Source organism: Methylobacterium sp. CB376 (assembly GCF_029714205.1).
Lineage (GTDB): Bacteria > Pseudomonadota > Alphaproteobacteria > Rhizobiales > Beijerinckiaceae > Methylobacterium.
Genome location: NZ_CP121648.1, coordinates 3,915,001 through 4,029,356 on the forward strand (window position 1 = coordinate 3,915,001; position 114,356 = coordinate 4,029,356).

The 114,356-nt window shown below is 72.5% G+C and carries 98 protein-coding genes, 2 pseudogenes and 1 riboswitch (2 of these 101 only partly in view); of the genes and pseudogenes, 48 read left to right on the top strand and 52 right to left on the bottom strand.

Features of this window, described 5'->3' with window-relative positions:
* Positions 1–201 carry the 5' end (the start) of a GntR family transcriptional regulator gene (locus QA634_RS17670; protein WP_012333268.1) on the bottom strand. 474 nt of this gene lie to the left of the window's left edge, so only the first 201 of its 675 coding nucleotides appear in the window; its start codon is at positions 199–201; its stop codon lies beyond the left edge, outside the window.
* 28 nt (positions 202–229) lie between these two features.
* On the bottom strand, positions 230–3,181 hold the full coding sequence (locus tag QA634_RS17675) for an FAD-binding and (Fe-S)-binding domain-containing protein (RefSeq protein ID WP_012333269.1): 2,952 nt from the start codon (positions 3,179–3,181) through the stop codon (positions 230–232).
* A gap of 111 nt (positions 3,182–3,292) precedes the next feature.
* Between QA634_RS17675 and QA634_RS17680 the strand changes: the two genes are divergently transcribed.
* Complete coding sequence (locus tag QA634_RS17680) at positions 3,293–4,486, top strand: pyridoxal-phosphate-dependent aminotransferase family protein (RefSeq protein WP_012333270.1); 1,194 nt, start codon at positions 3,293–3,295, stop codon at positions 4,484–4,486.
* A 31-nt stretch (positions 4,487–4,517) separates the two neighbouring features.
* Here the strand turns inward: QA634_RS17680 and QA634_RS17685 are convergent, their stop codons facing one another.
* Complete coding sequence (locus QA634_RS17685) at positions 4,518–5,492, bottom strand: Hint domain-containing protein (protein WP_265576369.1); 975 nt, start codon at positions 5,490–5,492, stop codon at positions 4,518–4,520.
* 2,034 nt (positions 5,493–7,526) lie between these two features.
* Here QA634_RS17685 and QA634_RS17690 point away from each other — a divergent pair.
* From QA634_RS17690 to QA634_RS17720, 7 genes are all read left to right on the top strand, one after another.
* Complete coding sequence (locus tag QA634_RS17690) at positions 7,527–8,075, top strand: phage tail protein (protein ID WP_012333272.1); 549 nt, start codon at positions 7,527–7,529, stop codon at positions 8,073–8,075.
* Positions 8,076–8,596: 521 nt separating this feature from the next.
* A complete protein-coding gene (locus QA634_RS17695) occupies positions 8,597–9,133 on the top strand; it encodes a phage tail protein (protein WP_012333274.1) in 537 nt (178 codons plus the stop codon).
* A 4-nt stretch (positions 9,134–9,137) separates the two neighbouring features.
* Positions 9,138–9,632, top strand: coding sequence for a GNAT family N-acetyltransferase (locus QA634_RS17700; RefSeq protein WP_012333275.1), 495 nt, complete (start codon positions 9,138–9,140; stop codon positions 9,630–9,632).
* A complete protein-coding gene (locus tag QA634_RS17705) occupies positions 9,629–10,216 on the top strand; it encodes an aspartyl/asparaginyl beta-hydroxylase domain-containing protein (protein ID WP_012333276.1) in 588 nt (195 codons plus the stop codon). The genes QA634_RS17700 and QA634_RS17705 overlap by 4 nt, the downstream gene beginning before the upstream one ends.
* Positions 10,213–11,427, top strand: coding sequence for a sulfotransferase family protein (locus QA634_RS17710; RefSeq protein ID WP_012333277.1), 1,215 nt, complete (start codon positions 10,213–10,215; stop codon positions 11,425–11,427). Before QA634_RS17705 ends, QA634_RS17710 begins: the two co-directional genes overlap by 4 nt.
* Before the next feature lie 163 nt (positions 11,428–11,590).
* Positions 11,591–12,211, top strand: coding sequence for a class I SAM-dependent methyltransferase (locus QA634_RS17715; RefSeq protein WP_012333278.1), 621 nt, complete (start codon positions 11,591–11,593; stop codon positions 12,209–12,211).
* A complete protein-coding gene (locus QA634_RS17720; RefSeq protein ID WP_012333279.1) occupies positions 12,208–14,193 on the top strand; it encodes a glycosyltransferase in 1,986 nt (661 codons plus the stop codon). Before QA634_RS17715 ends, QA634_RS17720 begins: the two co-directional genes overlap by 4 nt.
* A gap of 36 nt (positions 14,194–14,229) precedes the next feature.
* Here the strand turns inward: QA634_RS17720 and QA634_RS17725 are convergent, their stop codons facing one another.
* The 9 genes and pseudogenes from QA634_RS17725 to QA634_RS17765 all read right to left on the bottom strand — a co-directional run bounded on the left by QA634_RS17725 (position 14,230) and on the right by QA634_RS17765 (position 23,343).
* Entirely contained in the window at positions 14,230–15,099 is an 870-nt protein-coding gene (locus QA634_RS17725; RefSeq protein ID WP_012333280.1) for an alpha/beta fold hydrolase, read from the bottom strand.
* 221 nt (positions 15,100–15,320) lie between these two features.
* Positions 15,321–16,862, bottom strand: coding sequence for an amidohydrolase family protein (locus tag QA634_RS17730; RefSeq protein ID WP_283026680.1), 1,542 nt, complete (start codon positions 16,860–16,862; stop codon positions 15,321–15,323).
* Positions 16,863–16,874: 12 nt separating this feature from the next.
* Positions 16,875–17,681 (bottom strand): carbon-nitrogen hydrolase family protein, encoded by an 807-nt coding sequence (locus QA634_RS17735; RefSeq protein ID WP_012333282.1) that lies wholly within the window; start codon positions 17,679–17,681, stop codon positions 16,875–16,877.
* On the bottom strand, positions 17,678–18,475 hold the full coding sequence (locus QA634_RS17740; protein WP_012333283.1) for an ABC transporter ATP-binding protein: 798 nt from the start codon (positions 18,473–18,475) through the stop codon (positions 17,678–17,680). Before QA634_RS17740 ends, QA634_RS17735 begins: the two co-directional genes overlap by 4 nt.
* Positions 18,472–19,365 (bottom strand): ABC transporter permease, encoded by an 894-nt coding sequence (locus QA634_RS17745; protein ID WP_012333284.1) that lies wholly within the window; start codon positions 19,363–19,365, stop codon positions 18,472–18,474. The genes QA634_RS17740 and QA634_RS17745 overlap by 4 nt, the downstream gene beginning before the upstream one ends.
* Before the next feature lie 118 nt (positions 19,366–19,483).
* Positions 19,484–20,527: an ABC transporter substrate-binding protein gene (locus tag QA634_RS17750; RefSeq protein ID WP_012333285.1), complete on the bottom strand. Its 1,044-nt coding sequence runs from the start codon at positions 20,525–20,527 to the stop codon at positions 19,484–19,486.
* Between the two features lie 290 nt (positions 20,528–20,817).
* Positions 20,818–21,648 (bottom strand): aldo/keto reductase, encoded by an 831-nt coding sequence (locus tag QA634_RS17755; protein WP_012333286.1) that lies wholly within the window; start codon positions 21,646–21,648, stop codon positions 20,818–20,820.
* Positions 21,649–21,814: 166 nt separating this feature from the next.
* A pseudogene (locus tag QA634_RS17760) lies at positions 21,815–22,369 on the bottom strand (DUF1259 domain-containing protein); the annotation flags it as partial.
* Between the two features lie 138 nt (positions 22,370–22,507).
* A pseudogene (locus tag QA634_RS17765) lies at positions 22,508–23,343 on the bottom strand (chromate resistance protein ChrB domain-containing protein).
* A 207-nt stretch (positions 23,344–23,550) separates the two neighbouring features.
* Here QA634_RS17765 and QA634_RS17770 point away from each other — a divergent pair.
* Both QA634_RS17770 and QA634_RS17775 read left to right on the top strand, forming a co-directional pair.
* Positions 23,551–23,829 (top strand): metal/formaldehyde-sensitive transcriptional repressor, encoded by a 279-nt coding sequence (locus QA634_RS17770; protein ID WP_012333287.1) that lies wholly within the window; start codon positions 23,551–23,553, stop codon positions 23,827–23,829.
* A 14-nt stretch (positions 23,830–23,843) separates the two neighbouring features.
* The gene (locus QA634_RS17775; protein ID WP_012333288.1) at positions 23,844–24,962 is read left to right on the top strand and encodes a nickel/cobalt efflux transporter; all 1,119 of its coding nucleotides are present in this window, start codon (positions 23,844–23,846) and stop codon (positions 24,960–24,962) included.
* Positions 24,963–25,422: 460 nt separating this feature from the next.
* Here the strand turns inward: QA634_RS17775 and QA634_RS17780 are convergent, their stop codons facing one another.
* The gene (locus tag QA634_RS17780) at positions 25,423–25,671 is read right to left on the bottom strand and encodes a hypothetical protein (RefSeq protein ID WP_150108849.1); all 249 of its coding nucleotides are present in this window, start codon (positions 25,669–25,671) and stop codon (positions 25,423–25,425) included.
* Positions 25,672–26,214: 543 nt separating this feature from the next.
* Here QA634_RS17780 and QA634_RS17785 point away from each other — a divergent pair.
* Entirely contained in the window at positions 26,215–27,450 is a 1,236-nt protein-coding gene (locus QA634_RS17785; RefSeq protein WP_012333290.1) for an HlyD family secretion protein, read from the top strand.
* Positions 27,432–29,432 carry a glycosyltransferase family 2 protein gene (locus tag QA634_RS17790; RefSeq protein ID WP_012333291.1) on the top strand — a complete coding sequence of 667 codons (2,001 nt, stop codon included), beginning with the start codon at positions 27,432–27,434 and terminating at the stop codon, positions 29,430–29,432. The genes QA634_RS17785 and QA634_RS17790 overlap by 19 nt, the downstream gene beginning before the upstream one ends.
* A 130-nt stretch (positions 29,433–29,562) precedes the next feature.
* Here QA634_RS17790 and map read toward each other — a convergent pair whose 3' ends face one another.
* The 3 genes from map to QA634_RS17805 form a co-directional block, all read right to left on the bottom strand.
* On the bottom strand, positions 29,563–30,312 hold the full coding sequence (gene map, locus QA634_RS17795; protein ID WP_012333292.1) for a type I methionyl aminopeptidase: 750 nt from the start codon (positions 30,310–30,312) through the stop codon (positions 29,563–29,565).
* Between the two features lie 79 nt (positions 30,313–30,391).
* Positions 30,392–31,105 (bottom strand): SDR family oxidoreductase, encoded by a 714-nt coding sequence (locus QA634_RS17800; protein ID WP_012333293.1) that lies wholly within the window; start codon positions 31,103–31,105, stop codon positions 30,392–30,394.
* An 89-nt stretch (positions 31,106–31,194) separates the two neighbouring features.
* Positions 31,195–31,854, bottom strand: coding sequence for an SDR family NAD(P)-dependent oxidoreductase (locus QA634_RS17805; RefSeq protein ID WP_012333294.1), 660 nt, complete (start codon positions 31,852–31,854; stop codon positions 31,195–31,197).
* A gap of 82 nt (positions 31,855–31,936) precedes the next feature.
* On the opposite strand from QA634_RS17805, the gene QA634_RS17810 reads away from it, so the two are divergent.
* Positions 31,937–32,869 (top strand): LysR family transcriptional regulator, encoded by a 933-nt coding sequence (locus QA634_RS17810; protein ID WP_012333295.1) that lies wholly within the window; start codon positions 31,937–31,939, stop codon positions 32,867–32,869.
* Positions 32,870–32,947: 78 nt separating this feature from the next.
* Here QA634_RS17810 and QA634_RS17815 read toward each other — a convergent pair whose 3' ends face one another.
* Positions 32,948–33,589, bottom strand: coding sequence for a trimeric intracellular cation channel family protein (locus QA634_RS17815; RefSeq protein WP_012333296.1), 642 nt, complete (start codon positions 33,587–33,589; stop codon positions 32,948–32,950).
* Between the two features lie 294 nt (positions 33,590–33,883).
* Between QA634_RS17815 and QA634_RS17820 the strand changes: the two genes are divergently transcribed.
* Entirely contained in the window at positions 33,884–35,098 is a 1,215-nt protein-coding gene (locus QA634_RS17820; RefSeq protein WP_012333297.1) for a cytochrome P450, read from the top strand.
* A gap of 102 nt (positions 35,099–35,200) precedes the next feature.
* Entirely contained in the window at positions 35,201–35,341 is a 141-nt protein-coding gene (locus tag QA634_RS17825) for a hypothetical protein (RefSeq protein ID WP_018260214.1), read from the top strand.
* Positions 35,342–35,565: 224 nt separating this feature from the next.
* On the opposite strand, the gene QA634_RS17830 is transcribed toward QA634_RS17825, so the two are convergent.
* The 6 genes from QA634_RS17830 to QA634_RS17855 are packed head-to-tail and all read right to left on the bottom strand — an operon-like array spanning position 35,566 to position 41,237.
* Positions 35,566–36,465 carry a dihydrodipicolinate synthase family protein gene (locus QA634_RS17830; protein ID WP_012333299.1) on the bottom strand — a complete coding sequence of 300 codons (900 nt, stop codon included), beginning with the start codon at positions 36,463–36,465 and terminating at the stop codon, positions 35,566–35,568.
* A gap of 60 nt (positions 36,466–36,525) precedes the next feature.
* The gene (locus tag QA634_RS17835; RefSeq protein WP_012333300.1) at positions 36,526–37,524 is read right to left on the bottom strand and encodes a branched-chain amino acid ABC transporter permease; all 999 of its coding nucleotides are present in this window, start codon (positions 37,522–37,524) and stop codon (positions 36,526–36,528) included.
* 12 nt (positions 37,525–37,536) lie between these two features.
* Entirely contained in the window at positions 37,537–38,442 is a 906-nt protein-coding gene (locus QA634_RS17840; protein ID WP_012333301.1) for a branched-chain amino acid ABC transporter permease, read from the bottom strand.
* A 55-nt stretch (positions 38,443–38,497) separates the two neighbouring features.
* Positions 38,498–39,721, bottom strand: a complete 1,224-nt coding sequence (locus QA634_RS17845; protein ID WP_012333302.1) for an ABC transporter substrate-binding protein — start codon at positions 39,719–39,721, stop codon at positions 38,498–38,500.
* Between the two features lie 60 nt (positions 39,722–39,781).
* Positions 39,782–40,492 carry an ABC transporter ATP-binding protein gene (locus QA634_RS17850; RefSeq protein WP_012333303.1) on the bottom strand — a complete coding sequence of 237 codons (711 nt, stop codon included), beginning with the start codon at positions 40,490–40,492 and terminating at the stop codon, positions 39,782–39,784.
* Positions 40,485–41,237: an ABC transporter ATP-binding protein gene (locus QA634_RS17855; RefSeq protein ID WP_012333304.1), complete on the bottom strand. Its 753-nt coding sequence runs from the start codon at positions 41,235–41,237 to the stop codon at positions 40,485–40,487. The genes QA634_RS17850 and QA634_RS17855 overlap by 8 nt, the downstream gene beginning before the upstream one ends.
* A 198-nt stretch (positions 41,238–41,435) precedes the next feature.
* On the opposite strand from QA634_RS17855, the gene QA634_RS17860 reads away from it, so the two are divergent.
* Positions 41,436–42,155: a GntR family transcriptional regulator gene (locus QA634_RS17860; protein ID WP_012333305.1), complete on the top strand. Its 720-nt coding sequence runs from the start codon at positions 41,436–41,438 to the stop codon at positions 42,153–42,155.
* A gap of 85 nt (positions 42,156–42,240) precedes the next feature.
* Here the strand turns inward: QA634_RS17860 and edd are convergent, their stop codons facing one another.
* Together edd and QA634_RS17870 are read right to left on the bottom strand one after the other, a co-directional pair.
* Entirely contained in the window at positions 42,241–44,091 is a 1,851-nt protein-coding gene (gene edd, locus QA634_RS17865; RefSeq protein ID WP_012333306.1) for a phosphogluconate dehydratase, read from the bottom strand.
* A gap of 222 nt (positions 44,092–44,313) precedes the next feature.
* Positions 44,314–45,216 (bottom strand): hypothetical protein, encoded by a 903-nt coding sequence (locus tag QA634_RS17870; RefSeq protein ID WP_012333307.1) that lies wholly within the window; start codon positions 45,214–45,216, stop codon positions 44,314–44,316.
* A gap of 457 nt (positions 45,217–45,673) precedes the next feature.
* A riboswitch (glycine riboswitch) is annotated at positions 45,674–45,776 on the top strand.
* A gap of 49 nt (positions 45,777–45,825) precedes the next feature.
* Here QA634_RS17870 and gcvT point away from each other — a divergent pair.
* Genes gcvT through gcvP form a run of 3 tightly spaced genes read left to right on the top strand, consistent with a single transcriptional unit; the run spans position 45,826 to position 50,205 of the window.
* Positions 45,826–46,968: a glycine cleavage system aminomethyltransferase GcvT gene (gcvT, locus tag QA634_RS17875; protein ID WP_012333308.1), complete on the top strand. Its 1,143-nt coding sequence runs from the start codon at positions 45,826–45,828 to the stop codon at positions 46,966–46,968.
* Positions 46,969–46,982: 14 nt separating this feature from the next.
* Positions 46,983–47,345, top strand: a complete 363-nt coding sequence (gcvH, locus tag QA634_RS17880) for a glycine cleavage system protein GcvH (protein ID WP_012333309.1) — start codon at positions 46,983–46,985, stop codon at positions 47,343–47,345.
* A gap of 19 nt (positions 47,346–47,364) precedes the next feature.
* Entirely contained in the window at positions 47,365–50,205 is a 2,841-nt protein-coding gene (gene gcvP / locus QA634_RS17885) for an aminomethyl-transferring glycine dehydrogenase (RefSeq protein WP_012333310.1), read from the top strand.
* A 137-nt stretch (positions 50,206–50,342) separates the two neighbouring features.
* Here the strand turns inward: gcvP and nifA are convergent, their stop codons facing one another.
* The 3 genes from nifA to QA634_RS17900 form a co-directional block, all read right to left on the bottom strand.
* On the bottom strand, positions 50,343–52,223 hold the full coding sequence (gene nifA / locus QA634_RS17890) for a nif-specific transcriptional activator NifA (RefSeq protein WP_018260203.1): 1,881 nt from the start codon (positions 52,221–52,223) through the stop codon (positions 50,343–50,345).
* Between the two features lie 289 nt (positions 52,224–52,512).
* Entirely contained in the window at positions 52,513–53,043 is a 531-nt protein-coding gene (locus tag QA634_RS17895) for a carboxymuconolactone decarboxylase family protein (RefSeq protein WP_012333312.1), read from the bottom strand.
* Between the two features lie 11 nt (positions 53,044–53,054).
* Positions 53,055–53,609, bottom strand: a complete 555-nt coding sequence (locus tag QA634_RS17900; protein WP_012333313.1) for a peroxiredoxin — start codon at positions 53,607–53,609, stop codon at positions 53,055–53,057.
* A gap of 323 nt (positions 53,610–53,932) precedes the next feature.
* On the opposite strand from QA634_RS17900, the gene QA634_RS17905 reads away from it, so the two are divergent.
* From QA634_RS17905 to QA634_RS17990, 18 genes are all read left to right on the top strand, one after another.
* Entirely contained in the window at positions 53,933–54,820 is an 888-nt protein-coding gene (locus QA634_RS17905) for a hypothetical protein (RefSeq protein ID WP_012333314.1), read from the top strand.
* A 19-nt stretch (positions 54,821–54,839) separates the two neighbouring features.
* Entirely contained in the window at positions 54,840–55,682 is an 843-nt protein-coding gene (gene modD / locus QA634_RS17910; RefSeq protein ID WP_012333315.1) for a ModD protein, read from the top strand.
* Positions 55,683–56,499: 817 nt separating this feature from the next.
* On the top strand, positions 56,500–57,399 hold the full coding sequence (gene nifH / locus QA634_RS17915) for a nitrogenase iron protein (RefSeq protein ID WP_012333316.1): 900 nt from the start codon (positions 56,500–56,502) through the stop codon (positions 57,397–57,399).
* Between the two features lie 154 nt (positions 57,400–57,553).
* Entirely contained in the window at positions 57,554–59,071 is a 1,518-nt protein-coding gene (gene nifD, locus QA634_RS17920; protein WP_012333317.1) for a nitrogenase molybdenum-iron protein alpha chain, read from the top strand.
* 100 nt (positions 59,072–59,171) lie between these two features.
* On the top strand, positions 59,172–60,710 hold the full coding sequence (gene nifK, locus QA634_RS17925; RefSeq protein ID WP_012333318.1) for a nitrogenase molybdenum-iron protein subunit beta: 1,539 nt from the start codon (positions 59,172–59,174) through the stop codon (positions 60,708–60,710).
* A gap of 71 nt (positions 60,711–60,781) precedes the next feature.
* A complete protein-coding gene (gene nifE / locus QA634_RS17930; RefSeq protein ID WP_012333319.1) occupies positions 60,782–62,293 on the top strand; it encodes a nitrogenase iron-molybdenum cofactor biosynthesis protein NifE in 1,512 nt (503 codons plus the stop codon).
* 10 nt (positions 62,294–62,303) lie between these two features.
* Positions 62,304–63,686: a nitrogenase iron-molybdenum cofactor biosynthesis protein NifN gene (gene nifN / locus QA634_RS17935; protein ID WP_012333320.1), complete on the top strand. Its 1,383-nt coding sequence runs from the start codon at positions 62,304–62,306 to the stop codon at positions 63,684–63,686.
* Positions 63,655–64,149: a nitrogen fixation protein NifX gene (gene nifX, locus QA634_RS17940; RefSeq protein ID WP_043701332.1), complete on the top strand. Its 495-nt coding sequence runs from the start codon at positions 63,655–63,657 to the stop codon at positions 64,147–64,149. The genes nifN and nifX overlap by 32 nt, the downstream gene beginning before the upstream one ends.
* Positions 64,150–64,365: 216 nt before the next feature.
* Positions 64,366–64,842, top strand: coding sequence for a NifX-associated nitrogen fixation protein (locus tag QA634_RS17945; protein ID WP_012333322.1), 477 nt, complete (start codon positions 64,366–64,368; stop codon positions 64,840–64,842).
* Positions 64,843–64,853: 11 nt separating this feature from the next.
* A complete protein-coding gene (locus QA634_RS17950) occupies positions 64,854–65,051 on the top strand; it encodes a CCE_0567 family metalloprotein (RefSeq protein WP_012333323.1) in 198 nt (65 codons plus the stop codon).
* Positions 65,052–65,103: 52 nt separating this feature from the next.
* Positions 65,104–65,418, top strand: coding sequence for a ferredoxin III, nif-specific (gene fdxB, locus QA634_RS17955; RefSeq protein WP_012333324.1), 315 nt, complete (start codon positions 65,104–65,106; stop codon positions 65,416–65,418).
* 3 nt (positions 65,419–65,421) lie between these two features.
* On the top strand, positions 65,422–66,075 hold the full coding sequence (locus tag QA634_RS17960; protein ID WP_012333325.1) for a nitrogen fixation protein NifQ: 654 nt from the start codon (positions 65,422–65,424) through the stop codon (positions 66,073–66,075).
* 146 nt (positions 66,076–66,221) lie between these two features.
* Positions 66,222–66,506: a (2Fe-2S)-binding protein gene (locus QA634_RS17965; RefSeq protein WP_012333326.1), complete on the top strand. Its 285-nt coding sequence runs from the start codon at positions 66,222–66,224 to the stop codon at positions 66,504–66,506.
* Positions 66,507–66,587: 81 nt separating this feature from the next.
* Positions 66,588–67,385: an SDR family NAD(P)-dependent oxidoreductase gene (locus tag QA634_RS17970; protein ID WP_012333327.1), complete on the top strand. Its 798-nt coding sequence runs from the start codon at positions 66,588–66,590 to the stop codon at positions 67,383–67,385.
* 997 nt (positions 67,386–68,382) lie between these two features.
* Entirely contained in the window at positions 68,383–69,747 is a 1,365-nt protein-coding gene (locus QA634_RS17975) for a dicarboxylate/amino acid:cation symporter (protein WP_012333328.1), read from the top strand.
* A 73-nt stretch (positions 69,748–69,820) separates the two neighbouring features.
* The gene (locus tag QA634_RS17980; protein ID WP_012333329.1) at positions 69,821–72,106 is read left to right on the top strand and encodes an NADP-dependent malic enzyme; all 2,286 of its coding nucleotides are present in this window, start codon (positions 69,821–69,823) and stop codon (positions 72,104–72,106) included.
* A 268-nt stretch (positions 72,107–72,374) separates the two neighbouring features.
* Positions 72,375–73,001, top strand: coding sequence for an RraA family protein (locus tag QA634_RS17985; protein ID WP_012333330.1), 627 nt, complete (start codon positions 72,375–72,377; stop codon positions 72,999–73,001).
* A 57-nt stretch (positions 73,002–73,058) separates the two neighbouring features.
* Entirely contained in the window at positions 73,059–74,372 is a 1,314-nt protein-coding gene (locus QA634_RS17990; protein ID WP_012333331.1) for an MFS transporter, read from the top strand.
* A 1,375-nt stretch (positions 74,373–75,747) separates the two neighbouring features.
* Here QA634_RS17990 and QA634_RS17995 read toward each other — a convergent pair.
* The 7 genes from QA634_RS17995 to QA634_RS18025 all read right to left on the bottom strand — a co-directional run bounded on the left by QA634_RS17995 (position 75,748) and on the right by QA634_RS18025 (position 87,913).
* Positions 75,748–76,995, bottom strand: coding sequence for a pentapeptide repeat-containing protein (locus tag QA634_RS17995; RefSeq protein WP_012333332.1), 1,248 nt, complete (start codon positions 76,993–76,995; stop codon positions 75,748–75,750).
* Positions 76,992–78,935 carry an AI-2E family transporter gene (locus QA634_RS18000; protein WP_012333333.1) on the bottom strand — a complete coding sequence of 648 codons (1,944 nt, stop codon included), beginning with the start codon at positions 78,933–78,935 and terminating at the stop codon, positions 76,992–76,994. The genes QA634_RS17995 and QA634_RS18000 overlap by 4 nt, the downstream gene beginning before the upstream one ends.
* Entirely contained in the window at positions 78,932–79,309 is a 378-nt protein-coding gene (locus QA634_RS18005; protein ID WP_012333334.1) for a response regulator, read from the bottom strand. The genes QA634_RS18000 and QA634_RS18005 overlap by 4 nt, the downstream gene beginning before the upstream one ends.
* A gap of 76 nt (positions 79,310–79,385) precedes the next feature.
* Positions 79,386–81,653 carry a glycogen debranching protein GlgX gene (gene glgX / locus QA634_RS18010; protein ID WP_012333335.1) on the bottom strand — a complete coding sequence of 756 codons (2,268 nt, stop codon included), beginning with the start codon at positions 81,651–81,653 and terminating at the stop codon, positions 79,386–79,388.
* A 246-nt stretch (positions 81,654–81,899) separates the two neighbouring features.
* A complete protein-coding gene (locus tag QA634_RS18015; protein ID WP_012333336.1) occupies positions 81,900–83,063 on the bottom strand; it encodes a TAXI family TRAP transporter solute-binding subunit in 1,164 nt (387 codons plus the stop codon).
* A gap of 215 nt (positions 83,064–83,278) precedes the next feature.
* Positions 83,279–84,322, bottom strand: coding sequence for a hypothetical protein (locus QA634_RS18020; RefSeq protein WP_012333337.1), 1,044 nt, complete (start codon positions 84,320–84,322; stop codon positions 83,279–83,281).
* A 636-nt stretch (positions 84,323–84,958) separates the two neighbouring features.
* Positions 84,959–87,913, bottom strand: a complete 2,955-nt coding sequence (locus tag QA634_RS18025; RefSeq protein WP_012333338.1) for a response regulator — start codon at positions 87,911–87,913, stop codon at positions 84,959–84,961.
* A gap of 206 nt (positions 87,914–88,119) precedes the next feature.
* On the opposite strand from QA634_RS18025, the gene QA634_RS18030 reads away from it, so the two are divergent.
* The 7 genes from QA634_RS18030 (at position 88,120) to QA634_RS18060 (ending at position 96,263) form a co-directional block, all read left to right on the top strand.
* On the top strand, positions 88,120–89,769 hold the full coding sequence (locus tag QA634_RS18030; RefSeq protein ID WP_012333339.1) for a dihydroxyacetone kinase subunit DhaK: 1,650 nt from the start codon (positions 88,120–88,122) through the stop codon (positions 89,767–89,769).
* Between the two features lie 110 nt (positions 89,770–89,879).
* Positions 89,880–90,833, top strand: coding sequence for a 2-hydroxyacid dehydrogenase (locus QA634_RS18035; protein ID WP_012333340.1), 954 nt, complete (start codon positions 89,880–89,882; stop codon positions 90,831–90,833).
* 211 nt (positions 90,834–91,044) lie between these two features.
* Positions 91,045–92,262 carry a plasmid partitioning protein RepA gene (gene repA / locus QA634_RS18040; protein WP_012333341.1) on the top strand — a complete coding sequence of 406 codons (1,218 nt, stop codon included), beginning with the start codon at positions 91,045–91,047 and terminating at the stop codon, positions 92,260–92,262.
* Complete coding sequence (gene repB, locus QA634_RS18045) at positions 92,259–93,320, top strand: plasmid partitioning protein RepB (protein WP_012333342.1); 1,062 nt, start codon at positions 92,259–92,261, stop codon at positions 93,318–93,320. Before repA ends, repB begins: the two co-directional genes overlap by 4 nt.
* Before the next feature lie 339 nt (positions 93,321–93,659).
* Positions 93,660–94,313, top strand: a complete 654-nt coding sequence (locus QA634_RS18050) for a Spy/CpxP family protein refolding chaperone (RefSeq protein ID WP_043701341.1) — start codon at positions 93,660–93,662, stop codon at positions 94,311–94,313.
* A gap of 16 nt (positions 94,314–94,329) precedes the next feature.
* Positions 94,330–95,022: a response regulator gene (locus QA634_RS18055; RefSeq protein ID WP_012333344.1), complete on the top strand. Its 693-nt coding sequence runs from the start codon at positions 94,330–94,332 to the stop codon at positions 95,020–95,022.
* Positions 95,019–96,263 carry a sensor histidine kinase gene (locus QA634_RS18060; RefSeq protein WP_012333345.1) on the top strand — a complete coding sequence of 415 codons (1,245 nt, stop codon included), beginning with the start codon at positions 95,019–95,021 and terminating at the stop codon, positions 96,261–96,263. The genes QA634_RS18055 and QA634_RS18060 overlap by 4 nt, the downstream gene beginning before the upstream one ends.
* 32 nt (positions 96,264–96,295) lie before the next feature.
* Here the strand turns inward: QA634_RS18060 and QA634_RS18065 are convergent, their stop codons facing one another.
* Complete coding sequence (locus QA634_RS18065; RefSeq protein ID WP_012333346.1) at positions 96,296–97,105, bottom strand: SDR family NAD(P)-dependent oxidoreductase; 810 nt, start codon at positions 97,103–97,105, stop codon at positions 96,296–96,298.
* Positions 97,106–97,260: 155 nt separating this feature from the next.
* On the opposite strand from QA634_RS18065, the gene QA634_RS18070 reads away from it, so the two are divergent.
* Positions 97,261–98,160, top strand: a complete 900-nt coding sequence (locus tag QA634_RS18070; protein WP_050777574.1) for a GlxA family transcriptional regulator — start codon at positions 97,261–97,263, stop codon at positions 98,158–98,160.
* Positions 98,161–98,472: 312 nt separating this feature from the next.
* On the top strand, positions 98,473–99,093 hold the full coding sequence (locus tag QA634_RS18075; RefSeq protein WP_012333348.1) for a dipeptidase: 621 nt from the start codon (positions 98,473–98,475) through the stop codon (positions 99,091–99,093).
* 115 nt (positions 99,094–99,208) lie between these two features.
* On the opposite strand, the gene QA634_RS18080 is transcribed toward QA634_RS18075, so the two are convergent.
* Together QA634_RS18080 and QA634_RS18085 are read right to left on the bottom strand one after the other, a co-directional pair.
* The gene (locus QA634_RS18080; protein ID WP_012333349.1) at positions 99,209–99,433 is read right to left on the bottom strand and encodes a hypothetical protein; all 225 of its coding nucleotides are present in this window, start codon (positions 99,431–99,433) and stop codon (positions 99,209–99,211) included.
* 165 nt (positions 99,434–99,598) lie between these two features.
* Positions 99,599–100,339, bottom strand: a complete 741-nt coding sequence (locus QA634_RS18085) for a CBS domain-containing protein (RefSeq protein WP_012333350.1) — start codon at positions 100,337–100,339, stop codon at positions 99,599–99,601.
* 215 nt (positions 100,340–100,554) lie between these two features.
* Between QA634_RS18085 and QA634_RS18090 the strand changes: the two genes are divergently transcribed.
* Both QA634_RS18090 and QA634_RS18095 read left to right on the top strand, forming a co-directional pair.
* Positions 100,555–101,394: a universal stress protein gene (locus QA634_RS18090; protein ID WP_012333351.1), complete on the top strand. Its 840-nt coding sequence runs from the start codon at positions 100,555–100,557 to the stop codon at positions 101,392–101,394.
* Positions 101,395–101,500: 106 nt separating this feature from the next.
* Positions 101,501–103,999: a phosphoketolase family protein gene (locus QA634_RS18095; protein WP_012333352.1), complete on the top strand. Its 2,499-nt coding sequence runs from the start codon at positions 101,501–101,503 to the stop codon at positions 103,997–103,999.
* A gap of 53 nt (positions 104,000–104,052) precedes the next feature.
* Here the strand turns inward: QA634_RS18095 and QA634_RS18100 are convergent, their stop codons facing one another.
* From QA634_RS18100 to bchE, 14 genes are all read right to left on the bottom strand, one after another.
* Complete coding sequence (locus QA634_RS18100; RefSeq protein ID WP_012333353.1) at positions 104,053–104,262, bottom strand: TOBE domain-containing protein; 210 nt, start codon at positions 104,260–104,262, stop codon at positions 104,053–104,055.
* Positions 104,263–104,464: 202 nt separating this feature from the next.
* Positions 104,465–104,749, bottom strand: coding sequence for a ferredoxin family protein (locus QA634_RS18105; RefSeq protein ID WP_012333354.1), 285 nt, complete (start codon positions 104,747–104,749; stop codon positions 104,465–104,467).
* A 40-nt stretch (positions 104,750–104,789) separates the two neighbouring features.
* Positions 104,790–106,097: an FAD-dependent oxidoreductase gene (locus QA634_RS18110; RefSeq protein ID WP_012333355.1), complete on the bottom strand. Its 1,308-nt coding sequence runs from the start codon at positions 106,095–106,097 to the stop codon at positions 104,790–104,792.
* 11 nt (positions 106,098–106,108) lie between these two features.
* Positions 106,109–107,218 carry an electron transfer flavoprotein subunit alpha/FixB family protein gene (locus tag QA634_RS18115; protein WP_012333356.1) on the bottom strand — a complete coding sequence of 370 codons (1,110 nt, stop codon included), beginning with the start codon at positions 107,216–107,218 and terminating at the stop codon, positions 106,109–106,111.
* Between the two features lie 12 nt (positions 107,219–107,230).
* Positions 107,231–108,085, bottom strand: coding sequence for an electron transfer flavoprotein subunit beta/FixA family protein (locus tag QA634_RS18120; RefSeq protein ID WP_012333357.1), 855 nt, complete (start codon positions 108,083–108,085; stop codon positions 107,231–107,233).
* Positions 108,086–108,292: 207 nt separating this feature from the next.
* Complete coding sequence (gene nifW / locus QA634_RS18125) at positions 108,293–108,640, bottom strand: nitrogenase stabilizing/protective protein NifW (protein ID WP_012333358.1); 348 nt, start codon at positions 108,638–108,640, stop codon at positions 108,293–108,295.
* 20 nt (positions 108,641–108,660) lie between these two features.
* Positions 108,661–109,521, bottom strand: a complete 861-nt coding sequence (gene cysE / locus QA634_RS18130; protein ID WP_012333359.1) for a serine O-acetyltransferase — start codon at positions 109,519–109,521, stop codon at positions 108,661–108,663.
* Positions 109,522–109,524: 3 nt separating this feature from the next.
* Positions 109,525–110,736 (bottom strand): homocitrate synthase, encoded by a 1,212-nt coding sequence (gene nifV / locus QA634_RS18135; protein WP_012333360.1) that lies wholly within the window; start codon positions 110,734–110,736, stop codon positions 109,525–109,527.
* Positions 110,737–110,882: 146 nt separating this feature from the next.
* Complete coding sequence (gene nifS, locus QA634_RS18140) at positions 110,883–112,097, bottom strand: cysteine desulfurase NifS (protein ID WP_012333361.1); 1,215 nt, start codon at positions 112,095–112,097, stop codon at positions 110,883–110,885.
* 23 nt (positions 112,098–112,120) lie between these two features.
* Positions 112,121–112,345, bottom strand: a complete 225-nt coding sequence (locus QA634_RS18145) for a NifU family protein (RefSeq protein WP_283026690.1) — start codon at positions 112,343–112,345, stop codon at positions 112,121–112,123.
* Positions 112,327–113,109 carry a Fe-S cluster assembly protein NifU gene (gene nifU, locus QA634_RS18150; protein ID WP_283026691.1) on the bottom strand — a complete coding sequence of 261 codons (783 nt, stop codon included), beginning with the start codon at positions 113,107–113,109 and terminating at the stop codon, positions 112,327–112,329. Before nifU ends, QA634_RS18145 begins: the two co-directional genes overlap by 19 nt.
* A gap of 12 nt (positions 113,110–113,121) precedes the next feature.
* On the bottom strand, positions 113,122–113,442 hold the full coding sequence (locus tag QA634_RS18155) for a HesB/IscA family protein (RefSeq protein WP_012333363.1): 321 nt from the start codon (positions 113,440–113,442) through the stop codon (positions 113,122–113,124).
* Positions 113,443–113,503: 61 nt separating this feature from the next.
* A complete protein-coding gene (gene bchJ, locus QA634_RS18160) occupies positions 113,504–114,253 on the bottom strand; it encodes a bacteriochlorophyll 4-vinyl reductase (protein ID WP_012333364.1) in 750 nt (249 codons plus the stop codon).
* 4 nt (positions 114,254–114,257) lie between these two features.
* On the bottom strand, positions 114,258–114,356 hold the 3' end of the coding sequence (gene bchE / locus QA634_RS18165; RefSeq protein WP_012333365.1) for a magnesium-protoporphyrin IX monomethyl ester anaerobic oxidative cyclase. It continues 1,548 nt past the right edge of the window; only the last 99 of its 1,647 coding nucleotides appear in the window; its start codon lies beyond the right edge, outside the window — the gene reads right to left on this strand; its stop codon occupies positions 114,258–114,260.

The following is a 114,356-nucleotide window of genomic DNA, read 5'->3' on the forward strand; positions in this document are numbered from 1 at the left end:
CAGTTCCAGGAGCCCCTCGGTCGCCAGGATCTTGATCGCCTCCCGCAGGGGCGTGCGCGAGATGCCGAAGCGTTCGGTGAGCAGGATCTCGTTCAGCCGCGCCCGCGGCTCCAGTTCACCCGAGAGGATCAGCGCGCGCAGACGCTCCGCCACCTCGTCGTGGAGGTAGCGCCGGCTGATTCCCGTCTCGACCCTGGTCATCGCACTTCGCCGCACACCCGCCCCGCCCTCACAGAGGTATGGGGCGGGCGGCCTTCTGTCGAGGTTCGGGCCGGAGCGCGGCGCAGAGCACCCGCGCCACGTGGAGCGCCTCGCGGTCCAGCCCGTCCCGGATCTGGTGGCGGCAGCTCGTCCCGTCCGCCACCACGAGGTCGTCCGGGTCCGCCCGCCGCAGGGCCGGAAACAGCGACAACTCCGCCATCGCCACCGAGGCGTCGTAGGTCGCCGCGCCGTACCCGAAGGCGCCCGCCATGCCGCAGCAGCTCGATTCGATCAGCCGCAGGTCGAGCCCCGGCACCTGGCGCAGCACCGTCTCGACCGCCCCCATCGCCCCGAAGGCCTTCTGGTGGCAGTGGCCGTGCAGGTGCGCCACGCGCCCGCCCTGGTCCGCGAGCGGAAGGGCGATCCGGCCGGCCGCGAGGTCGGCGGCGAGCAACTCCTCGAACAGCAGGCTCGCCGCCGCGAGCTCCGCCGCCTCGGCGGGGGGCAGCAGGGCCGCGAACTCGTCGCGCAGGGTGAGCAGGCAGGAGGGTTCGAGCCCCACCACCCGGGCGCCCGCCCGCACGAAGGGCAGCAGCGCGTCGAGGGTGCGGCGCGCCTCGGCCCGGGCCCGGGGCACGTCGCCCACCGACAGGTAGGTGCGCCCGCAGCAGAGCGGGCGGGCGCCGCCCGGCGCCGCCACCCGGTGCAGGCGGTAGCCCGCGCGGCGCAGCACCGTCTCGGCCGCCTCCAGGTTCTCGCGCTCGAAGGCCCGGTTGAAGGTGTCGGCGAACAGCACGACGTCGCGGAAATCCCCGGCGACGTCGGCCGGATGCGCCACCTCCCCGGCCTCCGCGAAGGGGCGGCGCCAGCGCGGCAGCGCGCGCCGGGCCGAGAGGCCGAGATGCCGCTCGCCGAGCCGCGCCAGCGCCGGCACCCGGTTGCGCAGGTTCAGGAGCGGCGCCAGCCGGGCCGCCAGCCCGGCGTAGCGCGGCAGGTGCGCCACCAGCCGCTCGCGCAGGGGCAGCCCGTGGCGGGCGTGGTAATGGTGGAGCACCTCGATCTTCATGCGGGCCATGTCGACGCCGGTCGGGCATTCCCGCCGGCAGCCCTTGCAGGAGACGCAGAGGTCGAGGGCGCGCTTGGTCTCCGGGGCGGTCAGGGCGTCCGGCCCGAGCTGGCCCGAGAGGGCGAGCCGCAGCGTGTTGGCGCGCCCGCGCGTCAGGTGCTCCTCGGAGCGGGTCGCCCGGTAGGAGGGGCACATCACGCCCCCCGCCAGGGACCGGCAGGTGCCGTTGTTGTTGCACATCTCGACCGCGCCGCCGAGCCCGCCCCAGGCCGACCAGTCGAGGGCGGGCGCCGGCGCCGCGACCCGGTAGCCCGCGGGGAAGCGCATCAGGCCGCGGTCGTCCATCCGCAGGGGCCGGACGATCTTGCCGGGATTGAGGCGGTTCTCCGGGTCGAAGGCGTCCTTGACCGCCTCGAAGGCGCGGGTCAGCCGCGGCCCGAACAGGGGCGCGATGAACTCGGAGCGCGAGATCCCGTCGCCGTGCTCGCCCGAATACGAGCCCTTGAAGCGGCGCACCAGGTCGGCGGTCTCCTCCGCGATGGCCCGCATCGCGGCGATCCCGGCCTCCTGCTTGAGGTTGAGGATCGGCCGCACGTGCAGGCAGCCGACCGAGGCGTGGGCGTACCACGTGCCCCTCGTGCCGTGGCGGGCGAAGAGGGCCGTCACCGCGTCGGTGTAGTCGGCGAGGTGCTCCAGGGGCACCGCGCAATCCTCGATGAAGGAGACGGGCTTCGCGTCGCCGCGCATCGACATCATGATGTTGAGGCAGGCCTCGCGCATGCCCCAGACGGTGCGCTGGCGGGCGGGCTCCACCACCGGCACGACCGCCCCGGCGAAGCCGTGATCGGCCATGCAGGCGTCGAGGCGGGCGAGGTCGCGCGCGAGCGCGGCCTCGGATTCGCCGGCGAACTCGACGAGGAGCAGGCAGTCGGGCCGCCCCCGCGCGATGTCGGCGAGCGTCGCGCGGAAGAGCGGGATGTCGGCGCCGAGCACCAGCACGTTGTTGTCGACGAGCTCCACCGCCACCGGATCGAGGGCGACCAGGGCCGGCACCGTCTCCATGGCGGCCCGGAACGACGGGAAGTGGCACACCCCCATCACCCGGTGGGCGGGCAGGCGGGCGAGCCGCAGGGTGACGGCGGTCGTCGCCGCGAGCGTGCCCTCCGAGCCGACGAGGAGGTGGGCGAGGTTCGGGCGCTCGGCCAGCAGCGCGTCGAGATTGTAGCCGCCGACCCGCCGCTGCACCTTCGGGAACCGGGCCTCGATCTCGTCCCGCTCGGCCTCGGCGAGGCGCCGCATCCGCGCGGCGAGGTCCTCCGCCCCGGGCGCGCCCTCGGCGGAGAGCGAGAAGGCGGTGCCGTCCGCGCGCAGGCCGTCGAGGCCGAGCACGTTGTCGACCATCTTGCCGTAGCGCAGCGAGCGGGCGCCGCAGGAATTGTTGCCCACCATGCCGCCGATGGTGCAGCGGCTCGCCGTCGAGGGCTCGACGGGGAAGAACCAGCCATCCGCCTTCAGCCGCGCGTTGAGGCGCTCCAGCACCGTCCCGGGCTCGACCGTGACGGTGCCGGCGGCCGGATCGTAGGCCAGCACCCCGTCGAGGTGGCGCGAGCAATCGACGACGAGCCCCGCGCCGATCGGCTGCCCGTTCTGCGAGGTGCCCCCGCCCCGCATGACGACCGGGACCTCGTGCTCGGCCGCGACCGCGAGCACGGCGGCGATGTCGGCGCGGGTCCGCGGCAGCACCACGCCGCGCGGCATGATCTGGTAGATCGAGGCGTCGGTGGCGTAGCGCCCGCGGTCGAAGGCGCCGAACAGCACCTCGCCCGAGACGGCCTCGCGCAGGCGCCGCTCCAGGGGCGCCGAGGACCCCGCCTCCCGACCCGCCGCCCCCGGATTGCCCAGAGACCCGTGCATCGCCCCCTCCCCTGCCGCCGCGGGCCGGCCGCCGGCTCTTGCCTCTGCCGCATACATAATACAAAATTCAGATCACGCCAAAACCGCAGGCCGACAGCCGGGAGGACCCTCATGACGCACGCGCCGGGCCGCCACTTCCTGCAGATTCCGGGACCGACCAACACGCCGCTGCCGGTCCTCGCCGCGATCGCCAGGCCGACCATCGACCATCGCGGGCCGGACTTCGCCCGGCTCGGCCGCACGGTGCTGGCGGAGATCCGGCCGGTCTTCGGCACGACCAACCCGGTGGTGATCTACCCGGCCTCCGGCACCGGCGCCTGGGAGGCGGCGCTCGCCAACACGCTGTCGCCCGGGGACCGGGTGCTGATGTTCGAGACCGGCTGGTTCGCGACCCTCTGGAGCCGCCTCGCCAAGCGCCTCGGGATCGAGGCGGAATTCCTGAAGGGGGATTGGCGCTCGGGCGTCGACGCGGCCGCCATCGAGGCGCGCCTCGCCGAGGATGCGGGCCACGCCATCAAGGCGGTCTGCATCGTCCACAACGAGACCTCGACGGGGGTGACCTCGAACGTGGCGGCGGTGCGCCGGGCGCTCGACCAGGCGCGCCACCCGGCCCTGCTCCTCGTCGACGCGATCTCGTCGCTCGGCTCGATCGATTACCGGCACGACGCGTGGGGCGTCGACGTCACCATCGCGGGCTCGCAGAAGGGGCTGATGCTGCCGCCCGGCCTGTCCTTCAACGCGGTCTCGGACAAGGCGCTGGCCGCGTCGCGGTCGGCGCGGCTGCCGAACTCCTACTGGAACTGGGAGGAGATGCTGGCCGCGAACGCCACCGGCACCTTCCCCTACACGCCTTCCACGAACCTGCTGCAGGGGCTGGCGGTGGCCCTGGAGATGCTGCGGGCCGAGGGCCTGCCGGCGGTCTTCGCCCGCCACGACCGCGCCGCGGCGGCGACCCGGGCCTGCGTGGCCCATTGGGGCTTCGAGATCCAGTGCCGCAATCCGGAGGACTATTCCTCGGCGCTGACCGCGGTGCGCCTGCCCGAGGGCCACTCGGCGGATGCGCTGCGGGCCGAGATCCTGGAGCGCTGCAACATGTCGCTCGGCAACGGCCTCGGGCCGCTGGCCGACCGGGTCTTCCGCATCGGCCACCTGGGCGATTTCCACGACCTGATGGTCACCGGGACGCTGGCCGGCGTCGAACTGGGCCTGCGGATCCGCGGCATCCCGCACCGCCCGGGCGGCGTCGAGGCCGCCCTGCAGGTGCTCGCCGGCAACGCCGGCCCGGCGGCGCTCGCGGCGGAGTGAGGGGGGCGAGGGCTCAGCCCTCGCCGGGACCTCACCCGGCCGGCCGCCGGCGCGGCGCGGCCTCGCCCTCCCGCGCCGCGGCCTCGGCTTGGGCCTCGACTTGGGCCCCGACTTGGGCCTCGGCTTGGGCTGCGGCCTCGGCTTGGGCCTCCGCCCGGGCCGCGATCTGCGCCCGCGCCGCCGCCAGCACCGGGCCGGCCACCGCCAGCGGCGCGCAGGCCGCCTCGTAGGTCAGCGGCAGGAAGACCGGGTGCAGGCGCGTCACCCCGCCCGCCTCCTCGAAATCCGCCCGCTGCCCGGCATCGAGGTAGCTCTCGCAGGGCACGCCCTCGGCCAGGACCACGTCGTGCAGGTCGAGTTCCACGTGCAGGTACTCCACCTCGGCCACGGCCTCCACCGCCACGCCGCGCCCGTCGACCAGCAGGCCGGCCGGGATCAGGTGGCCGGCGAACAGCACCCCGTGGCCGGGCGAGAGCAGGAGGTCGCGCTCCGGCAGGCCCGGCGCCAGGGCCCCGGCCCGGATCCGCACCGGGCGGACGCGGTCGGGGCGGGGATGGGCGTCGGGGCGCAGGCGGCGGCGCCCGATCCAGACCACCGGCCGGGCCTCGCCGGCGGCGGTGAGGAGGCGGTCGCCGACCGCGAGATCCTCGACGCGGCGCGCGCCCGTGAGCGTGAGCAGGCGGGTGCCGTGGGTGAAGCATTCGGGGCCGGTGGCGCCGGTGGCCCCGGCCGGTCCGGTGCTCCCGGTCGCGCCGGTGGCTCCGGCGGTGCCCGTCGCCCCGGCCGCCCCCGTCGCGCCGGTCGTGCCGCCGGCGCCCGTGGCCCCAGCGGGACCGGTCGCGCCCGCGGCGCCCGTGCTGCCGGTCGCCCCGGCAGCGCCGTCCCTGCCCGTGGCACCCCTCGCGCCGTCCGCGCCGGTGGCACCCGTCGCGCCCGCGGCGCCGGTGCTGCCGGCCGACCCCGTCGCACCGATTCCGGTCGCGCCGGTCGCACCCGCAGCCCCCATGCTGCCGGTCGCCCCGGTGGCGCCGTCCCTGCCCGTGGCACCCCTCGCGCCGTCCGCGCCCGTGGCGCCGGTTGCGCCTGCGGCCCCCGTGCTGCCGGTCGCCCCGGCAGCGCCGTCCCTGCCCGTGGCGCCCCTCGCGCCATCTGCGCCCGCGGCGCCGGTGCTGCCAGCCGACCCCGTCGCGCCGATTCCGGTCGCGCCGGTCGCACCCGCAGCCCCCGTGCTGCCGGTCGCCCCCGCGGCGCCGTCCCTGCCTGTGGCGCCCCTCGCGCCGTCCGCGCCGGTGGCACCCGTCGCGCCCGCGGCGCCGGTGCTGCCGGCCGACCCCGTCGCACCGATTCCGGTCGCGCCGGTCGCACCCGCAGCCCCCATGCTGCCGGTCGCCCCGGTGGCGCCGTCCCTGCCCGTGGCACCCCTCGCGCCGTCCGCGCCCGTGGCGCCGGTCGCACCCGCAGCCCCCGTGCCGCCGGTCGCCCCGGCAACGCCGTCCCTGCCCGTGGCGCCCCTCGCGCCATCTGCGCCGGTGGCACCCGTTGCGCCCGCGGCGCCGGTGCTGCCGGCCGCTCCCGTGCCGCCGGTTGCGCCTGCGGCCCCTGTGCCGCCGGTCGCCCCCGCGGCGCCGTCCCTGCCCGTGGCGCCCCTCGCGCCGTCCGCGCCGGTGGCACCCGTCGCGCCCGCGGCGCCGGTGCTGCCGGTCGCGCCCCCGGCGCCATCCGCGCCCGCGGCGCCGGTCGCGCCCGTGGTCCCCGCCGTGCCCGTCGCCCCCGTCGCACCGGCGGATCCCGTCGCACCGGTCGCGCCCGCGGCGCCGGTCGCGCCATCCGATCCCGTGGCGCCGGTCGCCCCCGCGCCCGTCGCGCCTGTGGCTCCGGTCGCCCCCGCGCCCGTGGGGCCCGTGTCTCCCGTCGCACCGGTCGCGCCTGTGGCGCCTGTGGCGCCCGCTCCCGTGGCGCCCGTCGCACCGGCCGTGCCCGTCGCGCCGGTGGAGCCCGCGGCCCCGGTCGGCCCGGTCGCGCCCGTGCCCGTGGCGCCGGTGGCCCCTGTCGCGCCTGTGGCTCCGCTCCCCGTTGCGCCAGTGGCGCCCGTTGCGCCCGTTGCGCCGCTGGCACCTGTCGGCCCGGGTGCGCCCCCTCCGGCCGTGACGGTGACATTCGAGAAGACGAGCTTCGCGTAATTCACGTCATAGTTCGCTCCACCCAAACCGTTTGCCTTGTCGACGCCGCCAGCACTAAGTGTTGCGGACGCGCCGGTATCCTGGCCATTCGAATTGTAGACTGCTGAACTGGTGAGGCTCGTCGGTGCTGGTGAATTAAAGTAGGTTGGATTTTCGATGATGGCGGTGAAGCTGCGGCCGCTTCCGACGGTCGCCGTGGTTGTCAGCGAGAAATATGCGGAAGTTCCTGTGGTGCTGCCTGAGGGTGTAAAGTAATATCCTGAAGATCCAATAAAATTAGATGCAGACAGGGTCGATGTGCCGGTCGTGTCATAAAGAAGTACGATGCCTGAATTCGAAACTGCATTTGTTAGGGGCTGTACGAAATTTGCCGTTACCGTGATCGTTCCGTAGGCCATCGAACCCGATCCCCAAATGTTCCGCCGCCGCTTGTGCGGCGTTGCCGACAGCAAAGGTGGCGAAGGGGACCGTCACGCGGAGGACGCGATTTCGCCAGCCGGCCCCGCCGAATGACCTTGATCTCTTCCGTTCGGAGAGATTGGTGGTCAAGTCCTGTGAGCGGGATGGGAGCGGATGTTCGCCAGATCAGTGAGACGTGTTGCCGAAAAGGCATAATTCCTTTAATACGAATACATAGTGTGAGTTTATACATATGCTGGTATATAGTAACTTTGGCTTCGTCGGCTACCATGATGGCGATTTCAGCGCGATCATGAGAGAGGTGACAGTTTTATAAACTGCATGTGGACTTGAATGATATAATCAGCTAGGAGGACGCGGTGCACAGGAGCGGTCCTGTTGCTGTGCATGGTGTCCCGTGGTTTCTCTTAACTTCCGTGTATCTTTAAAAGGAGGTGGGTATGACGGCGCTATATGTTGGTCAAATCACGCTGTTTGCCGGGAATTTTGCTCCCAGAAATTGGGCGTTCTGCAATGGCCAGATCATGCAGATTGCGCAGCACCCAGCGCTGTTCGCGATTCTCGGCAACACCTACGGCGGCGATGGAAAGACGACCTTCGCCTTGCCTGATCTGCGCGGTCGCGTGCCGCTGCATCCCGGCCAAGGGGCCGGCCTGTCGAGTTACGTGCTCGGCCAGCATGCGGGGACCGAGACTGTGACGCTCGGCGTCCAGCAGATCCCCGCGCATTCGCACAAGATCACTGGGGACGCGACCGACGGCAACGTCAGCTCGCCCGACAAGGCTCACCTGGCACAGGCGACGGTGACGATCGGAGGAAGGCCCACGCCGGTTCTCAATCACACCTCCGGCACGGCGGCGAAACCGGTGTCCCTGGCGGACGACACGGTCCAGAATGCCGGCGGCTCGCAGGCCCATCCCAACATTCAGCCCTACCTCGCGCTCAACTTCATCATCGCCGTCGAAGGCATCTACCCGGCCCGGAATTGACGGGGCCCGGCGGAGGGCCGTGGCCGCCGGGCCCGGGAAGCACGCGCCGTTCCCGCTGGGGTGGCGCGCCTTGGCGCGGCCCCGACCCCCGCGCCCGGCGGCTTTCGGCAGGACCGACGTCGGGTTCGAGGCGCGTCCGGTCGACGCGCCCGGCGCCGCGCAGGCGGCGGTCACGTGGCCGAGGGCGAACCCGACCGCGGAACGAGGCCCGCTGGCCGCAGCGGCGTCAGAGGCGCGCAACCTGCAGCGACATGTCGCCGAGATGACAGATTCCCGCCGGCCCGACGACATCTCGTGAATATCTGAACATGCTCGGCAAGAGTATCTCGCGCGCCCGAGAATGGACGAGCCGCAATCGATTCTCGTGAGATTTTTTCACTGCGTCGCGCCCTCGCAAAATCCATGGACTCGTCTCCGGTGACGGGATACGAGCACGCGGTGCGCCGAAACCGATTCTGCTGCGGCGCACGATCTTCGGTCTCATCTCCGAATTCGCCGTCGATCTTCAGGAATTTTCAGTCATGACCGAGCCTTTCGTTGGTCAGATCATGCTCTTCGCAGGGAATTATGCGGCCCGGGGGTGGGCGTTCTGCCATGGTCAGCTCCTGCCGATCGCGCAATATCAGGCGCTGTTCGCGATTATCGGCACCACCTACGGCGGCGACGGCAGGGTGAGCTTCGCGCTGCCCGATCTGCGCGGGCGCGTCCCGGTCAGCGCCGGCCAAGCGCCCGGCCTCTCGAATTACGTGCTCGGCGACAAACTCGGCGACGAGGCCGTGACCCTGACGCAGGCACAGATCCCGGCGCACAGCCACCTGGTGACCGTCAGCGACGCCCAGGGGACGCAGGTCGCCGCGGCCGGGGCCTTCCTGGCGAACACGAGCGATGCCAACAACAGGCCCCTGAAGACCCACAACCCGGCGCCGGCCCAGTCGGTGGTGCTGAACCCCGGGACGATCCAGAGCACCGGCGGCTCTCAGCCCCACGAGAACCGGCAGCCGACGCTGGTCCTGAACTATCTCATCGCCCTCCAGGGCCTCTTCCCGGCCCGGAACTGACGGCGTGGCGGCGGCGCACGAGGCGGGCCCGGCGGACGTCCCCGTCCGCCGTCCCGAGCGGCCCGAGGACGCGCCCTTCCTGCGGGCGCTGTTCGCGGCGGCGCAGGGCACGCCCCTGGAAGGGCTGCCCGCGCCCCTGCGCGCCCTGCTGCTCGACCAGGGCTTCGCCGGGCAGGCGGCGACCTACCGGGCGCTCTACCCGCAGGCGTGCCACGAGATCGTCGAGGCGGGCGGCGTCCCGGTCGGGCGGCTCGTCACCGCCCGCGGGGCGGCGCTGACCGTCGTGGACGTGGCGCTGCTGCCCCCCTGGCAGGGGCGCGGCCTCGGCACTCGCCTCCTCGGCGAGGTGATGGCTGAGGCGGCCCGGCTCGGCCTGCCGGTCCACCTCACGGTGGCGCAGGGCAATGCGGGCGCGCGCCGCCTCTACGCGCGCCTCGGCTTCCGGCCCATCGCGCAGACCGACCTCACCCTCGACCTCGCCTGGAGCCCCGCCCCGTGACCCCCGTCCCCGACCGGCTGCGCCTGCCCCTGCGCTTCGACGCCGCCGCCATGGCGGCCGAGTGCGCGGCCCTCGGCGGCACGCCGTGGCTGCGCCACTTCATCACCCGCAACTACGCGGGCGAGTGGGACGTGATCCCGCTGCGCGCCCCGGCCGGCGCGACCCATCCGGTGATGATGATCGCGGCCGACCCGCCGGCGGGCGACTTCGCCGACGCGCCCGCCCTCGCCGCCTGCCCGGCGATCCGGGCGGCGCTGGCCGCCCTGCCCTGCCCGCTCGCCAGCGTCCGGCTGATGCGGCTCGGGCCCGGCTCGGTGATCCGCGAGCACCGCGACCGCGACCTCGCCTTCGAGGACGGGGCGGTGCGGCTGCACGTGCCCCTCGTCACCAATCCGGGCGTGGACTTTCGGCTCAACGGCGCGCGGGTGGTGATGGAGCCGGGTTCCTGCTGGTACTTGCGCCTGTCGGACCCGCACAGCGTGCGCAACGACGGCGCCGCGGCGCGGATCCACCTCGTCATCGACGCGCAGGTGGACGCGTGGGTCGCGGCGCTGTTCCGCGCCGCGCGGGAGGCGGGCGGATGAGCCGGGACGGATTCGCGGCCCTCGCGCGCCGCGTCGCCGCGGATGCGGCGCTGGCGGCCTCCCTGCGGCCGATCCTCGACCGCGACGCCTTCGTGGCGGCCGCCTGCGCGGCCGCGGCGCCGGCCGCCGAGGCGGTGACGCCCGCCGACGTGGAGGCGGCGATGCGGGCCAATCGCCACGGCTGGCTGATGCAATCGGCGCCCCTCGCCCTGCCGGGCGAGGTCGGGCCGATCGAGAACGACGACCCGGACGCCTTCGCGGGCTGGACGCCCTTCCGCACCGGCTGGGCGGACGGGACCCTGACCGTCGATTGGTGCCATCTCGGGGCGCGCCGCCCGACCGAGCCGTTCTTCTTCGAGACGATCTCGCGCGAGATCGGGGCGCCCTTCAACGCGGCCTTCCAGCAGCGCAGCCGCGCCGACGCCCTGGCGGCCCGCCCGCCCGGCCTGCCGCCCGCGGGCTTCATCTTCCACATGGCCCGCTGCGGCTCGACCCTGTGCGCCCAGGTGCTCGCGGCGGACCCGTCCACCCTGGTGCTGTCGGAGCCGGGGCCGCTGCGGGGCGTGCTGGAGGCCGGGCATGGCGGGGGCCTCGCCCCGGCCCGCGTCGATGCATGGCTCGGCGGCCTGGTCGGCGCCCTCGCGGCGCGGCGCTTCCCCGACGAGGCGCGGGCCGTGGTGAAGTTCATGGCCGCGGACGTGCTCGACCTGGCGCGGATCCAGCGCGTCTTCCCGGACGTGCCCTGGCTCTTCCTCTACCGCGAGCCGCTGGAGATCCTGGCCTCGCAGCGGCGGCAGGCCGGGGCCGACACGATGCCGGGCCGGATCCCGGCCTCCCTGCTGGGGCTCGCCGAGGCCGACCTGTTCGCGCTGGCGCCGGACCTCTACCAGCTGCGGGTGATGGCGGCGCTCGGGCGCGCGGCGCTCGACGGCCTCGCCCGGGCGCCCGGGCGCGGGCTGATCCTGCGCTACGACGACCTGCCGGAGGCGATCCTCGGCCGGGTCGCGCCGCATTTCGGGCTGTGGCCGGACGCCGCCGTCCTGGCGGCGATGCGGGCGGCGGCGGCGCGGGACGCGAAGGCGCCGGGCCGCGCCTTCCGACCCGACGCCGAGGCCAAGCGGCGCGAGGCGGCGCCCTGGCGGGAGGCCGCGGCGGCGATCACCGGCGAGGTCGTCGCGGCGCTCGACGCGGCCCGCGGCGCCGGCCCGTGAGAGGGCCTCCGGCGATGGGAGAGTCTCCGGCGATCGGTTCGGCACGGCCGTCGGGCGCGGCCGCCGCGCGGGATCGGCGATCGAGAACCGGTATGACATGACCCAGCGGCAGGACCGGCCCGCGCAACGGCGGCCCGGTCCTGCGGCCCACTCCGAGGAGGCCATGACCGACACCGCCGCGATCGCCCGCGCCTTCGAGACCATCTACCGGGCCGACAGCTGGTCGCACGGCTCGGGGCCCGGGTCCCGTCCGGTCAACACGATCGCGTACCGCGCCTTCCTGGAGCGCTTCATCGCGGAGAACCGCGTCGCCACCGTGACCGAACTCGGCTGCGGGGACTGGCAGTTCTCCCGCCTGATCGACTGGAGCGGCGTCACCTACACGGGGTTCGACGTCGTCGAGAGCGTGATCACCCGGAACCTCGCCCGCTACTGGCGGGACACGGTCGATTTCCGGCTGCTGACGCGCATCGAGGACCTGCCGGGAGGCGACCTCCTCCTGGCCAAGGAGGTGCTCCAGCACCTGCCGCTCGGGGTGATCCGGGCGTACCTGCCGGTGATCCGGTCGCGCTATCGCTTCGCCCTCATCACCAACACCGACAAGCCCGAGGACGGCCTCAACGGCGAGATCGAGCCGGGCGGCTACCGGCCCCTGCGGCTCGACCGACCGCCCTTCGACCTGCCGGGCGCAGTCGTCCTCACCTATTGTCCGCAGACGGAGACCGGCATGTGGCGCAATTCCGTGTTCCTGACCTTCGGGACCGGAGGAGGGAACCCCGCATGACCGCCGACCGGGGCATCTGCCTCTGCATGATCGTGAAGGACGAGGCGCCCGTGATCCGGCGCTGCCTCGACTCCGTGCGGCCCCTGATCGACCACTGGGTGGTCGTCGATACGGGCTCGACCGACGGGACGCAGGAGATCGTGCGCGACGCCCTCGCCGGGCTGCCCGGCGCGCTGGTGGAGCGGCCCTGGCGCGACTTCGCCCACAACCGCAGCGAGGCGCTGGACCTCGCCCGGCCGCGCGGCGCCTATTCGCTGATCATCGACGCCGACGACACGCTGGAGATCCCGGACGGCTTCGTCCTGCCGCCCCTCGACGCGGATTCCTACACGCTCGACATCCGGTTCGGGGCGATCGCCTACCGGCGCCCGCAGCTCGTGCGCAACGCCCTCCCGTGGCGCTACCGGGGCGTGCTGCACGAGTTCCTGGCCTGCGAGGAGGCGCGCAGTTCCGGGCACCTGCCCCTGACGATCCGCGTGAGCGAGGACGGGCGGCGGCGGCGCGATCCGGCGACCTATCGGCGCGACGCGGCGGTGCTGGAGCAGGCGCTCGCCGCCGAGACCGACCCCTTCCTGGTCGCGCGCTACACCTTCTACCTCGCGCAGACCTACCGCGATTGCGGCGCCGTCCAGCAGGCGGTCGAGGCCTATCTCCGGCGGGCGACCCTGGGCTTCTGGGAGGAGGAGGTCTTCGTCAGCCTCTACCAGGCCGGCCGCCTGATGGAGGCCCTGCGGGCGGATCCGGACGAGATCCTGGCGGTCTACCGCCGGGCCGGCGAGGTCCGGCCGGGCCGCGTCGAGGCGGCCCACGCGGCGAGCCGCTTCTGCCGCGGCATCGGGCGCAACCGCCAGGGCCACGCCATCGCCAAGGAGGCCCTGGGCCGGCCCGCCCCGGCCGACGGGCTCTTCGTCGAGCGCTGGATCTACGCCTACGGCCTCGCCGACGAGTACGCGATCAACGCCTACTGGGCGGGCGCGATGCACGATTGCATCGACGGCTGCCTGCGCGCCCTGCACAGCGAGATGCTGCCTGGCCCCGACCGCGAGCGGATCCTGCGCAACCTGCGCTTCGCCGCCTCGGCCCTGGAGCAGGCCCCGCCGCGGCAGCCCTCCCCGCCCCTCGATCCGCCGGCGGCGCTGCGGCCGCTGCGAAGCCGCCTGCCCGAGCCGGCCCCGCGCGTGCTCCTCGCCGTCCTGGCCAAGCAGAAGGAGCCCGTGCTCGACCTCTACCTCGACTGCATCGAGGCCCTCGACTACCCGAAATCATCGATCGTCCTGTGCGTGCGCACCAACAACAACACGGACCGGACGGGCGGGATGCTGCGCGCCTGGCTCGACCGGGTCGGGGGGCTCTACGCCGGGATCGTCTTCGACGACGCGGACGTGCCCGAGCCGGTGCAGGACCTCGCGGTGCACGAGTGGACGCCCCAGCGCTTCGCGGTCTTGGGCGCGATCCGCCAGCGCAGCCTCGCCCTCACCCTGGCGCGGGACTGCGCCTTTTACTTCGTGGCGGATGCCGACAACTTCCTGATCCCGTCGACCCTGCGCGATCTCGTGAGCCTGAACCTGCCGATCGTGGCGCCGATGCTGCGGGAGGTGAAGCCCGGCTCGCGCTACGCGAATTTCCACGCGGCGGTGGATGCGCAGGGCTACTTCGCGGAATCGCGGGACTACGACGCGCTGCTCGAGCGGCGGATCCTCGGCGTGGTCGAGGTGCCGGTGGTCCACTGCACCTACCTCGTGCGGGCGGACGCGATCCCGCTCCTGCGCTACGAGGACGGCAGCGGGCGGCACGAATACGTGGTGTTCTCCGACCATGCGCGGCGCCGGGGCATCCCGCAATACCTGGACAATCGGCGCTGCTACGGCTGCCTGACCCTGGAGGACGACGACCCGGAGGCGCTCGCCGCGCGGCTCCCGGCGATCCTGGCCTTCCTGCGCGAGGTGCGGGCGGGTGATCGGCCGGAGCCCGCGCGGGCCTGAGCCGGCCCCGGCCGGGCCGCCGCGGGCGCCGCCCGCTCACCCGCCGTCCGGACGGGTCAGAAAGGCGGCGAGCGCCGCGTTCACCGCCTCCGGCTCCTCGTGCTGCAGCCAGTGGGTCGCCTCGGGGAACCACGCGACCTCGCCCTCGTCGCAGGCGGCGAGGCAGGTCTCGGCGAGGTCCGGGCTGAGGGCGATGTCCTTGCGGCCCCACAGGATCAGGGTCGGCACGCGGATCCGGCCCGGCGCGGGCGCGCGCTTGGGGAAGGCGCGGTACCAGTTCAGCATGCCGGTGAGCGCGCCCGGCTCGGCCCAGGCCGTCTCGTAGCGGGCGAGGTCCTCCGGCGTGAAGGCGCCCGGCCGGCTGGTGAGGCGCAGCGCCTCGCGCAGGGCCAGGAAGCGCCCGGCCCGCAGGGCCGCCTCCGGCAGCCGGGGCGGCTGGAACCCCGCGAAGTAGCCGAGCCGCAGGGCCTGCAGCGGGTGCCGGCGCAGGAAGGCGGTGAGCAGGTCGGGATGCGGCGCGTTGAGGACGGCGAGCCGGGCGATCCGCTCGGGCCTGCGCGCGGCGAGCCACCAGCCGAGGATGCCGCCCCAATCGTGGCCGACGAGGCGGATCCGCGCGGCGCCGTGGGCGTCCGCGACGGCCAGCACGTCCCCGGCGAGGCGCTCCAGCCGGTAGGCCGCCACCGCGGCGGGCTTGCTGGAGCGGCCGTAGCCGCGCTGGTCGAGGGCGACGACGCGCAGGCCCGCGGCCGCGAGCGGTCCGATCTGGTGGCGCCAGCCGTACCAGAATTCCGGGAACCCGTGCAGCAGGATGGTCAGGGGCCCGTCCGGTGGGCCGGCCGAGGCGAGACCGAGCGTCGCCTCGGGCAGGCGCAGGAGGGTGAGGTCGGGGTCGGACGGCGGCATGGCGGCTCCCGGGCGGGCCTCGCGGGCAACGCCGCCGCCCGATCCCGGATCCCGTCATACCCAATCCGCTTGATCCCTTCGGGATGGCGGATTGGGGCTTCGCTCAGGCGCCGCGCGGGCTGGTGATCCGCTTGATCCCTTCGGGATGGCGGATGTGGGCTTCGCTCAGGCGCCGCGCGGGCTCGCGATCCGGGATCCGCTTCGATCAAGCGGATCCCGGATCAGACGGCGGACGAGGCGGCGTAGAAGGGGCTCCGCGGCGTCTCCGGCAGGTAGCCGTCGTAGAAGGCCTTCACGTGCGGGAAGACCGCCCGGCCGAGGCGGCGGCGGGTCTCCTCCTCGGGCGTGCGCGGGCGGGTCAGGATCGCGGCGATCTCGGCCAGCACCGCGTCCCGGTCGATTCGCGTGAAGCGGCCCTCGGCGTAGACGAGGTCGCCGTCGATGTAGACCGCGTCCACGCTGTCGATCTTGGCCCGCTGCACCAGCGCGTCGAGCATCGGGATGTCCGGGTCCTGGAACGGGTAGGTGGCCCGGCGCCAGTTGATCAGCGAGGCGTCGAAGAAGCGCCCGGGCTCCAGCCGCCCGATCGTGGCGCCGAAGGCCGTGGTCATCGCCCCCGATTCTGTCGCCATCCGGACGATCTGCGCGGGCGTCGGCACGTCGTCGTCGTCCATGCCCGGCACCCGGTGGACCCGCAGCGCCAGGCGCAGCTCCTGGAGCATGTCGCGGTCGTCGTTGAGACCGGCCTCGTCGAGCCCCATCCCGACCGTGATGCCCTTGCGCTCCCAGGTGTTGAGCGGGGCGAGGCCCGAGCGCAGGCGGAAATTCGAGGAGCAATTGTGGCACAGGCAGGTGCCGGTCTGCGCGACGATGTCGATGTCCTCGGCGGTGAGCCAGACCCCGTGGCCGAGGGTCATGTGCGGCCCGAGCACGCCGAGATCGTGCAGGTGGCGCAGGGCCGTCTTGCCGGTGCGGCGGCGGGCATATTCCTTCTGGTAGGCGGTCTCCAGCAGGTGCATGTGCATCGGCGCGCCGGCGGCGCGGGCGCGCGCGTCCAGGGCCACCAGCCCCTCGTCGGTGCACCAGTGCAGGTTGGCCGGGGCGAGCTGGATGCGGGTGAGGCGCTGGCCCTCGTTCTCCTCCCGCAGCGCGTCGAACAGGCGCAGGAAGTCGTCGAAGGGCATCGCCTGCGCCCTCAGGTGGGCCGCCAGTTCGGCGCCGAGATCGGCGGGCAGCCGGGCGCAGAACGCCTCGTCCGCCTCGTAGACGAGGCGGTTCTGCTCGCGCACCGCGTAGCAGTAGGAGGCGCGCATGCCGAGGCTGCGGTAGCTGTTCAGCGTCTGCGTCGCGGCCGCGTGGATCGCCTCGTAGCCGCCGGCCATCCAGCCCTGGATGTGCTGCACCGTGGTGACGCCGGAGGCCACCATCTCGAAGGCCGAGTAGAGCGTGTCGAGGGTGAGGTCGATGCGCCGGGCGGGCAGCCGGCTCGCGAACCACAATTCCAGCGCGTAGTCGGGCGAGCCCAGCTGCAGCGGGGTGAGCCCGACATGGTGGTGGCTGTTGACGAAGCCCGGCAGCATGACGTGGCCGGGATAGCGGCGCAGCTCCGCCCGCGGCGCCTGCCGCTGCAGCGCCTCCGCGGGGCCGACCGCCGCGATGATCCCGTCGCGGGAGAGGACGGCGCCGCCCTCGACGATGATCGGGGTGTGGCGGTCCCGGATCCCGGTGACGACCCAGCCGGCCTGGACGATGAGTTCTGCCATTGGCGCGTTCCGTTACGCTGTGGGGAGGGAGGGCCGGAGCGGGGCCGGCGGGAGGGTGGCGAGGGCCGGCGCCGCCGCGCCCGGCGGGCTCGCCGCCAGCACGGTGCCGTCCGGGCCGAGGACGAGGCTCTCGCCGTCGTGCCGCACGGGACGGCCGAGCCCGTGCTCGACCCCGTACCGGGCGGCGGCCACGGCCGGGAGGCCGCAGCGCCGGAGATGGCCGGCGAGTTCGCGGCGGAAGAAGCCCGGCGGATCCTGCGGCGCCGGGCCGGCGACCAGCACGGCGACGAGGTCGGCCGCCCCGGCGAGACGGTCCCAGCTCTCGGCGAAGCGGCGGTCGTAGCAGACGAGGGCGGCGAGGCGCCGCCCCGCGACCGGGACGACGCGGGTCTCCGCCGGGCCGGGGCGGAAATGGTCCGCCTCCCCGACGCTGTCGCCCGGGCCGGGCGGCGGCAGGCGCCGCTTGGCCGCGAGCCGCACCACGCCGCCGTCCGGCGCGGCGAGCAGCGCGGCGTTGAGCGGCCGCTCCGCCCCGTCCTCGGCGAGCGCCATCCCGAAGACCAGGGCGAGGCGGTGGCGGCGGGCCAGCGCGCGCATCCGCGCGACCGTCGGACCCGCGGCCGGCTCGGCGAGGTGGCGCCAGCGCGCCGGGTCGTCCCCCGCCACGCAGGGCAGGACGGTGAGTTCCGGCAGGACCGCGAGGGCGGCGCCGGCCCGCGCGGCCGCCGCGGCGCCCGCCTCGACCTCCCGCCAGGGAGCGTCCGGGTCGGCCCCGGCCGGGCCGACCGGCAGGGCCGCGACGCGAAGCGCGGCGGTCATCGCGCCGCCAGCGCTTCCTGCTCGGCGAAGGCGCGGTCGACCTCGGCGCCGAGCAGGTCGGTGAACAGGTCGCGATAGGCGTGATAGCGCGGGTCCCGCGACGGCCGCGGGCGCGGCAGGTCGATCGGCACGATCGTCTTCACCCGGCCCGGCCGCGCCGTGAACACCACGACCCGGTCGGCGAGCGCGATCGCCTCGTCGATCGAGTGGGTGACGAGGATCACCGAGGCGCCGCTGTCGCGCCAGATCTGCAGCAGGAAGTCCTGCATGCGCGAGCGGGTCTGGACGTCGAGGGCCGCGAAGGGCTCGTCCATCATCAGCACCTTCGGGCGCATGGCGAGCGCCCGGGCGCAGGCGGCGCGCTGGCGCATGCCGCCGGAGAGCTCGTCCGGCTTCTTGTCGAGCATGTCGCCGAGCCCGACCCGGCGCAGCATCTCGGCCGCCCGCTCGCGGCGCTTGGCCGGCGGCACGTGCTGGATGGCCAAGCCGAAGGCGACGTTGTCCGCGAGGCTGAGCCAGGGGAAGAGGGACGCCTCCTGGAAGATCATGCCGCGCTCGGCCGAGGGACCGGTGACCGGCAGCCCGTCCGACAGGATCTCGCCGCCGGACACCTCCTCGAGCCCGGCGATCATGGAGAGGAGCGTGGACTTGCCGCAGCCCGAAGGGCCGAGGAGCACCACGAACTCGCCCGGCGCCACGTCGAGATCGAGCTCGGCCAGCGCCTGGACCGGGGCGCGGCCCTCCGGCATCCAGCGCTTCGAGACGCCGCGGATCGAGATGGCGGGCCGGGTCATCGCACGCCTCCCGGGCCGATCCACCACAGCATCCGGCGCTGCACCTGCCGCAGGCCGAGATCGGACAGGAAGCCGAGCAGCCCGATCACCGCCATGGTGAAGAAGACCAGCTTGGCGTTGAAGGTCGAGCGCGCCATCGCGGTGATCTGCCCGAGCCCGGTGCCGACCCCGACCGTCTCGGCGATCAGCACCACCATCCAGGCCCCGAACAGGTTGAGGCGCAGGGTCACGAACAGGCTCGGCAGGATCGCGGGCAGGATCACCCGCCAGAAGGTCTGCCGGTGCGTCGCCCCCATGATCCGCGCCACGTGGATGTAGGTCTTCGGCACGCTCTCGATCTGCGCCCCGGTCGAGAGCACGATGGCGAAGAACAGCGTGATGAAGACGAGGAAGATCGCCGGCTTGTCGCCGATGCCGAAGACGAAGATCGCGACCGGCAGCCAGGCTACCGGCGAGATCGGGGCGAGCATCAGCACGATCGGCATCAGCAGGTTGCGCAGGAGGCGGACGGAGTGGAGCAGCGCCCCGACGAGGACGCCGCCCACGAAGCCGAGCGCCAGCCCGACCAAGACCCGCATCGTGGTCCAGGCCATGGTGACGAGGAGCGCCGCGACGCCGCCCCCGCTCGCCACGCTGCCGACGCGGTTCGAGCGGTCGAAGTAGCGCAGCGTCCCGGGGATGTCCGCCAGGAACAGGTGCGGCGGCGGCAGGAGCAGCGGGTTGAGGAGGTCGAGCGCCCAGAGCGCTTCCCACAGGCCCGCGAACAGGCCGATGGAGAGGGCGGCCCAGCCGAGGCCCGCGAGGCGCCGCCGCCAGGCGTGGCCGAGGCGGGGCAGGCCGGCGCGCGCCGCCGGGGCCGCGAGCGGGCCGATCCGTGCGTGCGTGGTCACGAGATGATCCCTGTCGGAGCCGCTTTCGCCGAACGGGACGGCGGCTCGGCGGACGAGGCGGAAATCGGGACCCCGGCGGAACGGCCTCGCGCGCTTCTGCCGAGGAGGGGCGGCGCGATCAGGCCGATTTCAGCTTGAGCCCGTCGTACAGGGGCTTGTTCTCGGCGATCACCGCCTCCAGCAGGCTCCAGTCGAAGGCGCCCTCGTCCGGGGCCTTCCTGACGTAGCCGAGTTCCTGCATCGAGGTGCCGCGCGCCAGGATGAACCGGGTCTGGTTGCGCTGATCCACCACGATCGGCTGCTTGGAGGAGGCGTCGACCGCCGCCTCCATGCTGGTCTTGTAGTACTTGCCGACCGTGTCCTTGAGGGCGGCGCCCTTGTCCGCCTCGGCCTGGGCCTGGGCCACGAACAGGGCCTTGATGACGGCCTTCACGGCGGCGGGGTTGCTCTTGAGGAGCGGCGTGCGCACGGCGAGCACGCAGTCGGAATAGCCCTTGCCGTAGACGTCGGTCCCGTCCGAGAGCACGTGCGCGCCCTTGCGGCCGCGCACGCATTGCGAGGCGTAGGGCTCGATGTGGCAGATCGCATCGAGGGCGCCGGCCAGGAAGGCCTGGGCCAGTTCGGGCGAGGTGTCGAGGTACTTGATCTCGACGTCCCGGAAGCCGAGGCCCGCCTTCTTGAGGTAGTCGTAGGGCAGGACCTCGAGCGTGTCGGCCTGGAAGGTGCCGAAGGTCTTGCCCTTGAGGTCGGCCGCGGAGGCGATGCCGTCGCGCGCCACGATGATGCAGCCCTCGACGCCGCCGCCCGCGACGATCCTCACCGGCGCGCCCGCGTCGTAGAGGGTCATGAAATTCGAGTAGGGGATCATCGACATGTCGACGAGGCCCGCCCCGAACATCGTGGTGATCTCGGTGTTGGAGGGCGTCACCACGAAGTCGAGTTCGACGCCGTCCGCCTTGGTCAGCTCGCGCTCCTTGGCGAGGAAGATGCCCATGTTGCAGAAGCCGGAGCCGTGGGTGGCCTTGATCACGGTCCCGGCGGCGGCGGGCGCGAGCAGGCCCGCCAGATGGGCCGGCAGGGCGAGCGCCGCCGCGGCGGCGCTTCGGGCGAGGAAGCCCCGCCGGGAGAAGTTTCGGTAGAACAGCCCGTCACGACCGCACATGCTCGAACCCCGTCTCGAAGGGCGTCGCGGTGGTCCGGTGAACGGGGCTTCGCCGCAAGCGGGCGGGGCCGCTCGGCCATGGGCGCAAGGCCGGGCGCAGGCTCAACGGATACCCGACGATGGGCACGCCAACCCGACAAGAGCCGACCCGGCTCTGCGCTGCGCCGGTTACCAAGCAAGCGGCGTGCCAAGTCTTGCGCCGCATCCGCCGGCGGGGTCCGGGCGCGGCGGGCCGGACGCGCAAGCGAGAATCGGCTTCTCCCAGCGGTCGTGTGCCATGACCGCCGGGATCAGAGCATGGCGAGCGGGGTCTTGCGGCGGGGCGGCGGGAAGGCGGCGTCGAGGGCGGCCAGGTCCTCGGCGCCGAGGGCGAGGTCGGCCGCGCGGGCATTCTCCTGCACGTGGGCGAGGCGACCTGCCTTCGGGATCGCCATCACGCCCGGGCGCCGCAGCGTGAAGGCGAGCGCCACCTGATAGGGCGTCGCCCCGTGCCGGGCCGCCACCGCGGCGAGGGCCCCGTCCCCGGGCAGCCGGCCCTGCTCGACCGGGCTGTAGGCCATCGCGGCGATGCCGCGCGCGTCCATGGCGGGCAGGAGGTCGAATTCCGGGCCGCGGCGGGTCACGTTGTAGAGGATCTGGTTGACCGCACAGGCCGCGCCGCCGGCCTCGGCGAGGTCGTCGAGATCCTCCGTGTCGAAGTTGCTGACGCCCCAGGCGCGGATCTTGCCCGCGCGCACCAGGGCCTCCAGGGCCTCGACCGTCTCGCCGAGGGGCACGTCGCCGCGCCAGTGCAGGAGGTAGAGGTCGAGGTGATCGGTCCTGAGCCGGCGCAGGCTCGCCTCGCAGGCGCGCGGCAGGCGGGCGCGGCCGGCATTGTGCGGGTAGACCTTGCTGACGAGGAAGACCCGCCGGCGCAGCCCGGCCAGGGCCTCGCCCAGGAAGGTCTCGGTCTCGCCCTCGCCGTACATCTCGGCGGTGTCGATCAGCGTCATGCCGAGATCGATGCCGGCGCGGAGCGCCTCGGCCTCGGCGCGCCGCGCGGCCGGCGCCTCGCCCATCCGCCACGTGCCCTGGCCGAGGACGGGAATGAGGGTGCCGGTGCGGAGGGCGAGGGCGCGCATGGATCTGGCTCCGGAGCCGGCGCGGCGCCGGCCCTGCGGAGACTTGGCCGCGCCGGGCCGCGTTTCAACCGCCCCGTCGGGGGCGGGCGGCCCGCCTTCGGCGCCTCCGGCGCCGACCGCGCCCTCGCCCGTCGCGCCCGCCGCCGGCCCGGTGGCCGAGCCGGCCTCAGCTTCGGGCGGTTCTGACCCTGTCGAGCGCGGCGCGCAGGCCCCTGGCGAGGGCCCCGGCGTCGTCGTTGGCCCAGACATGCACGAAGAAGAGCCGCGGCGCGTCGTCGAGCATGGGGTTGTGCACGGCGGTCACCGCGATGCCGTGCCGGCGCAGTGCCGTGAGCAAAGGGTTCACCTCGTCGGCGGTGAGCACGAAGTCGCCCGCGATCGCCGCCCTGCCGCCGCCGGTCGGCTGGAAGTTGATCGCGATCGCCGAGCCCATCGCCTCCGGCCCGCTCATGCCGTGATCCTTGGGAGTCTCGGCGCGCGGCACGCTGACCGCGTAGACGCCGCCGTTGACCCTGCCCTTGTGCCCGAGCGCCTCGTCGATGGCCGCGGTGTCGAGGTCCAGCGCCGGGTCCGGCGCGGCGGCGCGGGCGGGGACCGGGCCTTGGCCGTCCGATGCCGGACCGGACCCGCCGGCCGGCGGGCCGCCCGTCGCCGTCTCGCCGCCGAACGGCGTCCGGCTGGCGCCCAGGGCGCCTTTCAGGACGGCCGACAGCGCCGCCGGGCGCCGTGGCGCCGCCGAACGAGAGGGCGGCCACGCGCAGCCAGACCGGCAGGGCCTCGGCCAGGCTGACGGGCCGGGGCGGGCCGGCGGGGGCCGCCAGGTCCGGCACGGCCGCGCTCGGGGTGGCGCCGCGCATGGTCAGCCCCCCGGCCTTGGCCTGTTGGTCGGCCAGTTGTGGGTCTCGTCGGTGGCGTCCCGGCACCAGCGATAGAAGGCGTCGTAGAGGAGCATGCCGGCGTCGAGCTGGGCGAGGTCGTCGGCGTAGAGGCGTGACAGGCCCAGCGACGCGGCCAGCAGGCCCGCCGCCTCGGGGGCGAGGTCGAGGCGCGCCGTGTCCGCGCCGCGGACGATGCTCGCCAGCCGGCGCAGGGGCGCGGTGCCGAGGGCGAGCTCGTCCAGCAGCACGTCGAAGGTGCAACTCTCGCCGCGGTGGCTCCAGAACACCCCCGGGCCGTCGATGTCGAAGGGCGCGCCGCCGAACTGCTCGGCCACGGCCTCGACCTCGGCCGGCGGCACGAACAGGAACTGGGCCGCCGGATCGGCGAAGCGGCGGATCAGCCACGGGCAGGCGATGCGGTCGATCTTGGGCCGCGTCCGGGTGACCCAGACGGTGCGGCCCTCGGCGTCGCGGGGGGGGGGGGCAGCTTGGCCTGCGGCACCATCGGCAGGCCGGCGGCGCGCCACGCCTCGCTGCCGCCCTCGAGGCTCTCGGCCGGCACGCCCGCCTGACGCAGCCAGGCCGCCACCCCGTGGCTGAGCGTCCGGCCGCTGCGGCAGATCACGATGGCGGCTCGGCCCGCGAGCGCCCCGGCCCACGATGCCGGGTCGCGCCAGGGGCGGCGCCCCGCGCCCGGGATCAGGTGCGGGTCGGCGGCGAAGTCCTCGTCGGTGCGCACGTCGAGGAGCGGCGGGCAGCCGGGGGTGCCGACGAGGCGCGCGAGCTTGTCGACGGGAATGGAGGTGGGCGTAGCCATGGCGCGTCCCTGCGAGAGAGCAGACTGGACGCGATGCTTCGGCCGGAGCCTCGTGAGGGGATCGCCGCCCCCAGGCCCGAAACCCTCTGCCGCCGCGCGCAGGTGTCAAGCGCGGCGGCGCCGGGGCTGTCGCGGCGCCGCGGGATGCCCATCCCTGGACAAAAATAGGGTACCCCCCTATTTTATTGGCGGCGGGGGACGTCGTTCATGGCCCACACGATCCGGGACAAGACCAAGCTGCTGGCGCGGGTGCGCCGGATCCGGGGACAGGCGGAGGCCGTCGAGCGGGCCCTGGAGGCCGAACTGGGCTGCGGCGACGTGCTGATGCTGGTCGCCTCGATGCGCGGGGCCATCAACGGGCTGACCGCCGAACTGATCGAAGACCACATCCGCCACCACGTCGTGAACCCGGACGGCGAGCCGGACGCCGACCGCGCCAGGGGCGCGGCCGAGCTGATCGAGGTGGTGCGGACCTATCTCAAGTAGCGAAGGCCGCTCCCATGACCTCACTGCCCGACCTGCTGCAGCAGGGGACCGCGCATGCGTGGCTGTTCGTGCCGAGCGCGATCCTGCTCGGGGCCCTGCACGGGCTCGAACCCGGCCACTCCAAGACGATGATGGCCGCCTTCATCATCGCCGTGCGCGGGACGGTCGCGCAGGCGGTGCTGCTGGGGCTGGCGGCGACGCTCTCGCACACGGCGCTGGTGTGGGTGATCGCGCTGGCCGGGCAATCCTTCGGGCAGCAATGGGGGGAGACCTCCGAGCCCTACTTCCAGCTCGTCTCGGCGCTCCTGATCGTCGCCCTGGCCCTCTGGATGGCGTGGCGCACCTGGCGCGAGCAGCACCACGACCACCCTCACCACCACGGCGAGGCGCGGGCCGTCGCGACCCGCGACGGGCTCCTCGCGCTGGAGGTATTCGAGGACGGCGTGCCGCCGCGCTGGCGCCTGCGCGCCGAGCGCGGCCCGCTGCCGGATCCCGGGCGGGTCCGCCTGGAGATCCTGCGCCCGGACGGCACCCGGCAGGCCTTCGCGTTCGTGCGCGCGGGCGCCGTCCTGGAGAGCCGGGAGGAGATCCCGGAGCCGCACGCCTTCACGGCGCGGCTGCACCTCGACGGCCCGGCCGGGGCGGAGACCCACGAGGCCGCCTTCGAGGAGCCCGCCCATCCCCACGCCCACATGAACCTCGGCGAGGAGGACGACGCCCATGCCCGCGCCCATGCGCAGGACATCCGGCGGCGCTTCGCGGGCCGCCGCGTCACCACGGGGCAGATCGTCCTGTTCGGCCTGACCGGCGGCCTGATCCCGTGTCCGGCCGCGATCACCGTGCTGCTGCTGTGCATCCAGCTCAAGCAGTTCAGCCTCGGCTTCGCGCTGGTCGTGTGCTTCAGCCTCGGGCTCGCTGCGACGATGGTGTCGGCGGGCGTGCTGGCCGCGCTGAGCGTCACGCACGTCGCCTCGCGCTGGTCCGGGTTCGGCCGCCTCGCCCGGCGGGCGCCCTACGCCTCGGCGGCGCTGATCGTGCTGGTCGGCCTCTATACCGGCTGGCTCGGCTGGCAGGGTATCCGGCACGGCCCGGCCGCGCACGCGGCCCAGGCGGTCGCCGCGCGGCGCGCGTGAGCCGCCGGGGCGGTCGCGGTCCGGACGCGTCCCGACGGGCTCGCCTCCCGGCATCTCCGCCCCGGGCCACGGTTCCGGCGCGGCGCCGGCGCCCGAGCCGCCGACGCGAGGGTCGGCACGCGATCGGCGGGGCGTCCCGGGGGCCGCTTCCGGCCGGGGCCTGACCTCCAGATTGCGCTCGCCCGACCTGCGCCACTGATCCGGGATCCGCTTGATCGAAGCGGATCCCGGATCCCAAGCCCGCGCGGCGCCTGAGCGAAGCCGACATCCGCATGGCCGAAATGGGAGATGGCGAAGCCATCTCCCGGATGTCGTATGATCCCTTCCGGACGTTCGCGGCGGGGCCGGGACTGCCCGGTCGCGATTGTCTTGCGGGACGTTCGATGTGGCGGCCCGGCGTCCCGGATACCGGCCGCCGCATCTCCGACCGGGTCCAGGCTCGGTGCGGCCGCTTCGCCCCTCAACGGGTGCGCACGCGCGGGCCGAATTGCGTTCCGATCAGGAAGCTGCCCCAGCCGAGCAGCAACCACGTCCTCGGATGATCGGAGATGCCCAAACGCAGGTCGCAGAGGACGACCGCGGCGCAGCCCGCGAAGAAGCCGCCCCAGATGATCGCCGCCAGGATGTTCCCGACGGGTGGCGCGAGCGACCCCGCAGCCACGCGCGACGGTCCCGACTCGAAAATCTCGGATGCTTGGTCCAACAGCATCTCTCCCGCGCGCCGCCGCATTGTCGAAACTCCAGCCGCGCAGCTTGTCGGTTCGACCATATAAAGATTGGTTTTGGGAGATGAATGATTTGAAATGAAAAACTACAATAAAATAGTTCAGGATTGAATCTTCGTGAGATAATCGACCAACAGGTAACCACCACGAGGGAAATCCGGGCCGGGCGGCCTCGCGCCGAGCACCCCGCGCGTTCACGCTCCGCGGCGCGGGAGCCCGCGGAGGCTGTGGACCTCGTCCCGGAACCGGATCCCGGGTCGTGGCCGTCGTGCCGGCCGCACCCCGCCGCTCGGTCTCGATCGCGGGGGCATCGGCCCGGGATCACGGGCGCCGCGTCCCCCGGTCTCCGGCGCCGGCTCAGCGCCTGCGCGCCCGTGAACAACGAGGAGTTGATGCGTGCCCGCATCCCTCGGGCGGAACCGGCGCAGGCCCGCGAATTCCGGCGCGATTTGCACAGAGTCACCGAACCAAATCCGACCATGATGGGTTACTAATGCACCTGCTGGTTGCGATCGGAGGTGTGAGCAATGTTATGGAACAGGCGAGCCGTTCGAATTACGGTAGGTCTACTGCTGCTCGGCGCGGTATTGCTTGCCATTCTGCCAAATTTTACTGGATATACGAGCCTTGATGGAACGGTAAACGCTCGCTTCACGGTCGTTGCAGCCCCGATCGAAGGTGTTGTCACCGCAACACCGCCGAAGGTCGGGACCTCCGTGCCGAAGCACACGGAACTGTTCACGATCCGAAATTCCCGCATCGCGCGCACGGCGGAAGCACAGCTGGACGCGGACCTCGGCGCGGCGCGCGAAAGGCTGCGCGCACTGGAAGCTCAGATCGGAAATCTGACAGCGCTCAGGAACGACCTGAACGGTCGCCTGAAAGAGTATCAGCAGGCGAGCCTTGCCAACATCCAGCAGGAGATGGTGGTCCGCCAGCAGCGCATCGGCGCCGCCCAGGCCAACCAGGCCTCGGCAACGGCCGACCTCGTGCGCAAGACCACGCTCGGCGCGACCGGCGTGGTCGCGGGAAGCTCCGTCGAGGCGGCGCGCGCCGCGTCCATCACCGCCGCGAGCGAGCAGGCCATCGCCAAGGCCGAGCTGGAGCGCCTCAACCGGCAGCTCGACGCCGTCAAGCGCGGCACCTTCGTCGGTGAGGGCCGCAACGACGTGCCCTACTCGCAGCAGCGCGCGGACGAGGTCACGATCCAGCTCGCGACCGTCGAGACGCAGACCCGCTCCGAGCGCGCGCGCGTCCAGCTCCTCGTGCGCCAGCTGGAGATCGAGCGTCAGCGCAACGACACGCTCTCGCTCGCGGACGTGCGCGTGCCCTTCGAGGGCGTGATCTGGCGCAACAACGTCGTGGCGGGATCGAACGTCGTGGTCGGCAACGAGCTGATCCGCCTGCTCGACTGCCGCGACCTGTTCGTCGACATCCTCGTCGACGAGACCGATTACGACCAGATCAGGCCGGGCGACCAGGCGGAAGTGCGGCTCCTCGGCAGCACGGAGATCATCCGCGGCACGGTGGTGTCCGTGCGCGGGTCGAGTGCGGCCGTCGAGGAGGTGGTGCTCGCGGCAGTGCCTCCGGAGAGCCGCGGCAGGAACGCCCGCATCCGGGTCGCCCTCGAACCGAACGGGATGCAGACCGACTACGCAAATTTCTGCCAAGTCGGCCGCACCGTCCAGGTCCGCATTGCCCGCACGAACGCCACCCTTCCCATCGTGTCTTGGGTGAAGAATCTGTGGTTCAGCATCTCGTAGCACTGGCGCCGACCCTCCTCGTCGCGGCGTTCTTCCTGATTCTCACGCTCAATTGGCCTCGCGACGCGAATTGGTCGCGGGCGATCACCTGCGCCTTCGTGCTGCTCGTCGCCCTGCGCTACCTCGTCTGGCGCTTCGTGGCCACCGTGCTGCCCTCCCCCGCCAACGGGAGCTTCGGCTTCTACTGGACGTGGTTCGTCTTCTTCGTTGAACTCGGCGCCTTCGCGGACATCCTGCTCTTCCTCGTCGCGATGAGCCGCTCGGTGGACCGCCGCGCCGAGGCCGACCGCCTGGAGAAGGCGTTCTTCGCGCGGGAGCCGGCCGACCTCCCGACGGTCGACGTGTTCATCCCGACCTACAACGAGCCGCTGGACGTCCTGGAGCGCACCATCGTGGGAGCGCTCGCCCTCGACTACCCCCAGGACAAGCTCAAGATCTACGTCCTCGATGACAAGCGTCGCGACTGGCTGCGGGACTATTGCGATAGGAAGGGCGCGATCCACGTCACGCGGCCCGACAACACGCATGCCAAAGCCGGCAATTTGAACAACGGCCTCAAAGTCTCTTCGGGAGATTTCGTCGCAATATTTGACGCGGATTTCGTGCCGTACCGGCATTTTCTGCGGCGGACAGTTCCGTTCTTCGCCGACCCGACCATTGGTATTGTTCAGACCCCGCAGCACTTCTTCAACAAGGATCCGGTGCAGTCCAACCTCAGTCTGGAGAAGGTCTGGCCCGACGAGCAGCGCCTGTTCTTCGACGAGATGGCGACCTCGCGCGACGCCTGGGACGTGAGCTTCTGCTGCGGCTCCTGCTCGATCACGCGGCGAGCGGCCATCACCACGATCGGTGGCTTCCCGTACGAGTCGATCACCGAGGACCTGCTCACCACGCTCGCCCTCCTCAACAAGGGCTACAAGACGCGCTACCTCAACGAGCGGCTCTCGATGGGGCTCGCGGCGGAGAACCTGAAGGGGTACTTCGTTCAGCGGAGCCGGTGGTGCCGAGGCGGGATCCAGACGATCTACCTGCACAACGGGCCGCTGCGCGGCCCCGGCCTCACCCTGTTCCAGCGCTTCATGTTCCTGCCGCTGTCCTGGCTCGTCCAGTACACGGTGCGTTTCGTCATCCTGGTGGTGCCCGCAGTCTATCTCTGGACCGGGGCCGCGCCGCTCACCTTCACCAGCACGGTCGATATCGTGTGGTACCAGCTGCCGGTGCTCGCCGCCTACTTCCTGCTGATGGGCTGGCTCACTCCGACGCGCTACCTGCCGCTCGTCTCCTCCGCGGTCGGGGCGTTCGCCACCTTCCGCATGCTGCCGGTGGTGATCATGAGCCTCATCAAGCCCTTCGGGGTGCCGTTCCGGGTGACGCCGAAGGGCTCGGGCAACGTGGAATCGGAGTTCGACGCCTACACGTTCTTCTCGATCGCCTTCTGGATCGCCGTCACGGCTCTGGGCCTCGTCATCAACGTCGTTCCCGAGTGGTCCAGGATCGGACGCGGGGAATTCTCCGTGGTGTCGGCCTACTGGGCGGTCGTGAACATCCTGGTGCTGATGGTGGCGGCGCTGATCTGCTTCGAGAAGCCGAGGCCGCTGCTGGACAGCTTCGCGACGGACGAGGACGCGCGGGTCGAGTTCGAGACCGGCGCCATGCTGGGCAAGGTGACGAGCTTGTCGCTCGCAGGCGGGATCGCGGAATTCGACGCGGATCCGAACGTCAGGGTCGGGGACCGGCTCACCGTCGAGATGGACCGCTTTCCGCACCTGCGCTGCACGGTCGAGAAGGTCGGCCGCCGCTCCCGCCAGGGCAGGTCGGCCGTGAAGTTCTCATACACGCTCGACGAGGCGTGCCGCGACCGCATGATCGTGAAGCTCTACACGGGCGGCTACTCGCAGGACATCCACGACCTCGACAAGTCGGCGGTCGTGGGTGGCATCTGGTCACGCATGTTCGGTCGCACTGCGAGAGTGTCGGCTTGACCCATGGGCGCGTGCACCCGGAGCAGCGCCCGATCGCGGCGCGATCGGACGCTGCTCCCGGTCCTCGATTGTGCGGCATCGTCCGCGACGAACCGGCATCCGCGTCGTCGGAAAATGCTCTGAGGCCCGCTCACCTGGGCAGCGTCACGACCAGGGCGCCGCGGCGCGTGGCCACGATCGTGTGTTCGTACTGCACGGTCGCTGCCTTGGGTTCGCTCACCAGGGTCCAGGCGTCGTCGCCCCGCTCGGCGAGCTTGGCACCCAGCGACAGGAAGGGCTCGACCGTGAAGACCAGCCCCTCGGTGATCGTCCGCCGCTCGGAGCGGTCGGGCCACGTGGCGATCTCCGTGGGCTCCTCATGGAGCGAGTGGCCCACGCCGTGGCTGGCGAGGTTCCGGACCAGGGTGTAGCGGTGGCGCCGCGCGAATTCCCCGATCGCCTGGCCGATTCCGGCGAGCGGCTTGTTGACGCCGACCTGCCGGATGCCGGTCCACATGGCTCGTCGCCCGTCCCGGCACAGCCGCTCGATGGAGGTCGAGACGGGGGGCACCGCGAAGGAGGCGCCCGTATCGGCGAAGATGCCGTTCTTCTCCGCCGAGACGTCGATGTTGACGAGGTCGCCCGGCGCGATCCGCCGCTCGCCCGGGATGCCGTGGGCGACCTCCTCGTTGACGCTGATGCAGGTCGCGCCGGGAAAGTCGTAGCAGAGCTCGGGTCCCGGCCGGGCGCCCGCGTCCTCCATGAGCCTCCGGCCTATCCTGTCGAGCTCGCCGGTCGTGATGCCCGGCTCGATCGCCGCGCCCATGGCCTTGAGCGTGTTGGCGACGATCCTGCCGATCGCTTCGAGCTGACGGAGCTCATCGTCGTTCGAGACGGTCATTCACGCTCCGGGGCCGTGCTATGCCGGGCGGGAGTTACACGCGGCGCCGCGCGCCCACAATGGCCCGGGCGGGCGCCGCTCACGCGATGGCGGCGCCCCCGTCGAGGCGGAGGGTCGAGCCCGTCGCGAAGGGCGTGGCGGCGAGGAACAGGACCGCGTTGGCGACGTCCTCGGGACGGCCGACGCGGCGCGCCGGCAGCCGCTCCGCCGCATTCGCGAACATGGCGGCGCGGTCCGCCTCCGCCATGCGCGACCAGAGCGGCGTCTCGATCAGGCCGGGCGACACCGTGTTGACCCGCACCGGGGCGAGTTCGAGGGCGAGGCCCCGTGCCAGCCCTTCGAGGGCGGCGTTGATCGCCCCCTGCAGGACCGCGGTGGCCAGGGGCCGCTCGCTCATGTAGCCCGACACGAAGGTCAGCGAGCCGCCCGGCCCGATCCGCGCGGCCCGGGCGACCTGGTAGGCGCCCCAGAACTTGCTCTCCATCGCGGCCCGGGCCGCGTCCAGCCCGAGGCCCCGGACGGGGCCCCGGGCCGTCTCGGCGGCGGAGATCGCGACGTGGTCCCAGGGACTCTCATCGGCGAAGAACCGCTCGACGGCGCCGTTGTCGGTCGTGTCGAGCACGACGGCGCGCGCCGTGCCGCCGATCGCCGCGAGGGCCGCATCGAGCTTGTCCCGGGAGCGCGAGGCCACCGTCACGGCCGCTCCCGCCCCGGCGGCGGCGCGCGCCGTGGCCAGCCCGATCCCGGAACTTCCGCCGAGAACGAGGAAGCGCTGGTCCTTCAACTGCTGCATGCTCCTGCTCCTGTCCCGATCCCGCCCCCTCCGGTGCGGCGAGCCGATGCACCGCGGGATCCGTGCCGATTCCCGCTCGCGCACGAGGCTCAGCCCGCGGGCGTGTAGGTCGCCTCGACCGTCCACGACCCCGCCGGCTGGGCGTGGAGCTGCCAGAACCGCTCGCCGACCGCCTTCGCATCCTCGGAGCCCGGGTTCACGAAGCCGGCGACCGTGACGGTCGCGACGTGGATCCCCTGCTGCCGGAAGCGCTCGAACAGGCCGTGCGCCAGGGCGCGGATTCCCGCCTTGCCGATGCTCAGGGACAGGTAGTCCGGGTGAGGCTGCAGGCCGAAGCCGCCGCCGGTGAGCAGGATCGTGCCGCCGCCCCGCGCGGCCATTCCCGGCGCGACCGCCTGGGCCGCCGCCATCGCGCCGCCGATATTCACCGCGAGGTCGCCGGTGAAGGTGTCGCGCGGCTGCTCCGCGAGCGCGGCCCGGCGCATGGACGCGGCGTTGTAGTGCAGCACGTCGATGCCGCCGAACTCCCGCTCGACGCTCTCGACCAGGGCGGCCACGCTGGCCGGGTCGCCCGCATCCGCGGCGCGCGCCTCGGCCGCGTAGCCCTTGGCCTCGAGCTGCGCGGCCAGGCCGCGCGTCCTGTCCGCGTTGCGGGCGCTCAGGATCACCCGGAAGCCCTCGCGGGCGAACCGCTCGGCCGTCTCCAGGCCCATCCCGGGGCCTGCACCGATGCTGAGAAACGTCCTCATGGCTGGTCTCCTCGACGGTGGAATGGCCGTGAGGTAAGCCATGCAGGGCGGGCGATTAATCCGGGAAGGCCGCATTTCACTCATGCAGGCGGTGCAGCAATTGCGGGAGCTGGGCGGCCTCGACGAACTGGCGGCCTTCGTGACCGTGGCCGAGGCGGGCAGCTTCGCGGCGGCGGCCAAGCTGCTCGGCCGGGACGCGTCCGTGCTCTCGCGGCGGGTGAGCCAGCTGGAGGAGCGCCTCGGCGTGCGGCTGCTCTCGCGCACCACGCGGCGCGTCGCGCTGACGGAGGTGGGCGCGGTCTATTGCCGTCGGGTGCAGGGGCTGCTGGAGGAGCTGGCGAGCGCCAGCCGCGAGGCCAGCGATTCCGCGGCCGCGCCCCAGGGCCTCCTGCGGGTGTCGCTCCCGGTCTCGTTCGGGCGGCAATGGGTGGCGCCGCTGCTGCCCGGGTTCCTCGCCCGGCACCCGCGCATCCGCATCGATCTCCGCCTGACCGACCGGTTCGTCGACGTGGTCGCCGAGGGGTTCGACGTGGCGATCCGGGTCGCGGCCGGGCCGCAGCGCGACAGCTCCCTCACCACCCGCAGGATCGCGTCCTATCGGAACCTGCTCGTGGCCGCGCCGGGCTACCTCGCCGCCCGCGGCGCGCCGCGGACCCCCGCGGACCTGCTGCGGCATGCCTGCCTGGGCTTCACTGGCTACGCCGCCTGGCCCGACTGGCCGCTGATCAAGGACGGCCGGCGCGAGACGATCCGCCCGGCCTGCTCCCTGGTCGCGGACCATTCGGAGGCGCTGCTCGCCGCCGCGATCGGGGGCGCCGGGATCACCTTCACGTCCCACTGGCTGGCAGGGCCGGCGCTGCGGGCCGGGACGCTGGTCGAGGTGCTGCCGGGCTGGGAGGGGACGGAGCGCGGGGGCGTCTACGCGATCCTGCCGCCCGGCCGCTTGGTGCCGACCAAGTCCCGCCTGTTCGTGGACGAGGTGGCCGGAGCCATCAGGGCGGGATGGGCGCGCTGAGCCCGGCCTGGCCCGGGGGCTTGGGCCGGGGGCTTGGGCCGGGCGGGATTGCGCCGGCAGAGGCCGGCGCGGTCCGGTTCAGCGCAGCGGCGGAGGGCTCGGCCCGCGATGCGGGCGAAGGGTCAGCCCCCACCGGATGGCGGCGCCCCGCAGCAGGAAACCCACGAGCGCGCCCGTCAGCGCGGGCCAGGGCGCGCTCAGGCCGGCCTCGTCGAGGACCACGAAGGTCGCGGCCGCCACCAGCGCCGCGGTGACGTAGAGTTCATGGCGGAGCAGGACGGACGGAACGCCCGCCGTGATGTCGCGGATGACGCCGCCCACGCAGGCCGTGATGATCCCGGCCGCGGCCGCCGAGATGGAGGAGACGCCGAACTGGAGAGCCTTGCCGGCGCCGTAGACCGCGTAGGCGGCGAGGCCGGCGGCGTCGAGCCAGTCGAGCGCCCGTTCCGGCCACCAGCGCAGCGGCATCGCCCAGGCCGCCACGGCGACGAGGACGCAGAGGATCACGGGAGCCGGATCCCGCATCCAGAAGACCGGCGCGCCGATCAGGAGGTCGCGCAAGGTCCCGCCGCCCGTCGCCGTGACGAGGGCGAAGAAGCAGGCCGCCACGATGTCGAGGCGCTTGCGCACGGCGGCGAGCGATCCCGAGGCGGCGAACACCGCCAAGCCGGCCAGGTCCAGCCAGGGGAGGAGGGGTTCGAGGGCGATCGGCGACGGCACGTCGGTCAGCTCTTTGCGGCGAGGAGGGCGGGTCCCTCCCGCCGCGGAGTGCCAGCCGCCGGGAGCGTTCGCAACCGTCCGCGGACGGGCCCCCCCCGCCGCGCTTCGCGCGGTGCCGCGCCCCGCCCGGTGCCGCGCCCCGCCCGGTGCCGCGCCCCGCGGTGCCGCTCCGCCCGGCCCGGTTCGGGCCTCGCATCCGCCGCGCCGCGGCGGCCGGACGTCGTCGCTCACGGTCGCGTCTCCCGCGGTCTAGGATGAGGCTCTCAGCGCCCCGTCGCCCGAAGGAGAGCCGCGATGGCCGCCCCGGATCCCGCTCCGGCCGACACCGCCCCGGTGGCCCGCGCCGCGCTCGAGGCCGACCCGCACGGCATGCTCGCGCGCCTGCGCGCCGCCGTCCCGTTCATCCGGACCGACGACGGGGTGGTGATGCTGCTGCGGGCCGCCGACATCCAGGCCCTCGTCACCGATCCGCGCACCCGGCAGGTCGAGACCGAATTCGCGATGCTGCGCGGCATCACCGAGGGCCCGCTCTACGAGTTCTTCCGCCTCACCGCCCTGTTGTCGAACGGCGAGGTGCATCGGCGGCGGCGCGCCCCGATGGCCCGCAGCTTCGCCTTCCAGGCCGTGGCGGCCCTGCGCCCGCGCGTGCGGGCCCTCGCCGAGGATCTCGTGGCCGCGCGGGCGGCGCGCGGGCGCATGAACCTCGTGGCCGATTACGCGTCCCCGCTCCCGGCCCGGGCGATCGCCGCGATCCTCGGCCTTCCGGAGCGCGACGTCCCGGATTTCACGCGCCTCGTCTACGCCATGGCCCGGACCCTGAGCTCGGCCTACCGGCCGGAGGACCGGCCCGAGGCCGAGGCGGCGGCCTGCCGGCTCACGGACTACGTCGACCGCCTCGTGGCGGAGCGCCGCCGCGCGCCGCGGGACGACCTGATCTCGGCCTTCGTGCCGCTCATCGACGCGGGCGACGCCGAGGCGGCGGCCGAGACGCGCATGCAGATCGTCTCCCTGATCCTGGCCGGCAGCGACACGACGCGGGCGGCGCTGGCGATCCAGATCGGCCTGCTGCTGTCCCATCCGGCGCAGTGGCAGGCGGTCTGCCGCGACGAGGCGCTGATCCCCGGGGCGGTGGCCGAGGCTCTGCGCTACGAGCCCGCGGTCGGCTCCTACCCCCGCTTCACCCTGGAGGCGATCCCGCTCGACGGGGGCGTGCTGCCCGCCGGCGCCCTCGTCTCCTTCTCGACGCTCTCGGCCCTGCGCGATCCGGCCCTCTGCGCGCGGCCGGAGGTCTTCGACATCCGCCGCAGCGACCATCCGCGCTGGCACCTCGTCTTCGGGGGCGGCGCGCATCGCTGCCTCGGCGAGGCGCTCGCCCGCATGGAGCTGGAGGAGGGAATGCGGGCGCTCACGGCCCGCCTGCCCGGACTGCGCCTCGACGCGCCCCTGACGGTGCGCGGCTCGGCCGGGATCCGGCGGGTGGAGGAGGTCCCGGTCTCCTGGCCGGCCTGAGGCGGAAGGCCCACTTCCGCGGGCTTGCCGGCATCCCCACATGGTCGCCCGGCGGCCGCCGCGATGGGCGGACGGCCCCTTGGCAATGTCGAGTCACGCGTCATGACCTCGATCAAGGTCAGGCTGTGCGGGGACGGCACCTACACGGTCTTCTGCGACGGCGGCGTGGTCAGCACCGGGCTGACCCGCGCCCAGGCCGATCAACTCGCGGCGGTTCTCCGCTCGATCCAGGGAGGCGGGTGAGGGCCGGGACACCGGCCCCCGCGGGAGCCTGCCGGGTCATGCCGACGGCCCGGGATGCCGACGCATCGGGCCGGCGATCCTCGCGCATCGTCGATGCGAGCCGATGGCCCGACGAAGAGTGGCTTCACCACAAGTCGAGAACGGACCCGACGGTGCCGCCACGGCACCGTCGGGATCATCCCAAATCCGATTGATCCCTTCGGGATAGCGGATGTGGGCTTCGCTCACGCGCCGCGCGGGCTTGCGGCCGGGCGATGCTCCAGGGCGCGGCGCACGGTCGCCTCGACTTGCGCCCGGCGGGATCCCGCCAGCGGGAGGCGCGGCGCCCGCACGTGCTCCGTCGAGCCGAGCGCGATCGCCTCCGCGAGCTTGATGTTCTGGACCAGATAGGTCGAAACGTCGAGGTCGAGGAGCGGCCGGAACCAGCGGTAGAGCGCGAGCGCCTCGGCGAGGCGCCCCGTCCGCAGCAGCCGGTAGAGCGCCACCGTCTCGCGCGGGAAGGCGCAGACCAGGCCCGCCACCCAGCCGACCGCCCCGACCGTGAGCGCCTCCAGGGCGAGGTTGTCGACGCCGGTGAGGATCGCGTAGCGGTCGCCCAGATGGTTGATGATCTCGGTGGTGCGCCGGATGTCGTCGGAGGATTCCTTGATCGCCACGAAGCGCGGATCCGCGGCGAGTTCCGCCATGATCCGCGGCGTGACGTCGACCCGGTAGGCGACCCGGTTCGAGTAGATCATCACCGGCAGGTCGCCGGCCGCCGCCACCGCCCGCAGCGTCGCGACCGTCTCGGCCTCGTCGGTGTGGTAGATCGGGCTCGGCACCACCATCAGGCCGGAGGCGCCGGCCCGGGCGGCGCGCGACGCCAGCGCGCAGGCCTCGCGCGTGCCCGCCTCCGAGACGGTGAGGAGGACGGGCCGGCCGCCCGCCACGCCCTGGGCGGTCCTGAGCACCGCGAGCCGCTCGTCCTGCGACAGCATCGGGCCCTCGCCGAGGGAGCCGCAGACGATCAGCCCGTCGCAGCCCGCCTCCAGCTGGAGCGCGAAGCAGCGCTCCATCTCGGCGTGATCGAGGTCCCCGTCGGGCGTGAACTTGGTCGTGACCGCGGGGAGGACACCGGTCCACATCGTGAGCGTCTCCTGTGACAAGGGCGGGAGGGAGCGGCACCCCGGCGAGGGGGCGCCGCCTCAGGCGGCCTCGGCGGGCGAGGCCGCCTGCGCGGGGCGGGACCGGGCCTGCGCGCCCGGCCTTCGCCGCGGCACGGCCCGGTGCAGCATCTCGCCGACGACGCCGCGCCGGAAGAACGAGACGCAGAGGATGAAGATCAGGCCGATCACCACCGTGACGAGGTCGCCCAGGGTCGCAAGGTAGTTCTGCAGGCCGACGACCAGCGCCGCCCCGACGAGCGGCCCGAACAGGGTGCCGACGCCGCCGAGCAGCGTCATCAGCACCACCTCGGTCGAGGTGTGGAGCGAGACGTCGTTGAGGGAGACGAGCTGGAACACCAGGGCCTTGAGGGCGCCCGCGGCGCCCGCCACGGCCGCCGAGAGCACGAAGGCGATGAGCTTGAAGCGGTCGGTCTCGTAGCCGAGGGAGGTCGCGCGCGCCTCGTTGTCCCGCACCGCCTGCAGGATCCGCCCGAAGGGCGAGTGGACGACCCGGTACACGAACAGGAAGCCCGCCGCGAACAGAGCCAGCGTCAGGTAGTACATCGCCGTGTCGGAGGAGAGCGCCACCAGCCCGAACAGGCTGCCGCGCGGGATGCCCTGCAGGCCGTCCTCGCCCCCGGTCCAGCGCAGCTGCACCGCCAGGAAGGACACGACCTGCGACAGGGCGAGGGTGATCATCGCGAAGGAGATGCCCCGCCGCCGGATCGCGAGGCCGCCGATCACCAAGCCGGCGAGGGCCGCGGCGAGCACCCCGGCGAGGAAGGCCGCCGGCATGCCGAGCGGATGGCTGCCGAGGCGGATCATCAGGGCCCCGGTGACGTAGCCGGCGGTGCCCAGGAAGGCGGCGTGCGCGAAGGAGACCAGCCCGGTGAAGCCGAGCAGCAGGTTGAAGGCGCAGGCGAACAGCCCGTAGCACATCACCTTCATGACGAAGACCGGGTAGATCAGGTGCGGCACGAACGGCACCGCGAGCGCCGCGGCGACGAGGGCGGCGAACAGGCGCAGGGTCGTCGGCATCGCGCGTCCCCCTCAGGCTTCGCGGCCGAACAGGCCGGCCGGGCGCAGCAGCAGCACCAGGGCCATGATCACGAAGATCACCACCGTGGAGGCCTCCGGGTAGACGACCTTGGTGACGCCCTCGACGAGGCCGAGCCCCAGGCCCGTGACCATCGCGCCCAGGATCGAGCCGAGGCCGCCGATCACCACGACCGCGAACACGATGTTGAGGATGCTGCCGCCCATCAGCGGGGTCACCTGCATGATCGGGGCGGCGAGCACGCCCGCGAGCCCCGCCAGGGCGACCCCGAAGCCGTAGGCCAGCGTGATCATCAGCGGCACGTTGATGCCGAAGGCCTGGAGCAGGCGCGGATTCTCGGTCCCGGCCCGCAGGTAGGCGCCGAGCCGCGTGCGCTCGAAGGCGTACCAGGTGGAGAGGCAGATCAGCAGCGAGGCGCCGACCACGAAGACCCGGTACTTCGGGAGCAGCATGAAGCCGACATCGACCGGCCCCTGGAGCGATTCGGGCGGCTCGTAGCCCTGGCCCGAGACCCCGTAGGCGTGGCGGAACAGCCCCTCGGTCACCAGGGCGACCCCGAAGGTCAGGAGCAGGCCGTAGAGGTGGTCGAGATGGGAGAGGCGCCGCAGCAGCAGGCGCTCGACCGCCATGCCGAGGGCCGCGACGCAGAGGGGCGCCACGAGGAGGGCCGGCCAGAAGCCGATCTGGAATTCGGGCATGCCCAGCCAGGGACCGACCTGCGTCAGGCCGATCCAGGCCAGGAATGCCGCCATCATGAACTGCGCGCCGTGCGTGAAGTTGATGATGTTGAGCAGGCCGAAGATGATCGCGAGTCCCATGCTCAGCATCGCGTAGAAGCAGCCGGCGATGAGCCCGATCGTGACCTGAGCGAGGGCGCTCTGCAGCGTGATGTCCGGCATCGGGAGGCTCCGGCGTGGCGGGCGGGGTGCCGGCGCGGCGCGCCGGCGCGCGGGGTCAGCCCCGGGCGTTGAGGGGGCAGGCGTCGCTCGGCTTCGGATAGACGTCCTCGCCCTTGAGCACCGCCTTGACGGTGTAGAAGTCCCAGTCGCGCTTCGACTCGGAGGGCTTCTTGACCTGGAGCAGCAGCAGGTCGTGCACCAGGGCGCCGTCCGCGCGCAGGCGGCCGTTGCGGATCACCGCGTCGTCGATCGTCATGGTCCGCAGCTTCGCCATCACGGCGCCGGCCTCGTCGGTGCCGGCGGCCTCGATCGCCCGCAGGTAGCTCAGCACCGCCGAGTAGACCGCCGCCTGCGAGGCGCTCGGCATCCGCTTCGTGCGTGCGAAGTAGGTCTCCGCGAAGGCGCGCGAGCGCGCGTCGAAGTCCCAGTAGAAGGCCTCGGTGAGGTACATGCCCTCGGCCTTGGCGAGGCCGAGGCTCCTCACGTCCGTGATGTAGGTGAGGAGCGGCGCGATGACCTGCTTGTCGCCGCGGCCGATGCCGTACTCGGCGGCCTGCTTGATGGCGTTGATGGTGTCGGCCCCGGCATTGGCGAGGGCGATCACCTGGGCGCCGGTGGCCTGGGCCTTCAGCATGTAGGAGGAGAAGTCGCCTCCCGGGAAGGGATGGCGCGAGGTGCCCAGCACCTTGCCGCCCCCGGCCTCCACCACCGCGGCGGCGTCGCGCTCCAGCGAGTGGCCGAACGTGTAGTCCGCCGTCACGAAGTACCAGGATGTGCGGCCGGCCCGGAGCAGCGCCTTGGCGGTGCCGGCGGCGAGCGCGGCGGTGTTGACCATCCACTGCGCGCTGAGCGGCGAGCACTTGTCGGTGATCGCCGCCATGGCGACGCCCGCCGAGAGCATCGTCACCCGGTTCTTCTGGCGGGCGATCTCCATCACGGCGAGCGCCGTGGAGGAGGTCGGGAAATCGGCGATCATGTCGACCTTGCCCTGGTCGAACCACTCGCGGGCGAGGTTCGCGGCGATGTCGGGCTTGTTCTGGTGGTCGGCCGCGACCAGTTCGACCGGGGCGCCGAGCACCTTGCCGCCGACCTCGTCGATGGCGATCTGGGCCGCCACCGCGGAGCCGCGGCCGGTGAAGTCCGCGTAGATCCCCGACATGTCGGTGAGGATGCCGACCTTCACGACGCCGTCGCTGACCGCCTCGGCGGCCCGCCCGCCCGCGGCCGCGAAGGCCGCGAGCGAGAGCCCCAGCGCGTATCCGATGAACCGCGACCGCATTCCCGCCTCCTGTGACCCCGGCCTGCCGCCGGTCCCGTCCCGATATCCCTCCTGCCGGCCTCAGACGCCGAGGAGCTGCGCGACCTCCTCCTCCCGCGCGGCGACCGCCTCGGCCGGGATCTCCGCGGCGACGCGGCCGTGCTCCACCACGTAGTGGCGGTCGGCGAGGGAGCGGGCGAAGTGGAAGTTCTGCTCGACGAGCACGATGGTGAAGCCGCGGCTCTTGAGCAGCGCCACCGCCCGCCCCAGCGCCTCGACGATCACCGGCGCGAGACCCTCGGTGATCTCGTCGAGGAGCAGGATCCGGGCGCCGGTGACGAGGATGCGGCCGAGGGCCAGCATCTGCTGCTCGCCCCCCGAGAGCTGCCCGCCATAGCTGTCCTGCCGCTCGGCGAGGTTGGGAAAGAGGCCCAGCACCTCGGGCAGCGCGAGACCCTGCGTCCCGAGCCGGGGCAGGAGGGTGAGGTTCTCGCGGGTGGTCAGCGTCCGGTAGACGCCGCGCTCCTCCGGGCAGTAGCCGATCCCCAGGCGGGCGATGCGGTGGGGCGGGCGCTGGATCACCTCCTCGCCCCGCACCCGCACCGAGCCGGCCCGCCGGTCGGTGAGGCCGAGGATCGCCCTCAGGGCGGTGGTGCGCCCCGCGCCGTTGCGGCCGATCAGCGTGACGCACTCGCCCTCGCGCACCGTGAGCGACATGCCGAACAGGGCTTGGCTCTCGCCGTACCAGGCTTCCAGGTCGCGGGCCTCCAGGACGACCGGGCGCTCAGCCATGCCCGCCTCCCAGGTAGGCGGCCCGCACCGCGCCGTCGCGCGAGACCTGCGCGTAGCTGCCCTCGGCCAGGATCTCCCCGCGCTGCAGCACCGTGATCGTGTCGCAGAGGTCGGCCACGACCGACATGTTGTGCTCGACCATCACGACCGTCCGGCCCTGCGCCGCCCCGCGGATCAGGTCCTTGACCCGGGCGACGTCCTCGACGGCCATGCCCTGGGTCGGCTCGTCGAGGAGCAGGACGGGCGGGTCGAGCGCGAGGGTGGTGGCGAGTTCCAGGGTGCGCTTGCGCCCGTAGGGCAGGTCGGCGGCGGGCATCTCGGCCGCGTCGGCGAGGCCGACCTCGCCGAGCAGGTCGAGCACCTTCCCGTCGAGCGCCGCCAGGGAGGCGCAGGAGCGCCAGAAGCAGTACTGCGTGCCGAGCCGCCGCTGCAGGGCCACCCGGACGTTCTCCCGCACGCTCAGGTGCGGGAAGGTGGCGGAGATCTGGAAGGAGCGCACGAGCCCCCGGCGCGCCGTGGCCGCCGGGCCTTCCCGCGTGATGTCCCGGCCCTCGTAGAGGATGCGCCCGCTCGTCGGCGCGACGAACTTGCTCAGGAGGTTGAACACCGTCGTCTTGCCGGCGCCGTTCGGGCCGATCAGGGCGTGGATGCTGCCGCGCCGCACCCGCAGGTCGAGGCCGCGCACGGCCGTGAACCCGCCGAAGGACTTCGTCAGACCCACTGTCTCCAGGGCGAGGACGACCACGGCCGGGCTCCTTGTCGAGGTCGATTCGTAGATTGTATAAAATCTGCACCGCGGTCAACAGCCGCGCCGCGGCGCAAGTCCCCAGGGCCGCGTCACCAAGGCCGCGTCACCAAGGCCGCGTCACCGAGGCCGCGCGCCGCGCCGGCCCTGGCGCGAGGCCGGCGAGATGTATAATTTATCCGCCATGGAGCGCGTCACGTGAGTTCGGGGACCACCCCGCCGCCCTCAGGCCCCCGGCCCCCGGCCAGGGGGGAGCAGCTGCGCCACCGCACGGTCTCGGCGGCCGTGGCCGACGCTCTGCGCCAGCGCATCCTCGGCGGCGCGTTGCGCCCCGGGACGCAGCTGCGCCAGGACGCGCTGGCGGAGGAGTTCGGCATCAGCCGCATCCCGGTCCGGGAGGCGCTGCTGCAGCTCGAAGCGAGCGGCCTCGTCAGGATCGTGCCGCACCGGGGAGCGGTCGTCTCGGGCCTCTCGGTCGAGGAGATCGAGGACGTGTTCCAGCTGCGCGCCCTGCTGGAGCCGCAGCTGCTGATCCTGTCGGCGCGCGGCCTGACGGCGGAGGATTACCGGGACTTGCGGGCCCTGCTCGGCGAGTACAAGGCGGCGCTCTGCGCCGAGCGGATCGACCTCTGGGGCGAGCTGAACCGGCGCTTCCACCTCGGCCTCTTGCGCCACGCGGGGCGGCCGCGCTCCCTCGGCATCGTCTCCGGCCTGCTTCAGGATTGCGACAGGCCGACCCGGCTGCAACTCTCCCTTACCGGCGACGTGGCGCGGGCGGACCGCGAGCACACGACCCTGCTCGACCTCTGCGAGGCAGGCGAGGTCGTGGCCGCCGCCGCCCTGCTGCGGTCCCACATCGAGCATGCGGGCCGGGCGCTGATCGGGCTCTACCGCAGCGTCGAGGCGGCGGGCGCCTGACCCGCCGCGCGCCGCGGCCGGAGGCCGCCCGCGGGTCGGCCGCCGCCTTCGCGGGCGCGCCGGTCGGCGCGCGCGAATCGGCCGCTCAGCCGAGCGCCTCGCCGAAGATGGAGGCGCCCGCATCCGCCGCGCCGACCGCCGCCCGGAAGGCCCCGAACAGCTCGCGGCCGATCCCGACATGGGAGGCGGCGAGGTCCGCGGTCGCGGGCGCGCGCGCCGCCCACTCGGCCGGCGGCACCAGCACCTCCAGCCGCCCGGCCGGGGCGTCGACGCGCACCACGTCCCCGTCGCGGATCCGGGCGATCGGCCCGCCCTCCGCCGCCTCGGGGGTGACGTGGATGGCCGAGGGCACCTTGCCGGAGGCGCCCGAGAGGCGGCCGTCCGTGACCAGCGCGACCCGGTGGCCGCGGTCCTGCAGCACGCCGAGCGGCGGCATCAGCTTGTGCAGTTCCGGCATGCCGTTCGCCTTCGGGCCCTGGAAGCGCACCACCGCCACCACGTCGCCCCGAAGCTCGCCCGCCCGGAAGGCCGCCTGCAGCGCCTCCTGCGAGTGGAACACCCGCGCGGGCGCCTCGATCACCTGCCGCTCGGGCGCCACCGCCGAGGTCTTGATCACCGCGCGGCCGAGATTGCCCGCCAGCACGGCGAGGCCGCCGGTCGGCTGGAACGGCGCCGCCGCGCCCCGCAGCACGCCGGTCTCGCCGCTCTCCGCCGGGCCCTCCCGCCAGGCGAGGCCGCCCGCCTCGGTCAGCACCGGCTCGCGCGTGTAGGCGTGCAGCCCCGCCCCGAGCACGGTCTGCGCGTCCGCGTGCAGCAGCCCTTCGCCGAGGAGTTCGCGGATCACGAAGGGCATGCCGCCCGCCGCGTGGAAGTGGTTCACGTCCGCCGTGCCGTTCGGGTAGACGCGGGCGAGGAGCGGCGTCACCTCGGCGAGGTCGGAGAGGTCCTCCCAGGTCAGGGTGATGCCGGCCGCCGCCGCCATCGGCAGCAGGTGGAGCGTGTGGTTGGTCGAGCCGCCGGTCGCGTGCAGCCCCACGATCCCGTTCGCGAAGGCCCGCTCGTCCAGGAGCTGCCCGACCGGCAGGTACTCGTTGCCGAGCGCCGTGATGGCGAGGGCGCGCTGCGCGGCGGCCCGGGTCAGCGCGTCGCGCAAGGGCGTGTCCGGCGTGACGAAGGAGGCCCCGGGCAGGTGCAGGCCCATCATCTCCATCAGCATCTGGTTGGTGTTGGCCGTCCCGTAGAAGGTGCAGGTGCCCGGCCCGTGATAGGAGTCGGATTCGGCGGCGAGCAGGGCGTCGCGCCCCACCTTCCCCTCGGCGTAGAGCTGGCGGATCTTCGCCTTCTCGGGGTTGGGCAGGCCGCTCGTCATCGGGCCGGAGGGGATGAACACCGCCGGCAGGTGCCCGAAGGCGAGGGCGCCGATGACGAGGCCCGGCACGATCTTGTCGCAGATGCCGAGGAACACGGCGGCGTCGAAGGTCTGGTGCGAGAGGGCGACGGCGGTCGAGAGGGCGATGACGTCGCGCGAGAACAGGGAGAGTTCCATGCCGGCCTCCCCCTGGGTGATGCCGTCGCACATGGCCGGCACGCCGCCCGCCACCAGGGCGACGCCGCCGGCCTCGCGGGCCGCCTCGCGCAGCAGGTCCGGGTAGCGCTCGTAGGGGCGGTGGGCCGAGAGCATGTCGTTGTAGGCGGTGACGATGCCGAGGCTGGCGCCCTGGCCGTCGCGCAGCATCGCCTTGTCGCCCGGGCCGCAGGCGGCGAAGCCGTGGGCCTGGTTGGCGCAGCCGAGGGCGCGGCGCCGGGGCGCGCGGGCCGCCTCCCCGGCGATGCGCTCCAGGTAGCGCGCGCGCCGGTCGCGGCTGCGCCGCGCGATCCGCTCCGTCACCTCGCCGAGGCGCGCGTGGAGGGGGGACGTTGGCTCAGATGTCGTCACGACACGATCCTCGCGTTGCGGCGGCAGGGCGGCCCCTCCCGCGCGTCGAGATGAGACGCGGCCCGTCGCGCCGCCGATGCCCCGGACGGCCGCAAGATTCGCACCGCGCACCCGATTTCCGTAACGTCATGGCGCGCGGGACGGAGTCAAGTCGATCGCCGCCATAGCACGGATCCGCGCGCGAGCCCCGCCGCGCCCCGTCGGCGTGCCGCGGGCCGGCGCTCAGGCCGGCGCGGCGCCCTCGGCGGCCTCCGGCCCGGCCGGCAGGCACGCCCTCGGCGCCGGGCGGGGCCGGGCGCGGCGGGCGGCGGGCTGCAGGCGCGCCTCCACCTCGGCCGCGCTCGGCAGTGCGGCGCCGTGCGGGGCGCAGGCCAGGGCCGAGGCGGCCCCCGCATAGGCCAGCAGGTCGCCGAGCGCCTCCGCGTCGAGTCCGGCGAGGCCCTCCCCCGTCATGCGCCCGGTCCGGAACAGCCGGGCCAGGAGGGCGGCCTGGAACATCTCGGCCGCCCCGGCCGCGGCGCTTGCCGGGGCCGGCAGGCTCACCGCGCAGCCGGGCGCGAAGGCGAGCGCGCCCCGCCCGGCCAGCGTCACCGTGACGAGCGAGGCGCCGCGTCCGAGGAGGAGCCAGGCGGCCTCGGCGGGCTCGAGACCGAGGGCGCGGCGCAGATCCTGGTCGCGGGCGGTCACGTGGTCGGCCGCCCGCAGGAGGCGCTCGGCCGGAGGAATGCCCGCCTCCGGCGCCCGCGCGACGGCGGGCAGGCCCAGGCTGACGCTGATGACCCGGCCGCCGGCCTCGCGCTCGGCCAGGGCCGCGTCCGCCCGCCCCGCCGGGCCCGCCGTCAGGGGCCCGACCCGGAACGCGATCGCCCGCACCTGCGCGGGCAGCGCCTCCTCCGAGCGCGGCAGCACCGGAAGATCGTCGGCTTCATTCTCCGCATCCTCCGCGCGCGGCGCGGCCGCCTCGCCGGCCCCCTCGCGCAGAATCGCGGCGGGCACGCCGAGCCTCAGCAGCCCCGCCGCCAGGAGAACCGGCGACCCGCCCGCGAACGCCCTGCCTGCCGGGCCCGCGTGCGCGGCCGCCTCCTCCGCGCGCTCCCGGCGGGACTCGCCGCAGACGAGAATCATGGCGCCGCCCTCCCAAGATGCGGCCCGTGCCCGCACAAGCTCGCGCCCATGTCTCGCCGCCTCGCCGTCGCGTGATGACCGTCCGCAAGCTGACCGAATTCAGCGCGAACGCAACCGCATCAATCTACTTAACTCTAGGGAATATGGCGTGTTCGGTCATGACCTGTTGCGTCAAGATCACGCGGCCAGGATCGCGCGCCGAGGATCGCCCGCCCGATTCGGTGCGGACGCTTCGGGAGGCCCGAACCCGCGCCGCGGGCCCGCGATGCCGGCCCGCGCGGGGCGGGACGGCCCGCGCCCGGCGACGGGACGCGGAGATTGCGCCGCACGCGCTCTTGTGCTTTGGTCCAACCGTCCGAACAGGGCGATGCGGGAGAGCCCAGCCCGGCGCGATGCGCCGGGCATGGCGCCGACGGAGCAACCACCCCCGGAAACTCTCAGGCACAATCACCGCATCGTTGGACAATCTGGAGAGAGGCGCCGTCCGGCGTCCACCGAAGGAGAAACCTCGCACGCCCGTGCGGGGGAAGCTCTCAGGTACCCGCGACAGATGGGGGTGGCCGCGACGCGTCAGCGCCGTCGGTCCCGTATGTCGCGGAGGATCCTGAGATGTCAGCGCAGCCCGCCGAGTCGGTTGCCCTCGAAACCACGCCCCTGCACGACCTGCACCAGCGCCTCGGCGCGCGCATGGTCCCGTTCGCGGGCTATTCCATGCCGCTGCATTATCCGCCGGGCCAGCTCAAGGAGCACCTGCACACCCGCGCGGCCGCCGGCCTGTTCGACGTCTCCCACATGGGGCAGATCCTGCTGCGGGGCGAGGATCCGGCCGCGATCGCCCGCGCCCTCGAGGGCCTGATCCCGGCCGACCTCGTCGGGCTCAAGGTCGGGCGCCAGCGCTACGGGCTCCTCACCGACGCCGCGGGCGGCATCCTCGACGACCTCATGGTGGCGCGCTTCGAGGATCATGTCGTCGTCGTCGTCAACGCGGCGAACAAGAAGGCCGACGCCGCCCACCTGCGGGCGCATCTCCCGGCCGCGATCACCGTCGAGGAGCGGCCCGACGCGCTCCTCGCCCTGCAGGGGCCGGCCGCGGAGGCGGCCCTGGCGGCGCTCGCGCCCGAGGTCGCGGCGATGCGCTTCCTCGACGTTCGGGCGGTCACCCTGCTGGGCGCGCCCGGCTTCGTCGCCCGCTCCGGCTATACCGGCGAGGACGGGTTCGAGATCTCGGTGCCGGCCGCGGTCGCCGCGCCCCTGGCGGAGGCGCTTCTGGCGCAGCCCGGCGTGCAGCCGGTCGGGCTCGGCGCCCGCGACACCCTGCGGCTCGAGGCGGGCCTGTGCCTGCACGGGGCCGATATCGGCCCGGACACCAGCCCGGTCGAGGCGGGCCTGACCTTCGCGATCCCCAAGGTCCGCCGCCGCGGCGGCGCCCGGGAGGGCGGCTTTCCCGGCGCGGCGCGCATCCTGCACGAGTTCGAGGCCGGCCCGGCCCGGCGGCGCGTCGGGCTGCGGCCCGAGGGCCGCGCCCCGGTCCGCGCCGGCGCGCCCCTCCTGGCGGAGGCGGGCGGCGCGCCGCTCGGCCGCGTCACCTCGGGCAGTTTCGGCCCGAGCCTCGGCGGGCCGGTGGCCATGGGCTACGTCGCCGCCTCGCACGCGGCGGACGGCACCCGGATCGTGGCGGAGGTCCGCGGCCAGGCCCTGCCCCTCGCCGTGACCCCCCTTCCCTTCCTCGCCGCGACCTTCAAGCGGGACTGACCGGAGCGACACCGATGCTGCGTTTCACCGAAGACCACGAGTGGCTGAGGCTCGAAGGCGACGTCGCCACGGTCGGGATCACCCGGCACGCGGCCGAGCAGCTCGGCGACCTCGTCTTCGTCGACCTGCCGAAGGTCGGGACCACCCTGAGCAAGGGCGCGGCGGCGGCCGTGGTCGAGTCGGTCAAGGCCGCCTCCGACGTCTACGCGCCCCTCGACGGCGAGGTGACGGAGGCGAACGACGCGGTCGTCGCCGCCCCGGAGACCGTGAACCAGGATCCGGAGGGCGCGGGCTGGCTCTACCGGATGCGGCTCGCCGACCCGTCCAGCCTGGACGCCCTGATGGACGAGGCGGCCTACGCCGCGCTCCCGAAATAGGAATCGAGGAGCCGCGACCATGGCCGCCTACGACCCCTACGACTTCGCCAACCGCCGCCACATCGGCCCGACGCTCGGCGAGATGGCCGAGATGCTGGCCCGCGTCGGCGCGCCGAGCCTGGAGGCGCTGATCGACGAGACGCTGCCGGACGACATCCGCCAGAGCGAGCCGATCGAGTTCGGCCGGCCGCTCACCGAGCGCCGCGCCATGGAGCGGATGCGCGCGGTCGCCGACAAGAACCGGCTGCTCGTCTCGCTGATCGGCCAGGGCTACCACGGCACCACGATGCCGCCCGCGATCCAGCGCAACATCTTCGAGAACCCGGCCTGGTACACGGCCTACTCGCCCTACCAGCCGGAGATCAGCCAGGGCCGCCTGGAGGCGCTGCTGAACTTCCAGACCATGGTCTGCGACCTCACCGCCCTCGACATCGCCAACGCCTCGCTCCTCGACGAGGCGACCGCGGCCGCGGAGGCGATGGGCATGGCCCAGCGGGTCGCCACCGCCAAGGCCGACGCCTTCTTCGTCGACCGGGATTGCCTGCCCCAGACCATCGCGGTGCTGCGCACCCGGGCGGCGCCCCTCGGCTGGCGCATCGTCGTGGGCGACCCCTTCCGCGACCTCGATCCGCGCGCGGTGTTCGGCGCGCTGTTCCAGTATCCGGGCGTGAACGGCGCCGTCCACGACTTCGCCGGCCCGATCGCCGCCCTGCACGCGGCCGGGGCCATCGCGGTGGTGGCGGCCGACCCCCTGGCGCTGACGCTCCTGCGGGCGCCGGGCGAGATGGGCGCCGACATCGCCGTCGGCTCGATGCAGCGCTACGGCGTGCCGATGGGCTACGGGGGCCCGCACGCCGCCTACATGGCGACCCGCGACGCCTACAAGCGGGCGCTGCCGGGCCGCATCGTCGGCGTCTCGGTCGATGCGCGCGGGCGGCGCGCCTACCGCCTCGCCCTCCAGACCCGCGAGCAGCACATCCGCCGCGAGAAGGCGACCTCGAACATCTGCACCAGCCAGGTGCTGCTCGCCGTCGTCGCCTCGATGTACGCGGTCTATCACGGGCCCGAGGGACTGAAGGCGATCGCCCAGCGCGTCCACCGCGACGCGGTGCGCCTCGCGGACGGGCTCGCGCGCCTCGGCTTCACGGTCGAGCCGGAGACGTTCTTCGACACCGTGACGGTGGCGGTCGGCCCCTTCCAGGGCATGATCCTGCGCAGCGCCGTCGAGAACGGGGTCAACCTGCGCCGGATCGGCGAGGACCGCATCGGCATCACGGTCGACGAGCGCACGCGGCCGGACATTATCCAGGCGGTGTGGCGCGCCTTCGGCGGCACGGACCTCGTCTACGACGAGGCCTGGCCCGCCCCGCGCCTGCCCGCCGGGCTCCTGCGGACCTCGCCCTACCTCACCCACCCGATCTTCCACATGAACCGGGCCGAGAGCGAGATGACGCGCTACATGCGCCGCCTCGCCGACCGCGATCTGGCGCTCGACCGCACCATGATCCCGCTCGGCTCCTGCACGATGAAGCTCAACGCCACGGCCGAGATGCTGCCGATCTCCTGGCCGGAATTCGCCGAGATCCACCCCTTCGCGCCCGCCGACCAAGCCCGGGGCTATGCCGAGCTGATCGAGGATCTCTCGGCCAAGCTCTGCGCCGTCACCGGCTACGACGCGATCTCGATGCAGCCGAATTCGGGCGCGCAGGGCGAGTATGCGGGGCTCCTCGCCATCCGCGGCTACCACCTCGCCCGCGGCGAGGGCCACCGCACGGTCTGCCTGATCCCCTCCTCGGCCCACGGCACCAACCCGGCCTCGGCGCAGATGTGCGGGATGAGCGTGGTCGTGGTCGCGGCCGACCCGCAGGGCAACATCGACGTGGACGATTTCCGCCGCAAGGCGGCCGAGCATGCCGACCGGCTCGCCGCCTGCATGATCACCTATCCGTCGACCCACGGGGTGTTCGAGGCCCGGGTGCGGGAGATCTGCGACATCGTCCACGCCCATGGCGGCCAGGTCTACCTCGACGGCGCCAACCTCAACGCCCTCGTGGGGCTCGCCCGGCCGGGGGACATCGGGGCGGATGTGAGCCACCTCAACCTGCACAAGACGTTCTGCATCCCGCACGGCGGCGGCGGCCCCGGCATGGGCCCGATCGGCGTCAAGGCGCACCTGATCCCCTACCTCCCGTCCGATCCGCGCAGCGGCGAGGCGGGCGCGGTCTCGGCGGCGCCCTTCGGCTCGGCCTCGATCCTGCCGATCTCCTGGAGCTACTGCCTGATGATGGGCGGGCGCGGGCTCACCCAGGCGACGCGGGTGGCGATCCTCAACGCCAACTACATCGCCAAGCGGCTCGAAGGCGCCTACGCCATCGTGTACGCGGGCGCGAACGGCCGCGTGGCCCACGAGTGCATCGTGGACATCCGCCCCTTCCAGAAGAGCGCCGGGATCACCGTCGAGGACGTCGCCAAGCGCCTGATCGATTGCGGCTTCCACCCGCCGACGATGAGCTGGCCGGTGGCCGGCACGCTGATGATCGAGCCGACCGAATCCGAGACCAAGGCCGAGATCGACCGCTTCTGCGACGCGATGCTGTCGATCCGGGAGGAGATCCGGGCGATCGAGGAGGGCCGGGCCGACCGGGCGAACAACCCGCTGAAGCAGGCCCCCCACACCGTGCAGGACCTGATCGGCCCCTGGGAGCGGCCCTATTCCCGGGAGGCGGCCTGCTTCCCGGCCGGCTCCCTCGGCATGGACAAGTACTGGCCGCCGGTCAACCGCGTCGACAACGCCTACGGCGACCGCCACCTCGTGTGCAGCTGCCCGCCGGTGGAGTCCTACGCGGAGGCGGCCGAGTAGGCGCATCCGGGGGGCCTGCGGGGGCCCCCGGCCTCATGCGCGATCCGGTTGATTGCTTCGCAATGCGGATGTCGGCTTCGCTCAGGCGCCGCGCGGGCTCGTGATCCGGGATCCGCTTCGATCAAGCGGATCCCGGATCAGATCCGCTTGATGTCGATGCCGTGCTTGCGCAGGGCGTAGCCGATCTGGCGGGGCGTGATCTTGAGGAGGCGGGCGGCCTTGGCCTGCACCCAGCCGGCGCGCTCCATCGCCTGCAGCAGCTGCTCCCGCTCGGTCGGGCGCGGCCGCACGACCGGGCAGGTCTCCGCGCCCGGGCAGGCGGCGGGCGGCTCGCCCTCGGCCGCCGGGGGCGACGCGTCCGGGCTCATCGGCACCGGGATCGCGGCCGCCGGAGCGGCGACCAGGGCCGCGCCCGCGGGCTTCTGCGTGCTGCCCTTCCAGAGCACCGCCGAGAGGCACTGCCCGCTCACGCAGGCGAAGTCCCGCGCGGTGATCACCTCGCCGGCCGCCAACGTGGCCGTGCGCCGGACGCAATTCTCAAGTTCGCGCACGTTGCCGGGAAAGTAGCACTTCTGCAGCACGTCGAGCGCGGTCTGCGCGAAGGCGAGCTTCGACTTGTTCTCGGCATTGTAGCGGGAGAGGAAGGCCCTCGCGAGGTCCGGGATGTCGCCCTGGCGCTCGCGCAGGGGCGGCAGCAGCAGCGACACCACGTTGATGCGATAGTAGAGGTCGGCGCGGAAATCGCCCTTGGCGACCGCCTCCTCCAGGTTGCGGTTGGTCGCGAAGACCAGCCGCACGTCGACGCGCAGGGTGCGGTTGCCGCCCACGCGCTCGAACTCCCCCTCCTGCAGGACGCGCAGCAGCTTGGCCTGGAAGGTGGCGCTCACCTCGCCGATCTCGTCGAGGAAGAGCGTCCCGCCATGGGCGAGTTCGAACCGGCCCTGGCGCGTCCCGACCGCGCCCGTGAAGGCCCCCTTCTCGTGGCCGAACAGCTCGGATTCGAGCACGCTCTCGGCGAGCGCCGCGCAGTTCACCCGCACGAAGGGCTTGCCCTTGCGGGGCGAGAGGTCGTGGATGGCGCGCGCGAAGAGTTCCTTGCCGGTGCCGCTCTCGCCGCGCAGCAGGACCGTGGTGTTGGAGCGCGCCGCGACCTCCGTCATCGCGACGAGGCGCTTCACCTTCTGGCTCTCGCCGATGATGCCGACCGACGAGGAGGTCGCGCTCGATTCGGCGAGCGCCTTCTCCAGCCGGTGGGTCTTGGCGATGAGCTGGTCGCGGTCCTGCGCCACCGTGTTGTGCAGCCGGACCGCTTGGCCGACGAGGTTGGCCACCATGGTGAGGAAGCGCGTGTCCTCGTCGAAGCGGAAGCGCGCGCTGCCGTCCCAGATCCGGTCGATCGAGAGCGTGCCGAGGACGCGCGAATCCGCCTTGATCGGCACGCCGATGAACGAGACCGTGGCCTTGCCGGCATCCTCGAACAGGTCGAGATGGCCCGCGAAGAGCGGGTCGGCGGCGACGTCCTGCACCACCAGCGGGGTCGCGGTGGCGACGATCTGGTCGATCGCCTTCTGGGGCACCCGCGCCCGGATGTGGTGGGCGACCTGCGGCGTCCAGCCGGTGCTGGAGACGATGTCCGGCCCGCCCTCCCGGTCGAGGATGACGATCATGCCGTGATGCATGCTCAGCATCGAGGACAGGATGTTGACCACGTTGGCGAGGGTGACTTCGAGGCGCCGCGCCGCGGTCAGCACCTTGGAGATCTCGTAGATGCCGATCAGCGCCACCTCGGGCGAGGTGCCCCGCGCGGCCGGGCGGGGCGCCGGGGACGGGCTCGCGGCGGGGCTCGGCGCGGGGGATGGGGGCGGGCTCGGCGGGGCGGCCCGCGCTCTCGGCGCCTGCGGCGCGGGCCGCGGCGGTTGCGGCTGGCTTTGCGCGAGCCGCGCCGGGACGACGCGCTCCACCATCGCGTAGGCCGCGTCGATCCGGGTGGGGAGGAAATCCGAGTCGTACCGCTCCATCGTGGTGCGCTCCTGGGACAGACCCGCCCGCCGGCAGCGCCCCGCCGAGGCGGCGCCGGTGGTGGTCGGATTGTGGATTGATCCGCGGCCGTCCGGCCCGGCTTGGCGCGGGGGCGATGCCCCCGGCGAGGGCGGAGGGCTCGTCTCCCCTGACGCGAGCGGCTCCGGGCCGTGATGGGAGCATTGCGCCGGCGCCCCGTCCTTGATCTGGCGCAAACCGAGCGGAGCCGCCCGCGCCGCGCCGGCACGGCGCCGGCGGCCATGCCGGCGGCCATGTCGGCGACGCGGCTCAGGCGGCGGCGCGGACGCTCTCCAGGGCGACCGCCAGCGAGGCGACGACCGCGGCGACGCGCACGGCGGCCTGGATCGCCTCCTCGCCAACCCCCGCCTCGCGCAGCACCTGCTCGTGCGCGTCGATGCAGCGCCCGCAGCCGTTGATCGCCGAGACCGCCAGCGACCACAGCTCGAAATCCGCCCGCGCGACGCCCGGATTGCCGATGCTGCTCATGCGCAGCTTCGCCGGCCGCGTCGCGTAGGCCGGGTTCGAGGCGAGGTGGGTGAAGCGGTAGTAGACGTTGTTCATCGCCATCACGGTGGCGGCGGCCTTGGCGGCCGCGAGCGCCGCCGGGGAGAGGCGCGGCGCCGCCTCCGCCTCCAGGGCGCGGGCCAGGTCCGGGTTGCGGCTCGCGAGCCCGCAGGCGACGAGGAGCCCGTCGCGCTGCTGGGCCGTCAGCGTCTCCTCGCGGCCGAGGCTGGAGAAGTTGAGCCGCACGTCCTTGGCGTAGGGCGGGAGGCTCTGGAGCAGGGCGTCGAGGGTCATCGCCGCCTCCCTCAGGCGGCTTTGAGGACGCCGCCGCCGACCTCGCGGTTGCAGGGGCAGAGCTCGTCGGTCTGCAGCGCGTCGAGCACGCGCAACGTGTCCTTGGGCGCGCGCCCGACATTGAGGTTGGTCGCGTAGACGTGCTGGATCACGTTGGCGGGGTCGACCACGACGGTGACGCGATAGGCCACGCCCTCGGGCGAGCGCACGCCGAGCCCGTCGATCAGGCTGCCCTTCGGATCCGCGAAGGACCAGATCGGCAGCCGGTCGAGATCCTTGTGGTCGCGCCGCCAGGCCAGCTTGACGTGCTCGTTGTCGCTCGATCCGCCCAGCACCACCGCGTCGCGGTCCTCGAAGTCCGGCGCCAGCTTGGCGAATTCGGCGATCTCGGTCGGGCACACGAAGGTGAAATCCTTCGGGTAGAAGAAGATCACCTTCCACTTGCCCGGGAAGCTGTCCCGCGTGAGGGCCTCGAAGGCCGAGACCCCGTTCTCCTGGTGATGATTGAAGCCGGGCTTGACCCCGACGACCTCGAAGGCGGGAAGCGTGTCACCGATGCCGAGCATATTCGCATCTCCGGGAGCGCTGTGAGGGGGAAACCGGTCCGGCCGGGGCCGAGGGCCTGCTTCAAGCCCCGTGCCAGGGGCGATCTCCTTGGAATTCAACGGATTCCATTCTGCGCCGGCCGTGTCGGGTTCCGGACACGCGCGGGGCGCGGGGTCCGGTTCGTGTCGGATTCCCGACAGGGGCGCGCCGGGCGCCGGGGGCCCGAAATCCCCGCGCCCGCAGGGGGATTCGGGCCCGCGGCGGGTCCGGGCGGCGCTGGCACGGGCGTCGCAGTGGGGGCCGGGCGCCCGCGCGCGGCGCCGCCGCGAGCCCCGGAGGCCGGATGCAGACCGTGAACAGCTTCGCGCCGGCCGGCCGGGCGCCGGTGGCGATCGTGCTCGGCACGAACGACGTCGCCACCGCGGTGGCGCACGCGCTGCACGGCGCCGGCTACGGGGTCGTGCTCTCGCGCGACGCGGCCCACCCGGTGCTGCGCCGGCGCATGGCCTTCGACGAGGCGCTGGAGACCGGCCGGGTCGAGATCGAGGGCCTGGAGGCGGTGGCCGCCGACACGCTCGTGCAGATCATGATGGCCTTCCTCGACCGCCGCTTCGTCTGCGTCACCACCATGGAACTCGGCGACCTCGTCTGCCTCGGGCTGATCGACGTGCTGGTGGATGCGCGGATGCGCATGCGCCACCTCGCGGCCGATATCCGGCCCTACGCGCGGCTCACCATCGGGCTCGGCCCGGGCTTCACCAGCGGCCGCACGGTCGACGCGGCGATCGAGACGGCGCCGGAGGCGGTGGGGATCGTCCCGCCGGCCGGCTCGACCCTGGCGGCGCACGGGCGCTCGGCCCTGCTCGGCGGCGCCGGGCGGGAGCGCTTCGCCCGCGCGCCCCGGGACGGCCTCTGGCGGACGCGGGCCGAGATCGGCGCGGCGGTGCGCGCCGGCGAGAGCCTCGGCACCTGCGCGGGGATCGCCGTCGCGGCTCCCCTCTCCGGCCGGCTCCGGGGCCTCGTGCGGGACGCGACCGATCTGCGCGCCGGGACCAAGGTCGCCGAGGTGGATCCGCGCCCGGACGGCGAGGCGTCCTGGCTCGGTATCGCCGACCGGCCCCGGCGCATCGCGGCCGCGACCCTCGACGCGATCCGCACCCTCGACGACCTCTGCGCGTCCGGACAGGATCGTGCGGGGGCCCGGGGCGGGCCGCGCATCTGGCACAGCTGACGAATCCGGAGAGAGGGCGATGAGCAGCCTGTGGTGGTCCGATGCCCTGATCGATCGCTGGCTCGCGGAGGACGTGCCCCACGGCGACCTGACCACGCGCGCACTCGGCATCGGCGAGCGCCCGGCGCGGATGCGCTTCAGCCTGCGGGCGGCCGGGACGGTCTGCGGCACGGAGGCCGCCCTGGCGCTCGTGCGGCGGGCCGGCGGCGAGGGCGCGGTGCGGGCGGCCTCCGGCAGCCGCGTGCCGGCGGGCGGCGTCCTCCTCGACGCGACCGGCCCGGCGGGGGCGCTCCACGAGAGCTGGAAGGTGGCCCAGACCCTGATCGAGGCCCTGTCCGGGATCGCCACCGCCACGGCCGCGATCGTGGACGCGGCCCGGGCGGTGGCGCCCGCCATCGCCGTGGTGACGACGCGCAAGACCCTGCCGGGCGCCAAGGGGCCGATGATCGCGGCGATCCGGGCGGGCGGGGCCGAGCCGCACCGGCTCGGCCTGTCCGAGACCCTGCTGGTCTTCCCCGAGCACCGCGCCTTCCTGCCCGACCCGGTCGCCGCGCTGACGGCCCTTCGCCGCGCCGCGCCCGAGAAGGCGATCGTGGTCGAGGTCACCGGCCTGGAGGAGGCGCGCGCGCTCCTGGCCGCGGGGCCCGACATCCTGCAATGCGAGAAGCTGCCGCCCGAGACGGTCGCCGCCGTCAAGGCCCTCGCCCGGGCGGCGGGCGGCGTGACCCGGGTCGCGGCGGCGGGGGGCGTGACCGCCGCGAACGCCGCCGCCTACGCGGCAGCGGGCGCCGACATCCTGGTCACCTCCGCGCCCTACTGGGCGAAGCCGGCGGACGTGAAGGTCGCGATCGAGGCGGCCTAGGGGGCTGCCGTCCGGTTCGGCGGGGACGCGATCCGCCACCCCGCGCGCCGACCCCGCCGGACCGGAGAACCGCCCGACGATCGCCTGCCTGATGATCCTGAACCGGTCTCGCAGGGGAAAGCGACGGGGCGGGCCGGACGCGGCACGCGCACCGCGCCTCCGAGGCCGACGATCGCTCGTCCGGCTCCGCCGTGATCTGATCTCCGGCAGATCATGGCGCGCTGCCTGCCGCAGCCCCATCCTTCCCCAGCGTGAGAAAAGGTCGGGAGGCCGTGATCCGGGATCCGCTTGATCGAAGCGGATCCCGGATCACGCGCCTGCGCGGCGCCTGAGCGCGGCGCCTGAGCGAAGCCGACATCCGCATGGCCGAAATCGGAGATGGCGAAGCAATCCGTCGGATGTCGTATGACATGACGGCCTCGTGAGCCGTTCCTCGATCTCGGTCCCGGCCGGGCAGGTCCGCGGCCCCGGACACATGCTTGAGGTCCGGCGGGGTGATGGTTCCGGACGGCGCGCGGTCTTCAGCCTCTCCGCACGAGGAACGCTGCGCGGCCGCAGCGCCCCCTCCCGGCCGCGCCCGCATCGCGCGCGCCGCCCTCTCCCGCCGCCGGGGCTGTCGGAGTTTGTCGGGTTCCCAACAGCCCGGTGGCGTCTGCGCCAATCCCCCTCTGCTGCCATAAGCTACTGAGATGATGGCAGAAACATCGTCCGAAAGCGCTGGCACATCGCTTGCGCAAACAGGGTGCGACGGCGGCGGAAGTCGCTGCCGGCCGTGACATCGGGTGCGATGTCGCCACCTACCAAGCGGGGTTCGACCATGGCTGGTCTGCGCCAAATCGCGTTCTACGGGAAAGGGGGGATCGGCAAGTCGACCACCTCCCAGAACACCCTCGCCGCCCTCGTCGAGATGGGTCAGAAGATCCTGATCGTCGGCTGCGATCCGAAAGCCGATTCCACGCGCCTCATCCTCAACGCGAAGGCGCAGGACACCGTTCTCAGCCTCGCGGCCGAGGCCGGGTCCGTCGAGGATCTCGAACTCGAGGACGTCCTCAAGATCGGCTACAGGGGCATCAAGTGCGTCGAGTCCGGCGGTCCCGAGCCGGGCGTCGGCTGCGCCGGCCGCGGCGTCATCACCTCGATCAACTTCCTGGAGGAGAACGGCGCCTACGAGGACGTCGACTACGTCTCCTACGACGTGCTCGGCGACGTGGTCTGCGGCGGCTTCGCCATGCCGATCCGCGAGAACAAGGCCCAGGAAATCTACATCGTCATGTCCGGCGAGATGATGGCGCTCTACGCGGCCAACAACATCGCCAAGGGCATCCTCAAATACGCCCATTCGGGCGGCGTGCGTCTGGGCGGGCTGATCTGCAACGAGCGCCAGACCGACCGCGAGCTCGACCTCGCCGAGGCCCTGGCCAAGCGCCTGAACTCGCAGCTGATCCACTTCGTGCCGCGCGACAACATCGTCCAGCACGCCGAGCTGCGCCGCCAGACGGTGATCGAGTACGCGCCGGCCTCCGCCCAGGCGGCCGAGTACCGCAAGCTCGCCCAGAAGGTCCACGAGAACGGCGGCAAGGGCACCATCCCGACCCCGATCACCATGGAAGAGCTGGAGCAGATGCTGCTCGACTTCGGGATCATGAAGACCGAGGAGCAGCAGCTCGCCGAGCTCGCCGCCAAGGAAGCCGCCAAGGCCGCGGCCGCCGTCCACTGATCCAACGCGCCACCGGGAGCGGCCGCGGCCGCTCCCCCGCGGCTGCTTCCCGCGGCCGCGGCCGCTCCCGCGCGGCTGCTCCCCCGCGGCCGCTCCCTCCCGGCGCGCGGCTCGACGGCCGCCCCGGCCCTGCCAGCACGGAAGGTCGACTGCCATGAGCCTCGATTACGAGAACGACGGCGCACTCCACGAGAAGATCATCGAGGACGTGCTGGCCGCCTACCCCGACAAGTTCGCCAAGCGCCGCCGCAAGCACCTCTCGGTCGCCACCCCGGCCGGCGCCGAGGAGACCGCGCCCGCGGAGGAGACGCTCCTCACCGAGTGCGACGTGAAGTCCAACATCAAGTCCATTCCGGGCGTCATGACCATCCGGGGCTGCGCCTATGCCGGCTCCAAGGGCGTGGTCTGGGGACCGGTCAAGGACATGGTCCACATCTCGCACGGGCCGGTCGGCTGCGGCCAGTATTCCTGGTCGCAGCGCCGCAACTACTACATCGGCACGACCGGGATCGACACCTTCGTGACGATGCAGTTCACCTCCGACTTCCAGGAGAAGGATATCGTCTTCGGCGGCGACAAGAAGCTCGACAAGGTCATCTCCGAGATCGAGAGCCTGTTCCCGCTCAATCACGGCGTCACGATCCAGTCGGAATGCCCGATCGGCCTGATCGGCGACGACATTGAGGCGGTGGCCAGGAAGAAGAAGAAGGAGATCGGCAAGACCGTGGTGCCGGTCCGCTGCGAGGGCTTCCGCGGCGTGTCGCAGTCCCTTGGCCACCACATCGCCAACGACGCGATTCGCGACTGGGTGTTCGAGAAGCAGGACGGCGAGATCGCCTTCGAGGGCACGCCCTACGACGTCAACGTGATCGGCGACTACAACATCGGCGGCGACGCCTGGGCCTCCCGCATCCTGCTGGAGGAGATGGGGCTGCGCATCGTCGGCAACTGGTCGGGCGACGCCACCCTGGCCGAGATCGAGCGGGCCCCGAAGGCCAAGCTCAACCTCATCCACTGCTACCGGTCGATGAACTACATCTGCCGCTACATGGAGGAGAAGTACGCGATCCCGTGGATGGAGTACAACTTCTTCGGCCCGTCCCAGATCGCGGCCTCGCTGCGCAAGATCGCCAAGCACTTCGGCCCCGAGATCGAGGAGAAGGCGGAGGCGGTGATCGCCAAGTACCAGCCGCTCGTCGATGCCGTGATCGCCAAGTACGGCCCGCGCCTGAAGGGCAAGAGCGTCATGCTCTACGTCGGCGGCCTGCGCCCGCGCCACGTGATCACCGCCTACGAGGATCTCGGCATGGAGATCGCGGGCACCGGCTACGAGTTCGCCCACAACGACGACTACCAGCGCACCGGCCACTACGTGAAGAACGGCACGCTGATCTACGACGACGTCACCGGCTACGAGCTGGAGAAGTTCATCGAGAAGATCCGGCCCGACCTCGTCGGCTCCGGCATCAAGGAGAAGTACCCGGTCCAGAAGATGGGCATCCCGTTCCGGCAGATGCACTCGTGGGACTATTCGGGCCCGTACCACGGCTACGACGGGTTCGCGATCTTCGCCCGCGACATGGACCTGGCGATCAACAACCCGGTCTGGGGCCTGTTCGACGCGCCCTGGAAGGCGAAGCCGGCCCCGGCGTTCCTGGACGCCGCCGAGTAGCACCGCGCCTCGCGGCGCCCCCGCCGCGGGCTCCCCTCCCGTGTGTTCCGACCGATGCGCGCCGCCGTATGGCGCGGCCGCGAGCCAAGGAGCCGTTCCGATGCCCCAATCCGCCGACCGGGTGCTCGATCACGCACCCCTGTTCCGTCAGCCCGAATACCAGGAGATGTTCGCCCGCAAGCGCGAGCAGTTCGAGTGCCCGGCCTCCGGCGAGGCGGTCGAGGCGCAGCGCGACTACGCCAGGACCTGGGAGTACCGCGAGAAGAACCTCGCCCGCGAGGCCCTGGTGGTGAACCCGGCCAAGGCCTGCCAGCCGCTCGGCGCGGTCTTCGCGGCGGCCGGCTTCGAGCGCACGATGAGCTTCGTGCACGGCTCGCAGGGTTGCGTCGCCTATTACCGCTCCCACCTGTCGCGCCACTTCAAGGAGCCGTCCTCGGCGGTCTCCTCCTCGATGACCGAGGACGCGGCGGTGTTCGGCGGCCTCAACAACATGATCGACGGCCTCGCCAACACCTACTCGCTCTACGACCCGAAGATGATCGCGGTCTCGACCACCTGCATGGCCGAGGTGATCGGCGACGACCTGCACGCCTTCATCCAGAACGCCAAGAACAAGGGGTCGGTGCCGCAGGATTACGACGTTCCCTTCGCCCATACCCCGGCCTTCGTGGGCAGCCACGTCGACGGCTACGACAACATGATCAAGGGCGTGCTGGAGCATTTCTGGAAGGGCAGGACCCGCAGCGCCGGCGAGGGACTCAACCTGATCCCGGGCTTCGACGGGTTCTGCGTCGGCAACAACCGCGAGCTGAAGCGCCTGCTCGACCTGATCGGGGTCTCCTACACGCTGATCCAGGACGCCTCCGACACCTACGACACGCCCTCGGACGGCGAGTTCCGGATGTATTCGGGCGGCACCCGGCTCGAGGACGTCGCCGCCGCGCTGAACGCCAGGGCGACCCTCTCGCTGCAGAAGTACTGCACGCGCAAGACCCTCGACTACGCGGCGGAGCAGGGCCAGGAGACCCACAGCTTCCACTACCCGCTCGGGGTGCGCGGCACCGACGAGCTCCTGCTCAAGATCTCGGAACTGAGCGGCCGGCCGATCCCCGAGGCGATCACGATGGAGCGCGGCCGGCTCATCGACGCCATGGCGGACAGCCAGTCCTGGCTGCACGGCAAGAAGTACGCGATCTTCGGCGACCCGGACGTGGTCTACGGCCTCGCGCGCTTCGTCATGGAGACCGGCGGCGAGCCGATCCACTGCCTCGCCACCAACGGCACCAAGGCCTGGGAGGAGGAGATGCAGGCGCTCCTCGCCTCCTCGCCCTTCGGCGCCAGCGGCCAGGTCTGGGCCGGCAAGGACCTCTGGCACCTGCGCTCGCTGCTCTTCACCGAGCCGGTCGATTTCGTGCTGGGCAATTCCTACGCCAAGTACCTGGAGCGCGACACCGGCACGCCGCTGATCCGCACCGCCTTCCCGATCTTCGACCGGCACCACCACCACCGCTTCCCGGTGATGGGCTACCAGGGCGGCCTGCGCCTGCTGACGACGATCCTCGACAAGATCTTCGACAAGCTCGATCAGGACACCATCGACCCGGCCAAGACCGACTACTCGTTCGACCTCACCCGCTGAGCGCCGCGGCGGCACCGGCCCGGCGCCGGTGCCGCCCTCGCAGATGTCCGACCGGATCCGGAGGCAGGGCCATGCTCAAGGACAAAATCGCGGACGTGTTCAACGAGCCCGGTTGCGAGAAGAACCAGGCCAAGGGCGCCAAGGAGCGCAAGAAGGGCTGCACGAAGCCCCTCACCCCCGGGGCGGCGGCGGGCGGCTGCGCCTTCGACGGGGCCAAGATCGTGCTGCAGCCGATCACCGACGTCGCCCACCTGATCCACGCGCCCCTCGCCTGCGAGGGCAACAGCTGGGACAATCGCGGGGCGGGCTCCTCCGGCTCCGACCTCTGGCGGCGCAGCTTCACCACCGACCTCACCGAACTCGACGTGGTGATGGGCCAGGGCGAGAGGAAGCTCTACCGGGCCGTGCGCGAGATCGCCCGCACCTACGCGCCCCCGGCGATTTTCGTCTACTCCACCTGCGTCACCGCCCTGATCGGCGACGACATCGAGGCGGTCTGCGCCAAGGCCTCCGAGACCTGCGGGCTGCCGGTGATCCCCGTGAACGCGCCGGGCTTCGTCGGCTCGAAGAATCTCGGCAACAAGCTCGCCGGCGAGGCGCTGCTCGACCACGTCATCGGCACGGTCGAGCCCGACGACGTCGGCCCCACCGACATCAACATCCTGGGCGAGTTCAACCTCGCGGGCGAGTTCTGGGCGGTGCGCCCGCTCTTCGAGCGGCTCGGCATCCGCATCCGCGCCTGCATCCCGGGCGACGCGCGCTACCGCGAGGTCGCGGCCGCCCACACGGCGCGGGCGACGATGATGGAATGCTCGACCGCCCTCATCAATCTCGCGCGCAAGATGGAGGAGCGCTGGGGCATCCCCTTCTTCGAGGGCTCCTTCTACGGCATCTCCGACACCTCGGACGCCCTGCGCCAGACCGCCCGGCTGCTGGTCGGGCGGGGCGCGCCCTCCGACCTCCTCGACCGCACCGAGGCCCTGATCGCCGAGGAGGAGGCCCGGGCCTGGGCGCGGCTGGAGGCGTTCCGGCCGCGGCTCCAGGGCAAGCGGGTCCTGCTCAACACCGGCGGGGTCAAGTCGTGGTCGGTGGTGGCGGCGCTGATGGAGATCGGCGTCGAGATCGTCGGCACCTCGGTCAAGAAGTCGACCGCCGAGGACAAGGAGCGGATCAAGCAGCTCCTGAAGGACGAGAACCACATGTTCGAGAGCATGGCCCCGCGCGACCTCTACGCGAAGCTGGCCTCGCACGAGGCCGACATCATGCTGTCGGGCGGGCGGACGCAGTTCATCGCGCTCAAGGCGAAGATGCCCTGGCTCGACATCAACCAGGAGCGGCATGTCGCGTATGCGGGCTACGACGGCATGGTGGAGCTCGTCCGGCGCATCGACCTCGCTCTCTCGAACCCGATCTGGGCCGACCTGCGCGATCCCGCGCCCTGGGACGCCGAGGGGCGGCTGACCGCGGCCGGGGCGGCCCCGCGCGCGGAGCCCGGCCGGGATCCCGCCGCGGATCCCACCTTCCTGGCCCATCACCGCAGGAAGTTCGCCGGTGCGGGCGCCGACGACATGGCCGAGTGCTGAGGAGGACGCCGTGAATCCGGTCACCCCGCTCGCCAAGGCGGTCGCCACCAACCCGCTGAAATCCTCCCAGCCCCTCGGCGCGGCCCTGGCCTTCCTGGGCATCGAGGGCGCCATGCCGCTCTTCCACGGCTCGCAGGGCTGCACCTCCTTCGCGCTCGTCCTGCTGGTGCGGCACTTCAAGGAGACGGTCCCGCTCCAGACCACCGCGATGGACGAGGTCGCCACGGTGCTCGGCGGCGCCGACCACCTGGAGGAGGCGATCCTCACCCTCAAGACCCGCACCGGGCCGAGCCTGATCGGCATCTGCACCACGGCGCTGGTCGAGACGCGCGGCGAGGATTTCTCCGGCGACCTCGCCCTGATCCGCGGGCGCCACGCCGAGACCCTCGGCGAGACCGAGCTGGTCCTCGCCCAGACGCCGGACTTCGCCGGCGCCATGGAGGAGGGCTGGGCCAAGGCGGTCTGCGCCACCATCGCGCAGGTCGTGCCGGAGGCCGAAAGCCGCGTCGCCGCCCTCAACCGGATCAACATCCTGCCGGGCCAGCACCACACGGTGGCGGATGTCGAGTTCCTGCGCGAGAGCGCGCTCGCCTTCGGGCTCGAACCGGTGATCCTGCCCGACATCGCCGGCTCCCTCGACGGCACGGTGCCGGCGCGCTGGATCCCGACGAGCTACGGCGGCACGCCGGTCGCGGCGATCCGCGGCATGGGCCGGGCCCTGCACACGATCGCGCTCGCCGAGCACGTGCGCGGGGCGGCCGCCCTGCTCGAGGCCCGCACCGGCGTGCCCTTCACGGTCCTCGACACGCTGACCGGCCTCAAGGCGGCGGACCGCTACGTCGCGCTCCTCGCCTCCCTCTCGGGCAAGCCGGTCCCGGCCGCCCTGCGGCGGCGGCGCAGCCAGCTCGAGGACGCGCTCCTCGACGGGCATTTCCACATCGGCGGCCTGCGGGTGGCGATCGCGGCCGAGCCGGACCTGCTCTACGGGCTCGCCAGCTTCTTCGCCGGGCTCGGCGCCACCGTCGCGCTCGCCGTGACCACCACGGGCGACAGTCCGATCCTCGCCCGGGTCCCGGCCGAGACGGTGGTGGTCGGCGATCTCGGCGATCTCGAGGCCCGGGCGTCGGGCTGCGACCTCCTCGTCACCCACAGCCATGGGCGCCAGGCCTCCGAGCGCCTCGGCATCCCGCTGATGCGGGTGGGCTTCCCGATCTTCGACCGGCTCGGCTCCCCGCACCGGCTCTCGATCGGCCACGAGGGCACCCGCGACCTGATCTTCGAGGTGGCGAACCTGGTCCAGGCCAACCGCCGCGAGCCCACCCCCCAATCCCTCAATCCGTTCCGTGACCGGGGAGAATCCCATGACGGCCTTGCGCAGATTGCGGCTCGTTGAGAGCGAGGAGCCGGCGGAGCAGGCCGCCGGCCCAGCCTTGCGCGTCGCCATCGCCACCCAGGACCTGAAGAGCCTCAACGCCCATTTCGGCTCGGCGCGGCGCTTCGCGCTCTACGACGTGACCGTGCGGGGCTGGAGCTTCGTCGAGGCGGTCACCTTCGAGGAGGTCTCCGACGAGGGCGGCCGGCACCGGACCGACGGCGACGACCGCATCACCCCGAAGGTCGAGGCCCTGCGCGGCTGCCACCTGCTGTTCTGCCTCGCGATCGGCGGCCCCTCCGCCGCCAAGGTCGTCACGGCGAAGATCCACCCGATCAAGATCGCGCAGGCGCAGCCGATCGAGGCCGTGCTGGAGCGCACCCGCGCCATGCTGGCGGGCGCGCCCCCGCCCTGGCTGCGCAAGGTGCTGGCCGCGTCCGGCGCGACCGCCCCCGAACCCTCCTTCGCCGACGACGAGGACTGATCCGCCGGTCGGACGATCACGTCCGGACAGCATCTGACAAGCCCGCGCGGCGCCTGAACGAAGCCGAAATCCGCTTGGCGAAGCAATCCGTCGGATTTCGTCTGACAAGCCCGCGCGGCGCGTGAGCGAAGCCGAAATCCGCATGGCGAAGCAATCCGTCGGATTTCGGTTGATCCGATCGCCGATGGCGACCGCACGACCCCGGAGAGACCGACCATGTCCGAGACCGCCACCCTGGAGCGCGCCCCCGAGGAGGCCGCCCTCGCCACCCCCTTCCTCACCGCCCTGGTGCGGCTGCTGCGCGCCCAGGACAGCTACGGCGCCTGGGAGAAGAAGCCGGACGCCCAGCTCCTGCGGGACTTCATCGTCTCGAAGGAGCAGCGCCGCCAGATCCCGATCATGGGCGATCCCGACCCGGACGTGCTGTGGCGGGTCGAGCTGTTCTACACGGCGGTGGGCCTCGCCGTGGAGGCGCGCGCCGGGCTGATCGCCAGCCCGATGATGAAGATGAGCCACGAGGGTTTCGGCCGCGTGCTGCTCACGGCGGGCCGGCTCATCGTCCTCAACAAGTACCTGCGCGACGTGCACCGCTTCGGCTTCGAGAGCCTCGCCAAGCTCGCCGAGGCCGGCGGCAGGGCGATCGACGAGGCGGCCGCCATGATCGCGGCCCATCCCGACGTCGCCCGCATCTGACGGAGGCCGGCATGTCCGACATCGAGACCCTCAAGGCCGAGATCAAGAAGCTGTCGTCCCGGTCCGTCACCGCCAAGATGAACCTGCACGACCTCTCGGAGGACCTGCCCACCAACTGGCAGTCGATCCTGCGCGTGGCGCAGGAGACCTACGACGCGTTCCAGGCCCTCGACGCGGCGCGCCGCGCCCTCAAGGCCGCCGAGGCCTGATCCCCGGGGCGGCCGCGGGCCGCCCTCCCCCCGGTTGAGAAGGAGCCCCGCCATGGCCTTCACGACGCGCGACGGCCGCGCCTGGATGCCGGATTACCTGGTCGCCATCGACGCCAAGACCTGCATCGGCTGCGGCCGCTGCTACAAGGTGTGCTCGCGCGACGTGATGCACCTGTTCGGCGTCGGGGCGGAGAACGCGCTCCTCGGCCGGGTCGGCGACGAGGACGACGACGAGTTCGACGGGAAACTGGTGCGCAAGGTCATGGTGGTGGACGAGGCGGGCGCCTGCATCGGCTGCGGCGCCTGCGCCCGGGTCTGCCCCAAGGCCTGCCAGACCCACGTTCCGGCCGACCGGATCGCGGCCTGAGCCATGGCCGCGCCCGGATACGCCGCCCTGATGGCGGGCCAGGAGGCGGCCCGCCCGTCCGCCGACCCGTTCGACGCGCATCTCTTCGCCTGCGCGCTCGCGCTCTGCGCCGCGGAGGCGGCGCATCGGGGCGAGAGCCTCGCCGCCCGGCTCGGCCTCGGGCCGGAGGATCTCGCCGCCCTGGAGGCCCGGTTCTTCGCACCCGGCGCCCTGGCGCCCGGCACCCTGGCGCCCGGCACCCTGGCGCGCAGCGGGACCGCACGGCCCGATCCGGGCGAGGAGGAGGCGATGGTCCGCGACCTCCTCCTCGCGCACCGCGCCGGGCGCGGCCCGGAGGAGGCGTGGCTCGCCGCGATCGTGGCCCGCCGGGCGATGGAGCCCGATCACCTCTGGCAGGATCTCGGCCTGCAGGCCCGCTCAGAATTGTCGCGCCTGATGGCGCGGCACTTCCCGGCGCTCGCGGCGGGGAACGACCGCAACATGAAGTGGAAGAAGTACCTCTACCGCCGCCTGTGCGAGGCGGAGGGCTTCGTCCTCTGCACGGCGCCGAGCTGCGGCGTCTGCGCGGATTTCGGATCCTGCTTCGGCGACGAGAGCGGGGAGAGCCGGATGGCGCAGCGGCGCCGGGCGGCCGACCATGCCCTTGCCGCGCCGTGAGCGGGCCGCCCCCTTGCGCTGCCTCAAGGCGCGGCGCGGCGGGCGGGGCGATCCTGGCTCTGCCGGCGGCCTGCCTCCGGTCGCGCCCGGGCGGCCCCGCCCCGCGGCCGCGCGAATGAACCCCGTCCTCTCGGAGCCGAGCCCCGATGATCGTCTGCTCCTGCAACGTCCTGTCGGATACGGCGGTGCGGGCCTGCGCGGCCGACAGCGCCCTCACGCCCGCCGGCGTCTTCCGCGCCCTCGGCTGCCGCATCCGCTGCGGGCGCTGCGCGAAGACGATCCGGGCCATCCTGACGAACCGGGAGGTCGGTCCGGGCGCCCTCCCCTCCTGCGACGGGCGCTGCTGCGCCGCCCGCGACACGGCGGCCTGGATCAACCAGGGAAGCCTCGCGGCGATGGCCGCCGCGACGGCGCAGGCCCCGCCGCGCTGAACGCCGCCCGCCGCCCGGCGGCGGTCCCTTCGGCGCGGCGGGGAAGATCTCGGGCCGCGCGTCCTTCTCTCGGGAGAGCCCATGAGCACCTCGACGCCGTGTTCCTCTGCCGGCGCGGAGCGCGGCGCGCGCGCCGCGGAGCGGGGCGCCGGCCGCACGCTCCTCCTCACCGGGGCGAGCCGCGGCATCGGCCACGCCACCGTCAAGATCTTCGCCGAGGCGGGCTGGCGCGTGATCACCTGCGCGCGCCGGCCCTTCGACCCGAATTGCCCCTGGGAATCGGGCCGGATCGACCATGTCCCGGTCGATCTCGCCGATCCGGCGGCCACCGGCCGCGCGGTCGCGCGCGTGAAGGAGCTGATTGGCGACGGGCCCCTCCACGCGCTCGTGAACAATGCCGGCATCTCGCCCAAGACCCCGGCCGGCGGGCGGCTGTCCTCGGTCGACACGCCGCTGCAGACCTGGATGGACGTCTTCCACGTCAACTTCCTGGCGCCGGTGATCCTGGCGCGCGGGCTGCTCGACAACCTGGTGGCGGCGGGCGGCTCGATCGTGAACCTGACCTCGATCGCGGGGACGCGGGTGCATCCCTTCGCGGGCGCGGCCTACGCGACCTCGAAGGCCGCCCTGTCCTGCCTGACCCGCGAGATGGCCTTCGACTTCGCGCCCTACGGCGTGCGGGTGAACGCCATCGCGCCCGGGGAGATCCGCACCGAGATCCTCTCGGCCGAGACCGAGGCGCATCTCGCGCCGACCATCCCGATGCGCCGCATCGGCACGCCCGCCGAGGTGGCCTCGGTGATCTACTTCCTGTGCTCGCAGCACGCGAGCTACGTCACCGGCGAGGAGGTGCAGATCAACGGCGGCCAGCACGTGTAGGATCTCAACTCGTTCGGCTTGAGCGTGTGGAGGGCGGCCGAGGGTGGAAAGCGGCCGTCGGGCCGCCAGTTCGGCGAGAGCGGCCACTGCGTTTGTCAAGTTTGCGAACCGGGGATCGTCGGACTATGAACCGGTGACAAAGGCCGCGCCTTGGTCCTCGCCTCCTCGGGAGTGACCAACCGAGCAATCGCTTCTTGGAGCGACCATGCAATCACCAGTGCCGTTCGCTCGTGGCCGCTTTCCAGCAACACCCGAGCCTCCGCGATGCCGGACGCCAGCTCACTTGCCGTTGGAGCGGATAAATCCGGCCTAACTTCGACGGGTGGCGATACGTAGAAAACTCGGAACTCCCAGCCTTTCTGGGCTTCGACCAAGTTCGCAATTTTGGCCAGGCTCTGTCTTTGCGATTCGTGCCGGCGCGCCTCTGATGTACACCCGCCGCGATCTCGGCGACGCGAGCCTTGGCAACGGCTTCGTCGCGCTTGCGTCCCTCAGGATGCCAGTGAACGAGATCGAGGTCGTAGACCGGCAGACGCCGAGTCTTCCCCAAGCGCTCGGCCAGCGTACTCTTGCCCGAGCCGCTGTTGCCGATGACGACCGCAACGTGCGGAAGGAGGATGAACCATTCCTCACCCTCGCACGGCCACGCTCCGCTTTCCGCCGAGGCTGTGCCACCGAGGCTGTGTGAAAATGCAGAGGCTGTAGAAGGATCTCCCCTCGCACACCCTGATGGCAGCAGCGCAGAAGATTGTTCTACAATTTCGGGGCGCGCCCAAGTTTTTCACACAGCCTGCACCCTCAGCAGCCATCCGCACGGTCAAGCTGATTGGGTTTTGACCCTAAGCCGTCCAGAACGTCCTACTTCTCCCATAAGTCGAAAAACGAATAAGAGTCCATCGTTTTTATTCTCTTGCCAATCTTAGATTGTGGGGCACCATATCCCTCAAATTCTAATAGGAGCGACCCAAGGCCGACGAGTATTACTTGGGGGAAAACAATGACGGCGGCAATATCCGAGACGGACCATCAAACCGTCAAATGGTACTCTCATCTCTACGTTCAGGTGCTGGGCGCGATTACAGTAGGTGTTGTGCTCGGGCACTTCTACCCGCAGATCGGCGAGCAGATGAAGCCGCTAGGGGATGCGTTTATCAAAGCAATTAAGATGATCATAGCGCCGATCATCTTCTTCGCCGTCGTGCACGGCATCGCCAGCATGGGGGACATGAAGAAGGTCGGGCGCGTTGGCCTCAAGGCCCTGATCTATTTCGAGGTCGTGACGACGCTTGCGCTGATCATCGGCCTTGTCGTGGTCAATCTCTGGAAGCCGGGCGTCGGCATCAACCTCGACCTCTCGACCGTCGACGCGAAGTCGATTGCGAGTTTCACCGCCGAGGCCAAGGACCAGTCGACCGTCCATTTCCTGATGGAGATTATCCCCTCGACCGTCGTGGGTGCCTTCGCCAAAGGCGAGATCCTGCAGGTCCTGTTCTTTGCGATCCTGTTCGCCTTTGGCCTGCAGGCGCTCGGAGAGCGCGGCGGGGGCGTGCTCCGGCTCATCGACACCGTCGGCCACGTCTTCTTCAAGATCGTCGGCTACATCATGAAGGCTGCCCCAATCGGCGCCTTCGGGGCCATGGCCTTCACGATCGGCAAGTACGGTATCTCGACGCTGCTCTCGCTCGGCAACTTCATGCTGTCGTTCTACACGACGTGCCTTCTCTTCATCTTCGTGGTCCTCGGCTCAATCGCGGCGCTACACGGCTTTTCGATCCTGAAGTTCATCCGCTACATCAAGGAGGAGCTGCTGATCGTTCTGGGCACGTCGTCCTCCGAGTCGGTCCTGCCCCGGATGATCGCCAAGATGGAGAATCTCGGCGCCGACAAGTCGGTCGTCGGGCTCGTCGTGCCGACCGGCTACTCGTTCAACCTGGATGGTACATGCATCTACCTGACGATGGCGGTGATCTTCCTCGCCCAGGCGACGAACATCGATCTGACCGTCTGGCAGGAGCTAGGCATCATCGGCGTCCTGCTGCTCACCTCGAAGGGGGCGGCGGGCGTGACGGGGTCGGGCTTCATCGTGCTCGCCGCGACACTCGCCTCGGTCGGTACGATTCCGGTCGCTTCGATCGCGCTAATCCTCGGCGTCGACCGCTTCATGTCCGAGGCCAGGGCGCTCACGAACGTAATCGGCAACGGCCTTGCCACCATCGTGGTCGCCAAATGGGAGGGTGTGCTCGACGAGGAGGTGCTGCGTCGTCGCCTCAACGCGGAAACCGACGCCGAGGCGGACGAGCCCGAGGACGTGGCGATCGCCGACGACGCCAAGTCAGGCCCCCCGCAGCCGATCACGGCCTGATGCGGGCGGCAGGCACGGTGTGGCTTCGAATGGCTATTCGAGGCGTCGTCTGACAACGGAGGAGAAAATCTGAATGGCGGACAATGTCTCGGAAGAGCTGGAGCACGCCGCTCTCGCCTATCATTGCTACCCGTACCCAGGAAAACTGGCAGTAGTGCCGACGAAGCCTCTCGGCACGCAGCGGGACCTCGCGCTCGCATACTCGCCCGGTGTTGCGATCCCGTGCGAGGAAATCGCCGCAGATCCCGACAAGGCGGCCGACTACACCTCGCGCCAGAACCTCGTCGCGGTCGTCTCGAACGGTACCGCGGTGCTCGGCCTCGGTGCCATCGGAGCGCTCGCCTCCAAGCCCGTGATGGAGGGCAAGGCGGTCCTGTTCAAGAAGTTCGCCGGCATCGACGTCTTCGACATCGAGGTGGACGAGCGCGACGTCGACAGGATGGTCGACGTGGTCTGCTCGCTGGAGCCGACCTTCGGCGGCATCAACCTCGAGGACATCAAGGCGCCGGAATGCTTCGAGATCGAGGAAAAGTGCAAGACCCGGATGAAAATTCCGGTCTTCCACGACGACCAGCACGGCACGGCCATCATCGTCTCGGCGGCCGTCCTCAATTCGCTCGAACTCAGCGGCAAGAAGATCGAGAGCATCAAGGTTGTCACATCCGGCGCGGGTGCGGCCGCTCTCGCGACTCTGAACCTGCTCGTCTCGCTGGGCGTGCCGCGCGAGCACATCTGGGTCACCGACATCGAGGGCGTCGTCTACGCGGGACGCAACGAGCTCATGGACCGGTGGAAGGAGGTCTACGCGCAGACGACCGACAAGCGCACCCTCGCCGAGGTGATCGACGGTGCGGATGTCGTCATCGGCCTCTCGGCAGCGGGCGTCATCAAGCCCGAGATGCTGAAGGTGATGAAGCCGAACCCCCTCATCATGGCGCTCGCGAACCCGACGCCCGAGATCATGCCCGAACTCGCCCGCGAGGCGCGCCCGGACGCGCTCATCTGCACGGGGCGCTCGGACTTCCCGAACCAAGTCAACAACGTCCTCTGCTTCCCCTACATCTTCCGGGGTGCGCTCGATGTCGGCGCCTCGACCATCAACGAGGAGATGAAGAGTGCAGCCGTACGCGCCATCGCGGCCCTCGCCCGCGAGGCGCCGTCGGACGTCGTCGCCCGCGCCTATGGCGGCGAGGCGCGGCCTTTCGGCGCTGAGTCGCTGATCCCAAGCCCTTTCGACCCGCGGCTCATCCTGCGCATCGCGCCCGCCGTCGCGAAGGCCGCGATGGACACCGGCGTCGCCCGCCGGCCCGTCGCCGACATCGAGGCCTATACCGAGAGCCTCGGACGCTTCGTCTTCCGCTCTGGCTTCGTGATGAAGCCGATCTTCACCGCCGCGAGGGCCTCGCCCCGCCGCGTCGCCTATGCGGAGGGGGAGGACGAGCGCGTCCTCCGTGCCGTCCACGCGGTGGTCGAAGAGAGGATCGCCCGTCCGATCCTGATCGGCCGCCCGGCGGTGATCGAGATGAGGCTCAAGCGTTTCGGCCTCTCCATCAAGGCCGGACGCGATTTCGACTTCATCAACCCCGAGGACGATCCACGCTATCGCGATTATGTCGCGACGCTCGTTGAACGCGCCGGGCGCAAGGGCATCACGCCCGACGCCGCCCGGACGTTGGTGCGCACCAACGCGACCATCATCGGCTCACTCGCGCTGATGCGGGGCGATGCGGACGCGCTGCTCTGCGGCTTGGAGGGCCGCTTCCGCTCAAATCTGGATCATATCACGAACATAGTCGGCTACGGGCCGGGCATGCACCAACTGGCCGCGCTCAGCCTGATGATCACCTCGCAAGGTCCCCTTTTCCTCGCCCATACCCACGTGCGGCCCAATCCGACCGCCGAGGAGATCGCCGAGATGACGTGTGCCTGCGCAGGCCATGTGCGTCGGTTCGGCATCACGCCGAAGGTCGCGCTCCTGTCGTATTCGGATTTCGGCTCGGGCGATACCGAGAGCGCCGTGAAGATGCGAAAGGCGCTGGCGCTCGTTCAGGAACTGGCACCAGATCTGGAGGCGGACGGCGAGATGGCCGCCGATACAGCTCTCTCCCAACTGATCCGTGATCGGGTTAATCCGGGTTCGAAGCTAAAGGGCGAGGCGAATCTGCTGATTCTGCCGAATCTGGACGCGGCCAATATCGCCTTCCAGCTTGTGCGCGTTCTGGCCGACGCGCTGCCGGTTGGCCCCATTCTCATAGGCCCCTCCAAGCCCGTTCACATCCTGACACCGTCGGTGACGGCTCGCGGAGTCACGAACATGACGGCCGTCGCAGTCATCGAGGCCCAATCGCAGGTGAACTGATCCGGGATCCGCTTGATCGAAGCGGATCCCGGATCACAGCCCGCGCGGCGCCTGAGCGAGGTCCACATCCGCCATTCCGAAGGAATCGCGCGGATTTGGGATGACGCATCCATCTTCCATCAAGTGGAGGGACTTCCATCCGCCATCGAACGCCATCCGCGGCAGAAGAGCGAACGCGGTTCTCTCGTGCTGCCGACGAATGATCTCAAACACCAAATCCGGACTGTGGACCTGTGGCGCCTCCGTCCTTCAAAATGAGGATTTTGTCATGAAGACAATCGAACAGGCAAAGAGCCTCGAGCTTGCGGAGCTGTTCCGTGAAGCACCGGTCGCGGTCATTAGCGACAATCTCGATCGGTTGCCAGGTTTTCTCGACATGCGGCCCTACCATCGGGGCGCCAAGCTGGTTGGACCTGCGCGCACCGTTCGGACGCGGCCCGGCGATAACCTGATGATCCACAAGGTGCTCGAACTGGTACAGCCCGGCGAGGTGATCGTCGTGGCGGGCGAGGGCGACACGACCCGGGCGCTGATCGGCGAAATCATCGTTCGGATCGCGCAGATGCGCGGCGTCGCCGGTTTCGTCGTTGACGGCGCGATCAGGGATCTCGGGACCATTTCCGCCGGTACCTTCCCCTGCTTCGCCCGTGGCGTGATCCACCGCGGACCCTACAAGGACGGCCCCGGTGAGATCGACGTTCCGATCGCGATGAGCGGCGGCACGGTCGTCTCTCCAGGCGACATCATCGTCGGCGACGAGGACGGCGTGGTCAGCTTTCCGCAATCCATCGCCCGTGACCTCTCCGGAAAGGTCGAAGCGCATCTGGCCAAGGAGGCAGCGATCCTGAAGTCGATCGCGAACAGCACCTACACGGGGGCCTACAGCAAGAGTTGACGCGTCAACATTTAGAAAATGCGAAATGAAAAAACCTATATACCACGGGTGGAGACGATGTCTGACACAATGTCTGTAGCTATGCATGCCGGCGGCATCAAAGAAAAAGCGAAACAAGCAACTGGAGCGGCCGTATTCGGCACATTCATCGAATATTACGATTTCAGCGTTTATGGGTATGTGGCGGCGACGCTGTCGCTCGTGTTTTTCCCTGCCGGTGACGCCGTCGCGAACCTGCTCAACACGCTCGCCGTGTTCGGCCTGGCCTTCCTCGTCCGGCCGATCGGTGCCTGGTATTTCGGGCAACTGGGAGACCGCCGCGGTCGGCGCACCAGCCTGATCGCCACCATCACGCTCATGGGCGTCGCATCCGCGCTCACGGGCTTGCTGCCGAGCTACCAGACCATCGGCATTGTAGCGCCGGTCCTCTTGGTGCTGATGAGGCTGCTGCAGGGGTTCTCGACCGGCGGAGAGATCGGAGGCGCCGCCTCGTACATTCGCGAATGGGCGGCGCCGGATCGTCGTGCCCTTTATATCTCCTTCCTTCCCTCGGTGGCGCAGCTGGGCAAAGGCCTGGCGGCCGCTCTCGGCGGCCTTATGGCGGCCATGCTGACCCGGGAGAGCATGATCGAGTGGGGCTGGCGCATTCCCTTCCTGCTGGCTGGTCCTTTGGCGGTCCTGACGATCTGGATGCGCCTGAGCATCGAGGACAGCCCGGAATTCGCGGCGCTGTCCGCTTCGCACAAGACGACCAAGGCCCCGCTCGCGAGCCTGTTCCAGCAGTACCCGACCGCCCTAGCCAAGGTGATGCTGATCTCGGCCGTCCAGAACATCGGCACCTATATCGGAACGGTGTTCGTATCCGTGTATTTCAGCGAGGTACTGGGCTTCAGCAAGGCGGAAGCCGCCACGGTCGTGCTGCTGGCCGTTATCCTGGCGTCGTTCCTGATCCCGCTCGCCGGGATGATCGGCAACCGGGTTGGCGGAAAGACCCTGCTGCTCATTGCCTACACGGCGTACTTGCTGCTCACCCTCCCTGAATTCATGCTGATGAACCAGAACAATATCGTGCTGGCGCTCCTTGGCCTGTCCATCGGGATCATCCCCTACGCCCTGTGCCAAGCGGGCACCTACGCCACGATGCCAGAGATGTTCCCGACCCAGATCCGGCATACGGGCGTTGCCTTCGGGCACAGCGTCGGTGCGGTTGTCGGCGGCGGCGGCGGCCCGTATTTCGCGGCTTGGCTCATCAGCGTCACGGGCAACACCTACATGCCGGCATATATCCTGATGGGAGCGGGCCTCGTCGGTCTTGTTGTGGTCGGCCTGACCGTGCGCCGCAACGTGGGTGGCACTCACCTCTACGCCTAGTGGTTTGAACCGGGATCCGCTTGATCAAAGCGGATCCCGGATCAGAGCCCACGCGGCGCCTGAGCGAGGTCCACATCCGCCATTCCGAAGGAATCAGGCGGATTTGGTATGAGTTGCACACCGGCTTCGCCGTCCCTCACGGATGAAACCTGAGCGTGCATGCGATCAGAGTTTTGCACGTTGGCATAGCAAATTTCTGTTTGGTTGGAAGTTCGTTGGCAGAACCGCGCGACGTTGGCAAGAATGTCATCGGCAGGCTTAGAGCAGCACCCGATCACGTTGCAATCAGGTACTGCCCTCGGTCTTTGATCTTGCCGCATTTTCTGCGACGAACCGGCATCCACTTCGTCGGAAAATGCTCTCGCTCGACTTTGGCCGTTCAGGCTGCGTTGCAGGGGGCGTAGGCCCAGGGCGCAGCGAGGTTTCGGTCTGTCCCGCCGGCAATGGGATGTTGGCAAAGCCCGCTCACGCCAGAGCGCCCGGCGCACGTTGGCCAGCGAATATTGAGTGATATTGAAGGATTAACCAGGTCTGTGTTACGGATTGGAAAGAAATGGCTAAAGCCATTCTACGATTGCTCCAGTGCGATCGCCGTGGCGCGCATCTTTCGAATGGTGAACAGAAAAATAGCTAAGATGTGAGTATACCGTCATCGGATTATCGTGTTTGACATAATTTTCTATTTGTAATAGAAGGAAAATCATTGCGCAATGGGCAATCATGAATCGCGAAATCAAGATGGAATGCAGCATCATCAAATTAGATCCATAAGATTTTGCCGAGAGCGCGCTTGGCTCGGTCTCACGTCCGACGCTGTCAGTCGGGCAGGCCGATCAGGATCTTGCATCGGATTGCCTGGACGCGGACCTTCTGAACGGCGGACCTTCTGAACGGCGGACCTGGGACGCAAGCGGCAGCGGGGCGAGCGCGAACCGGAGGTCTGGCCGGGGCGGGAATCCGACCCGAGCGCGTTCGTCCGACGAAGCGGCCGCGGGTCCGTCGCGGCCGCCGCGATGACGTCGAGACCCTCGCGCAGGATCCGACGGGACGTGATCGGCTGCCGCCCGAGGGCGGGTGCGGCGGCGCCCGCGCGGCACCGGACCTCGGCCGCATTCCGCCGGCCGGGACCGGCCGGTGCCGCATTCCGCCGGCCGGGACCGGCCGGTGCCGCATTCCGCCGGCCGGGACCGGCCGGTGCCCAAGGGGTCACCGGTTCGGCGGCGAACCGAAGCACCGCGTCAGCGGATATGATGCAGGACCAAAAGCAAAGCAGAATTGCCCGGGACACTGTGCTTGGTGTCTGTCACAAAACTCCCGCCGCGCTGCCCTCGCCCCAACGGGCGATGGCAGCGATCGGGAGTTTTGTGAGAGACACTTAGCGCTGCAGCCGGTTGCCGAGGACGAAGCCGAACAGGCCCATCAGGATGATGCCGAGCGCCCCCTGGCTGCCGACCAGGATGTTGGTGACGCGCCCCACGGGCTTGATGCCGAGTTCCGGCTGGTTCGCCGTCATCATGTTGAGGGCGCTGTAGCTCACCAGGTCCAGCGGGTTGTAGGTCGGCACGCCGTCCCGGCCCTCCGGGATCAGCCCCCCGGTCACCCCGTAGAGCGCCGCGAAGACCAGGATCGCCAACGCGAAGGCGCGCACGATCCGCGTCAGGCTCTCGCCGTAATCGCACAGCCACTCGACGAAGCGGTCCGAGAGCCAGTCGGAGCCGTGGCGAAGCCCCGCGCGCCACGCCCCCTCCCGCCACGCGGCGCGGGTCAGCGCTCCCGCGTGGTGGCGGCCCATGCGGCGGGCGCGCTTGAAGGCCCAGCTCGCCCCCTCCCGGTCGCCGATGCTGCGCTGGTTGCGCTCCACCACGAGGTAGCTCGCCACCGCGGCCGCGTAATCCCCCGCCACCTCCTCGCCGACCGCGCCGCCGAGCTGGTCGACCCGCAGGCGCGTGCCCTCCAGCCACGCATGCGCGAAGCGCGCGTGCCGCAACCGGCAGGAGGTGAGGTCGAGCCGCACGAGGCGGGCATCCGAGAGGTCGGCCCCCGACAGGTCGGCCCCGTCGAGCTTCGCCTCGACGAAGTTGGCCCGGCTCAGCCGCGAGCCGGCGAGGGACGCCTTGGCGAGGCTCGCCCCCTCGAACACCGCCCCGGTCAGGTTGACGTTGACGAGCTTCGCCTCGTCGAGCCGGGCGCGGCGAAACAGCGTGTCGTCGGCATCCGCGTCGGTGAAGTCGGCCCCCCAGAGGTCGGCGCCGGTGAAGTCGGCCCCGTCGAGGAGCCCGCCCGCCAGGGTCGCGAAGCGCAGGGTGGCCCCGCAGAAGCGCGCATCCTCCATCATGGCGCCGGAGAAGCGGGCCTGGCCGCCGGCCACGGTCGCGAAATGCGCGCCGCTGAGGTCCGCCCCGCTGAAATCCGCCTCCTCGATGCGGGCGCCGTCGAAGCGCGCGGAGCGGGCGAGGATTCCGGAGAGGCGCGCCCGCGCGAGGTTCGCGCCCGAGAGATCCGCCTCGACGAGGTCGGTCCCCGGCGGCAGCTCCGCCCCGGCGAGGTCGAGGGGCCCCTCGGCGCGGGGCGGCGCCTCCCGCGCGGCCGCCGGGCGAGCGCCGGGCCCGGCCGGCGCGCTCACGCCCGCACCGGCGCGGCCGCGGGGCTCGGCGCGCCGCCCCGCTGGGGCTGCGGCGCGGGCGCGGCGCGGGCGAGGACGGCCCCGAGCGCGTCGCCGAGCGAGGTCACGAGCACGTCCGCCGAGGTGGCCCGGCGCAGGCGCGCCAGCGTGCCGGGATCGCGCTCGCCCCAGAAGCCGACCAGCACGGTCACGCCCGGCAGGGTCCTGCGGGTCTGGCGCACCACGTAGCGGATCTGCGACAGGCTGATCGGCTCCAGGTAGGAGTAGCAGACCAGGGCGGTCGCCCGGGGGTCGACCGCCTCGGCACCCTCGCGCAGCAGGTCCCGCAGCGTCGTCACCCGGGACGGGAGGCCGTGGCGGTCGAGGATCTGGCTCAGCATCCGGGTCGTGGCGAGGTCGAAGGCGCCGCCGCTCGACACGCAGAGCACGGGGGCGGGCCCGCGCCAGCGCGGCGGCAGCGCCGCCCGGTCGAGCACCGTCGCGGCCGCCCGGGGATCGGGACCGACCGCCGCGACGGCGGCGGCGGCCTCGCGGCCGAGCGCCCGCCGCCACAGGCTCGGGCGCGTCGCGCCCAGGCGCTCCACCACGGTGCGGAAGGCCTCGCCGACCTCGTCCTGCCGGGCGCGCGCCACCGTCCCGCGGGCGAAGTCGTCCTGCGCCATCCGCAGGGCGGCCAGCACCACCTCGTCGTAATAGGTGACGAGCGGGCGGGCCTTGAGGAACTGCACGCCCTGGTCGATGGCCTCGCCGGGATCGCCCGCGAGCATGCGCTGGTAGAAGATCTCCTCGGGCGCCAGCGCCGGCCCGTCGCCGAGCAGCACCTCCAGGAATTCCAGCCGCTCGACGTGCCGGCCCAGCACCACGAGGCAGACGGTGAGCGGCGTGGCGAGGACGAGGCCGACCGGTCCCCACAGGAAGGCCCAGACCGTCGCGGCCAGGATCACCGCCACGGGCGAGAGGCCGGTCGAGTGCCCGTAGAGCAGCGGCTCGACGACGTGGCCGGCCACCGGCTCGACGACGAGGAACAGCGCGGCGGTGGCCAGGACCATGGTCCAGCCGGGATCGACCGCGGCCGCGAGCACCAGCGGCAGCAGCGCGCCGATCACCGCGCCGATATAGGGCACGAAGCGCAGGATGCCGGCGATGACGCCGAACAGCACCGGGCTCGGGATGCCGATGATCCAGAGCCCCAGGCCGATCACCACCCCGAAGGCGGTGTTGAGGCCGAGCTGGGCCAGGAAGAAGCGGGTGAGGCGGGCGGTGGCGTCGTCGATCGCCGCCGTGGTGCGGCGCAGGTCGCCCGAGCCCGCGAGCCGGATCGCCCGGTTGCGCAGGTCCTCCCGCTGCAGGAGGATGACGACGCTGAAGAGCAGGATCAGGCCCGTCGTCGCCAGCGGGTGCAGCACGGGGGCCGCGTAGGTGCCGAGGGCCGCGAGCACGCTCGGGCGAGCCTCCACCACCTCGACCTTGAGCGGCGTGCCGGCGGCGGGCGCCGCGCGGTCCTTCGGCTCGGGCGGCGGCTGCAGCTCGCGGCTGAGATCCGCCACCATGTCGAGGAGGCGCGAGACCCCTCCCCCGCCCGCGGTCGCGCCCTGCAGGAGCTTGATCTTGTCGCGCATCGTGAGCGAGTAGCGCGGCAGGTCGGCGGCGAGCTGCGCCGCCTCGCCCGCGAGCAGGCTGCCGACCGTGCCGAGCGCCCCGAAGGCGAGCAGCACCACGAGCAGCACCGCGGGCACCCGCGGGATGCGCAGGCGCCGCAGCGCCCGCACCGCCGGCACCAGCACGAAGCTCAGGAAGATTGCCAGCGTGATCGGCACCAGGATCTCGCGGCCCATGACCAGCAGCACCGCGAGCGCCAGCACGCCGAGCAGGCCGGCGAGCACGACGAAGGCCGGCAGGGCCTGCCGCAGCCAGCGGGCGGTGACCGGATCCTCGCTCACGGCGGGGCGCCGGCGCCGGTGACCGCGCCGATCTGGCCGAGCAGCTTGGCGAAGTCGATCGGCTTGGGGTGGTAATCGTCGCAGCCCGCCTGGATCGCCTTCTCGCGGTCGCCCGACATGGCGTGGGCGGTGAGCGCGATGATCGGGATCGACTGGGTGTCGGGGCTCGACTTGAGCGCGCGCGCGACCGACCAGCCGTCCAGCACCGGCAGGTTCATGTCGAGCAGGATCACGTCCGGGCGCAAGGAGCGGGCCTGCTGCACGCCGGCATCGCCGTCATGGGCCATCACGACCTCGTAGCCGCGGCGCGTCAGGCGCCGGGACAGGAAGTCCCAGATCTCTTCGTGGTCCTCGACGAGCAGGATCTTGGTCACCTCGAGGTCTCCGTCCTGCGAAGGGGACCTCCCGCGGCTCCGCCCGGGCCGCGGGAGGCGGATGGCGGGCGCCGGCTCACCCGCGGAAAGCCGGGCCGAAGGCGACGTGCTCGGCGGTCGCGCGCGCGAAGGCCTGCATCACGTGGGTGAAGGAGCGCTCCACCGCCACGCTCGCCTCGCCCGCGTCGGGCCGCAGCACCATCACCAGCATGGACCGCCCGGTCACCTCGTAGGCGCCGCCGGCCTGGAAGGATCGGGTCTCCTGGCCCTCCGGCAGGTTCGTGTCGATGAGGCGCACCCATTCGTGCCCGCCCGCGGTCTTCGGCAGGGTGAAGCGGACCACGTCGTGATAGGCGTTGATCAGGAGGAGCAGCGTCGCCTCGGAGCCCTGCTGCTTGATGCCGGTCTCCTGCGCGCGCCCGTCGAGGAGCACGGCGAGCGAGCGGGCCTTGCCGTCCCCCCAATGCTCCGGGGACATCTCGTCCCCGTCCGGCGTGAGCCACGCCACGTCCCTGACGCCGAGTTCCTCGTCGTAGCGGCCGGTCAGGAAACGGCCCCGCATCAGGATCGGCAGGGCGTTGCGCAGCAGGATCAGGCGCTGGGTAAACTCGGCGAGGTCGCGTTCCGCCGGTCCGATCGCCTGCCAGTCGAGCCAGGAGATCTCGTTGTCCTGGCAATAGGCGTTGTTGTTGCCCCGCTGCGTGCGCGCGAACTCGTCCCCCGCCAGCAGCATCGGCGTGCCCCGCGCCAGGAACAACGTCGCCAGCATGTTGCGCATCTGCCGGAACCGCACCGCCCGGATCTCGGGATCCGCGGTCGGGCCCTCGACCCCGTAATTCGACGAGAGATTGTGCGAGTGACCGTCCCGGTTCTCCTCGCCGTTCGCCTCGTTGTGCTTCTCGGCGTACGAGACCGTGTCGGCCAGCGTGAACCCGTCATGCGCCGTCAGGAAGTTCACCGAGGCCCAGGGCTTGCGGCCGCGCTTGTCGAACTTGTCGGCCGAGGCGGTGAAGCGGGCCGCGAGGGCGGGCAGCAGGCCCTCGTCGCCGCGCCAATAGGCCCGCACGTCGTCCCGGAAGCGGTCGTTCCACTCCGCCCAGCCCGGCGGGAAGCCGCCCACCTGGTAGCCCCCCGGCCCGCAATCCCACGGCTCCGCGATCAGCTTCACGGAGTTCAGCACCGGGTCCTGCAGGCAGGTGTCGAGGAAACCGCCGCCCTCGTCGAAGCCGTAGGATTCGCGGCCCAGGATGGTGGCGAGGTCGAAGCGGAAGCCGTCGACCCGCATCTCGGTGGCCCAGTAGCGCAGGGAATCGGTCACCATCTGCAGCACCCGCGGATGCGAGAGGTTGACGGTGTTCCCGGTGCCGGTGTCGTTGATGTAGTAGCGCCTCTGGTCCGGCAGCAGCCGGTAGTAGGAGGCGTTGTCGATGCCCTTGAAGGACAGGGTCGGCCCGCGCTCGTTGCCCTCGGCGGTGTGGTTGTAGACCACGTCGAGGATCACCTCGAGCCCGGCCCCGTGAAGGCGCGCGACCATCTCCTTGAACTCGGAGAAGGCGAAGTCCGGGACCGCGGCGTAGCGGCGGGCCGGGGCGAAGAACGAGATCGTGTTGTAGCCCCAGTAGTTCCAGAGGTCCTTCTGGCGCAGGTAGTCGTCCTGCACGAAGGAGTGCACGGGCAGGAGCTCGACCGCGGTGACGCCGAGGCTGCGGATGTAGTCGAGCACGGCGGGCTGGCCGAGGCCGGCGTAGGTGCCGCGCAGGCGCTCGGGCACGCCCGGATGCAGCTTGGTGAGGCCCTTCACGTGGGCCTCGTAGATGATCGTGCGCTCCCACGGCACGTCGGGCTTGCGGTCCCGGCCCCAGGTGAAGGCCGGGTCGATCACCCGGCCCTTGCGGGTGAAGGGGGCGCTGTCGCGGTCATCGAAGGTGAGGTCGTCGCCGCTCTCGAGCCGGTAGCCGAACAGGGCCGGGTCCCAGGTGATCGACCCGACCAGGGCCTTGGCGTAGGGGTCGAGGAGCAGCTTGTGGGGGTTGAAGCGGTGGCCCTCGTCGGGCTCGTAGGGGCCGTGGACGCGGTAGCCGTAGATCGTGCCCGGGCGCGCGTCGGGCAGGTAGCCGTGCCAGATCTCGTTCGTGTACTCGGGCAGGTCGATCCGCTCGATCTCGGTCTTTCCGGAATCGTCGAACAGGCAGAGTTCGACGCGGGTGGCGTGGGCGGAGAACAGCGCGAAGTTGACGCCGAGCCCGTCCCAGGTCGTGCCCCGCAGGTTCGGGCTTCCCTCGCGGATGCGCGGGCGCGCCATCACGTACGGCGCCGACACCCGGCCGCCATCAACCCTCGACATCTCGGTTCCTCGCATCCGCACCGGCGGCAGCCCGATCCCGCGCTGCCAAGCACCACCACGCGCTCAACGTGCGGCCGCGAAGGAAGGTCCGGCGGCGCGGGCGGGACACCTGCGGAAAACTCCCGGACGGGCGCCGCGGGCCCGGGCGATCCGGTTCCAGGCATCATGCGCCGTAGGGGTCACCGGTTCGGTGGCGAGAAATCACGCGAAAACAAGAGGCTAAGCAGGATTGCCGCGTGCAGTTGCCTAGAAGCTCGAACCCTTCGTCTGCCGGTCCGGGACCCTCTCGCCCAGGCTGTTGATGGCGCGGCCGCGGCCTTTCCGCCATTGCAGGTAGGCTTGGTAGAGTTCCTCCTTGCCGGTCGCGGCACTCGGCTGCTGGTCGTTCAGGAAGGCCGTGAAGTCTCCGCCCCCGGAGGTCTGCGGCTCGCGATGCGCGTCGAGCCACTTCTGGGCCGGCAGGAACCGGGTCCAGCCGCTCACCTCGGCGGCCAGGTTGACCTCGCGCCATTTCGGGTGGCGCTGCGGCGCGAGGAACTCGTCGAACTTGCCGAAGAACGCATCCACGAAGCGGGTGAGCTTGGCGTAGCGGGCCGAGCCCTTCACGGGCTTGTAGACCCCGAGCACCGTGCCGACCGCCAGCGTCTGCACCTCGTCGGCCTGTCCCATGAGCTTGGGGTAATCCTGCTTGGTGAGCGAGGCCGGCAGGTAGGCATCCTCGACCGCGGCCGCGTACTTCGCCGGGATGAGGTGGAACTTGCCGCCCGGATCGAAGCCCGCGATCATCGCCACGGGCTTGGCGGCGACGGAGACGACGGCGTCCACCTCGCCCTTGCGCAGCATCTCGAGCGCCGTCGGCTGATCGACGTTGATCGCCTGCACGGCGATCCCGAGCTTCCGGAACATCGCCCGGCCGCTGTAATCGGTGCCGCTGCCCTTGACGTCGAAGGTCACGCGCTTGCCCGCGAGCTGCCGCGCATCCGTGACGTCGACCGGACCGATGATGTGCAGTTCGTCGTCGAACAGCTTGGAAATGTACTGGATGCGGGTGTCGACCTTGGTCAGCCGCTTGTCCTCGCGCAGCTGCTCGAGCGTGTCGGTGCGCAGGAAGGCGAGGTCCACACCCTTCAGGAACAGGAGGTCGTAGGCGTTCTGCCCGGCGCCCTTCCCGAGGATCGGGAGGATCCGCAGCTGCTTGCCGTCGTCGAGCACGAAGGCGAGGTCCGCGCCGATGCGGAAATAGGTGCCGCCCGGCGTGCCGGTGACGATCGAGACCGTCGCCGCGTTCATGCTGTCGCCGACCATCCCCTCGCTCTCGGCGGCCGGCGCCGCCTCCCGGGCCTGGGCCGGGGAGCCCGGCGCCCCGGCGAGCAGAGCGACCGAGATCGCGAGGGCCGCGAGACGGGTCATCCGACGTCCGACAGATTGCTTGGCCATGCGGATGTCGGCGTCGCTCAAGCGCCGCGCGGGCTTGTCATCCCAAACCCGCTTGATCCCTTCGGGATGGCGGATTGGGGCTTCGCTCAAGCGCCGCGCGGGCTTGTCATACGCCGTCCGGACGTGATCCTCCGGAAAGCGCATCACACGCATCCTGCTCTCCATCGGGGTCTCCCTGCCTGCTGCCGTCACGGGGCCGATCGGGCCTGACGCTGGACCCCGCCCTGGCGGAGGCGCGCGGCCGCCTCGGAGTAGCTGCGCGCGCGCTCCGGATCGCCCCTCAATCCGCGCACGCCCAGGCGGCGCAGGAAGGCCTCCTCGTAGGTCTGCGCCAGGAGCTCCATCGCGTCGGCCGACCCGGCCCGCAGCAGCAGCAGCCGCGCCCCGCTCACGTTGCCGACCTGGAGCAGCTGCCCGGCCCTCGCCAGGAGCGCCACCGCGGAGGGCTCGTCGCCGGCTCCCGGATCCGCCGCGGGGGGCGACTGCGCCGGGCTCGGAGGCTCCGCGATCGCGGCGCCCGTCGCCCGCGGGCCGGCCCGGTCCGCGGCCGGCTGATCCGTGCTCGGCACATCCCGGCTCGGCACATTCCGGCTCGCCACATCCCGCCGGCTCGCCACATCCCGGCCCGGCCCGCGCGGCGGGGCCGCGGCGGGCGGAACGCTCATCACGGCGACGGCCGGTTGCGGCACGTCGAGAGCGAGCGGCGGAAGCGAAGAGACCTCCGGGATGATGACCATCGTCGACAGGGTCTCGGTCTGGACCGGGTTGCCCTCCCCGGACCAGGGCGGGAAGGCCAGGACGCTGGCGACGAACACCTCGTGCGAGCGGGAGGCGAGATCGCGCGGCAGCAGGACGAAGAGCCCTTCGAGGTTGAAGCTGCTGATGTCGATCGCCTGCACGTCGTCGCCCACCACCACGTCGTGGACGCTGTCGGACACGGTCGAGCCCTGCGGCAATCCCGTCATGTAGACGGAGGCGTAATCGGCCCGGCGCGGGGGCGGGTTGGCGACCGGCAGGGCGACGCGCTCGCCGTACGGGACCTTGACGGTGGAGAGGGGCGCATCGCCCTGGACCTCCTTCGCCCGCGGCGGGGCCGCGCCCTGTCCGGACGGGTCGGATGTCTCCTGCGCCGGCGCCGAAGCCGCCGCGAGGCAGGCGGACAGCCCGGCCGCGGCCACCAAGAGGACGAGCCTGCCGCGGCGGCCGAGCGAAGCGCACGCTTCTCCTCGCATGACGTCGCCTCCCGATATGCGTGGTCTTGGACCGGCCCGGTCTTGGACCGTCTCGAACTCCGCTCGCGCGGGTCTCCCGCTCTCCCTCAGCTCTCAGGGCCGGCTGATCTCTGGCGAGTTGAAGCGATCACGCTCGTCTCGCTCCTCATCTGCAATATGGCGCAATCTCGGTTTGTCGTCCATAAACAAAGGCCAACTGGCGAAATCGAAAGCGGGATCGCGACCGGATCCCGCTCCAGGTGTTTGATTCTGCCTGATTTCCAACGACGACGCGGCCGTTGCCTCGTCGCCGGATAGACCGGTCGCGTCTGGTGGAGTCTCGGGTTGCCCGTCCTCGATACTGCTGGTTGACGCCGCGTGTCGGGGTTGAACGTTCTTCGCCGGCGCTCGACGGCCCGTCCGGGTCCGGACGCGGCCGGGATCAGGAGTTCGGGCCTTCGGATCGCGTCGCGACCAGTCCCCCGGTCCCGTCGTACGAGACGTTAAGCCGTTTCGCCACGCTCCCCTTCGTGCGAGCACCGCGGGATCCCGTGATCGTCGGCCGCCGGCACGCGCCAAATTGCGAGGCGGATCACGGTGGCGCCCGCCTGCGCGGGGCTCAAACCACAGACGAGCGTCGGCGCCGGCGCCGGCGGCTCAGCTCGGCACGAGCAGGGAGCGGACGGTGGCGGCGAGGTCGGCCATGCTCAGGCCGCCCTTCTGCAGGACGCGGTCGGCCTGGCCGGCGAGGCGCCGCCGCTCGTCGGCGGTCACGTCCTTGGCGGTCAGCACCACGACGGGGATGTCCCGCCATTCCGGCCTCGCCCGCAGGCCGCGCAGGAAGCCGAACCCGTCGAGTTCGGGCATCATCAGATCGAGCAGGATCAGCCCCGGCTTGCGCACCGCCACCGCGTCGAGCCCGGCCCGGCCGTTCGCCGCCGAGGCGGCGCGCCAGCCCTCGCGGGTGAGGAGCGCGGTGATGCGCTCGCGCACGTCGGGGTCGTCGTCCACGACCAGGACCGGCCCCTCGTGGATCGCCGGCCGGAAGCGCTCCATCGCCTCCTTCAGCTGCTTCCAGGCCACGGGCTTGTGCAGGTAGTCGGTCGCGCCGAGCGAGAAGGCGAGGTTCTGCTCGTCGAGCACCGTCACCATGATCACGGGCGTCGCGGCGAGGTCCGGGTCCGCCCGCAGGGCGCGCAGCACCTCCCAGCCATCCATGCGCGGCATGGTGACGTCGAGCAGGATCACCCGGGGGCGCAGCGCCCGGGCCTGGTCCAGCCCGGCGCGCCCGTCCGGCGCGGCGGCGACCCGGAACCCGTCCCGCCGCAGGAAGCGGGCGAGGAGGTCGCGGGTCGCCGGGTCGTCGTCGATGACGAGGACGAGGTCCCCGCCGGCCTCCCGCGCCGCCTCCGCGGCGGGCGCGGGCGCCGCGGCATCGGCCTCGTCCTCCCCGGCCTCCGCCTCCGCCCGGTAGCGGACCGGCAGCTCGATCGTGAAGGTCGTGCCCTCCCCTGCGCGGCTCTCGACCGCGATCGCGCCGCCCAGCATCTCCACGAAGGCGCGGGTGATGGCGAGGCCGAGCCCGGTGCCGCCGAAGCGGCGGGTCGTCGAGGCATCCGCCTGGGTGAAGCGCTCGAACAGCCGCGCCTGCTGCTCCGCGCTCATGCCGATGCCCGTGTCGGCGACCCGGAAGCGCAGCCGGTCGCGGCCGTCCCGCCGCAGGCGCTCGGCCGAGAGCACGATCCGGCCGCCCTCGGTGAACTTCGCGGCGTTGCTGAGGAGGTTGATCAGGCACTGGCGCAGCTTCGTGACGTCGGTATGCGCCCGCCCGAGCCCCTCCGCGAGGTCCAGCACCAGCGCGTTGTCCTTCTTGGCGATCAGCGACCCCACCGTGGCGCCGACATCCTGCAGGGTCGCGGCGACGTCGAAATCCTCGGCATAGACCTCCATCCGCTCGGCCTCGATCTTCGAGATGTCGAGCACGTCGTTGATCAGCCCGAGCAGGTGGCGGGCATTCGCCTCGATCTTGCGCATGTCGGGCAGCAGCGCCGACGCGCCGAGATCCTCCATCTCCTCCTGCAGCATCTCCGCGTAGCCGATCACCGCCGAGAGGGGCGTGCGCAGCTCGTGGCTCATGTTGGCCAGGAACTGGCTCTTGGCGGCGTTCGCCTCCTCGGCCGCCTCGCGGGCGGCCTCGAGCGCCAACTCGGCCTCCTTGCGCGCCGTGGTGTCGGCATGCGCCCCGACCCACTCGCGCACCCGGCCGTCCTTCTCCAGGATCGGGACCGCGCGCACCTCCATGTGGCGGTAGATGCCGTCGTGGCGGCGCAGCCGGTGCTCGATCGCGTAGAGCGCGTGGGTCGCGACCGCCTGCTCCCAGGCCGCGCGGGTGGCGGCGCGGTCCTCGGGATGGACGGCGTCGAGGAAGCCGAGCCCCGCCGCCTCCTCGGGGGTCTGGCCGGTGAAGCGCGTCCATTCCGAGGTGACCTGCGCGAAGGTGCCCTCCGGGGTGGTGCGCCAGACGATGGCCGAGGTCGCCTCGGTGAGCGAGCGGAAGCGCTCCTCGCTCTCCCGCGTGCGCGCCTCGGAGAGCTTGCGCAGGGTCACGTCCGACATCACGAGCCCGACGCCCTCCGCCCGCGCGGCGCGGTCGTCGACGTCGCGGCGCAGGGGGAAGAAGCTCATCTGGAAGTAGCGCACGCTGCCCGGCGCGCTCGGGGTCGGCACCCCGACCTCGACATTCGCCGTGACCAGGCCCTCGTCGCGCGCCGCCGCGAGCTTGGGCGCGAGCGCGTCGCGCAGGGAGGGCAGCAGCGCCCAGATCGGCTCTCCGACCCCGGTGCCGAGGCCGCGCTCGCTCATGCTCTCCAGCGCCCGGTTCATGTGCCGGATGGTGAGGTCGCGGTCGAGGAAGCCGAGCCCGACGGGCGCGTTCTCCAGCACCCCGGCGAGGAGCGCCGCGGTGCGGCGGCCCTCGCGGCGGCGCAGGATGGCGAGGCGCGCGAGCAGGCCCGCCGCCGCCAGCGCCGAGGCCAGCACCAGGACCTGCAGCAGCGGCGAGCGCAGGCGCTCGCGCGCCGCGATGCGGTCGAGATCCGCGACCGCCCGGTCCTGCACCGCCGCCGTGAGGGTCCGCAGCGCATCCATGATGCGCTTGCCCTCCCCGCTCCGCACCAGGGCGGAGGCGGCCTCGGGGCCCTGCTCCCGGCGCGCCGCGACCGCGCGGGCCGCGTAGGCGCGCTGGTCCGCGATCAGGCGGCGGCGCCGGGCGCGGGTGTCCGGGTCGCGGTCGAAGCCGTCGAGCCGGTCGAGCTCCGGGTCGATGTGCGTCAGCGCCGCCGCGTAGGGGTCGAGATAGGCGCCGTCGCCGGTGAGGATGTAGCCGCGCAGGCCGGTCTCCAAGTCCTTCAGGGTCGAGAGCACGCGCTCGCTCTGGGCGATCACGCCGTTGAGCCGCACCGCCTCGGCCGCGGCGCGCGTGCCCGATAGGTAGTTCAGGAGGGCCGCCGCGAAGCTGACGCCGAGGAGCAGCACGGCCAGGAGGGCGGCGCGCGACCGCGGGCGCGCGAAGCGCGGCAGCCGGCGGCTCGGGGATGGGGTCTCCTCGGTCATGGCATCCTTCGCTCAGCGCCCGCGCTCCGCGCCGGGGCGGCGCGCCCGCCGACAACGTCGCTGGGGCCGAAACGTCGCGCCGGCCGGGGATCGCGGGCGCGAGGCGCCGCATCCGCCCCCTGCTCCGCCGGCGCGGGGCCGCGTAGGATGCGGCGGCCGGTCGGGCGCGCCGCCCGGCCCCCGCAACGCCTCACCCCCGGTCCGCCATGACGCACTTCCTCACCCGGCGCGAGACGCTGGTCGCCGATGCCCTGGACGGGCTCCTCCTCGCCCCCGCGGAGCCCGGGCTCGCCCGCCTCGACGGCGACCCGGAGATCCGCGTCGTGCTCCGGGCCGAGCGCGACCGGACCAAGGTCGCGGTGATCTCGGGCGGGGGCGCGGGCCACGAGCCGGCGCATGCGGGCTTCGTGGGCGAGGGCCTGCTCGACGCCGCGGTCTGCGGCGACATCTTCGCCTCGCCCTCGGTGGACGCGGTCCTGGCCGCGATCCTGGCGGTGGCCGGACCGGCCGGCTGCCTCCTCGTCGTCAAGAACTACGTCGGGGACCGCATCAATTTCGGGCTGGCGGCCGAGAAGGCGCGCGCCCTCGGGCACGCGGTCGAGGTGGTCATCGTCGGCGACGACGTGGCGCTCCCGGACAGCGCGCGGCCCCGCGGGATCGCCGGGACGGTGCTGGTGCACAAGGCGGCCGGCCACGCCGCGGCGGCGGGGCAGCCCCTGGCGGCCGTGCGCGCCGCCGCCGAGGCGACGGCCCGCGCGGTGCGCACGCTCGGCGTGGCCACCGCCACCTGCGCCATCCCCGGCCAGGGGGCCGAGGCGCGGATCCCGGCCGGCGAGGCCGAGCTCGGCCTCGGCATCCACGGCGAGCCGGGCGTGCAGCGCATCGCCCTCCCTCCCCTGCCGGCGCTCGTCGCCGACATGGTCGGCCGCTTCGGCCCGGAGATCCGCGAGGCGCCGCAGCTCGCGCTCCTCGTCAACAATCTCGGCGGCGTCTCGGCCGTCGAGATGGCGGCGGTGGCCCGGGAGGTCCTGCGCGGCCCGCTCGGCCCGCGGATCGCCTGGCTGCTCGGGCCGGCGCCGGTCGTGACGGCCCTCGACATGCGCGGCTTCTCGCTCTCGCTGATGCCGGTGGACGCCGCCGCGGCGGCGATGCTGACTGCGCCCGTGCGGGCGCCGGCCTGGCCGGCGCCGCGGCGGGTGCGCGGCGAGGCGGCGGCGCTGCCGCTCCCCGCCGCGCTCCGGCCCGCGCCGGACGAGCCCTCCGCGGATCCCGCCTCGCGCCGCCTGCTGGAGGCGGCCTGCCGCGCGCTCATCGCTGCCCAGGCGGCCCTCGACGCGCTCGACGCGCGGGTGGGGGATGGCGATACCGGCACGACCTTCGCCTCCGGCGCGCGGCGCGTCCTCGCGGAGATCGACGCCCTGCCGCTCGCCGAGCCGGCCGCCCTCTGCCGGGCGCTGGCGGAGCGGCTGTCGCGGGCGATGGGCGGGTCGAGCGGCGTCCTGCTCTCGATCCTGCTGGCGGAGGCCGGGCACAGGCTGCGCGAGGGTGCGGATCCCGGCGAGGCGCTGGCCGCGGGCGTCGCCCGCATGCAGTTCTACGGCGGCGCCCGGGAGGGCGACCGGACCATGCTCGACGCGCTGCTCCCCGCCGCGCGGGCGCTGGCCGAGGGCGGCGGCCTCGCCGCGGCCGCCCGGGCGGCCCGGGCCGGGGCGCAGGCCACGGCCGCGATGGCGGCGGCGCGCTCGGGCCGGTCGAGCTATCTCGGGGTGCGGGACCTCGCCGGCACCGCGGATCCGGGCGCGGAGGCGGTCGCGCGCGCCTTCGAGGCCCTCGCGGAGGCGGCCGGCTCGCCGTGACGCGGGCCCCGCGAGGGGATCGCTACCGCCCCGCCGTCGACGCCGGCCCCGCGGCCGGACCCCGCCCGGGCCCGAGAGCCTTGACCCGGGCCCAAGCAGGAGGAGACCCGATGCACGAACCGATCGCCTTCGTCGGCAGCCTGGACGCGCGGGAGGAGGCCGCCTTCCTGGCGGCGCTCCGCGCGGCCCTCCCGGAGGAGAGCCTCGTCCCGTTCCGCGCCCTCACCCCGGCGCAGCGGGAGGCGGTCAGGGTCGCCGTGGTGGCCAATCCCGATCCCGCCGAGGTCGCGCGCCTGCCCCGCCTCGCCTGGATCCAGAGCCTGTGGGCGGGGGTCGAGCGCCTCGTGCGCGATCTCGGCGCGGCCGGCGTGCCGATCGTCCGGCTGGTGGATCCGGAGCTCGCCCGCACCATGGCCGAGGCGGTCCTGGCCTGGACCTTCTTCCTGCAGCGCGACATGCCGGCCTACCGGCGCCAGCAGGAGGCCGGGATCTGGCGGCCCCTGCCCTATCGCGCCCCGGCCGAGATGACGGTCGGCCTGCTCGGGTTCGGGCTGCTCGGCGCGGCGGCCGCGGGGCGGCTCGACGAGGCGGGGTTCCGGGTCGCCGCCTGGAGCCGCACGCCGCGGGCGCGGCCCGGCGCGGAGGCGGGCGCGACGCTCGCCGGGCCGGACGGGCTGGCGCGGCTCCTCGCCGGCAGCGACGTGGTCGTCTGCCTGCTGCCGATGACGCCGGCGACGCGCGGCCTCCTCGGCGCGGCACAATTCGCCGCCATGAAGCCGGGGGCGGCCCTGATGAATTTCGGGCGCGGCCCGATCGTCGCCACCGACGCGCTCCTCGCCGCGCTCGAGTCCGGGCAGCTCTCCCACGCCGTCCTCGACGTGTTCGACACCGAGCCGCTGCCCCCCGAATCCCCGCTCTGGCGGCATCCCGGGGTGACGGTCCTGCCCCACGTCACCGCGCCGACGAACCCCCGCAGCGCCGCCGCCATCGTGGCGGAGAACCTGCGCGGCTACCGGCGGACCGGGCGCATTCCCGCCGCCGTGGACGCGGCGCGGGGCTACTAATCCCGCGCCACCGATCCCCGCCGGGGCGCGCGACCCGTCCGCCGACGCCCCTGCGCCGTCGCGGGCTCCCCTCCCCTCCCCCGCAAGCTTGCGCGAGGCTTGCGTCGCCGCACCGCGACGCCTCGCGGGCGATTGCGAATCGGAGCCGTTTCGGAAAGTTTGCAGTCTTGGCGCCGATTCGGCGGTTTTTCTGCAAACGGGGCGTGAAAACATGAACCAGGCCGCCACCGCGATCCCGGCGCCGCCGCTGCCGATCTCGCCCAGCGCGATGATCGGCGCGCACGCGGCCGTGCTGCGCGCCCAGCTCCAGGCGATCTCCTCGGGCCTGTTCCCGCCGCTCTCGGCCAAGACGCTGCGCCGCTTCACCTCGGCCGAGGTCGCCCGCATCATCGGCATCACGGTCTCGCGCCTGCAGCAGCTCGCCGCCGAGGGGCTCGGCCCCCAGCCCGAGGTCTCGCCGACCGGGCGGCGCTCCTACAGCCTCGCGGACATTCACGGGCTTCGCGCCTACCTGGACGAGCAGGCCCGGGCCGGCCGGCGCTACCAGCCGCGCCGCGGCGAGGGCGACCCGCTCCAGGTCGTCGCGGTCGCCAACTTCAAGGGCGGCTCGGGCAAGACCACGACCTCGGCCCACCTCGCCCAGCACCTCGTGCTCAAGGGCTACCGCGTGCTCGCCCTGGACCTCGACCCGCAGGCGAGCCTCTCGGCCCTGCTCGGGGTGCAGCCGGAGCTGGAGGTGGGCGAGAGCGAGACGCTGTTCGGCGCCATCCGGTACGATGCCGCCCGCCGCCCCCTCGAGGCGATCATCCGGCCGACCTACTTCACCGGCCTCGACCTCGTGCCGGCCAATCTCGAACTGATGGAGTTCGAGCACGAGACGCCGCGCGCGCTCGGCCTGCGCCGGCCCGGCGAGCCGCTGTTCTTCGACCGGGTCGCGCAGGCGATCGAGTCGGTGGAGGAGCGCTACGACGTCGTGGTGATCGACTGCCCGCCGCAGCTCGGCTACCTGACCCTGTCGGCCCTCTGCGCCGCCTCCGCCCTGCTGATCACCGTCCATCCGCAGATGCTCGACGTCGCCTCGATGAGCCAGTTCCTGGCCATGACCGAGGACCTGCTCGGCGTCGTCGCGGAGCATGGCGGGCGCCTGCAATACGATTGGCTGCGCTACCTCGTCACCCGCTACGAGCAGCAGGACGCGCCGCAGACCCGGATCGTCGGCATGCTGCGGACGCTCTTCGAGGACGCGGTGCTGACCGCGCCGATGCTCAAATCCTCGGCCATCTCGGATGCGGGCCTGTCGAAGCAGACCCTGTACGAGATCGGCCGCGAGGGCGTCACCCGCTCGACCTACGACCGGGCGCTCGAGTCCCTGGAGGCGGTGAACGGCGAGATCGAGGGGCTGATCCGCCGGGCCTGGGGGCGCGCATGAGCCGGAAATCGAACCTCGACGCGCTGTTCGCCGCCAAGCCCGTGCACAAGCCCGTGCACTTGCCGGCGCCCCTGCCCGCGCCCTCGCCCGAGCCGGACGGGTTTGCAGCTGCAAACCAGACCCCGGACGGGACCGAGTTTGCAGCTGCAAACCCGCCGGCCGCGCCGCGGCGCCGCAGCGGCGCCATCGGGGCGATGAGCCAGACCCTGCGGGGGCTGGCCGCCCAGGCCGACGCCGCCGCGAGCCTCGAAGCCGGCTCGGCCGTGGTCGAGATCGAGCCCGGGCTGATCGACGCCTCCTTCATCGCCGACCGGGTCGCCGACCCGACCGACCCGAGCCTCGCGAGCCTCGTCGAGAGCGTGCGCGAGAGCGGCCAGCAGGTGCCGGTCCTGGTGCGGCCGCACCCGGTCAGCGCCGGCCGCTACCAGATCGCCTACGGGCGCCGCCGCGTGCGGGCGGCGCAGATCCTGGCCCGGCCGGTGCGGGCCGTGATCCGGCCGCTCACCGATGCCGAACTCGTTATCGCCCAGGGCAAGGAGAACCTGGAGCGGCGCGACCTGAGCTATATCGAGCGGGCCTTCTTCGCCCGGCGGCTGGAGGAGCACGGCTTCCCGCGCGACACGATCACGGCGGCGATGGGGGTCGGCAAGGGCGACCTCTCGACCCTGATCTCGGTCGCCCGCACGGTGCCGGATGACATTCTGGCGGCGATCGGCCCGGCCCCGGCCGCCGGTCGGCCGCGCTGGATGCTGCTCGCCGAGGGGATCCGGACGGCGGACCGCGCCGCCCTCTCGGCCCTGCTCGCCGATCCGGCCTTCCGGGCGAAGCCGACCGACCAGCGCTTCGCCGCGATCCTGGCCGCGGTCGCGGCACCGCCGGCGCGGGGCGGGCGGCCCCAGGTCTGGACGGACCCGCAGGGCCGCAGGCTCGCCCGCGTCGAGCGCGGCGCCGACCGCGTCGCGCTCTCCTTCGACGAGCGCCTTGAGCCGGGCCTCGCGGACTACATCCTTGACCAGCTTCCCGAGATCCTGGCCGCCTACCGCCGGTCCAGAAGCTGATCCGGGATCCGGTCGGTCGAAGTGCATCCCGGATCACGCGCCCGCGCGGCGCGTGAGCGAAGCCCACTATCCGTCATCCCGAGGGGACCAACCGGATTCGGGATGAGCCGCGCCCGCGCTCCCGGCGGGCGCCCCGGCCCGCATTAAGGATAACGCGAAGGATAACGCGGGCACCCGCCGCCCGCGATCCGGGCGCGGCCCGGCATCGGGGAGGCGCGGGACGCCGCCCCGCGCCGCGGCGCCGCGTTCACAAAACTTTACATGCGGCCGCGAGAGGCGAAACCTGCCCGCGTCATGGTCCGGCCTGACGACGCGCTTCGCGTCAAGGGAGACACCACGATGAGCAACGGTGCGATGAACGGCCCCGCCGCGCAGGCGCCGGCCCCGCGGCGGATTCTGCGCCGGACCGCCCTGGCCCTCGGCCTCCTGCTCGCCGGTGGCACGGCCGGCCTCGCCGTCGCGATGGGCGGCGCCCCGGACGGCTTCGGCTTCCGGGATCCCGGCCAGCGCCTCGCGCGCCTGCAGTTCATGGCCCGGCGCGCGCTCGACTCGGTCGGGGCGACCTCGGACCAGGAGAACCGCATCCACGACATCATCGCCTCGGCCTCGGCCGCGCTGATGAAGGAGGGGCCCACGCACGAGGAGATGCGCCGGCGGCTCGCGGACCTCCTGAAGGCCCCGACCGTCGACCGGGCCGCCATCGAGGCCCTGCGCGCCGAGATGGTGCGCAGCGTCGATGCGCGCTCCAAGATCATCGCCGGGGCGCTCGTGGACGCCGCCGGACAGGTCAGCGCCGAGCAGCGCGCCAAGCTCGTCGACCGCGTCGCCAGCGCCATGGAGCAGCATCGCGGCTTCGGCCGCTGGCGGCATCCCTGGGGCGGGGAGGGCGGGCGTCCCGAGCGCGGGCCGGGCTGGCCCCAGTTCGGCGGAGCCGGCCCGCAGCCCGGCGGAGCCGGGCCGCAGCCCGGCGGAGCCGGGCCCGAGAGGAACTGACGGAGGCGCGACCGCCATGGCCGAGAGACTGCTCCTCATCGACGACGACCGGCGCCTCGCCGCGATGGTGGCGGAGTACCTCTCGGCCGAGGGCTACGCGGTCGCCTGCCAGCCCACGGCGCGGGAGGGCCACGACGCCCTCCGGCGCGAGCGCTTCGACGCCGTGATCCTCGACGTGATGCTGCCGGACGGCGACGGCTTCGAGCTCTGCCGCCAGATCCGCACCCACTCGCGGGTGCCGATCTTGATGCTGACCGCCAAGGGCGAGGACACCGACCGCATCATCGGCCTGGAGATCGGGGCCGACGATTACCTGCCCAAGCCCTTCAACCCGCGCGAGCTGCTCGCGCGCATCCGCGCCCTGCTGCGGCGCCAGCGCGCCCCGCAGGAGGCCCGGCTCGATTTCGGGCGGCTGCAGATCGATCCCGGATCCCGGGTCGTGCGGCTCGACGGGGTGGAGCGGCGGCTCACCAGCCACCAGTTCGACCTCCTCCTCGCCTTCGCGACCCATGCCGGGCGGGTGCTCAGCCGCGAGCGGCTGATGGACCTCGTCAAGGGCGAGGATCTCGACGCCTTCGACCGCTCCATCGACGTGCACGTCTCGCGCCTGCGGGCGCTGATCGAGGACGATCCCCGCCACCCGCGCCGCCTCCTCACCATCCGGGGCGCCGGCTACGTCTTCGCCCGCGAGCAGGATGCCGAGCGGTGAGGTCGGTCCGGCGGCGCCTGTTCTGGAAGATCTACCTGACCCTGCTGGCGAGCCTGGTCGGGGCCGCCATCGCCATGGCGGGCCTGTGGTGGATGCTCGGCGAATCGCCCCACAAGCGCTGGGAGGCGCTGGAGACCCACATCGCCCACGAGGCCGTGGCCCTCGCGGGTCCTCCCGCCGAGGCCGAGCCGGCGGTGCGGCGCCTCAGCGGGCTGTTCGGGGCGGACGCGGCGCTCTACGACCGCGGCGGCGCCTTGCTCGCGGCGCGCGGGACCCGCGCCGTCCTGCTCGGCGGGGAGGCGACCGGGCCGCCGGTGCGCTGGGTGCTGCGCTCCGCGCTGCCGGACGGGCGGACCCTCCTGGTCAGCATCCATCCCTCGCCGAGCACGCGGATCGCCCGCATCGCCACCCTGACCCTGCTGGTCGCGGCCTTCGTGGCCCTCGCGGCCTTCCCGGTCACGGCGCGGCTGACCCGGCGGCTCGAGCGGCTGCGCGCCGGGGTGGCCCGTTGGGGGGAGGGCGACCTGCGCGCGCGGGTCGACGAGGGCGGCGGCGACGAGGTCGCGGCGGTGGCGCGCACCTTCAACCTCGCGGCGGGCCGGGTCGACGCGCTGCTCGCCGCGCAGCGCCGCCTCCTCGCCAATGCCAGCCACGAGCTGCGCTCGCCGCTGGCGCGGTTGCGGATGGCGGTCGATCTCTGGGCGGGCCGGCCCGAGGCGGCCCGGGCCGAGATCGTGCGCAACCTCGGCGAACTCGACACCCTGGTGGACGAGATCCTGCTGTCGAGCCGCCTCGACCACGCCGAGGCCGGGCTCGACCGGCGCGAGACCGTGGACCTGCTCGGCCTCGCCGCCGAGGAGGCGGCCCGGGTCGGGGCGGAGGTCGAGGGGGTGCCGGTGAGCGTGCGGGGCGACCCGGTCCTGCTGCGGCGCCTGCTGCGCAACCTCCTGGAGAACGGCGCCGCCCACGGGGCGCCGCCGGTCCGGGTGCGGGCCGAGCCGTCGGGCGCGCGCGCCCGGCTCGTGGTGAGCGATCACGGCCCCGGCATCCCGGCCGCCGAGCGCGAGCGGGTCTTCGAGCCCTTCTACCGCCCGCGGGGCCGCCGGGAGGAGGCGGGCGGCTGGGGCCTCGGCCTCTCGCTCGTGCGGCAGATCGCGCAGCGCCACGGCGGCCTCGCCCTCTGCGAGGGCGCGGAGGCCGGGGGCAGCCGGTTCGTGGTGGACCTGCCGCGGGCGCCCTGAGGCCGGCTCGGGCGGGCCGGGCGGGGAGGGGGTCAGGCCCGGGCCGCGCCGACCCGGTAGCGCGCCGCCGGCTCCGCGCGGGACAGGTTCGGCAGCAGGGCCTGCCGGGCCGCCTCGTAGGCCTGCCACTGGGCGGCGTCGGGCAGGGACGGGATGGTGACCACTTCGCCCGCGTCGAGGCCGGCCAGGGCGGCATCGACCAAGTCGGCGGCGCGCATCACGATCTCGCCCGGCAGGTGCTCGACCGGCACGCCCGCGAGGCCCCAGAACGCGGTCGCGGTGGCGCCGGGCAGCACGGCCTGGACGCGCAGGCCCTTGCCGGCGAGTTCGTGGTGCAGGGACTGGCTGAAGGCGAGGACGAAGGCCTTGGCGCCGCCGTAGACGCCGTTCAGCACCTCCGGCCCGATCGCGACGCTCGAGGCGATGTTCACGATCGTGCCGCGGCCGCGCGCCGCGAAGGCCGGCGCCGCCGCGTAGGTCAGGCGCATCAGCGCGGTCACGTCGAGGTCGATCAGCCTCTCCATCGCGTCGACGTCCGAGGCGAGGAGCGGCGCGGTGGCGCCGATGCCCGCATTGTTGACGAGCATCGTGAGGCTCGCGTCGCTGGCGGCGAGCCGCTCCACCGCGCGCAGGTCGGTCCGGTCGCCGAGATCGGCCGCCACCACCTCCACCGAGCGGCCGGTGCGGTCGGCGAGTCCGGCGGCGAGGTCGGCGAGCTTGGCCCGGTTGCGCGCCACCAGGACGAGGTCGTGGCCGCGGGCGGCGAGGCGGTCGGCGTAGATCGCGCCGATCCCCGAGGAGGCGCCGGTGACGAGGGCGGTGCCGAGGGACGAGAGGGTCATGGATCTGCTCCGTGGCGGGCGGCGCGGGGCCGCGTTCCGGTGAGCCGAGGAATACGCCCCCTGGCGCGCGTCTCATATGTCGTATATCCCTCGTTTCGGGACGGGGCGGAGGCAGCGTCGTGCGGGTCGGCTTCGTGATTTTCCCGGGCTTCCAGATGATGAGCCTGGCGGCGGGCTCGGTGTTCGAGTTCGCCAATCTCTGCGCCGGGGAGCGGGTCTACGACCTCGCGACCGTCTCCGAGGCGGGCGGCCCGGTGCCGAGCTCGACCGGCCTGGAGGTGAGCAGCCGCCCGATGCGGGACGAGGTCTTCGACACGCTGCTGGTCGGCGGCGGCGTCGACCTTCCACGGCCGAGCGCGGGCCTGCTGGCCTGGGTCGCGACCCGCCTGCCGGAGGTGCGCCGCCTCGGCGCGATCTGCACCGGCGCCTTCGTTCTCGCGCAGGCGGGTCTCCTCGACGGGCGGCGCGCGACGACGCACTGGCTCTTCGCCCGCACGCTCCAGGCCCGGTTCCCCGCCGTGCGGGTGGAGGAGGACCGCATCTTCATCGTCGACGGGCCGGTCTGGACCTCCGCCGGCATGACGGCGGGCGTCGACCTCGCCCTGGCGATGGTGGAGAAGGATCTCGGCGCCGAGATCGCCCGCTCGGTGGCGCGCAAGCTGGTGATGTATCACCGCCGGGCCGGCGGCCAGACGCAGCATTCGGAGCTGCTCGACCTCGCGCCGAAATCCGACCGGATCCAGGCCGCCCTGACCTTCGCGCGCCGCAACCTTCGGCGCGACCTCACCGTCGAGCAGCTCGCCGAGGCGGCGGCGCTGAGCCCCCGCCAGTTCAGCCGCGCCTTCCGGGCCGAGACCGGCCAGTCGCCCGCCAAGGCCGTGGAGCAGCTGCGCGTCGAGGCGGCGCGGCTGATGCTGGAGCAGACGCGCCACCCGGTCGAGACGGTCGCCCGCGAGGCGGGCTTCTCCGATCCCGAGCGGATGCGCCGGGCCTTCCTGCGCGCCTTCGGCCAGCCGCCCCAGGCCCTGCGCCGCGTCGCCCGCGCGGCGGCGTGAGGGGAGGGCGCCCGCGCGGGGCCGGCCAGGGAAGGGGGCCATCGCCCGTGCGAGGAATCGGCTGCGTCCTGCCGGAAACCCGCAGTCGCATGTCGGGCCGGCTTCCCCAATGCCTAGCGAGGATGTCCGAATATTTCGCCGCTGCGCAGACGAGAATCGTCTTGCACTCGGATGCGGCGGCGCCGAGAGGCTGTTATGGCCCGCACAACACCTGTCCTCAATTCATAAGGTCCTCCAGAAGAGGCGGCACGTCCCTCGGCTCCGCGATGGCCCCGATCTCGCCGCCGCGCGCGCCCGCGCTCCGCGATTCTGGTGGCGGCCGGAGGGGCGGATTTCCTGGAAGGCGAACTCGGCCGCCTGGAGGAGGCCTATCGCCGTGCGGCCCTGCGCCACCTGCAGCTCACGCATGACCGGGTCGATGCCCTCGGGGACATCCAGACCGAGCCGCCCGTCCACGGCGGCCTGACCGCCTTCGGCGCGGAAGTGATCCGCCATTGCGAGGCGCTCGGCGTGATCGTCGATGTGGCGCATGGGACCGGGAGCCTCGTGCGCCGGGCGGCCGAGGTCGCCCGCAAGCCCCTCGTTCCGTCGCACGCCTCGCTGGCGATGGATCCGACGCGCCGCATCACGCCGCATCACGCCCGGATCGTGGCCGGGACGGGCGGGGTCGTCGGCATCTGGCCGCCGGCGCGCGTGTTTCAGGACCTGGCGGCGCTGGCGGAGGGCATCGCCCGCATGGCGGAGGTGGTCGGTCCCGCCCATGTCGGGCTCGGCTCGGACATGATGGGACTGGTGGGGCCGAGCGCCCTGCCGGACTGCGCGCGACTCCCGGATCTCGCCGCCCACCTCCTGCGGCGCTTCACGCCCGACGAGACCGTCGGCATCCTGGGTGGGAATTATTGGCGGGTGGCTCGGGCCTGCCTCGCGGCCTGACGCCTCATCCCCCATCCGCTTGATCCCTTCGGGACGGCGGCTTCGGGCTTCGCTCAGGCGCCGCGCGGGCGCGTGATCCGGGATCCGCCGTGATCGACCGGATCCCGGATTACTCCTACGCGGCCGCCCGCCCGCGCCCGAGCGGGGCGAGCCGCGCCTGGAGCGCCTCCTTCTCGCGCCGCGCGGCCGCGAGGGCGCGCCGCAGGTGGCGGATCTCCTCGTGCAGGTAGCCGGCATCGACCGCCATCTCGACGCAGTGGTCCTGGGCCTCGGCGAGTTGCCGGCGCAGGTCGGCCAGGTCGGCGACGAGTTCCAGGAGCACCAGGGTGGGATCGGGCATCGCGACCTCCGCGCAACGGCATCACGGGCCGGGACGGGCCCGGCACCGCCCGGCATCCGCGCCGTCCGCCTAACGGAGTCTTACCGAAACCCGCGGTATCGGGCCGGGCGCGGCAACGCCTTCGCAAGCGCCCCGCACGCGCTGTGGACGGCGCGGGCGCGCCGCTCAGCGGGTCCGCGCCTCGCCCTCCGGCTCGTCCCCCAGGGCGATCCGCGCGAGGCCCGAGAGCGGGTCGACGAGGGTGAGGTGGTCGTGGACGACGCGCACCCCGGGCACGCCCTCGGCGGCGGCGCGGATCGCCGGCCGCTGGCGCTCGTCGGTCAGCGCCCCGCGCAGGGTGACGGCGCCGTCCTCCACCGCGACGTCGATCAACTCCAGCGGGATCACGCCCGCATCCAGGCAGGCCGCCTCCACGTCGGTGCGGATCGCCGCGTCCTCCCGGGGCGGCGCCTCGCGGGCGGCCCGCAGGGCGTCGTGCAGGGCGCGCAGGAGATCCGCCCGGGTCACGATCCCGACGAGCCGCCCGTCCTCGACGATCGGCACGCGCCGGATGCGCCGGCGCGCCATCAGCCCGACGATGTCGTCGAGGGGCGTCTCGGGCGAGGCGGTGACGACCTCGCGGGTCATCGCGTCGCCCACCCGGTGCCCGCATTCCCGGGCATAGGCGGCGGCCAGCCGGCCCGGGCTGAGCAGGTAGCGGATCCAGGCGGGATGCGGGCGCGCGGTGCCGATCTCCCGGCGCGCCACCAGGTCGCCCTCGGTCACGATGCCGACGAGGCGGCCCGCCGCGTCGAGGATCGGCAGGCCGCTGATCCGCTTCTCCAGCATCAGGGCGGCCGCCAGTTCGAGCGAGAGGTCGGCCCGCCCGCACGTCACCTGCGTGGTCATGATCTCGCGCGCGCGCATCCGTATCCTCCCGCTTCCCTCGCCGTGTCCCCCGCCCGCGGGGATCCTCGGGACCGAGATTAGGCGCGGCCCGCGTCCGGCGGCCTGATCCAGATCAGGCCGCCCTCCGGAACGGACCGGCTTTGCGCGGGATCAAGGCCCGGACGAGGGGAGGGGGCATCCTCGTCCGGCGGCCGGGGAGGTCCGGCCGCCCCGTGCCCGGAGATCTCGCCGCCATGCTCGACGCCCTCAGGAGCCTCCTCGTCGGGATCACCGAGGGGGCCGGCGTGCAGACCCCCTCGGCGGCCCTCGCCTACGGCCTGTCCCTGGCCCGGGAGGCCGGGGCGCACCTGACCGTGCAGGCGATGACGGTCGAGATCGTCGTGCCGAATGCCTGGATCAGCGGCTTCGCGGCCGCCCTCGCCGAGACCGAGAACGCGCGCCTGCGCGGCCTCGCCTGGGCCGCCGCGGAGGCGGCCCGGGCCGAGGCGGCGGCGGCGGGCCTGCGCTGCACGGCCCGCGCCCAGGCGCTCGGCGCCGCCGACCTCTTCGCCCTGCTCGCCGCCCGGGCGCGCGTCAACGACCTCACGCTCCTCGATGCCGAGCCGAGCCTGCTCGCCACCCAGCGGGGCCTGATCGAGGACCTGATCCTCTACGGCGGCGGCCCGCTCCTGGTCGTCCCGCCCGGCTGGACGGAGTTCCGCGCCGCGCGGGCCGTGGTCGCCTGGGACGGCAGCGCCGCGGCCTCCCGCGCGCTGCGCGACGCGCTGCCCCTGCTGCGCCAGGCCCGTGACGTCCACGTCGTCACCGTGACGGCGCCGGGCCGGTCCGACGAGGCCGTGCCGGGCGCGGAGGTCGGCCCCTTCCTGGCGCGGCACGGCGTCGCCGCGACCCTGGTCGACCTGCCCGGGGAGGACGGCGTCGCCGGGACGCTGCGCCGGCACGCGGTCGAGGCGCGGGCCGACCTCCTGGTGATGGGCGGCTTCGTCCATGCCCGCCTGCGCGAGATGGTGCTCGGCGGCGTCACCGCCGCCCTGCTCACGGACTGCCCCGTGCCCCTGCTCCTCGCGCACTGATTGACCGCACCCGAACCGTGATCCACGTCAATGACGAGCCGGCCCGGCTGGTGAAACTCCCGGTTGAGGCCGGGCGCGACCGCCGGCCGCGACGCGGAGCGATGCGATGACGGGAACGGCGGGAACGACGCGGGCGACGGCTTCGGTGCGGGGCAGGGACGGGTCCGTGCCCGGGCCCCTCGCCCCGCACGACCTCGCCGGCCTCGACGCCTACTGGAGGGCGGCGAACTACCTCTCGGTCGGGCAGATCTACCTGATGGAGAACCCGCTGCTGCGCGAGCCGCTGACGCCCGCGCAGGTGAAGCCGCGGCTCCTCGGCCACTGGGGCACCACGCCGGGGCTGAACTTCATCTACGCCCACCTGAACCGGGTGATCCGCGCGCGCGACCTCGACATGATCGCGGTCTGGGGCCCGGGCCACGGCGCGCCGGGGCTGGTGGCCAACGCCTACCTGGAGGGCACCTACAGCGAGATCTACCCGGACGTCGCCCAGGACGAGGCCGGGATGGCCCGCCTGTTCCGGCAATTCTCCTTCCCGGGCGGGATCCCGAGCCACGCCTCGCCGGAGCTGCCCGGCTCGATCCACGAGGGCGGCGAGCTCGGCTACTCCCTCGTCCACGCCTTCGGGGCCGCCCTCGACAATCCCGACCTGATCGTCGCCTGCGTGGTGGGCGACGGCGAGGCCGAGACCGGGGCGCTCGCCGCCTCCTGGCACTCGGCGAAGTTCCTCGACCCGCGCCACGACGGCACCGTCCTGCCGATCCTCCACCTCAACGGCTACAAGATCGCCAACCCGACCATCCTCGCCCGCATGCCCGAGGCGGAGCTGAGGAGCCTCCTCGTCGGCTACGGCTACGACCCGATCATGGTGGCGGGCGACGAGCCCGCCCCGATGCACCAGGCCATGGCGGCGGCCCTCGACGACGCCCTCGACCGCATCGCGCGGATCCGGCACGAGGCCGCGGCGGAGCGCCCGCGCTGGCCCATGATCGTGCTGAGGAGCCCGAAGGGCTGGACCGGCCCGGCGCAGGTCGACGGCAAGCCCGTGGAGGGGACCTGGCGCGCCCACCAAGTCCCGGTGGCGGCGATCCGCGACAACCCCGAGCACCTCGCGATCCTCGACGCGTGGCTGCGCTCCTACGCGCCGGAGACGCTGTTCGACGCGGCCGGGCGCCTGCGGCCCGACCTCGCCGCCCTGGCGCCGCGCGGCGAGCGGCGGCTCTCGGCCAACCCGCAGGCCAATGGCGGGCGCCACCCCAAGCCCCTGCGCCGGCCGCCCCTCGCGCAGCACGCGATCCCAGTCCCGGCGCCGGGCGCCACGGAGGCGGAGGCGACGCGGGTGCTCGGCGGCTACTTGCGCGACCTCCTCTCCCTCAACGCCGAGGCCCGCAACCTGCGCATCATGGGGCCGGACGAGACCGCCTCGAACCGCCTCGACGCGGTGTTCGGGGTGACGGACCGCGCCTGGCAGGAGCGGATCCTGCCCGGCGACGAGCATCTCGGCCGCTTCGGGCGGGTGATGGAGGTGCTGAGCGAGCAGCTCTGCGAGGGCTGGCTCGAAGGCTACCTGCTCACCGGCCGCCACGGCCTGTTCGCGAGCTACGAGGCCTTCATCCACGTCGTCGACTCGATGGTGAACCAGCACGCCAAGTGGCTGAAATCGGCCCGGGCGCTGCCCTGGCGGCGGCCGGTGCCGTCGCTCAACCTGCTGCTCTCGTCCCACGTCTGGCGCCAGGACCACAACGGATTCAGCCACCAGGACCCGGGCTTCATCGACTTCATCGCCAACAAGCGGGGCGACACCGCGCGGGTCTACCTGCCGCCGGACGCCAACACCCTGCTGTGGGTGGCGGATCACTGTCTGGGCACGCACGACCGCATCAACGTCATCGTGGCCGGCAAGCAGCCGGCGCCGCAATGGTTCTCCCCCGAGGCGGCGGCGCGCCACTGCGAGGCCGGGCTCGGCGTCCTCGACTTCGCCTCGACGGAGGGGCAGGGGGAGCCGGACGTGGTGATGGCCTGCGCCGGGGACGTGCCCACGATGGAGACGCTCGCGGCGGTGGACGCGCTCCGCCGCGCGGTGCCCGACCTCGCCATCCGCGTCGTCAACGTCGTCGACCTGATGACCCTGGCCTCGCCCGACGCGCACGAGCACGGCATCGACGACGCGGCCTTCGACGGGATCTTCACCCGGGACCGGCCGGTGATCTTCGCCTATCACGGCTATCCCTGGCTGATCCACCGGCTCACCTACAAGCGGACGAACCACGCGAACTTCCACGTCCACGGCTTCATCGAGGAGGGGACGACGACGACCCCCTTCGACATGGCGGTGATGAACCGCCTCGACCGCCACCACCTCGCCATCGCGGCCCTGCGCCGCGTCCCGCGCCTCGGCGCCCGGGCGGGCCGGGTCGAGCGCGCCCTGCGGGAGCGGCTCGCCATCCACCGCGAGCACGTCTGCCGGACCGGGGAGGATCTGCCCGAGATCCGCGACTGGCGCTGGGGGGAGGGGGAATGGCCGCCGGCCGCCTCCGCGGATCCGTCCCGCGAGGAGGATGCGGATCCGCGCGACCTCGAGGCGGGCTGGCAATTCATGAGCTGAGGCGGCGGGGCGCGGCCCGGCGCGCGAGGCGCCCGGGCCGCGCCCCGGGAGGATCAATCCACCGCGACCATCACGTCCGACGCCTTCACCACCGCGTAGGCGTCGCCGCCGGCCGCCAGGGCGAGCGCGTCGACGGATTCGTTCGTGATCGAGGCGGTCACGATCTGGCCGGGCGCGATCTCGATCTTGACGTGCGCCGTCGTGGCGCCCTTCTCGACCGAGACCACCTTGCCCTTCAGGACGTTGCGTGCACTGATCTTCATGTTGCCTCCAGGACGGGATCCGGGGGGAACCCTCCGGCGCGACGTTACCGCACCGCCGGATCGCAGCATAGACGGTTCGTCGGCGGCGCGAAATCTTTCGTTACTCTGGGTCATGGGACCGAGATGCGGCGGCGTGCCGAGGTGACCCGCCCGGCCGTCCCGGCCGGGCGCCCCGCCGAACCGCGCGACATCTTCGCGCCCCTCAGCCGAACTTGAACAGCACCCCGAAGCCGCCGCGGGGATAGTTCCACTCGATCTCCCCGGACGGCTCGCACAGCACCCGGCAGGTGCCGCACTCGAAGCAGCCGTCCGGCACCACCTCGACCTGCCCGCCGTCGCTCAGGCTGTAGCAGCCCGCGGGGCAGAGCCGCGTCATGGCGAGCAGGTTGGGCGACGGCTCGACGTGGGGCGCGATGCGGATGTGGGGGCGCCCCACATCCACCACGTAGCGGTTCTGGTAGAGCTTCTCTTCGACGCGCGCGGTCATGACGGGCCTCCGGTGATGCGGTGGATGGGGTGGCGCCCGCTCAGCGCCACGCGCGGGCGACGCGCACGGCGTCGCCGATCAGCCCCGGCAGGGAGCGCCGGCGCACGACGCTGCGCCAGGTCGCGCGCTCCTTCTCGCGCTTGGGCACGCCGTCGACGCGCAGGAAGTTCTGCGCCGCCTTCGACATCAGCTCCGGGTAGGTGAGGAAGAAGTTCTTGGAATGGGTATGCAGCAGGGCCGGCATATCCTTGTACTTCTTCATGTCCTTCATCACGAAAGACTCCTCGACCATCTTGCGGTAGAGGGCGAGGTTGGCGGCGGTCGGGGGAAGGCGCCGGCTCTTGAGCTGGAAGATGGCCTCGGCGGCGAGCCGCCCGGTGGTCATCGCGAGGTTCGAGCCCTCGCGGTGGATGGCGTTGTTGAACTGCGCGGCGTCGCCGACCACGACCCAGCCGTCGCCGCAGAGCTGCGGGATCGCCCTGTAGCCGCCCTCCGGGATCAGGTGGGCGGCGTATTCCTTCACCTCGGCCCCGGCGAGCAGCGGGGCCACCGAGGGGTGCTTCTTGAAGGCGTCGAGCAGCCCGTAGGGCGTCTCGGCCCCGTCGCGGTAGTCGGAGACGAGGCAGCCGAGGCCGACCGACAGGCTCTCCTTGTTGGTGTACAGGAAGGCCATCCCGGTCATGCCGCGGGAGATCGTGCCGATCGCCTCGATCACGACGCCCTCATCCTCCCGCAGGTTGAAGCGGGCGTCGATCGTCTCGGCGGGCAGGAAGTGCATCTCCTTGACGGCGAGCGCGACGTGGTCTGGGCGCGGGATCGGCCGCAGGCCGGTCCGCGAGCCGAGGAGCCCGTTGACGCCCTCGGCCAGCACCACCACGTCCGCGTGGACGACGCCCCCGCCCCGGTCCGTGCGCACCCCGATCACCCGGCCCGAGGGGTCGCGGATCAGCTCGGTCGCGGTCGTCTCGCAGAGCAGCGTCGCGCCCGCCTCCTGCACCTGGCGCGAGAACCAGCGGTCGAACTGGGTGCGGATGATCGTGTAGCGGTTCGGCTTCTCCTCGTTGAAGTCGTCGGAGCGATAGTGCATGCCGACATGCGAGGTGCCGTCCATGATCCAGAGGCGCTGCTCCAGCACGTGGCGCTCGAGCGGCGCGTCCTCGCGGAAGTTCGGGACGAGCTGCTCCAGCATGTCGGCGTACAGGATGGCGCCCTGGACGTTCTTGGAGCCGGCGGTCTCGCCGCGCTCCAGCTGCAGCACCTTGAGGCCGCGCTTGGCCAGGGTGAGCGCGCAGGCGTTGCCGGACATGCCGGCACCCACCACGATGGCGTCGAAGGTCTCTACGGTCATGGCGGGGCTCCTCAGCCGGCGAGTCGGTCGCGGGAATGGGGCGAGAGGCGCCGCCGGAAGGCCTCGGTCAGCGCCGGCAGCAGCCGGATCGCGTCGGCCACGACGCCCAGATGGGCGAAGTCGAAGATCGGCGCGTTGGGATCGGTGTTGATGGCGACGATGAGGTCGGCGCCCTCGACCCCGACCCGGTGCTGGATCGCGCCCGAGATGCCGGCCGCGATGTAGAGCTTCGGGCGGATCGTCTTGCCGGTCTGCCCGATCTGGCGGTCGGAGGTGATCCAGCCCTTCTGCACGAGGGGCCGGGAGCCGCCGAACTCGGCTCCGAGCGCCAGCGCGAGGTTGCGCACGAGCTGGAAATTCTCGGCTGATTGCAGGCCGAGCCCGCCCGCCACCACCACGTCCGCGTAGGCGAGGTTGGCCCTGGAGGCGTCCCGGTCGGCCACGAAGGACAGGACCTTGGTGACGATGTCCGCCTCCGCTATGGCGAGGCCGCGGGCGATGACCGGGCCGACCGGCCGCTCGACCCGCGCGGGCATCGGCATCACCCGCGGGCGCACGGTCGCCATCTGGGGCCGGTAGTTCAGGGTGTAGATCGTGCAGAGCAGCGAGCCGCCGAAGGTCGGCCGGGTCGCGCCGAGCGACTTGTCGGCGTCGACGTCGAGCTCGGTGCAGTCGGCGGTGAGGCCGGTGAGCAGGGTCGTGGCGACCGAGCCCGCGAGGTCGCGCCCGAGCGTGGTGGCGCCCAGCAGCAGGATCTCGGGCTTGTAGGCGTCGACGAGGTCGGTCAGCGCCTTCGTGTAGGGCTCGGTGCGGTAATGGGCGAGGACCGGATCCTCGCAGAGATAGACCCGGTCGGCGCCGTAGCAGAAGGCCTCCGCCACCGCCGCGCGGGTGCCGCTCTCGGGTGCACCGATCACCACCCCGGCGAGCGAGACGCCGAGCTTGTCGGCGAGGCGCCGCCCGGCCCCCATCAGCTCCCAGGAGACCGGGTGGACCTGGCCCCGCTCCAGTTCCACGAACACCCAGACGTGCTGGTAGGCCCGGAAATGCTCCGGGAGCTCCTTCTTCGTCCCGGCGCGGCCGCCGGCCGCCGGTTTCGACTCGGGCTTGGCTTGGCTCATGGCGTCCTCCTGTCACTGGCCGGCCGCGAGGCGGGCGAGGTCGTCTTCGAGGCCGGGGCTGCGGGCGAACAGCGCCTCGATCAGCCCCTCGGCGAGGCCCGCCGCGTCGCGCCCGTGGGTCGGCACCAGGGCGGCCTTCTCCGCCCGGGACGCGGGCGCGAAGACGCGCTTGACGACCGTGGGCGAGCCGCGCAGGCCGCAGCGCGCGATGTCGGCGATGCCGGCCTCCCTGGCGCTCCAGGTCACGATCTCGGCCCGGGCGGCGCGCAGGGCCTCCGCGAGGCTGCCGCGCCGCATCTCGTTGATCCCCTCCAGCACCGTCACGAGGCAGGGCAGGCGGGTCCGCAGCACCTGCACGCCGCCCTCGGCGCGCCGCTCCACCGTGACGGAGCGGGCCGAAAGGTCGAGTTCCGCGATCCGCGCCACGTAGGTGAGCTGCGTCAGGTTCAGGCGCTTGGCGATGCCGGGGCCGACCTGCGCGGTGTCCCCGTCGATCGTCTGCTTGCCGGTGAAGACGATGTCGGGCGGCCCCCAGGTCGCGCCGATCCGGCCGATCGCGGTCGCGAGCGCGAAGCTCGTCGCCAGCGTGTCGGAGCCCGCGAAGACGCGGTCGGTGAGCAGCACCGCCCGGTCCGCCCCGAAGCCCAGGGCCTTGCGCAGGGAATCCGCCGCCATGGGCGGCCCCATGGTCAGCACCGTCACCTCGCCGCCGTGGCGGTCGCGCAGCCGCAGGGCCGCTTCGAGCGCGAACAGGTCGTAGGGATTGATGATCGTCGGCACGCCCTGCCGCATGATCGTGTTCGTCACCGGATGCACCCGGATCTGTCCGGAATCCGGCACTTGCTTGATGCAGACCACGCTGTGCATGTCGCTCACCCTGCTGGAAGCGCGGCGAGATCGCCGACTCCACTGTCTTCCTCTCGACGTTGAGGCATTCGCCGTGCCAGGCCGGATGATCGGCCTGGGTCTTCGCTTTCAATGACTTGGAGCGTCACCTGGGGACACTTGGAGCGTCGCTCGGATGATCGCTCGGATGTGGGTGTCGGATCGGTGTCGGCTTGCCGACACGGTGAGTCAGGATTGCGTCAGGGGGTGCAGGATGTCGGCCAGGGGCACGAAGGCGCCCCGCGCCGGCGGGCGCTCGGGATCGTGCTCCCTGAGCACCTTGAAGACCCGCTCGGCGAGCGGGGTCGAGGTCGCGAAATCCCGGTAGGCGCGCTCCAGCGTGTCGCGGGCGGCGCGCCGGACGGCGTCGTCGTCGAGCCCCGCGAAGGAGGTGGTGGCGAGGTACTGGCCCATCCGCTTGAGGATGTGCAGGCGCGCGACGCGCAGCACCTCGGGCGCGTAGGGCAGGTCGAGGACCTGGAAGAACTCCTCGGCGCTCGACAGGGCGGCGAGGCGGTCGAGGCAGGGCGACGACATGGGAGTCTCCTCGGAGGGGATCAGGTCGGGTCGGACGGCTCGGCGGCGGGCGCCGGCGCGGCCGCGAGACGGGTTTCCAGGCGCTCGATCCGGGCCGCGAGGGCGACCAGGGCGGCGCCGAGGGGATCGGGCAGGCGGTGATGCTCCAGGTCGATGCGCCCGTCGGCGCGCGGGCGGCCCGCACGGGCCGCGGCGACGAGGCGGCCCGGCACGCCGACCACGGTCATGCCGGCCGGCACGTCCGTGATCACCACCGAGTTGGCCCCGACCCGGGCCCCGGCGCCGACCTCGACCGGCCCGAGGATCTTGGCGCCCGCGCCGACCAGGACGCCGTCGCCGAGGGTCGGGTGGCGCTTGCCGGGCGTCCAGGAGGTGCCCCCGAGCGTGACGCCGTGGTAGAGCGTGACGTCGTCCCCGATCACCGCGGTCTCGCCGACCACCACGCCGGCGCCGTGGTCGATGAAGAAGCGCCGCCCGATCCGGGCGCCCGGATGGATGTCCACGTTGGCGACGAGGCGGGCCGCCCAGGAGACGAGCCGGGCCGCGTACTTGAGGCCGCCGCGCCAGAGCCGGTGGGCGAGGCGGTGCAGGATCACCGCGTGCACCCCCGGATAGGTGGTGACGATCTCGACGAGGTGGCGCGCCGCCGGGTCGCGCGAGCGGACGCAGGCGACGTCCTCGGCGATCTGCCGCCAGAGCGGCGGCTCCCGGGCGGCCGTCCCGGCCCGGGCGCCGGCGCATTCGGATCCCGCTCCGGGGGCCGCCCCGGCGGGGAGGGGAGGCGCCCGCCGCGCCGCCTGCGCCGCGGAGGCGCGGGCGAGGCGCCCGAGCTCCGCGATCTGAAGCGCCCGCAGCCGGCGCGCGCGCGATCCCATGATCATCGCTCAGCTCCCCGCGGCGGCGAAGCGCGGCAGCGGCCGCGCGCTCATCAGGCACTCGTCGTGGAGGCGCCGCAGCAGGCCCGGCGGCACCGCCGCCTTGGTGCGCACCGCCGCCGCCCGGACCCGTTCCAGGAGGTCGCGGGCGACCTCCGCGTCGAGGCTGCGCCCCTGCGCCGCGAGGGCGCTGGCGAGCGCCGCCACCCCCGAATGCTTGCCGATCACGATGCGGTGGCTGCGCCCGAGCATCCCGGGATCGAGCGCCTCGTAGGTCGCCCGGTCCCGCAGCAGCCCGGCGACGTGGATGCCGGATTCGTGGGTGAAGATGTCCTCGCCCACGATGGCCTTGCCGCGCGGCAGGGGACGCTCGGCCGCCGCCGCGACGGCGGCGGCGAGCGGGCGCAGCGCGCGAAGGTCGATCCCGGTCGGCCCCTGGCCGAACCGCGCCAGCGCCACCGCCACCTCCTCCAGGGCGGCATTGCCGGCCCGCTCGCCGAGCCCCGTCACGGTGACGCTGGCGTGGCGCGCCCCCGCCCGCAGCGCCGCCAGCGTGTTGGCGGTGGCGAGGCCGAGATAGTCGTGGGCGTGGAATTCGAGGGCGAGGTCGGTGGCCGCGGCGAGGCGCCGGACCAGGGCGTCGGCGGCGAAGGGATCGAGCACGCCGAGCGTGTCGGCGAGGCGCAGGCGCTCGGCGCCCGCCGCCCGCGCCGCTTCGGCGACGCGGCAGAGGAAGTCGGGATCGGCGCGCGAGGCGTCCTCGGCGCCGACCGCCACCGCGAGGCCGAGGCGCCGCGCGCGCGCCACCGTCGCGGCGACCGCGTCGAGGGCGAAGGCGCGGTCGCGGCCGAGCTTGCCGCGCAGCTGGGCGTCCGAGACCGGGATCGAGTGGTTGACCGCCGGCACGCCCGCGGCGACCGCGGCGAGGAGGTCGTCCTCGCGCATCCGGCACCACGCGATCACCCGCAGGGGCAGCCGCAGCGAGACGATGGAGCGGATCGTCTCGATCTCGTCCTCGCCCATGGCCGGCGTGCCGGCCTCGATCTCCGGGACCCCGGCCGCCGCGAGGGCCTCGGCGATCTCGATCTTCTCGCGGCGGGTGAAGGCGACGCCCGGGGCCTGCTCGCCGTCGCGCAGGGTGGTGTCGTTGAGGAACACGGTCCGGGCGGAGGGCGGCCCGGACGGTGCGGGGGGAGGGGAGGCGGAGGACGGTTCCGGCATGGCGCGCTCCGGGTGGGGGGACGGGGGCCTGGAGCGGGCGCGTCCGGGGGACCCGCGACCCGCTCCAAGTCGCGGTGTCTTGGTCTCGGTGTCTTGGTCTCGGTGCCTTCGGCATTTCCCTCGCCGCGGCGGCGGGGTGCCGGGCGTCAGGCGTAGACGGGATTGAAGGACGCGGCCTCGCTTCCCGTCCCGCTCCAGAACGGGGACAGGTCGCGCAGCTTGCCGACGATGCCCGGCATGGCCTCGAGCACCCGGTCGACCTCCTCGCCCGTCGTCTCGCGCGAGAGCGAGAAGCGGATCGCCCCGTGCGCCGCCGTGGCGGGCACCTTCATGGCGCGCAGCACGTGGGAGGGTTCGAGCGAGCCCGAGGTGCAGGCCGAGCCCGAGGAGGCGGCGATCCCCGCCCGGTTGAGCAGGAGCAGGATGCCCTCGCCCTCGATATACGCGAAGGCGACGTTGGCGGTGTTGGGCAGGCGGTGATCCGGGTCGCCGGTGACGAAGCAGTGCGGGATGCGCTGCAGCAGGCCCTTCTCCAGCCGGTCGCGCAGGGCGCCGACCCGGATCGCGTCCGCGGCGAGCCCCTCCGCGGCGATCCGCGCCGCCGCGCCGAGGGCGACGATGCCCGGGATGTTCTCGGTGCCGGCGCGCCGGCCCCGCTCCTGGTGGCCGCCGCGCAGGAGCGGCCGGACGCGCAGGCCGCGCCGCAGGTAGAGCGCCCCGACGCCCTTCGGCGCGTGCAGCTTGTGGGCCGAGAGCGACAGCATGTCGATCGCCGTCGCCTTGAGGTCGATCGGCACCTTGCCCACCGCCTGCACCGCGTCGGTGTGGAACATCGCCCCGTGCGCCTTCGCCTCCTCGGCGAGGTCCGCGACCGGGAAGATCGTCCCGGTCTCGTTGTTGGCCCACATGATCGACACCACGGCGACCCGCTCCGACAGGGCCGCGCTGTAGGCCGCCCGGTCGAGCCGCCCCTTCCCGTCGACCGGGATGACGTGGACCTTGATGCCCCGGTTCTTCTCCAGGTGGCTGCACAGGGAGAGCACGGCCGGGTGCTCGACCGCGCTGGTGACGATCTCCCGCCGCCGCGGGCTCACCTCCAGGGCGGAGAGGATCGCGGTGTTGTCGCTCTCGGTGCCGCCCGAGGTGAAGACGATCTCGGAATCGTGGGCGGCGCCGAGCAGCGCCTGGACCTCGCCCCGCGCCGCCCGCACGGCCCCGCCCACCGCCGCCCCGAAGGCGTGCATGGAGGAGGCGTTGCCGAAATGCTCGGTGAGGAACGGGAGCATGGCCTCCACGACCCGGGAATCGACCCGGGTGGTGGCGTTGTTGTCGAGATAGGCCGTGGTGTGGGTCGCGGTCATGGTCGCCTCCGGGCGGTCTGGGGCTACTTCACCGGGACGACCCGGAGCGGGAGGCCGAGGGCCTCGATCAGGCGCTGCTGCACGCCCGCCACGGTGACGCTCGCCATCTGGCAGCCGACGCAGGCGCCCGAGAGCCGCACGCTCACCACGGTGCCCTCCACCTCGACGAGTTCGCAGTCGCCCCCGTCGCGCTGGAGCACGGGCCGCAACGCCTCGATCGCCTTGTCGATCAGCCGGATGCGCTGCATCGGGGTGAGCGCGGCGGGCGCGAGCGGGCTCTGGGGCGAGGGGAACGCCCTGGTGCCGGCGCCCGGCGCCGCACTGGCGCCCGGCGCCGGGGATCCCCGAATGCCTGGGCGAGCCGGGGCTTGCTCTTCAGGCTGCGGGGATCCGCCGCCCCGATCCGGTAAGCGGCGCCCGCCGCGAGCAGGCCGGCCTCGACCATCTCCCGGTTGACGCGGGCGAGCGTGCCCTCGATCGCCTCGAAGCAGGTCAGGCAGCCGCCGCCCGCCTTGGTGTAGAAGGTGACCTGCTCGGGCGTGGTCAGGCCGTTGGCGCGCACCGCCCGCTCGATCATGCCCTCGTCGACGCCGAAGCACTTGCAGACGAGGGCGCCCTCCTCATGGTCGTCCTCGACCGTCTCGCCGCGGTAATGGGCGACCGCGGCCTGCAGCGCCTCGTAGCCCATCACCGAGCAGTGCATCTTCTCGGGCGGCAGGCCGCCGAGGAAATCCGCGATGTCCTGGTTGCTGATGGCCAGCGCCTCGTCGACCGTCTTGCCGATGACGATCTCGGTCAGCGCCGAGGAGGAGGCGATGGCCGAGCCGCAGCCGAAGGTCTGGAACTTGGCCTCGGTGATCACCTCCGTCTCCGGATCGACCTTGAGCATCAGCTTGAGCGCGTCGCCGCAGGCGATCGCCCCGACCTCGCCGACCGCGTTCGCCTCCGCGAGCAGGCCCGCATTCTTCGGATTGAAGAAGTAGTCCTTGACCTTGTCGGAATAGTCCCACATGGCGCGTCCTCCTCAGCCGAAGGACTTGCCGCAGGCGCATTTCGCCCCCGCATTCGGGTTCTCGAACACGAAGCCCGAAGTCTCGAGCGCCGTGACGAAGTCGATCCGCAGCCCCGAGACCAGGCTCTGCGAGCGGCCGTCGACGAAGAGCCGCACGCCGTCCTGCTCGACCACGAGGTCGCCGTCGCGGGCGCTGGATTCCAGCCCCATCATGTACTTGTACCCGGCGCAGCCGCCGGCCTCGACCATGATCCGCAGGCCGGTCGGTGTGCCCGGCGCCTGCGAGAGCGCGGTCTTTACCGCGGTGACCGCGTTGTCGGTGAGCGAGATCATGTCGGGATCCTCCGTGAGGGTCGGGTTCCGGCCCTCCGAGCGGCAATCCCCGTGCCATGACTTATACTGTTGAATTGTTTGGGTTTTCCCGGTCGCGAGCGCCGTGTCGCAAAGGCGACAAGTCCGACACTCGGTCGGATTGTCGCGGGGAGCCCGGCGGCCCGACGCGCGCGGGACGCCCGCCCGCCCGCCCGAGGCCGGGCGCCCCCTCCGCCACCCGCACGGCGAAGCGGCAGGCCGGCGCGCCCACGGCCTCGCAGGCGAACTCGACGACGCGGGTGCGCGGGTCGACGAGGTCCCGGAACAGGGACTCGAACACGGCGCCGCAATAGGCGCAGGCCGGCTCGCGGCTGGTGACGGACCGGCTCACCGGGCCGCCGGCGATGACCAGGGTGGGGAGGGGAGCCCAGGCGACCTCGAAGCGGCCCGCGCCCACGAACGTCCAGGCATGCCGGCCGATGGCCGCCAGGAGAACGCGCAGGGCGAGCCGGCGGGGCAGGAGCGCGAGCAGCACCCGCAGCGGGCGCGGGATGCGGTGCGCCAGGAGGTAGCGCCCCGTCAGCTCCCCGGCCTCGCGCCCGACCGCCCCCGCGAGGGTGGGGCCCAGCACCGCGTGCAGAGCGGCGTGGAGGCGCGCCACGTCCCCGTCCGGCACCATGGCCCGGGGCGGGTCCGCGAGGTGGTGGCGCAGGCCGGCGCGGGCGAAGACCGCGTCGCGCACGATCGGGCCGTGCCGCGTCGCGAGGGCCTCGGCGACGCGGGTGACGGCGTTCGGCCCGATGCGGGCGGCCGCCCCGGCCTCGGCCCTCACGGGGTCAGGCCTCGGCCCGCGGGCCGCCGCGCGTGAAGGCGACGCGGGGCGGCGGGGTCCCGTCCTGGTCCTCGGCCATCTGCTGCCGGCCGCCGCCGCAGGC

Coding starts and splice junctions, on each gene's coding strand:
- QA634_RS17675 (WP_012333269.1), bottom strand. CDS start 3,181: ATGCACGGGTCTCTGGGCAATCCGGGGGCGGCGGGTCGGGAGGCGGGG.
- QA634_RS17680 (WP_012333270.1), top strand. CDS start 3,293: ATGACGCACGCGCCGGGCCGCCACTTCCTGCAGATTCCGGGACCGACC.
- QA634_RS17685 (WP_265576369.1), bottom strand. CDS start 5,492: ATGGGGGCTGCGGGTGCGACCGGCGCGACCGGAATCGGTGCGACGGGG.
- QA634_RS17690 (WP_012333272.1), top strand. CDS start 7,527: ATGACGGCGCTATATGTTGGTCAAATCACGCTGTTTGCCGGGAATTTT.
- QA634_RS17695 (WP_012333274.1), top strand. CDS start 8,597: ATGACCGAGCCTTTCGTTGGTCAGATCATGCTCTTCGCAGGGAATTAT.
- QA634_RS17710 (WP_012333277.1), top strand. CDS start 10,213: ATGAGCCGGGACGGATTCGCGGCCCTCGCGCGCCGCGTCGCCGCGGAT.
- QA634_RS17715 (WP_012333278.1), top strand. CDS start 11,591: ATGACCGACACCGCCGCGATCGCCCGCGCCTTCGAGACCATCTACCGG.
- QA634_RS17720 (WP_012333279.1), top strand. CDS start 12,208: ATGACCGCCGACCGGGGCATCTGCCTCTGCATGATCGTGAAGGACGAG.
- QA634_RS17725 (WP_012333280.1), bottom strand. CDS start 15,099: ATGCCGCCGTCCGACCCCGACCTCACCCTCCTGCGCCTGCCCGAGGCG.
- QA634_RS17730 (WP_283026680.1), bottom strand. CDS start 16,862: ATGGCAGAACTCATCGTCCAGGCCGGCTGGGTCGTCACCGGGATCCGG.
- QA634_RS17735 (WP_012333282.1), bottom strand. CDS start 17,681: ATGACCGCCGCGCTTCGCGTCGCGGCCCTGCCGGTCGGCCCGGCCGGG.
- QA634_RS17740 (WP_012333283.1), bottom strand. CDS start 18,475: ATGACCCGGCCCGCCATCTCGATCCGCGGCGTCTCGAAGCGCTGGATG.
- QA634_RS17750 (WP_012333285.1), bottom strand. CDS start 20,527: ATGTGCGGTCGTGACGGGCTGTTCTACCGAAACTTCTCCCGGCGGGGC.
- QA634_RS17755 (WP_012333286.1), bottom strand. CDS start 21,648: ATGCGCGCCCTCGCCCTCCGCACCGGCACCCTCATTCCCGTCCTCGGC.
- QA634_RS17770 (WP_012333287.1), top strand. CDS start 23,551: ATGGCCCACACGATCCGGGACAAGACCAAGCTGCTGGCGCGGGTGCGC.
- QA634_RS17775 (WP_012333288.1), top strand. CDS start 23,844: ATGACCTCACTGCCCGACCTGCTGCAGCAGGGGACCGCGCATGCGTGG.
- QA634_RS17780 (WP_150108849.1), bottom strand. CDS start 25,671: ATGCTGTTGGACCAAGCATCCGAGATTTTCGAGTCGGGACCGTCGCGC.
- QA634_RS17785 (WP_012333290.1), top strand. CDS start 26,215: ATGTTATGGAACAGGCGAGCCGTTCGAATTACGGTAGGTCTACTGCTG.
- map (WP_012333292.1), bottom strand. CDS start 30,312: ATGACCGTCTCGAACGACGATGAGCTCCGTCAGCTCGAAGCGATCGGC.
- QA634_RS17800 (WP_012333293.1), bottom strand. CDS start 31,105: ATGCAGCAGTTGAAGGACCAGCGCTTCCTCGTTCTCGGCGGAAGTTCC.
- QA634_RS17805 (WP_012333294.1), bottom strand. CDS start 31,854: ATGAGGACGTTTCTCAGCATCGGTGCAGGCCCCGGGATGGGCCTGGAG.
- QA634_RS17810 (WP_012333295.1), top strand. CDS start 31,937: ATGCAGGCGGTGCAGCAATTGCGGGAGCTGGGCGGCCTCGACGAACTG.
- QA634_RS17820 (WP_012333297.1), top strand. CDS start 33,884: ATGGCCGCCCCGGATCCCGCTCCGGCCGACACCGCCCCGGTGGCCCGC.
- QA634_RS17825 (WP_018260214.1), top strand. CDS start 35,201: ATGACCTCGATCAAGGTCAGGCTGTGCGGGGACGGCACCTACACGGTC.
- QA634_RS17830 (WP_012333299.1), bottom strand. CDS start 36,465: ATGTGGACCGGTGTCCTCCCCGCGGTCACGACCAAGTTCACGCCCGAC.
- QA634_RS17835 (WP_012333300.1), bottom strand. CDS start 37,524: ATGCCGACGACCCTGCGCCTGTTCGCCGCCCTCGTCGCCGCGGCGCTC.
- QA634_RS17840 (WP_012333301.1), bottom strand. CDS start 38,442: ATGCCGGACATCACGCTGCAGAGCGCCCTCGCTCAGGTCACGATCGGG.
- QA634_RS17845 (WP_012333302.1), bottom strand. CDS start 39,721: ATGCGGTCGCGGTTCATCGGATACGCGCTGGGGCTCTCGCTCGCGGCC.
- QA634_RS17850 (WP_012333303.1), bottom strand. CDS start 40,492: ATGGCTGAGCGCCCGGTCGTCCTGGAGGCCCGCGACCTGGAAGCCTGG.
- QA634_RS17870 (WP_012333307.1), bottom strand. CDS start 45,216: ATGATTCTCGTCTGCGGCGAGTCCCGCCGGGAGCGCGCGGAGGAGGCG.
- gcvT (WP_012333308.1), top strand. CDS start 45,826: ATGTCAGCGCAGCCCGCCGAGTCGGTTGCCCTCGAAACCACGCCCCTG.
- gcvH (WP_012333309.1), top strand. CDS start 46,983: ATGCTGCGTTTCACCGAAGACCACGAGTGGCTGAGGCTCGAAGGCGAC.
- gcvP (WP_012333310.1), top strand. CDS start 47,365: ATGGCCGCCTACGACCCCTACGACTTCGCCAACCGCCGCCACATCGGC.
- nifA (WP_018260203.1), bottom strand. CDS start 52,223: ATGGAGCGGTACGACTCGGATTTCCTCCCCACCCGGATCGACGCGGCC.
- QA634_RS17895 (WP_012333312.1), bottom strand. CDS start 53,043: ATGACCCTCGACGCCCTGCTCCAGAGCCTCCCGCCCTACGCCAAGGAC.
- QA634_RS17900 (WP_012333313.1), bottom strand. CDS start 53,609: ATGCTCGGCATCGGTGACACGCTTCCCGCCTTCGAGGTCGTCGGGGTC.
- QA634_RS17905 (WP_012333314.1), top strand. CDS start 53,933: ATGCAGACCGTGAACAGCTTCGCGCCGGCCGGCCGGGCGCCGGTGGCG.
- modD (WP_012333315.1), top strand. CDS start 54,840: ATGAGCAGCCTGTGGTGGTCCGATGCCCTGATCGATCGCTGGCTCGCG.
- nifH (WP_012333316.1), top strand. CDS start 56,500: ATGGCTGGTCTGCGCCAAATCGCGTTCTACGGGAAAGGGGGGATCGGC.
- nifD (WP_012333317.1), top strand. CDS start 57,554: ATGAGCCTCGATTACGAGAACGACGGCGCACTCCACGAGAAGATCATC.
- nifK (WP_012333318.1), top strand. CDS start 59,172: ATGCCCCAATCCGCCGACCGGGTGCTCGATCACGCACCCCTGTTCCGT.
- nifE (WP_012333319.1), top strand. CDS start 60,782: ATGCTCAAGGACAAAATCGCGGACGTGTTCAACGAGCCCGGTTGCGAG.
- nifX (WP_043701332.1), top strand. CDS start 63,655: ATGACGGCCTTGCGCAGATTGCGGCTCGTTGAGAGCGAGGAGCCGGCG.
- QA634_RS17945 (WP_012333322.1), top strand. CDS start 64,366: ATGTCCGAGACCGCCACCCTGGAGCGCGCCCCCGAGGAGGCCGCCCTC.
- QA634_RS17950 (WP_012333323.1), top strand. CDS start 64,854: ATGTCCGACATCGAGACCCTCAAGGCCGAGATCAAGAAGCTGTCGTCC.
- fdxB (WP_012333324.1), top strand. CDS start 65,104: ATGGCCTTCACGACGCGCGACGGCCGCGCCTGGATGCCGGATTACCTG.
- QA634_RS17960 (WP_012333325.1), top strand. CDS start 65,422: ATGGCCGCGCCCGGATACGCCGCCCTGATGGCGGGCCAGGAGGCGGCC.
- QA634_RS17965 (WP_012333326.1), top strand. CDS start 66,222: ATGATCGTCTGCTCCTGCAACGTCCTGTCGGATACGGCGGTGCGGGCC.
- QA634_RS17970 (WP_012333327.1), top strand. CDS start 66,588: ATGAGCACCTCGACGCCGTGTTCCTCTGCCGGCGCGGAGCGCGGCGCG.
- QA634_RS17975 (WP_012333328.1), top strand. CDS start 68,383: ATGACGGCGGCAATATCCGAGACGGACCATCAAACCGTCAAATGGTAC.
- QA634_RS17980 (WP_012333329.1), top strand. CDS start 69,821: ATGGCGGACAATGTCTCGGAAGAGCTGGAGCACGCCGCTCTCGCCTAT.
- QA634_RS17985 (WP_012333330.1), top strand. CDS start 72,375: ATGAAGACAATCGAACAGGCAAAGAGCCTCGAGCTTGCGGAGCTGTTC.
- QA634_RS17990 (WP_012333331.1), top strand. CDS start 73,059: ATGTCTGACACAATGTCTGTAGCTATGCATGCCGGCGGCATCAAAGAA.
- glgX (WP_012333335.1), bottom strand. CDS start 81,653: ATGTCGAGGGTTGATGGCGGCCGGGTGTCGGCGCCGTACGTGATGGCG.
- QA634_RS18015 (WP_012333336.1), bottom strand. CDS start 83,063: ATGACCCGTCTCGCGGCCCTCGCGATCTCGGTCGCTCTGCTCGCCGGG.
- QA634_RS18020 (WP_012333337.1), bottom strand. CDS start 84,322: ATGCGAGGAGAAGCGTGCGCTTCGCTCGGCCGCCGCGGCAGGCTCGTC.
- QA634_RS18025 (WP_012333338.1), bottom strand. CDS start 87,913: ATGACCGAGGAGACCCCATCCCCGAGCCGCCGGCTGCCGCGCTTCGCG.
- QA634_RS18030 (WP_012333339.1), top strand. CDS start 88,120: ATGACGCACTTCCTCACCCGGCGCGAGACGCTGGTCGCCGATGCCCTG.
- QA634_RS18035 (WP_012333340.1), top strand. CDS start 89,880: ATGCACGAACCGATCGCCTTCGTCGGCAGCCTGGACGCGCGGGAGGAG.
- repA (WP_012333341.1), top strand. CDS start 91,045: ATGAACCAGGCCGCCACCGCGATCCCGGCGCCGCCGCTGCCGATCTCG.
- repB (WP_012333342.1), top strand. CDS start 92,259: ATGAGCCGGAAATCGAACCTCGACGCGCTGTTCGCCGCCAAGCCCGTG.
- QA634_RS18050 (WP_043701341.1), top strand. CDS start 93,660: ATGAGCAACGGTGCGATGAACGGCCCCGCCGCGCAGGCGCCGGCCCCG.
- QA634_RS18055 (WP_012333344.1), top strand. CDS start 94,330: ATGGCCGAGAGACTGCTCCTCATCGACGACGACCGGCGCCTCGCCGCG.
- QA634_RS18065 (WP_012333346.1), bottom strand. CDS start 97,105: ATGACCCTCTCGTCCCTCGGCACCGCCCTCGTCACCGGCGCCTCCTCG.
- QA634_RS18070 (WP_050777574.1), top strand. CDS start 97,261: ATGATGAGCCTGGCGGCGGGCTCGGTGTTCGAGTTCGCCAATCTCTGC.
- QA634_RS18080 (WP_012333349.1), bottom strand. CDS start 99,433: ATGCCCGATCCCACCCTGGTGCTCCTGGAACTCGTCGCCGACCTGGCC.
- QA634_RS18085 (WP_012333350.1), bottom strand. CDS start 100,339: ATGCGCGCGCGCGAGATCATGACCACGCAGGTGACGTGCGGGCGGGCC.
- QA634_RS18090 (WP_012333351.1), top strand. CDS start 100,555: ATGCTCGACGCCCTCAGGAGCCTCCTCGTCGGGATCACCGAGGGGGCC.
- QA634_RS18095 (WP_012333352.1), top strand. CDS start 101,501: ATGACGGGAACGGCGGGAACGACGCGGGCGACGGCTTCGGTGCGGGGC.
- QA634_RS18100 (WP_012333353.1), bottom strand. CDS start 104,262: ATGAAGATCAGTGCACGCAACGTCCTGAAGGGCAAGGTGGTCTCGGTC.
- QA634_RS18105 (WP_012333354.1), bottom strand. CDS start 104,749: ATGACCGCGCGCGTCGAAGAGAAGCTCTACCAGAACCGCTACGTGGTG.
- QA634_RS18110 (WP_012333355.1), bottom strand. CDS start 106,097: ATGACCGTAGAGACCTTCGACGCCATCGTGGTGGGTGCCGGCATGTCC.
- QA634_RS18115 (WP_012333356.1), bottom strand. CDS start 107,218: ATGAGCCAAGCCAAGCCCGAGTCGAAACCGGCGGCCGGCGGCCGCGCC.
- QA634_RS18120 (WP_012333357.1), bottom strand. CDS start 108,085: ATGCACAGCGTGGTCTGCATCAAGCAAGTGCCGGATTCCGGACAGATC.
- nifW (WP_012333358.1), bottom strand. CDS start 108,640: ATGTCGTCGCCCTGCCTCGACCGCCTCGCCGCCCTGTCGAGCGCCGAG.
- cysE (WP_012333359.1), bottom strand. CDS start 109,521: ATGATCATGGGATCGCGCGCGCGCCGGCTGCGGGCGCTTCAGATCGCG.
- nifV (WP_012333360.1), bottom strand. CDS start 110,736: ATGCCGGAACCGTCCTCCGCCTCCCCTCCCCCCGCACCGTCCGGGCCG.
- nifS (WP_012333361.1), bottom strand. CDS start 112,097: ATGACCGCGACCCACACCACGGCCTATCTCGACAACAACGCCACCACC.
- QA634_RS18145 (WP_283026690.1), bottom strand. CDS start 112,345: ATGCAGCGCATCCGGCTGATCGACAAGGCGATCGAGGCGTTGCGGCCC.
- nifU (WP_283026691.1), bottom strand. CDS start 113,109: ATGTGGGACTATTCCGACAAGGTCAAGGACTACTTCTTCAATCCGAAG.
- QA634_RS18155 (WP_012333363.1), bottom strand. CDS start 113,442: ATGATCTCGCTCACCGACAACGCGGTCACCGCGGTAAAGACCGCGCTC.